This window comes from Altericroceibacterium xinjiangense, from assembly GCF_003958635.1.
In the GTDB taxonomy this organism is placed as follows: Bacteria; Pseudomonadota; Alphaproteobacteria; order Sphingomonadales; family Sphingomonadaceae; genus Altericroceibacterium_A; species Altericroceibacterium_A xinjiangense.
This window is the reverse complement of the sequence record NZ_RSEK01000001.1, coordinates 335,906-448,561: the sequence shown is the minus strand read 5'-3', so window position 1 is coordinate 448,561 and position 112,656 is coordinate 335,906. Positions and strand designations below refer to the sequence as shown.

At 64.4% G+C, this 112,656-nt stretch carries 103 protein-coding genes (1 of these 103 running past the window's edge); 47 read left to right on the top strand and 56 right to left on the bottom strand.

The genetic code is table 11. The features are described from left to right. Positions 1 to 626: OmpA family protein (locus ELY13_RS02140; protein WP_164549679.1), on the top strand; the 626-nt coding region annotated here is incomplete at its 5' end. A gap of 806 nt (positions 627 to 1,432) precedes the next feature. On the opposite strand, the gene ELY13_RS02135 is transcribed toward ELY13_RS02140, so the two are convergent. Both ELY13_RS02135 and ELY13_RS02130 read right to left on the bottom strand, forming a co-directional pair. Continuing rightward, complete coding sequence (locus ELY13_RS02135) at positions 1,433 to 1,867, bottom strand: protein tyrosine phosphatase family protein (RefSeq protein ID WP_126172207.1); 435 nt, start codon at positions 1,865 to 1,867, stop codon at positions 1,433 to 1,435. Further along, positions 1,864 to 2,658, bottom strand: a complete 795-nt coding sequence (locus tag ELY13_RS02130; RefSeq protein WP_126172206.1) for a TerC family protein — start codon at positions 2,656 to 2,658, stop codon at positions 1,864 to 1,866. Before ELY13_RS02130 ends, ELY13_RS02135 begins: the two co-directional genes overlap by 4 nt. 228 nt (positions 2,659 to 2,886) lie before the next feature. On the opposite strand from ELY13_RS02130, the gene ELY13_RS15515 reads away from it, so the two are divergent. The 5 genes from ELY13_RS15515 (at position 2,887) to queC (ending at position 7,584) form a co-directional block, all read left to right on the top strand. Beyond that, positions 2,887 to 3,648, top strand: a complete 762-nt coding sequence (locus ELY13_RS15515; protein WP_126172205.1) for a cold-shock protein — start codon at positions 2,887 to 2,889, stop codon at positions 3,646 to 3,648. A gap of 116 nt (positions 3,649 to 3,764) precedes the next feature. Continuing rightward, entirely contained in the window at positions 3,765 to 4,955 is a 1,191-nt protein-coding gene (locus ELY13_RS02120) for an aspartate aminotransferase family protein (RefSeq protein WP_126172204.1), read from the top strand. Continuing rightward, entirely contained in the window at positions 4,952 to 5,887 is a 936-nt protein-coding gene (gene argF, locus ELY13_RS02115) for an ornithine carbamoyltransferase (protein ID WP_126172203.1), read from the top strand. The genes ELY13_RS02120 and argF overlap by 4 nt, the downstream gene beginning before the upstream one ends. 39 nt (positions 5,888 to 5,926) lie before the next feature. Further along, positions 5,927 to 6,829: an Hsp33 family molecular chaperone HslO gene (hslO, locus tag ELY13_RS02110; protein WP_126172202.1), complete on the top strand. Its 903-nt coding sequence runs from the start codon at positions 5,927 to 5,929 to the stop codon at positions 6,827 to 6,829. 38 nt (positions 6,830 to 6,867) lie between these two features. After that, positions 6,868 to 7,584: a 7-cyano-7-deazaguanine synthase QueC gene (queC, locus tag ELY13_RS02105; protein WP_126172201.1), complete on the top strand. Its 717-nt coding sequence runs from the start codon at positions 6,868 to 6,870 to the stop codon at positions 7,582 to 7,584. Between the two features lie 30 nt (positions 7,585 to 7,614). Here queC and ELY13_RS02100 read toward each other — a convergent pair whose 3' ends face one another. From ELY13_RS02100 to ELY13_RS02090, 3 genes are read right to left on the bottom strand one after another with little or no spacing between them, the layout of a single operon-like run. Then, the gene (locus tag ELY13_RS02100) at positions 7,615 to 8,145 is read right to left on the bottom strand and encodes a superoxide dismutase family protein (RefSeq protein WP_126172200.1); all 531 of its coding nucleotides are present in this window, start codon (positions 8,143 to 8,145) and stop codon (positions 7,615 to 7,617) included. Positions 8,146 to 8,201: 56 nt separating this feature from the next. Continuing rightward, a complete protein-coding gene (locus ELY13_RS02095) occupies positions 8,202 to 8,660 on the bottom strand; it encodes a DUF2793 domain-containing protein (protein ID WP_126172199.1) in 459 nt (152 codons plus the stop codon). A 10-nt stretch (positions 8,661 to 8,670) separates the two neighbouring features. Next, positions 8,671 to 10,854, bottom strand: a complete 2,184-nt coding sequence (locus tag ELY13_RS02090; RefSeq protein ID WP_126172198.1) for a GTA baseplate fiber-binding domain-containing protein — start codon at positions 10,852 to 10,854, stop codon at positions 8,671 to 8,673. 84 nt (positions 10,855 to 10,938) lie between these two features. On the opposite strand from ELY13_RS02090, the gene ELY13_RS14925 reads away from it, so the two are divergent. Beyond that, positions 10,939 to 11,280, top strand: a complete 342-nt coding sequence (locus ELY13_RS14925; RefSeq protein WP_164549678.1) for a hypothetical protein — start codon at positions 10,939 to 10,941, stop codon at positions 11,278 to 11,280. Here ELY13_RS14925 and ELY13_RS02080 read toward each other — a convergent pair. The 14 genes from ELY13_RS02080 to ELY13_RS02015 form a co-directional block, all read right to left on the bottom strand. After that, positions 11,259 to 12,080 (bottom strand): DUF2163 domain-containing protein, encoded by an 822-nt coding sequence (locus ELY13_RS02080; protein ID WP_126172196.1) that lies wholly within the window; start codon positions 12,078 to 12,080, stop codon positions 11,259 to 11,261. The two genes, ELY13_RS14925 and ELY13_RS02080, sit on opposite strands and share 22 nt — an antisense overlap. Next, complete coding sequence (locus ELY13_RS02075) at positions 12,077 to 14,404, bottom strand: DUF2460 domain-containing protein (RefSeq protein ID WP_126172195.1); 2,328 nt, start codon at positions 14,402 to 14,404, stop codon at positions 12,077 to 12,079. Before ELY13_RS02075 ends, ELY13_RS02080 begins: the two co-directional genes overlap by 4 nt. Positions 14,405 to 15,001: 597 nt before the next feature. Beyond that, positions 15,002 to 15,199: a phage tail assembly chaperone gene (locus tag ELY13_RS02065; protein WP_126172194.1), complete on the bottom strand. Its 198-nt coding sequence runs from the start codon at positions 15,197 to 15,199 to the stop codon at positions 15,002 to 15,004. Then, positions 15,196 to 15,510 carry a gene transfer agent family protein gene (locus ELY13_RS02060; RefSeq protein ID WP_126172193.1) on the bottom strand — a complete coding sequence of 105 codons (315 nt, stop codon included), beginning with the start codon at positions 15,508 to 15,510 and terminating at the stop codon, positions 15,196 to 15,198. Before ELY13_RS02060 ends, ELY13_RS02065 begins: the two co-directional genes overlap by 4 nt. Beyond that, on the bottom strand, positions 15,507 to 15,914 hold the full coding sequence (locus tag ELY13_RS02055; protein WP_126172192.1) for a phage major tail protein, TP901-1 family: 408 nt from the start codon (positions 15,912 to 15,914) through the stop codon (positions 15,507 to 15,509). The genes ELY13_RS02060 and ELY13_RS02055 overlap by 4 nt, the downstream gene beginning before the upstream one ends. A 23-nt stretch (positions 15,915 to 15,937) precedes the next feature. Continuing rightward, positions 15,938 to 16,327: a DUF3168 domain-containing protein gene (locus ELY13_RS02050; RefSeq protein ID WP_126172191.1), complete on the bottom strand. Its 390-nt coding sequence runs from the start codon at positions 16,325 to 16,327 to the stop codon at positions 15,938 to 15,940. 3 nt (positions 16,328 to 16,330) lie between these two features. Next, entirely contained in the window at positions 16,331 to 16,498 is a 168-nt protein-coding gene (locus ELY13_RS14920; RefSeq protein WP_164549677.1) for a hypothetical protein, read from the bottom strand. Continuing rightward, positions 16,495 to 17,043, bottom strand: a complete 549-nt coding sequence (locus tag ELY13_RS02045; RefSeq protein ID WP_126172190.1) for a head-tail connector protein — start codon at positions 17,041 to 17,043, stop codon at positions 16,495 to 16,497. Before ELY13_RS02045 ends, ELY13_RS14920 begins: the two co-directional genes overlap by 4 nt. Positions 17,044 to 17,143: 100 nt before the next feature. Then, positions 17,144 to 18,271, bottom strand: a complete 1,128-nt coding sequence (locus tag ELY13_RS02040; RefSeq protein WP_241233495.1) for a phage major capsid protein — start codon at positions 18,269 to 18,271, stop codon at positions 17,144 to 17,146. Between the two features lie 140 nt (positions 18,272 to 18,411). Continuing rightward, positions 18,412 to 18,819, bottom strand: coding sequence for an HK97 family phage prohead protease (locus ELY13_RS02035; RefSeq protein ID WP_126172188.1), 408 nt, complete (start codon positions 18,817 to 18,819; stop codon positions 18,412 to 18,414). Further along, the gene (locus tag ELY13_RS02030; protein ID WP_126172187.1) at positions 18,816 to 19,124 is read right to left on the bottom strand and encodes a DUF6127 family protein; all 309 of its coding nucleotides are present in this window, start codon (positions 19,122 to 19,124) and stop codon (positions 18,816 to 18,818) included. Before ELY13_RS02030 ends, ELY13_RS02035 begins: the two co-directional genes overlap by 4 nt. Continuing rightward, entirely contained in the window at positions 19,121 to 20,290 is a 1,170-nt protein-coding gene (locus tag ELY13_RS02025; RefSeq protein WP_126172186.1) for a phage portal protein, read from the bottom strand. Before ELY13_RS02025 ends, ELY13_RS02030 begins: the two co-directional genes overlap by 4 nt. Before the next feature lie 13 nt (positions 20,291 to 20,303). After that, positions 20,304 to 21,638: a DNA-packaging protein gene (locus ELY13_RS02020; RefSeq protein ID WP_126172185.1), complete on the bottom strand. Its 1,335-nt coding sequence runs from the start codon at positions 21,636 to 21,638 to the stop codon at positions 20,304 to 20,306. Further along, positions 21,622 to 22,113 (bottom strand): hypothetical protein, encoded by a 492-nt coding sequence (locus ELY13_RS02015; RefSeq protein ID WP_126172184.1) that lies wholly within the window; start codon positions 22,111 to 22,113, stop codon positions 21,622 to 21,624. Before ELY13_RS02015 ends, ELY13_RS02020 begins: the two co-directional genes overlap by 17 nt. 192 nt (positions 22,114 to 22,305) lie before the next feature. On the opposite strand from ELY13_RS02015, the gene ELY13_RS02010 reads away from it, so the two are divergent. Then, positions 22,306 to 22,941, top strand: coding sequence for a YqaA family protein (locus ELY13_RS02010; RefSeq protein ID WP_126172183.1), 636 nt, complete (start codon positions 22,306 to 22,308; stop codon positions 22,939 to 22,941). A 64-nt stretch (positions 22,942 to 23,005) separates the two neighbouring features. Here the strand turns inward: ELY13_RS02010 and spt are convergent, their stop codons facing one another. Together spt and ELY13_RS02000 are read right to left on the bottom strand one after the other, a co-directional pair. Further along, positions 23,006 to 24,256, bottom strand: a complete 1,251-nt coding sequence (gene spt, locus ELY13_RS02005) for a serine palmitoyltransferase (RefSeq protein ID WP_126172182.1) — start codon at positions 24,254 to 24,256, stop codon at positions 23,006 to 23,008. A gap of 7 nt (positions 24,257 to 24,263) precedes the next feature. Then, complete coding sequence (locus ELY13_RS02000; protein ID WP_126172181.1) at positions 24,264 to 24,506, bottom strand: acyl carrier protein; 243 nt, start codon at positions 24,504 to 24,506, stop codon at positions 24,264 to 24,266. A 154-nt stretch (positions 24,507 to 24,660) separates the two neighbouring features. Here ELY13_RS02000 and ELY13_RS01995 point away from each other — a divergent pair, with 154 nt between their 5' ends. The 7 genes from ELY13_RS01995 to ELY13_RS01965 all read left to right on the top strand — a co-directional run bounded on the left by ELY13_RS01995 (position 24,661) and on the right by ELY13_RS01965 (position 29,776). Continuing rightward, the gene (locus tag ELY13_RS01995) at positions 24,661 to 24,945 is read left to right on the top strand and encodes a DUF3572 family protein (RefSeq protein WP_206435953.1); all 285 of its coding nucleotides are present in this window, start codon (positions 24,661 to 24,663) and stop codon (positions 24,943 to 24,945) included. Continuing rightward, positions 24,942 to 25,571, top strand: a complete 630-nt coding sequence (locus ELY13_RS01990; RefSeq protein ID WP_126172180.1) for an HAD family hydrolase — start codon at positions 24,942 to 24,944, stop codon at positions 25,569 to 25,571. Before ELY13_RS01995 ends, ELY13_RS01990 begins: the two co-directional genes overlap by 4 nt. Beyond that, the gene (locus ELY13_RS01985) at positions 25,568 to 26,026 is read left to right on the top strand and encodes a RidA family protein (protein ID WP_126172179.1); all 459 of its coding nucleotides are present in this window, start codon (positions 25,568 to 25,570) and stop codon (positions 26,024 to 26,026) included. Before ELY13_RS01990 ends, ELY13_RS01985 begins: the two co-directional genes overlap by 4 nt. 8 nt (positions 26,027 to 26,034) lie before the next feature. Beyond that, entirely contained in the window at positions 26,035 to 27,171 is a 1,137-nt protein-coding gene (locus tag ELY13_RS01980; protein ID WP_126172178.1) for a GNAT family N-acetyltransferase, read from the top strand. Positions 27,172 to 27,289: 118 nt separating this feature from the next. Next, on the top strand, positions 27,290 to 27,748 hold the full coding sequence (dksA, locus tag ELY13_RS01975; protein WP_126172177.1) for an RNA polymerase-binding protein DksA: 459 nt from the start codon (positions 27,290 to 27,292) through the stop codon (positions 27,746 to 27,748). 89 nt (positions 27,749 to 27,837) lie between these two features. Continuing rightward, on the top strand, positions 27,838 to 29,322 hold the full coding sequence (locus tag ELY13_RS01970) for an ABC transporter substrate-binding protein (protein ID WP_241233494.1): 1,485 nt from the start codon (positions 27,838 to 27,840) through the stop codon (positions 29,320 to 29,322). Positions 29,323 to 29,344: 22 nt separating this feature from the next. Beyond that, positions 29,345 to 29,776 (top strand): DUF4112 domain-containing protein, encoded by a 432-nt coding sequence (locus ELY13_RS01965; RefSeq protein WP_420897411.1) that lies wholly within the window; start codon positions 29,345 to 29,347, stop codon positions 29,774 to 29,776. A gap of 15 nt (positions 29,777 to 29,791) precedes the next feature. Here the strand turns inward: ELY13_RS01965 and ELY13_RS01960 are convergent, their stop codons facing one another. Then, entirely contained in the window at positions 29,792 to 30,400 is a 609-nt protein-coding gene (locus ELY13_RS01960) for an HNH endonuclease (RefSeq protein WP_126172176.1), read from the bottom strand. 123 nt (positions 30,401 to 30,523) lie between these two features. On the opposite strand from ELY13_RS01960, the gene gluQRS reads away from it, so the two are divergent. From gluQRS to ELY13_RS01940, 4 genes are read left to right on the top strand one after another with little or no spacing between them, the layout of a single operon-like run. Beyond that, on the top strand, positions 30,524 to 31,375 hold the full coding sequence (gluQRS, locus tag ELY13_RS01955) for a tRNA glutamyl-Q(34) synthetase GluQRS (RefSeq protein ID WP_126172175.1): 852 nt from the start codon (positions 30,524 to 30,526) through the stop codon (positions 31,373 to 31,375). After that, positions 31,372 to 31,599: an HIG1 domain-containing protein gene (locus ELY13_RS01950; RefSeq protein WP_126172174.1), complete on the top strand. Its 228-nt coding sequence runs from the start codon at positions 31,372 to 31,374 to the stop codon at positions 31,597 to 31,599. Before gluQRS ends, ELY13_RS01950 begins: the two co-directional genes overlap by 4 nt. Positions 31,600 to 31,604: 5 nt before the next feature. Beyond that, positions 31,605 to 32,189: a cob(I)yrinic acid a,c-diamide adenosyltransferase gene (locus ELY13_RS01945; RefSeq protein WP_126172173.1), complete on the top strand. Its 585-nt coding sequence runs from the start codon at positions 31,605 to 31,607 to the stop codon at positions 32,187 to 32,189. Positions 32,190 to 32,223: 34 nt separating this feature from the next. Continuing rightward, positions 32,224 to 32,592 carry a hypothetical protein gene (locus ELY13_RS01940; protein ID WP_126172172.1) on the top strand — a complete coding sequence of 123 codons (369 nt, stop codon included), beginning with the start codon at positions 32,224 to 32,226 and terminating at the stop codon, positions 32,590 to 32,592. 12 nt (positions 32,593 to 32,604) lie between these two features. Here the strand turns inward: ELY13_RS01940 and mutS are convergent, their stop codons facing one another. Next, complete coding sequence (mutS, locus tag ELY13_RS01935) at positions 32,605 to 35,223, bottom strand: DNA mismatch repair protein MutS (RefSeq protein ID WP_478212955.1); 2,619 nt, start codon at positions 35,221 to 35,223, stop codon at positions 32,605 to 32,607. Between the two features lie 112 nt (positions 35,224 to 35,335). Between mutS and ELY13_RS01930 the strand changes: the two genes are divergently transcribed. Further along, positions 35,336 to 37,603 carry an NADP-dependent malic enzyme gene (locus ELY13_RS01930; RefSeq protein ID WP_126172171.1) on the top strand — a complete coding sequence of 756 codons (2,268 nt, stop codon included), beginning with the start codon at positions 35,336 to 35,338 and terminating at the stop codon, positions 37,601 to 37,603. Between the two features lie 10 nt (positions 37,604 to 37,613). Here the strand turns inward: ELY13_RS01930 and rfbA are convergent, their stop codons facing one another. The 6 genes from rfbA to ELY13_RS01900 form a co-directional block, all read right to left on the bottom strand. Beyond that, positions 37,614 to 38,519, bottom strand: coding sequence for a glucose-1-phosphate thymidylyltransferase RfbA (gene rfbA / locus ELY13_RS01925; RefSeq protein WP_126172170.1), 906 nt, complete (start codon positions 38,517 to 38,519; stop codon positions 37,614 to 37,616). Continuing rightward, complete coding sequence (rfbD, locus tag ELY13_RS01920; RefSeq protein ID WP_126172169.1) at positions 38,516 to 39,412, bottom strand: dTDP-4-dehydrorhamnose reductase; 897 nt, start codon at positions 39,410 to 39,412, stop codon at positions 38,516 to 38,518. Before rfbD ends, rfbA begins: the two co-directional genes overlap by 4 nt. Before the next feature lie 3 nt (positions 39,413 to 39,415). Then, positions 39,416 to 40,465, bottom strand: coding sequence for a dTDP-glucose 4,6-dehydratase (rfbB, locus tag ELY13_RS01915; RefSeq protein ID WP_126172168.1), 1,050 nt, complete (start codon positions 40,463 to 40,465; stop codon positions 39,416 to 39,418). A 22-nt stretch (positions 40,466 to 40,487) separates the two neighbouring features. Next, positions 40,488 to 41,051 carry a dTDP-4-dehydrorhamnose 3,5-epimerase gene (gene rfbC, locus ELY13_RS01910; protein WP_126172167.1) on the bottom strand — a complete coding sequence of 188 codons (564 nt, stop codon included), beginning with the start codon at positions 41,049 to 41,051 and terminating at the stop codon, positions 40,488 to 40,490. A gap of 124 nt (positions 41,052 to 41,175) precedes the next feature. Then, on the bottom strand, positions 41,176 to 42,282 hold the full coding sequence (locus ELY13_RS01905; protein WP_126172166.1) for a cell wall hydrolase: 1,107 nt from the start codon (positions 42,280 to 42,282) through the stop codon (positions 41,176 to 41,178). Between the two features lie 137 nt (positions 42,283 to 42,419). Further along, the gene (locus ELY13_RS01900) at positions 42,420 to 42,647 is read right to left on the bottom strand and encodes a hypothetical protein (RefSeq protein WP_126172165.1); all 228 of its coding nucleotides are present in this window, start codon (positions 42,645 to 42,647) and stop codon (positions 42,420 to 42,422) included. Between the two features lie 275 nt (positions 42,648 to 42,922). On the opposite strand from ELY13_RS01900, the gene ELY13_RS01895 reads away from it, so the two are divergent. Next, positions 42,923 to 44,242, top strand: coding sequence for a glycosyltransferase (locus tag ELY13_RS01895; RefSeq protein ID WP_241233493.1), 1,320 nt, complete (start codon positions 42,923 to 42,925; stop codon positions 44,240 to 44,242). 8 nt (positions 44,243 to 44,250) lie between these two features. Here ELY13_RS01895 and ELY13_RS01890 read toward each other — a convergent pair whose 3' ends face one another. From ELY13_RS01890 to ELY13_RS01870, 5 genes are all read right to left on the bottom strand, one after another. Further along, positions 44,251 to 45,216: a phytanoyl-CoA dioxygenase family protein gene (locus ELY13_RS01890; RefSeq protein ID WP_126172164.1), complete on the bottom strand. Its 966-nt coding sequence runs from the start codon at positions 45,214 to 45,216 to the stop codon at positions 44,251 to 44,253. Between the two features lie 78 nt (positions 45,217 to 45,294). Then, complete coding sequence (locus ELY13_RS01885; protein ID WP_126172163.1) at positions 45,295 to 46,092, bottom strand: CpsD/CapB family tyrosine-protein kinase; 798 nt, start codon at positions 46,090 to 46,092, stop codon at positions 45,295 to 45,297. Further along, positions 46,089 to 47,561: a GumC family protein gene (locus ELY13_RS01880; RefSeq protein WP_126172162.1), complete on the bottom strand. Its 1,473-nt coding sequence runs from the start codon at positions 47,559 to 47,561 to the stop codon at positions 46,089 to 46,091. Before ELY13_RS01880 ends, ELY13_RS01885 begins: the two co-directional genes overlap by 4 nt. Further along, positions 47,558 to 48,703 (bottom strand): TonB-dependent receptor, encoded by a 1,146-nt coding sequence (locus tag ELY13_RS01875; protein ID WP_126172161.1) that lies wholly within the window; start codon positions 48,701 to 48,703, stop codon positions 47,558 to 47,560. The genes ELY13_RS01880 and ELY13_RS01875 overlap by 4 nt, the downstream gene beginning before the upstream one ends. Before the next feature lies 1 nt (position 48,704). Next, positions 48,705 to 49,388 carry a polysaccharide biosynthesis/export family protein gene (locus tag ELY13_RS01870; protein WP_241233492.1) on the bottom strand — a complete coding sequence of 228 codons (684 nt, stop codon included), beginning with the start codon at positions 49,386 to 49,388 and terminating at the stop codon, positions 48,705 to 48,707. Positions 49,389 to 49,638: 250 nt separating this feature from the next. Here ELY13_RS01870 and ELY13_RS01865 point away from each other — a divergent pair, with 250 nt between their 5' ends. The 3 genes from ELY13_RS01865 (at position 49,639) to ELY13_RS01855 (ending at position 53,712) form a co-directional block, all read left to right on the top strand. Next, positions 49,639 to 50,502 (top strand): WecB/TagA/CpsF family glycosyltransferase, encoded by an 864-nt coding sequence (locus ELY13_RS01865; RefSeq protein ID WP_126172160.1) that lies wholly within the window; start codon positions 49,639 to 49,641, stop codon positions 50,500 to 50,502. 100 nt (positions 50,503 to 50,602) lie between these two features. After that, positions 50,603 to 52,150 carry a hypothetical protein gene (locus tag ELY13_RS01860; protein ID WP_126172159.1) on the top strand — a complete coding sequence of 516 codons (1,548 nt, stop codon included), beginning with the start codon at positions 50,603 to 50,605 and terminating at the stop codon, positions 52,148 to 52,150. After that, positions 52,147 to 53,712, top strand: a complete 1,566-nt coding sequence (locus tag ELY13_RS01855) for an O-antigen ligase family protein (protein ID WP_126172158.1) — start codon at positions 52,147 to 52,149, stop codon at positions 53,710 to 53,712. The genes ELY13_RS01860 and ELY13_RS01855 overlap by 4 nt, the downstream gene beginning before the upstream one ends. A gap of 12 nt (positions 53,713 to 53,724) precedes the next feature. On the opposite strand, the gene ELY13_RS01850 is transcribed toward ELY13_RS01855, so the two are convergent. Beyond that, on the bottom strand, positions 53,725 to 55,110 hold the full coding sequence (locus ELY13_RS01850; protein WP_126172157.1) for an oligosaccharide flippase family protein: 1,386 nt from the start codon (positions 55,108 to 55,110) through the stop codon (positions 53,725 to 53,727). Beyond that, the gene (locus ELY13_RS01845; RefSeq protein ID WP_126172156.1) at positions 55,110 to 56,312 is read right to left on the bottom strand and encodes a glycosyltransferase family 4 protein; all 1,203 of its coding nucleotides are present in this window, start codon (positions 56,310 to 56,312) and stop codon (positions 55,110 to 55,112) included. Before ELY13_RS01845 ends, ELY13_RS01850 begins: the two co-directional genes overlap by 1 nt. Positions 56,313 to 56,498: 186 nt before the next feature. Here ELY13_RS01845 and ELY13_RS01840 point away from each other — a divergent pair, with 186 nt between their 5' ends. The 7 genes from ELY13_RS01840 (at position 56,499) to ELY13_RS01810 (ending at position 72,443) form a co-directional block, all read left to right on the top strand. Next, positions 56,499 to 57,320, top strand: a complete 822-nt coding sequence (locus ELY13_RS01840) for a 2OG-Fe(II) oxygenase (RefSeq protein WP_126172155.1) — start codon at positions 56,499 to 56,501, stop codon at positions 57,318 to 57,320. Between the two features lie 40 nt (positions 57,321 to 57,360). Further along, positions 57,361 to 58,536 carry a glycosyltransferase family 2 protein gene (locus ELY13_RS01835; protein ID WP_126172154.1) on the top strand — a complete coding sequence of 392 codons (1,176 nt, stop codon included), beginning with the start codon at positions 57,361 to 57,363 and terminating at the stop codon, positions 58,534 to 58,536. Further along, positions 58,533 to 59,474 carry a glycosyltransferase family 2 protein gene (locus ELY13_RS01830; protein WP_126172153.1) on the top strand — a complete coding sequence of 314 codons (942 nt, stop codon included), beginning with the start codon at positions 58,533 to 58,535 and terminating at the stop codon, positions 59,472 to 59,474. Before ELY13_RS01835 ends, ELY13_RS01830 begins: the two co-directional genes overlap by 4 nt. 111 nt (positions 59,475 to 59,585) lie before the next feature. Further along, the gene (locus ELY13_RS01825; RefSeq protein WP_241233491.1) at positions 59,586 to 64,268 is read left to right on the top strand and encodes a MupA/Atu3671 family FMN-dependent luciferase-like monooxygenase; all 4,683 of its coding nucleotides are present in this window, start codon (positions 59,586 to 59,588) and stop codon (positions 64,266 to 64,268) included. A 4-nt stretch (positions 64,269 to 64,272) separates the two neighbouring features. Beyond that, complete coding sequence (locus ELY13_RS01820; protein WP_126172152.1) at positions 64,273 to 70,719, top strand: type I polyketide synthase; 6,447 nt, start codon at positions 64,273 to 64,275, stop codon at positions 70,717 to 70,719. 20 nt (positions 70,720 to 70,739) lie between these two features. Next, entirely contained in the window at positions 70,740 to 71,690 is a 951-nt protein-coding gene (locus ELY13_RS01815; RefSeq protein WP_241233490.1) for a glycosyltransferase family 2 protein, read from the top strand. 66 nt (positions 71,691 to 71,756) lie between these two features. Next, positions 71,757 to 72,443 carry a 4'-phosphopantetheinyl transferase family protein gene (locus ELY13_RS01810; RefSeq protein ID WP_164549676.1) on the top strand — a complete coding sequence of 229 codons (687 nt, stop codon included), beginning with the start codon at positions 71,757 to 71,759 and terminating at the stop codon, positions 72,441 to 72,443. 8 nt (positions 72,444 to 72,451) lie between these two features. On the opposite strand, the gene ELY13_RS01805 is transcribed toward ELY13_RS01810, so the two are convergent. From ELY13_RS01805 to lptB, 5 genes are all read right to left on the bottom strand, one after another. Continuing rightward, a complete protein-coding gene (locus ELY13_RS01805; RefSeq protein WP_126172149.1) occupies positions 72,452 to 72,682 on the bottom strand; it encodes a response regulator transcription factor in 231 nt (76 codons plus the stop codon). A 258-nt stretch (positions 72,683 to 72,940) separates the two neighbouring features. Next, positions 72,941 to 73,645: a LuxR C-terminal-related transcriptional regulator gene (locus ELY13_RS01800; RefSeq protein WP_126172148.1), complete on the bottom strand. Its 705-nt coding sequence runs from the start codon at positions 73,643 to 73,645 to the stop codon at positions 72,941 to 72,943. Between the two features lie 558 nt (positions 73,646 to 74,203). Further along, positions 74,204 to 74,902 carry a tRNA (guanine(46)-N(7))-methyltransferase TrmB gene (trmB, locus tag ELY13_RS01795; protein ID WP_126172147.1) on the bottom strand — a complete coding sequence of 233 codons (699 nt, stop codon included), beginning with the start codon at positions 74,900 to 74,902 and terminating at the stop codon, positions 74,204 to 74,206. A gap of 39 nt (positions 74,903 to 74,941) precedes the next feature. Continuing rightward, on the bottom strand, positions 74,942 to 76,318 hold the full coding sequence (rpoN, locus tag ELY13_RS01790) for an RNA polymerase factor sigma-54 (protein WP_126172146.1): 1,377 nt from the start codon (positions 76,316 to 76,318) through the stop codon (positions 74,942 to 74,944). A gap of 25 nt (positions 76,319 to 76,343) precedes the next feature. Then, the gene (gene lptB / locus ELY13_RS01785; protein ID WP_126172251.1) at positions 76,344 to 77,105 is read right to left on the bottom strand and encodes an LPS export ABC transporter ATP-binding protein; all 762 of its coding nucleotides are present in this window, start codon (positions 77,103 to 77,105) and stop codon (positions 76,344 to 76,346) included. Positions 77,106 to 77,312: 207 nt separating this feature from the next. Between lptB and ELY13_RS01780 the strand changes: the two genes are divergently transcribed. From ELY13_RS01780 to ELY13_RS01770, 3 genes are all read left to right on the top strand, one after another. Beyond that, positions 77,313 to 77,702 carry a hypothetical protein gene (locus ELY13_RS01780; protein WP_241233489.1) on the top strand — a complete coding sequence of 130 codons (390 nt, stop codon included), beginning with the start codon at positions 77,313 to 77,315 and terminating at the stop codon, positions 77,700 to 77,702. Positions 77,703 to 77,768: 66 nt separating this feature from the next. Beyond that, positions 77,769 to 79,115, top strand: coding sequence for a TldD/PmbA family protein (locus ELY13_RS01775; RefSeq protein ID WP_126172145.1), 1,347 nt, complete (start codon positions 77,769 to 77,771; stop codon positions 79,113 to 79,115). A 1-nt stretch (position 79,116) separates the two neighbouring features. Further along, positions 79,117 to 80,496: a mechanosensitive ion channel family protein gene (locus ELY13_RS01770; RefSeq protein WP_126172144.1), complete on the top strand. Its 1,380-nt coding sequence runs from the start codon at positions 79,117 to 79,119 to the stop codon at positions 80,494 to 80,496. 4 nt (positions 80,497 to 80,500) lie between these two features. Here the strand turns inward: ELY13_RS01770 and ppa are convergent, their stop codons facing one another. Then, entirely contained in the window at positions 80,501 to 81,046 is a 546-nt protein-coding gene (gene ppa / locus ELY13_RS01765; protein ID WP_126172143.1) for an inorganic diphosphatase, read from the bottom strand. A gap of 190 nt (positions 81,047 to 81,236) precedes the next feature. Between ppa and ELY13_RS01760 the strand changes: the two genes are divergently transcribed. Continuing rightward, positions 81,237 to 82,346: an LLM class flavin-dependent oxidoreductase gene (locus tag ELY13_RS01760; RefSeq protein ID WP_126172142.1), complete on the top strand. Its 1,110-nt coding sequence runs from the start codon at positions 81,237 to 81,239 to the stop codon at positions 82,344 to 82,346. Positions 82,347 to 82,724: 378 nt separating this feature from the next. On the opposite strand, the gene ELY13_RS01755 is transcribed toward ELY13_RS01760, so the two are convergent. After that, positions 82,725 to 84,674 carry a M61 family metallopeptidase gene (locus tag ELY13_RS01755; RefSeq protein ID WP_241233488.1) on the bottom strand — a complete coding sequence of 650 codons (1,950 nt, stop codon included), beginning with the start codon at positions 84,672 to 84,674 and terminating at the stop codon, positions 82,725 to 82,727. Positions 84,675 to 84,768: 94 nt separating this feature from the next. On the opposite strand from ELY13_RS01755, the gene hisS reads away from it, so the two are divergent. The 6 genes from hisS (at position 84,769) to metK (ending at position 91,867) form a co-directional block, all read left to right on the top strand. Continuing rightward, positions 84,769 to 86,019: a histidine--tRNA ligase gene (hisS, locus tag ELY13_RS01750; RefSeq protein WP_126172141.1), complete on the top strand. Its 1,251-nt coding sequence runs from the start codon at positions 84,769 to 84,771 to the stop codon at positions 86,017 to 86,019. Beyond that, positions 86,016 to 87,086 (top strand): peptide chain release factor 1, encoded by a 1,071-nt coding sequence (gene prfA / locus ELY13_RS01745; RefSeq protein ID WP_126172140.1) that lies wholly within the window; start codon positions 86,016 to 86,018, stop codon positions 87,084 to 87,086. Before hisS ends, prfA begins: the two co-directional genes overlap by 4 nt. 19 nt (positions 87,087 to 87,105) lie before the next feature. Next, positions 87,106 to 87,930 carry a peptide chain release factor N(5)-glutamine methyltransferase gene (gene prmC, locus ELY13_RS01740; RefSeq protein ID WP_241233487.1) on the top strand — a complete coding sequence of 275 codons (825 nt, stop codon included), beginning with the start codon at positions 87,106 to 87,108 and terminating at the stop codon, positions 87,928 to 87,930. Between the two features lie 207 nt (positions 87,931 to 88,137). Beyond that, complete coding sequence (locus ELY13_RS01735) at positions 88,138 to 88,974, top strand: DUF4167 domain-containing protein (RefSeq protein ID WP_126172138.1); 837 nt, start codon at positions 88,138 to 88,140, stop codon at positions 88,972 to 88,974. 58 nt (positions 88,975 to 89,032) lie between these two features. Beyond that, positions 89,033 to 90,601: an apolipoprotein N-acyltransferase gene (gene lnt, locus ELY13_RS01730; RefSeq protein ID WP_126172248.1), complete on the top strand. Its 1,569-nt coding sequence runs from the start codon at positions 89,033 to 89,035 to the stop codon at positions 90,599 to 90,601. 48 nt (positions 90,602 to 90,649) lie between these two features. Next, positions 90,650 to 91,867 carry a methionine adenosyltransferase gene (metK, locus tag ELY13_RS01725; RefSeq protein ID WP_126172137.1) on the top strand — a complete coding sequence of 406 codons (1,218 nt, stop codon included), beginning with the start codon at positions 90,650 to 90,652 and terminating at the stop codon, positions 91,865 to 91,867. On the opposite strand, the gene ELY13_RS01720 is transcribed toward metK, so the two are convergent. The 3 genes from ELY13_RS01720 to ELY13_RS01710 are packed head-to-tail and all read right to left on the bottom strand — an operon-like array spanning position 91,864 to position 94,541. Beyond that, complete coding sequence (locus ELY13_RS01720; protein ID WP_126172136.1) at positions 91,864 to 93,138, bottom strand: spinster family MFS transporter; 1,275 nt, start codon at positions 93,136 to 93,138, stop codon at positions 91,864 to 91,866. The two genes, metK and ELY13_RS01720, sit on opposite strands and share 4 nt — an antisense overlap. 33 nt (positions 93,139 to 93,171) lie before the next feature. After that, positions 93,172 to 93,822, bottom strand: coding sequence for a CoA transferase subunit B (locus tag ELY13_RS01715; RefSeq protein WP_126172135.1), 651 nt, complete (start codon positions 93,820 to 93,822; stop codon positions 93,172 to 93,174). Beyond that, positions 93,822 to 94,541: a CoA transferase subunit A gene (locus ELY13_RS01710; RefSeq protein WP_126172134.1), complete on the bottom strand. Its 720-nt coding sequence runs from the start codon at positions 94,539 to 94,541 to the stop codon at positions 93,822 to 93,824. The genes ELY13_RS01715 and ELY13_RS01710 overlap by 1 nt, the downstream gene beginning before the upstream one ends. A 119-nt stretch (positions 94,542 to 94,660) precedes the next feature. On the opposite strand from ELY13_RS01710, the gene ELY13_RS01705 reads away from it, so the two are divergent. After that, entirely contained in the window at positions 94,661 to 95,122 is a 462-nt protein-coding gene (locus tag ELY13_RS01705; RefSeq protein WP_126172133.1) for a COG3650 family protein, read from the top strand. 349 nt (positions 95,123 to 95,471) lie between these two features. Beyond that, positions 95,472 to 97,784: a CDC48 family AAA ATPase gene (locus ELY13_RS01700; protein ID WP_126172132.1), complete on the top strand. Its 2,313-nt coding sequence runs from the start codon at positions 95,472 to 95,474 to the stop codon at positions 97,782 to 97,784. A gap of 20 nt (positions 97,785 to 97,804) precedes the next feature. On the opposite strand, the gene ELY13_RS01695 is transcribed toward ELY13_RS01700, so the two are convergent. Both ELY13_RS01695 and polA read right to left on the bottom strand, forming a co-directional pair. Further along, positions 97,805 to 98,890 (bottom strand): mechanosensitive ion channel family protein, encoded by a 1,086-nt coding sequence (locus ELY13_RS01695; RefSeq protein ID WP_126172131.1) that lies wholly within the window; start codon positions 98,888 to 98,890, stop codon positions 97,805 to 97,807. A gap of 50 nt (positions 98,891 to 98,940) precedes the next feature. Beyond that, complete coding sequence (gene polA / locus ELY13_RS01690) at positions 98,941 to 101,808, bottom strand: DNA polymerase I (RefSeq protein ID WP_126172130.1); 2,868 nt, start codon at positions 101,806 to 101,808, stop codon at positions 98,941 to 98,943. A gap of 248 nt (positions 101,809 to 102,056) precedes the next feature. On the opposite strand from polA, the gene ELY13_RS01685 reads away from it, so the two are divergent. Next, positions 102,057 to 102,338 carry a hypothetical protein gene (locus ELY13_RS01685; protein ID WP_126172129.1) on the top strand — a complete coding sequence of 94 codons (282 nt, stop codon included), beginning with the start codon at positions 102,057 to 102,059 and terminating at the stop codon, positions 102,336 to 102,338. 121 nt (positions 102,339 to 102,459) lie between these two features. On the opposite strand, the gene ELY13_RS01680 is transcribed toward ELY13_RS01685, so the two are convergent. From ELY13_RS01680 to ELY13_RS01665, 4 genes are all read right to left on the bottom strand, one after another. Continuing rightward, positions 102,460 to 103,470, bottom strand: a complete 1,011-nt coding sequence (locus tag ELY13_RS01680) for a serine hydrolase (protein WP_126172128.1) — start codon at positions 103,468 to 103,470, stop codon at positions 102,460 to 102,462. Between the two features lie 116 nt (positions 103,471 to 103,586). Further along, positions 103,587 to 104,348 (bottom strand): class I SAM-dependent methyltransferase, encoded by a 762-nt coding sequence (locus ELY13_RS01675; RefSeq protein WP_126172127.1) that lies wholly within the window; start codon positions 104,346 to 104,348, stop codon positions 103,587 to 103,589. Between the two features lie 78 nt (positions 104,349 to 104,426). Beyond that, positions 104,427 to 106,403 carry a protein-L-isoaspartate(D-aspartate) O-methyltransferase gene (locus ELY13_RS01670; protein WP_126172126.1) on the bottom strand — a complete coding sequence of 659 codons (1,977 nt, stop codon included), beginning with the start codon at positions 106,401 to 106,403 and terminating at the stop codon, positions 104,427 to 104,429. Between the two features lie 66 nt (positions 106,404 to 106,469). Further along, positions 106,470 to 106,883, bottom strand: coding sequence for a baeRF12 domain-containing protein (locus ELY13_RS01665; RefSeq protein WP_126172125.1), 414 nt, complete (start codon positions 106,881 to 106,883; stop codon positions 106,470 to 106,472). A gap of 181 nt (positions 106,884 to 107,064) precedes the next feature. Between ELY13_RS01665 and ELY13_RS01660 the strand changes: the two genes are divergently transcribed. Next, on the top strand, positions 107,065 to 107,520 hold the full coding sequence (locus ELY13_RS01660; RefSeq protein WP_126172124.1) for a DUF3429 domain-containing protein: 456 nt from the start codon (positions 107,065 to 107,067) through the stop codon (positions 107,518 to 107,520). Positions 107,521 to 107,595: 75 nt separating this feature from the next. Here ELY13_RS01660 and groL read toward each other — a convergent pair whose 3' ends face one another. The 3 genes from groL to ELY13_RS01645 all read right to left on the bottom strand — a co-directional run bounded on the left by groL (position 107,596) and on the right by ELY13_RS01645 (position 111,082). Continuing rightward, positions 107,596 to 109,245, bottom strand: coding sequence for a chaperonin GroEL (groL, locus tag ELY13_RS01655; protein ID WP_126172123.1), 1,650 nt, complete (start codon positions 109,243 to 109,245; stop codon positions 107,596 to 107,598). A gap of 47 nt (positions 109,246 to 109,292) precedes the next feature. Beyond that, a complete protein-coding gene (gene groES / locus ELY13_RS01650) occupies positions 109,293 to 109,580 on the bottom strand; it encodes a co-chaperone GroES (protein WP_126172122.1) in 288 nt (95 codons plus the stop codon). 122 nt (positions 109,581 to 109,702) lie between these two features. After that, on the bottom strand, positions 109,703 to 111,082 hold the full coding sequence (locus ELY13_RS01645; protein WP_126172121.1) for an MATE family efflux transporter: 1,380 nt from the start codon (positions 111,080 to 111,082) through the stop codon (positions 109,703 to 109,705). A 125-nt stretch (positions 111,083 to 111,207) separates the two neighbouring features. On the opposite strand from ELY13_RS01645, the gene ELY13_RS01640 reads away from it, so the two are divergent. Both ELY13_RS01640 and ELY13_RS15130 read left to right on the top strand, forming a co-directional pair. Further along, complete coding sequence (locus ELY13_RS01640) at positions 111,208 to 111,756, top strand: acyloxyacyl hydrolase (protein WP_126172120.1); 549 nt, start codon at positions 111,208 to 111,210, stop codon at positions 111,754 to 111,756. Between the two features lie 77 nt (positions 111,757 to 111,833). Then, positions 111,834 to 112,493, top strand: coding sequence for a c-type cytochrome (locus tag ELY13_RS15130; protein WP_241233485.1), 660 nt, complete (start codon positions 111,834 to 111,836; stop codon positions 112,491 to 112,493). A 156-nt stretch (positions 112,494 to 112,649) separates the two neighbouring features. Here ELY13_RS15130 and rplL read toward each other — a convergent pair whose 3' ends face one another. Then, positions 112,650 to 112,656: the final stretch of a 50S ribosomal protein L7/L12 gene (gene rplL / locus ELY13_RS01630; RefSeq protein WP_126172119.1), read on the bottom strand. It continues 368 nt past the right edge of the window; the window shows 7 of its 375 coding nt (coding positions 369-375); its start codon lies off the right edge, out of view; it ends in the stop codon at positions 112,650 to 112,652.

Here is a 112,656-nt window from a genome sequence, read left to right as displayed (position 1 = left end):
CTGGCTTCCATGTGCCAGTTACTCCCCAAGCCGAAGTCGGTCTGCGGTACACGTTCCTCAACACCCAGGATTTCGACTTGGTCGATATGCGCGGGTACGGAGTCGATGGCGACATCAAGTCGCATTCGTTCCAAGTGAGCTTCCTGTACAACTTCGGCGGAGCTCCGGCAGTCGTTCCGGTGGTAGTCGCACCGCCGCCGCCGCCGCCGCCGCCGCCGCCGCCGCCGCCGCCGCCGCCGCCGCCGCCGCCGCCGCCGCCGCCTCCCCAGGTGACGTGCAACCAGGGGCCGTACATCGTCTTCTTCGATTGGGATAAGGCGAACATCACTCCCGAGGCTGCAACGATCCTCAACAGTGCGGTCACGGCGTACCAGAACTGCAATAACGTTCCGATCATGTTGGCTGGTTACACCGACACCTCTGGTACGGCGCAGTACAACCTGGGCCTGGCCGCTCGCCGCAACAACGCTGTGCAGCAGTACCTCGCCAGCCGCGGCATCACGGCTTCGGCAATCCGTAGCGAAGCCTTCGGTGAAGCTAACCCGCGCGTACCGACCGCTGACGGTGTTCGCGAACCGCAGAACCGTCGGGTTGAAATCACCTATGGCCCGGGTTCGGGCATGTAAGTGATCGCCTAGCGCGAAACGGATTAGGGCCGGGGGGAACCCCGGCCCTTTTCTTTTGCAGAAAGCTTGTGAATCTTCCCTTGCGTGGAGCCTGCTGCGGAAGGCACGTATTGCCGCCAAGTTCCGCGGGCTCTTCACCGCTTGCGCGTGCTTTCATGCCATTCACTTCACGATACAGATAGCGAGAGCTGTGCGTCTGTGTAGCGACCCCAAGGGTTAAGCGCGCTCGCTAAAGGTGAAAGAGGTCGATCTTCTCACCCCGATCACTCATGTTGGTATCGAGGCTCCTGCCTGTCAGGAATTGGGCTGAGGAATGCTGCCCAGTGAGCGGGCGGCAGCCAAGATGCCTTTTGTGCATCAGCAACGTGGTCCTAGGCCACCGAGACAGATCCTTGGCATCGTGCCCGCGGGAATTCCTGTGATCTGGCCATCGGACTTATAGCCGCCGGGCGGAAGGCCCGGTGTCCACGTAGCTCGCCAGCGCCTCGAGCGGCTCGCTGCCGTCTATTAGCTGGTTTGGGTGGTTCAGTTAATCGAGACCCTGTGTCATACGCTGTGACTTCCACTCACAGAAACGGTGGATCGTGCTGTAGCGGTCCTGATCGAAGCCCCAAGTCGCTCCCGCTCTTTTGGTCTGTAGGCGGCGCGTGTTCATTCCATCTGCCTACGCGACCGCTTCTGGGCTCTACAGGGTGCTGAAGGCGACGAGTTCTTCACTATTTGGTGCTAACCGAGGATTTCTGCTGGATTCGGCTGGCTTAGAAGTCGCGCCCTCCGGGCGCAGGGAGTTCTCTGCTCAGCGCCTATCAATCGCCTCCGGCGATGTTGTCGAGAATGGGTCTGATTGACGTGATGTCGTAGCCCGCCTGTCGAGCTGCCGAGGTCAATTCCGTTGGATCAGCTCCCATTTTCGCCTGAGCGAGCGACCACAGAAAAGTTGAGCGAGTACCTGAGCGGCAGTACGCGAGAACAGGGCCTCTGGTTTCTCGCAAGGCTACCGCCATCGAGCTGACCTGTGATTCGGTGAAGCCGGTGTGGCTGATGGGAATCGCCAGATAATCAAGGCCGATTTTCTCGGCGGCTGTCTTGATGACATGTCCTGGCGTCTGGTCAGGCGCTTCACCTTCTGGCCTGTTGTTCACAATCAACCGAATGCCCAAGCGCTTCGCTTCGTCAACATCATCTACCGTGATCTGCGGGCTGGCAAACACAAGTTCCGACAGTTTTCTGAAGTCGTTCACAAACTGTGTCCTTGCTGGCGAGCATGCCGACGATTCTTGAAAATGTTGAGCGATTCAACACCCACTGAGAAGCCCATTGCCGCGTAGATGTAACCTTTGGGAACATGAAAACCGAACCCGTCGGCAATCAGGACTAGCCCGATCATGACAAGAAAAGACAGTGCCAGCATCACCAAGCTGGGATTGACTTCAATGAAACGGGCAAGCGGATCGGCTGCGAAAAGCATGATCGTGACAGTGATGACAACCGCAGTAACCATAATCGGAATTTCATCCGTCATCCCCACTGCCGTCAAAATCGAATCGATCGAAAAGACCAGATCCAGCAGGATGATCTGCGCAATCGCCGCTTTGAAGGTGATTTGAGCCACGCTCTTGTTCTTGTCTAGAACCTCGCCAGACGGCGGATGCGGGTCCATGCTATGGTGGATTTCCTTCGTCGCCTTCCAAAGCAGGAACAGCCCTCCTGCGAGCAGGATTAGATCACGTCCGGAGAAGGCGGTTTCAAAACTCGGCTCACCATGCGGCGTGGGGTTGCCTTCAAGCCCGAGGTTAAAAAGCGGCTGCTGGAGCGTGACCAGCCACCCAATCAGCATCAGAAGCGCAATTCGCATCACCAGCGCCAAGCCCAGCCCGATCTTGCGGGCCTTGGCTTGCTGTTCACGAGGAAGCTTGTTCGATAGGATGGCAATAAATACGAGATTGTCGATGCCGAGCACGACTTCCAGCGCGATCAGAGTTAACAATGCGGCCCAAGCAGCCGGATCCGATAGCAAGGCGATGATGTCCATGGGCGTGTTTCTGCCTAACGCGAGGCAGCAGGGCAAGGGGTTAGCTGCACCTGTCACGGTGCTAAGAAATCCCCATGGCCGCAATTTATATTCGCCAACCGGCCAGCCATGCTATACAAACCCGTGATGAATAGGCTGACAGGCTCGCTGTCGGCGCCGATTCGGTGCGTATTCGTCCGCGTCGCCGAAGTTTTGAGTCTGGGGGCGAAGTGAAGGTTCTTACGGTTCATGGGTTACGATAGGGGTCGTCGCGGTCGGGGACGCGACAAGCGGGACGGTTTCGGCGAAGACGCTTTCGATCCGTTCGGTGGTGGTGGTGACCGATTTGGCGGCGGCGATCGCTTCGGCGGGGGCGACCGCTTCGGAGGCGAGGATCGCTTCGCTCCGCGTGGCGGCGACCGGTTTGGTGGCGGCAACAGCGCCCCCCGCGGACCTCGCCCTGCTGGTGCTGGCGGAGGAGGTGGCATGCCCGCCCAGGTGATCGGCACAGGGCAAGGTAAGGTGAAGTTCTTCAACACGCAGAAGGGCTTTGGCTTCATACAGCGCGACGAAGGTGGTGAGGACGTCTTCGTTCACATCAGCCAGGTTGAACGCGCCGGTCTTGAAGGTCTAGCTGAAGGGCAGGAGCTTGCGTTCAATCTGGTGGATCGCGGGGGCAAGATTTCTGCTGCGGATCTTCAAGTTGTCGGCGATATCATTCCGGTCACAGAACGCAGTGCTGCAGCAGCGCCAGGAGGAGCGCCGGGCGGCGCTCCGCAGCGCCAGCTGACCGGCGAAAAGGCCACTGGAACAGTGAAGTTCTTCAACTCCATGAAGGGCTTTGGCTTCATCACGCGCGATGACGGGAAAGATGATGCCTTCGTTCATATCAGTGCCGTGGAGCGGTCGGGCCTGTCGGCGATCAATGAAGGTGACCGATTCCAGTTCGATATCGAAGTGGACCGCAGAGGTAAATTCTCCGCGGTGAACCTCGTCCCCGTGCAGGCGTAATTATCCGGAGCGGTTCGGGTGTTTGACCGGACCATTTCAACGACCTAACAAAACAATGGCGGCCCTGGAGGGCCGCCATTGTCGTTACTGCCTGAAGCTCAAACAAGGAACCGATCATGTCGATCAGCCCACTGATGCCCGTCTATCCCCGCTGCGGGGTGCGGCCCGTGCGCGGCGACAATGCTCATCTTATCTCCGAAGACGGAACCCGCTATCTCGATTTCGCTGCCGGAATCGCCGTTAATTTGCTCGGCCACTCCCATCCGGGTCTTATCGGAGCGATCCAGCGCCAAGCTGAGACGCTGATGCACGTTTCTAATCTCTACGGTAGCCCACAAGGCGAGGAACTCGCCCAGCGGCTAGTCGATATCACCTTCGCCGATACGGTGTTCTTCACGAATTCCGGGGCGGAGGCAGTGGAATGTGCGATCAAAACAGCGCGCGCTTACCACCAGGCCGAAGGAAGCTTCGATAAGGTTGAACTGATTACTTTTGAGAACGCTTTTCACGGCCGGACAATGGCGACGATCAGTGCGTCCAGCCAAACAAAGATGCATCAAGGCTTCAAGCCGCTGCTCCCCGGCTTCAAATATGTTCCCTTCGATGATCTTGAAGCGGTTCGCGCTGCCGTCGGTCCGAACACGGCTGGTTTTCTGGTTGAGCCTATACAAGGGGAAGGCGGTATCCGTGTCGCCTCTGCTTCCTTCATGGAGGGTCTCCGGAAACTGGCAGATGAGCATGATCTGATGCTGGTACTGGACGAAGTGCAAACCGGCGTCGCGCGCACCGGTACTCTGTTTGCCTATGAACAATACGGCATCGAGCCTGACGTCATGGCGATCGCGAAGGGGATTGGTGGAGGATTTCCGCTCGGGGCTTGTCTCGCAACCGAAAAAGCGGCGCGCGGGATGACGTTTGGCGCGCATGGCTCTACCTATGGTGGAAATCCGCTCGCCGTAGCTGCCGGGAACGCCGTTCTCGATGCTGTGGCCAACGAAGAGTTCCTCGCATCGGTGCGAGAGAAAGGTGAGCGTGTTCGGCAGAGGCTTGAGCAGTTCATAGGAAACTACCCAGAGCTCTTCGAAAAGGTGCGCGGCAAGGGGCTGATGCTCGGGCTAAAGATGAAGGTGGAGCCCAGACCGTTCATGCAGCATCTACGAGACAAGCATCAACTTCTGACCGTTGCGGCAGGAGACAACACCTTGCGGATACTGCCTCCTCTCACTATTGGTGACGCCGAAATTTCAGAGTTCTTCGATAAGATTTCGGCGGGCTCCGCTGACTACATGGTTCCTGAATCGGTATGACGGGGCCTCGGCACTTTCTTTCCCTTTCCGACGCGGGGGGGGATGCAATCGCGGCGATGATCAACGATGCGCAGGTTCGCAAGCGCGCGCGCGTCGCTTGGCCGAAGGGCAAGCCTGATGCCGATGCAGCGCTTGCCGGCCGTGTGCTGGCGATGATTTTTGAGAAAAGTTCCACGCGCACGCGAGTGAGCTTTGACATAGCCATTCGCCAGCTTGGTGGCAGCGCGCTCATTCTCGATTCCGGAACAACGCAGCTCGGGCGCGGCGAAAGCATTGCGGATACCGCACGAGTTCTCAGCCGCATGTGCGATGCGATAATGATCCGCACCGATAGCCATGACAAGCTGGAGGAAATGGCGCGTCACGCGACAGTCCCGGTGATCAATGGACTGACCGATCGCTCCCACCCCTGCCAAATCGTTGCCGACCTGCTTACCATCGTCGAAAAAGGCAAGACATTGCCGGGGCTGGAGCTTGCGTGGCTTGGTGATGGTAACAATGTACTGCATTCGATCTTGGAAGCTGCCGGGCTGATGAAGTTCAATGTGCGCGTAGGAACTCCTGCCGGCTACGAACCGGATCCTGAATTCGTCGCTAGGGCGCGGGCGGGCGGGGCGAAGGTCACCTTGACCCACGACCCTGTGGAAGCTGCCTCTGAGGCTGATGTTCTGGTTACCGATACCTGGGTGTCTATGGGCCAGCAGCATGCGCGGGAAAAGCTTGCTGCAATGGCGCCTTTCCAAGTCAACGACCAGCTGATGGGCAAGGCGAAACCCGGAGCGCGTTTTCTGCACTGCCTTCCCGCCCATGTAGGTGAGGAAGTCAGCGAAAGCGTATTCGAGAGCGAACAATCGGACGTCTTCGATGAAGCTGAGAATCGGATTCATGCTCAGAAATCTGTTCTGCTCTGGTGCTTTGGGCTGGTGGCCTGACGGGCTTATCTTGCGCACCAGAGCCCCCATATTGGTCTAATGAGCGATACTTCTCAAATTGATGAAACCGGTTTTGACCGGTTGCTAAACTTCACGATCCCAGCCCGGGACGCGCGGGGACGGCTGGTTCGTCTCGGGCCCGTGGTCGATACCATTCTCTCAGCGCACGACTATCCACCGGCGCTCAAGCATTTACTCGCTGAGGCTTTGGTCCTGACCGCTCTGATGGGCGGTTTGATGAAGGAGGAGGACAGTCAGGTAACCTTGCAGGCGCACACCGAAGGCGGAGTGGTCGAACTGCTGGTCTGTGATTTTCGCGCTGGTGAGCTACGTGGCTATATCAAGCACGATGCCGAACGGTTCGCAGGGCTTGGAGCCAATCCGCCGCTGGAAGCTCTGTTCGGCAAGGGCAGCATCGCCATGACGTTCGACGTGGCTACCACCCAGCAGCGCCACCAAGGCATTGTACCGCTGGAAGGCAGCTCTTTGGCGGAAGCCGTGGAGTACTACTTCGTCCAGAGTGAGCAAGTTCCGACGCTAATCAGGGCAGCGGTCAGAACCGGCCCGGAAGGCTGCGTCGCTGCCGGTCTGCTCGTGCAGCATTTGCCTGATGGCGAAGAAGGGCGTGAACGTCTCCATGTCCGTATGGATCATCCGGAATGGGAACACGTAATGATCCTCGCGGGCAGCGCACGCCATGAAGAGCTGGTCGACGCCGATCTGTCTCTGGAAGCGCTTCTCTGGCGCCTGTTCCATGAAGAGGCGGAGATTCGGACCGAAAAAGGAGCTTTCCTGTCGCGCGGATGCCGATGCTCGGTCGTTCGCTTTGAGGAGGTGCTTGCGCGGTTTCCAAAGTCGGACCGGGAAGACATGCGCAACAACGACGGGATAATCGTCGTCGACTGCGCCTTTTGCTCGCGCGAATTCGCAATCGAAGACTGACGCTTGCCCAGCTGCGTAGCGAAGTTTAGCGACTGACCATGGATCAAGCGAACGATACAAACAGCCCGCTGGCAGTGGTTCTGCTATCGGGTGGTCTCGATTCCATGGTGTCGGCTGCCTTGGCGCGCGAGCAGGGCTTCACGGTCGCTGCGCTGACCATCGACTACAACCAGCGGCACCGTAACGAAATTGAGGCCGCACGCGAAATTGCCGCGCATCTAGGCGCCGTGCGCCACGCCATCCTCCCGCTCGACCTCACCATCTTTGGTGGTTCCGCACTGACGGACAAATCGATTTCAGTCCCGAAGCAGGGGGTCGGGGCCGATATCCCGGTTACGTATGTCCCGGCGCGCAACTTGGTGTTCCTTTCCCTCACTCTTGCTTGGGCCGAAGCGTTGCGAGCACAGGACATCTTCATTGGCGTGAATGCGCTGGACTATTCAGGCTACCCGGATTGCCGCCCCGAGTTCATCGATAGCTTTGCCCGCACTGCGCGCCTTGCGACCAAGGCGGGAGCGGAAGGGGGCTCGTTCACTGTACACGCCCCTCTCCAGCATCTCGGCAAAGCGGAGATCGCACGTGAAGCTGTACGTCTTGGGCTCGATCCAGCGATGAGCTGGTCCTGCTATGATCCCGTATCCGAAGGGCTCGCCTGCGGCACTTGTGACAGTTGCCGCTTACGGCGCAGGGGTTTCGCTCAGGCGGAGCTGAACGATGGAACCCGCTACGCCGCAGAGCCTCCGCTCGAAGGCTGATACCGGAACACTCCGACAAAGAACAATGGTTCAGACGGGCCTTAGAACGCCGCAGGCAATCCGGCTACCTGCGTCTCCGGCAGGATCGGTCCGGTAGTCGTCCGCGCCCGCGTGTACAACTACCGCTGTCCCATCGGAATCGAACAGAGCAGGCAGGACCTCCGTTCGGGTCCCCCTCAAGGTAGCCGTAATAGTGCCGGACCCGGCGCTGCCGATCGAAACATTCGGAAGATCGCCCAAGTGGGGACCAGCTGGATTCTCTATCCCGTGCTGATTGCCTGCGGGATTGAGATGACCGCCGGCGGAGGTGAAATCGGGCGCTTCGCAGGATCCGGTCGTATGCAAGTGCACTCCGTGAGTGCCTGGACTAATGCCGGCAAGCGCTACCACGACGTTCACCTCTTCGCCGCTGGACAGAAGCTGGGCTGTTCCTGCCGGCATGCCGTTCGCGAGGTGAAGCGTCGCTGAGGCGAGGCGCTCGGTCGGCATGGTATCCATGGTTGCACACCCCGTGAGCGCGGCTGCGCCGGGCAGAAGGGCAGCGAAGATCGTTTTGCGCATAATGTTCCTCCGTGATCGCTTCGCTTAACGCTTTAGCGGCCCATTCGGTCCATCCTTCAACTCTCTGGCAGGATCCCGCTGGATGTCAGCAACGTTATCAGGCTGGCGATAGCGGTCCGAGCTTCCACATCTATCGTCGTGCCGCCAGTCGGGCTCTCTGGACGAGCCGGACGTTGCCATCCATTCCGGAACCGGATCTCCTGCCCGGTGGACCGATCCAGCACCCGCATACCGTCACGCGGAGCAATGAACAGCCAGGACCCCGCCTGCCTGCAGGCAATTGCGCCATCGTGGCCAGTCCAATCCCCTATGGCTTCGGGTTCGACAAGCCAGCAATCGCCGTCGGCCGGAGAGGCGGGCGGAGTGGCTGATTTCCCTTCGATGGCCGGATGCAGCAGGGCATCGGCCAGCGAATGCGCTTCATTGATGAAGAATTCCTTCTGTGCCTGAGCGGCAAACAGCAGCGGAAGCCCGAAGCGCGGACTGGCGGATGTAAAGCGGAATGGTTCGGACATGAAGCTTCCCTCAAGAAAGAGTGGTGAGCAGAAGGGGGGGAGAAAGGGCAGAGTTCCCTGACTGCCGCACCCAAAGGTTTGCGTCGGAATGATCAGCCAAAAGACTAGCAACCGTGCCAGCCCCAATTTCGAGACGCGGCTCATGAACTATCCAGCGCAGCCAAGGCTCTTCCACCGGGCCCACCCCGACGAGATATGTCTCGCTTTGCTCGTTAAGCGGGATTTCGACCTCACCTGGCCAGGTCCACACACCGCGGGCACGGCGGGTCCAGCCAAGGGTCAGGGATCCGTCGGCATGCCGCTTGCAGCGCGGGTGCACCGGGCAGAGCGGTCGAGCGCTGATGCCGGAATTGATCAGTCCACTCCGGACAGGTTGGCTATCCGCCAAGCCAAGTGCAGCAATGACGACGTTTTCCGCCGAACCGACCTTCGCTGCATCTATCGGGATCGGGCGGTCATCGATCAGCACAAAGCGCGTGTCCGCCGGGTGCCCCGACCCGGCAGCGGCCTCTGTTCCGCCTCGGCCCCGCAGTACGCCGGACAAGCGCCACGCACGTGGCCCGATCGGTGCTGCTCGGGAGAACTGGACGATTTCATCCCCGATCAGCGCCCGATTGCCGCCGCCGGCAAGAGCTTCCACCGACAAGGAGTCGAGCGAGAAGTCGTCGGACACCAACTCAACATCGACAGACCCGCGCTCCAGCAGCAGCGCCGGGGAGGACGGCAGAGGCGTAAGCAGGCGGCCAAGGATGCTCCGCCGCGATGCATTTCCAAGCGGCGCCAACTGCCCGCCGGTTTCGAGGTAGAGCGCCGCACCTCTCCAGCCGCCCGACTCGGAAGAAGGAGCTGCGAAAACCAGCCGATTGTCCGCACCGCCGCTGCCGTCCCACGGCAGTTCGTAAGCGACCAGGTCAGTCAGAGTGATGGCTTCGTCTCGGGCCGACAACGCTGTGCCCGCATCACCACCGGACTGCCGGGCAGGCCCGCGCGGCAAACGACGCAATTCAAGCTCAATTCCCCGGTCGCGCCATTCCCATGATTCGACGCGCCAGAGCCCGCCGTGTCCCGGCACGCGCACCACGGCGCCCGGGATGAGTTGCGGGTCCAGTTCAGCTATTCGCCAGCCCATCACCTCTCGCGACGACCTGGCTCGCTCGGCAGCCTGGTTGATGAGCGTGCGGGCCTGGGTCGCTTCGAGTGCGCCAGGAAATTCGAGGACCCGACTGCGACCCGGCCGCGCACGCCCATCGGCGCGCTGCAGTCCGGCCTGAAAGTCGCGACCCATATCGTAGTAGCGCATTTCGTCCGTAATATCGCTCGCGCACCCGAGCCGCTGGCGGGTTTCGCCAGTTGCGTTGCCGAAGCTTTCGCCATCATCGGCTGCCGCGGCAGGGGGGAGGAGCGGCGGATTGGAGGGAATGGTCTCCGCCGCGCAAAAGCTCAACCGATCGCCACCTGCGTCACAGGAGAGCGGGTACACCTGGTCGATCACCGACAGATTACCGAGCAGCGATCCGCCCTCGTTCGTGAAGCCTGCAAGATCGACGAGGTTCCGGTCTGCTTCGGGTGGATGTTCAAGGCCATCCAGCAGCTGCGCCAGCGTGATTCCGTCATCGTCGGCAACGACTTCGAAAGTGAGCGCGGGAATGCGATTGCCGAAGTCCGTCAGATCGAGCGCTTCGAACACACAGTAAGCCATGCCGCGGTGGGCAGGGGAAGCCGCACCTTTGTCCGATGCGATCAGCGGGTCTGCCGGTTGGTCACCATGGCCGGTGTAAATCCGCATACTGCCGCCCGTTTTCAGGTCGCCCGCAGCGCCGCGCAGCAAGTTGCCATCTGCCCAGATGCGCTCCACCCGCGCTATCGGCCGACTGGAAAGCGCCACCGCCAGGGAAACCGAATAGCTGTAGGTAGTGGCTGAAGGAGATCCTTTCCCGCCACCGGTTTGTTCCGCCTGTTCAGCCAGATCGGTTGCCCAGATGATTGTACCTGCCGTGCGCATCCGACCGTAGTGACGAGGGAGCGCGGAGCCGTAGCTGGAGGTTGTAACTGCCAGATCCTTGACGCGCGGACCCTCCCGGCGCGAACCGCCGATGACGGCCTGATCTACGTGACGCCCGACCAGCGCACCAATCGCGCCGCCGAGGGGACCGCCGGCCATCGTGCCGATGGCTGAGAATACAAGTGTAGCCATGGATTTTCACTCACCAAGGCGCCAATGACGTACAACCGGCCAAGGAAGTGGGCCAGGCGTGCGAGTGACGCGGAGTAGCGCAGCATGCGCATGGACGAAGTATCCGTCCTGCACCGCTACAAGGAGATGGAACTGGGCGGGGCCGGCACGCACCAGCATCACGTCGCCAACCGTTACCGGCCCATCGGCCGCTTCCAGCCCGCAGGCTGGAACACGGGAAAGCCAAGGCTCGATGTCCGTATTGCGCAGTCGGTAGTCACCGGGAATCTCGGCAGGCCTGCCGATCGCGGCCAACGAAGCCGTAACCACTCCCACGCAGTCGAGTCCTCGTTCGGGATCTCGGCCATGCAGCCGGAACGGGGTCCCGGCCAGCGCTTCTGCGGCAGCCGCGAGCGCGGCGCCGTTCATGAACGCATCGACGGATAGCGAGCGAGAAGATCGTTACCGGGGAGGAATGGCTCTCCCTGGAAATTCACCGCATTCGCAAATCGGGTATGGCACGTGGCGATCGTATGGTCGCATCCTTCGCGTACAAGAGCATGAAGTCCGGGCAGGAGCTCGGGATCGAGCTCGGCGTCCAGCGTCAGCCAGCCACCCTCCACTATCGTCACTTCCATCCGGATTCCGGCTTGTGGCCCGTCGATCCAGCGCACGCTTCCATCCGCGCAATCCGAAGCCGGAGGGCCGCCGCTGAACCGAACGCGATTTTCCGGGAAGTCGATCTCAAGGAGCACGGCTTCGTGCGTGAACCGCGCGGGGCTCAGCAGACAGCCAGGCCCACAGAACTGGGCTCGGCAGGTGGGACTGGTGCGCGGGACCGGATCGACTTCAAGATCGGCCTTGGCGGACCGAAGCTCGGCCGTGAAGCCACCCGCTTCCTGGCCGATGGTACCGATTTCACCGCGGTAGAGCGTTGCCCGATCAAGCGTTTCCCAATCTACCACCCCGATCGCAACGCGCGCTGCATCGAAGCGCCCCGCCGCCAGATCATGGGCAGAGATTGCATCATGGCTCAGCGCGACCCGGACTTCAGCGCTGTCCGCCTGAAGATCCGCAGTCCGGCGTATCGCGGAAGGAACCATTCCCGGGGCGGCGCGGTGCCGCACCCCGTCAAACCATAAGTCGCGGTCATGGCTGGTGAAACCGAGCGTTACTCCGTCCCGGCGCCGAATGCGCCAGAAGGTGGCCGTCCCTTCCAGCTCCTCCCGAAAAAAGACCCGGCTCATGCGACTTCCCGCACTTCGATCAGCGGCACGGACGGAGCTTCCCCGGCAGCGAACGTCGCGCCCGTAATATCCAGCCTGTCTTCGGCGAAACGCACCGGAACATCGAACAGGAATCCTGCCCGGATCACGCTGCCAGCAGGCGGAGCGCTGGTGAACGTCACGATGCCGCCGCTCCGCAGCGTCCACGCGCTGGCTTCGGCTCCATCGATGCTCAGCCTGACCGTGTCCGCACGGGGTCGGGTGATTGGCCGAACCTGCGGCTCATCCCCGTCGCCATAACGCTTCACGAGCTGAAAACTCGCGGTCAGTCCGTCGCCGACTCCGATGCGCTGGTCGAGCATGGTCGGGGTGCCGGTCATCCCGTTGGAACTGTGATCGAATGGATCGCCCAGTCGAAATCCGCGCGCGGCGCCGCGCCGGGCGCGGAAAAAAGCGATCAGGACCCCAAGTTCGGCTTCGGAACGCAGCCCAGGCCCGACATCGAACCGAAGCCGGGCATCGGTCCACTGGCTGGATCGCCGTTCGTGGCCGGAGGCGGTGACCGATATCGAGGTGGAGAATTCCGGACTCACGCCCGCATCCTTGCCCAGCGCAAGCGGATAGAGCACATCGTCAAAGGCTTGCATCGTTTCATCCTGAACTGCGGGAAGGCGGGTGTATCCGTCACGGCAGACCTGTGGGCTAGCCCAGACGAAGCATCGCGGCACACCGCGCGCCATCGCTTCCTCCAGCCCCACATCGATCCGGGGCCACAACGCCTCGGCATCCGAAGCCTTGAGGACGAAGCCGGAGATGTAGTCTTGGTGCTGCAGCGGATATCCCAGCCGTTCCTGCACCGTATCGTAGGCAGCCTTGCGCAAGGCTTCGGCTCCGGCGGTCAGCCAGTCATAATCTTCAACCTGCAGCCGGTCGTAGGCCGGCCAGGCCCAGCCAACGGGCATGTTAGCCCGGTGCGCTTCGGGCATGGACGGATCGAGCACTGTCGGGGTGAATACCAGCAGCATCACTTCGACCGCGCCGCCACTTGCTTCCCGGACGGCATCGCGCAAACGTGCCGTCGAGGCAGCGAGCAGCTCACCGGCCTTGTCGAGCAGGAGCTGCTCGTCAGCATTCAGGGGCGCACGGATGTCTTCGATGACCGGCATATCCGCGCCGAAGATCGCCAAGGCGTTGTCGTCGTAGAGGCAGATCCGTCCTTCGGGCATCACCCACCACCACGGTTCGCCGATCTGAAAGGATAGCGGAAGTCCCGCGTTCCTCAGCAGGTCCACGAAATGACCAGCGATCCGGCACAAGAAGTCTATGGCGGCGTCGTTAGCGGGAGACAGCAAGGTGGAAGGCGGATCCCACCCCGTGCGGGCGTACTCACCGTTCGCCGCGCGCTGCTGCCAGTCGGCAGGGCAATGTTGCGCCAGCAGCTCATAGGAAAGGGAAGGGATCGGGGCATAGCCTTGGGCCTTGCACAGCCCGAAGTAGGCGGCATGCCACGCCTCGGCAGGACCGGCGAGCACCGCATCGAAGGCGAGCAGCGTCCCGCCGACGTCTGGAAAGAGCCGGTAGTAGTGGCTCATCCCCACGTAATGGGTAATCGCTCCGCGATACCCCAAGCCGCGCAACGTGCGCAGTACCCGGGCGGGCGTCTGGTTGTAGCAGTCGTCGTACGCGGTTGCCATGCCGATGCCGTGGGGCGGCAGCAGGACATCGCCAATCTTCAGCATCGCCCGGTCGCCTTCGCAGGCGATCCCGGTCAGTTCGACCCAGCCATTCGCGCGATCGGGCAACAGGGCAGAGCTGACCGGATCGAAGCCGGGAGGCGCGATCGAGATGAACATGCGATCGATATCGGACGGGTGGACCGGGTCCGCACCTTCGGGGAGATCCCAGCCGCCAGAGAGCCGGGAAAACGGCAATTCGACCAGAGCGTCTTCTGGCGTGCCGCTGGCGTAGTTCCACAACCTGACAAACCAGCTGTGCGGCTCTCCGCCAGAGTCGCGCCCTTCGATCGTGAGCGTCGGACCGTTCACCGCATCCAGCGGAATCACGCCGCCCGAACGCCAGCGGAACCGCAACGTGGTCCGCGAGTAATCGCGGTCTGTATCGTAGGCGAGCAACGGGTGGTCGAGCCGATCCTCGCTGTCCCAGATCAGCCCGACAAGCGCGCTGGCGTGATGCACTTCCACATCGACCCGCAGCGAGTCCGGCCCGGTCGTAACGACAGAGGCCATGGTCGGACGGGGAAAGTCGACGGTCCAGAAGCGCGGATCAAACCGCTGGATGTGATCCGTTTCTTCACCGTCACGCTTCTGTGCGAGCCAGAATGCCATGATGCTTCCTCTCTAGAATTCGCGCAGCACGCGTCGGACCGAGCTTGCGACCTGCCGTGCAGATCGTTGCAGCGCGACCGGTGCGGCAGTTCCCTTTGGAGCGGCCAACTGGATTGCCACTCGCACATCGCGCGGACGGCTGCCGCCCGCAGTCCCGGCCTCGATCCGGCCAGAACTGGTCGGCACGAAAACCTCCGGCCCTCTCTCACCAACCAAATAGCCTTGGCCTGGGGCCACCGGACCGCCGGTGGCCCCAGGCCGGGGAGCCCCAGCAATGCTCCGATTGCGCCCGTTAGCAGTCCGCCGACGCCGCTGCTTGCTCCAGTCGGTGCAGCGGCTCCGCCCAGGGTGTTTCCAATCCCGCTTTGCACGGCATGGGCTGCAATCTGGTCGAGCGTTTGCACCGCCGTGCGTTTCAGGTCATCGAAACCGAGACTGCCGCGCCGCACGGCCGACAAGAGGCCCTGCTCCAGGATATTACCTGCCTCGGCAAAGCCTTTGACCAGGCTGCGGTCCAGGGTCCCGCGCATCGTTTCAATGTCGGAACGGAAGCCTTGTGTGCTGGCGCGCACTTCCACCAGCATGCTCTCGATAGGTTCATCCATCTTGCTCTCGCTCCAGCAGGGTGTTGAGTTCCGTGCGGCTCAGCGGGCATTCCTCTTCGCCGCTCGCGGGTGAAAGGATCGCAGCCAGTTCAGCAGGCGTCGCTTTCCAGAAGTCGTCCGGTCGCCAGCCGAATGAGCGGGGAACCAGACCGGCGAGCCGAAGAGCCACCGCGCCGAAGCACTCGCTCATGCGCGGCCCTGGAGGATCTGTCCCAGCAGTTGCCGCAAGGGCGCCGCGCAGGCAGCCAGTCCCAGCGAAGCCACCGCTTCGCTCAATTCCTCGCGGCCGATGCCGTCATTTTCGGAGAGACAATGCCAGAATAGAGCTGCCATTTCCGACAGGCGCAGCCGGCCCTCGCTCGCGCGGTCAACCAGCGCGAAAAGTGGCCCGAGCTCTTCCTCCGCAGCAACCAGAGCGGCAAAAGTCGGTCGCAACAAGCGCGGGCGCCCCGCTACGCTGAGCGAAGCCTCGCCTCTCAAGGGATTGGCCACCCCGCTCATGCCGGCAGCACCGGGCCGGAGCTTTCCAGCTGCAGGGTATAGTTGCGCTCGCCGTTGAAATCGCCGGCGTAATCGAGCCGCTGAACAAGGAAACGTCCCCGCAACTTCTCGCCATCCTCGAAGGACAGTTCATACTCCTCGATCGTGCCGCCCAGCGCGTGGACCCGAATGTCCGCTTCCGCGGCGCTACCCAGGAAAATTCCGGCAGCACTGACGGATACCGATCGGGATCCCGCACCGGAGAGCAGCTCGCGCCAGCCACCGGATTCCTTGTGGGTCACGACCACCGTGTCGCCATTGATGGACATCTGCGTGGTCCTGAGGCCGGCCACGGTTCGATAGGCGGCCGGCTGGGCGCCGTCGCCGATCTTGAGGAGGAAGGCGGAGCCTTTCTGAGCGATCATAGTATTCTCCGATTGGTGAGAAATCAGGAAGCAAGCGCGCGGAAGCGGTATTCCAGCAGGACGGCGCGGGTGTTCCCGGGCCGCTGCTCGGCGCGGCTGCGAAGGAAAACGCAGCTGATGATCCGGAATCCCGGCTGTTCACGCGGCAGGGTTTCGATCCGGCTGCCGATGGTCTCGATCAGCGATGCCGCGCGCGCCGGATCGTCACCGCGGCAGTGAAGCTCGAAGGCGAGGCGGATTTCACGCCCGCGCGTGTCCTTCGTGCTCCAGTCGGTGCTCGCACTCGCGACGATGCCGAGCCATGGCAGGCTGGCGCGGGCGGGAGCTTCCTCGGCCACCAGGTTGATCCCGCGGGCCAATGCAGGCTCTTCGGCAAGCCACTTCACCAGCGCTGCGCGCAGCGAAATTTCCATGGGTCAGTCCTTTGCGAACAGGGGCCAGAGGAGTCCCGCCTTGCGCCAGCGGGATGGATCGCTGCGCCGGGCGAGCAGGGTCTCTACGGCGCGAGCCTGGGCCATTTTGTCTGCCTTGGCGGCAAGGCGCGCGGCGAAGCTGGCAGGAAGCCTTACCTTTGCCTCGATCATATCAGGCGGACCTGCCGCCAAGGACGCCATAATGCGACGATAGCCGCAGGCGGAAGCGGCCCGGAATTGCCGTTCTCCCGCTCCCGGTACTGATGCGCGGCAAGACGGATGATCCCATGCCGCAAGCCGGCCGGCAGGTCGGTCCACTCGGAGCCAAGGCCGGCTGAGAAGCGCACAGCATAACGTCCGGCAGACCCTTGGCGCAGGATGCGGACCAGCGCTCCGCCCTCGGCGCTGAGCGCAACGGCGAAATCTTCCGGAGCGAGCGAAAAGCGCGATCCATCGGCGGTAACAGCCTCGACGGACAGGATCGCCTGGATCGGCCGCGTTCTCAGCCGCTGCCAACCCGGGCCAGACGGAATCAATTCCTCGCACGTGGCCTCAAGGGGCATTTGCCCAGTGAACCCTTCGCACAATTCCAGCGCGGCTCGCAGCAGTGCCGTCAGGCCTGCATCCTCTTCAAATGTTGTGATGGCGAGCCAATCCTTCAGCTCGCCGAGAGCCGCGGGAGAAAGCTCCGCCGGCGTAATGATGGCGCGTTTCATTCGCTGATCCTGCTATGGATGAAATCGATCCTCTCTCGGATGGGACCACCCGAAGGCTGGGAGGGGTGTCCCTGTTGAGATCACCCCTCCTGCTGCTCCGTTACGCCTCGATTTTCAGAAGCTTGATCGCCGCGCTGTCGAGCACCTGGCCGCCCACGCGCTTGGTCGCGTAGAAGTGGACGAACGGCTTGTTGGTGAAGGGATCGCGCAGGATCGTCGTCGCGCTGCGCTCGGTCACAAGGTAGCCTGCCTTGAAATTGCCGAACGCGATCGGGAACGTGCCCGCGGCGATGTCCGGCATGTCCTCGGCTTCGATCACCGGATAACCGAGCAGGCGGTTCGGCTGGCCGTCCACCAGACCCGGCTGCCAGAGAAACGCACCGTCTGCCGTCTTGAACTTGCGAACCTTCGCCAGCGTGGAGGAGTTCATGACCCAGCAGGCGCCTTGGCGGTAGCTGGCCTTGACCGAATGCACGAGGTCGATGAGCCGCTCTTCCGGGCTCGGGCCAATCTGGTCTGCGGCACCCGATCCGATGTACTGCATGGTGCCGAACGGGCGGACTGCATCCCCGGCGAGCGACAGGGGCGAAGACAGCAAACCAAGCGGCTGGTTGACGCCGTTCCCGGCGACGAAGGCGGCGCCTTCAGCGCGGGCGAATTCGACGGCGATCTCGTTCGCCAGCCAGCCTTCCAGGTCAAATGCCGCGTCGTCGAGCATTGCCTGGCTTGCGGCCGGATTGGCGTAAAGCTCACCGGAAGGGGGAGCGATCTCATTGAACTTCGGAGCGGTCGTTTCGGGACGGCCCGCCGTCTCGCTCACCCAGCCGGAAGCCGTTCCGCCGGAAGTCACCAGCTTGCGGTATCCGCCGCTGCCGACCTGAACCACGTGCGCCAGCTGGCGGATCGGACTGATCTCCTTCAGTTGGCGGGAGATCATCGCGTCGATCTCCTGCGGAACGGCGTATCCGCCATCCTGGGCAACAGCGCCGGTGATCGATTTCAACTCCGTCTCCGATCCCCGACGCAGGAAGCCATCGACGAAGCTTTTCACTTCGGTATCGCTGGAAGTGCCGCCAAGCGCCGGTCGAGCGGCGGCACGGCTGACGCGGTCGAGCCGCGCCTTCACTTCATCGACGTCCGAGCGCAGGACCTGAATCGCCGTCTCGGCCGCGTCCTGGCGGGAGACGAGATCGAAGGAAGCCTTCAGCGCTTCGGTTCCGTGTTCCATATCCATTGAGGCACTCACTTTCTTTCAGGTACAAAAAAGCCGCCCGTGGGCGGCCGGTTGGTGTTCTGTCGCCCTGCAGAGAAGGCGACAGGGGATGTTCCTGGGACGGGGGGTGAGGTCCCGGTCCGCAGGATCGTTGTTCAGTGAACCAGGTGCACGCGCGCTCCGTATTGCAGCGGGTGGGTGACCAGGCTTACCTCGAACAAATCGATGTCCTCCAGCAGGCGTCCTTCCGGCATTCGCCGAAAGCCGCGAGCGCGGTAGCCGAAGCTCAATCCGCTCACCGCCTTGTCCATCAGCAGGGCGGCGGCGCGGCTGTCCCGGGCATCGACCCGCGCGATCACGCGCAGGCCCCGCTCATCCTCGGCAGCGTGTTCGACGGTGCCGATGCGCTGTCCGTTCCTGTGCTGCCACAGCAGCGGCACGGGCTGGTCGCGGCTGGCCAGAGTTCGGGCAAACGCGCCCTTGAGGATGACATCGCCTGCGCCATCGGCGATGTCGAACAGAGCTGCATAGCCGGCTATGCGGAGGAGACCGGGCGCGCTCACCCGATCATCTCCGAAAAGCCGAGCCGCACCGCGATCCCGATCAGCAGCAACGCCAGCGCTCCGCGCACCCACCACTCGACTACTGCCTTCCAGGCGCTTGCCTTCGCATCGCGCCACGCTCGCAGCAGCTCCCGCAATTCGTCGATATCGTTCTGCGCGCTCCTGTCGCCGAGGCTGAGCCGTTCGAGCACGCGCCGCGCTCCCAGTTCGCTCGCTTCTTCGACTATTGCGCGCAAGGTGACGAGATCGCCGCCTTCGCCCGCCGCCTGGGTCATCAGCCGGGTTAGCAAGTCTTCGCGAGTCATCGGTTCGTCTCCATCGCATCGAGGCCGAGGAGCGCGCGTTTTTCTGCGGCTGACAGGAAATCGGCAGCCGAAACCTGCGCCCACAGCTTCTCGCGGTCTTCGGAAAGGGCAGGGACGCGGTCGAGATCGATCGACAGCGCCAGTTTCGGGAACCAGGGGGAAAGCCCCTCCTGCAGCGCCGACAGGATCTTGCCGGCCAGCGGCAGCAGGGTCAGGCGCCACAGCGCGCGGTTGGCCTCCCGGTAGTTGGAGTACGTGTTGTCACCGGGCAGACCGAGCAGCATCGGCGGTACGCCGAAACCCAGCGCGATGTCGCGGGCTGCGGCGGCTTTCAGTTCGGCGAAGTCCATGTCGGCGGGCGTCATCGACAGGCTTTGCCACTTCAGGCCGCCTTCCAGCAGCATCGGCCGCCCGGCGTTGCCTCCGCCAGAGAAAGCCTGGGTCAACTCGACCTTCAGCCGCTCGAACTGCTCCGCGGTCAAACCGCCGGTCTCGCCCGATTCGTAGACAAGGGCGCCCGAGGGACGGGCTGCATTCTCCAGCAGTGCGCGATTCCAGGTGGAGGCGGCGTTATGGATCGCTACCGCCTGCTCGGCTGCGGAAAGGCAGCCGGCGCCATAGTGGTCATCGGCCGGGTGGAAGCTTTTCAGGTGGATCAGGTTTGGCCAGCCGTCCTCGTCCTCGACTGGGATCGTCAGCGACTTGTCGCCAACCTTGTACTGGTAGGCGGCCGGCCAGCCATTGGCTCCTGCCACGATCGAGATCCGCTCGGGCCGCAAGGCGAAAAGCTCGATCGGCTTGTTGCTGGCGTCCTTCATGACCTGGACGAACCCGTTGCCGTGAAGCAGCAGGTGGGACGCCAGCGTCTCGAGCAGGGATTGGCCCGCGCTTGTCGCGGTAAGCAGGGCGCGCACCTTTTCATCGCAGCGCGCGATCGGGGCACTTGCCACGCCTTCGGCCACAAGGCGCACGGCACGCTGGGCCACCGGGTTGTCCAGATAGGCCCGCCGTACGGAGCGGGCGTATTCGAAGGGCGAATGTCCGCTGATCGTGTCCGTTGCGCCGTAGGCCTGGGCCCAAGGCGATATGAAGCTGCGCGCCAGCGGCACGCGCGAAGTCTCGCCCCCGCCCTTGAAGGCGGAAGCGAGCGTATCGATGAACGACATCGGATTCTCCTGTCTAAACCTGCAGTACCCGCGGGCTTGCCGCGGGCTTCAGCATCAGCTCGGTCATTGCCCAGACCAGCGCATCGGCCCGGTCGGGGGAGCCGCCCGGGCCTTCATAACCACCCGCCGCCATCAAGCCGCAAAGCTGATCTTCCAGTTCAGGGAACAGCCCTGCGTGGCGTACCCGTCCTGCCTCGTAGAGCGCAGCAACTGGCTCGGCCCGCGCACTCTTTCCCCGGCTGGCGTGGACCAGCTTCACCGGCAGCGCGATTTCCGCGGCGCGCAGCACGGATTCAACCATCGCGCCTCCCTGGTTCGCTTCGGCGATGATCCGATCGGCGTTCCACCACCGCGCGGCGTTGGCCACTGCGCGGGCCCACCGCTCGGGCGTCGGCTTCTGGGCCGAACAATCGGCCAGAACCCGCGCCACCCCGTCTCCGCAGGCGGCGCATACCACAATGCCGCAGGCGTCCCCTTGAGCGGAGGCTGGCGGATCGACCCCGATCACCACGCGCTGGATCGTCCAGCTCGTGCTTTCTTCCCGGCACTCCTCTATCAGGGAGCGGTTCCACAGCGCGCCTTCCACGTCCTGGATGAGCTCGCCTTCAAGCTCCTGCCGGCCAAGCACCGAGCGACCGAATTCCCGCCGCATGCTGCGGATGAACCGCAAGGGGACATTGCCGGCGTTCCGGGCCGTCGTCCCCCGGGTGACCACCGTCTCGCCGCTTTCCTCCCCTGCAAGGAGGCGCCGCACCAGCGGCACCGAGCGCGGAGTGGTGGTCGCAGCAATTCGCTGGTCCGGCCCCAGCCTCAAACCGAGCAGGAGATTGTCCCATGCGCGCAGCGCCTTCCCGCTACCATTGGTCCACTTGCCCACTTCGTCGCACCAGGCATGGCTGTGCTGCGGCCCCCGCAAGGATTCAGGCTCTGCTGCCGAATAGAGCAGCGCCTGCGCCCCGTTGGGAAAGGTGACGCGGCGCAAGCTCGGCTCGAAGATCGGGCGCCGTTGCGGCGGACAGCAGGCGAGCAGGCCGCTCTCTCCTTCCACCATCACGGCGCGCACTTCGGAAAGGGATGCACCGACCAGCGCGATCCGTGCATCCGGGTTCGCTTCGGCAGTCGCGCGAACCCATTCGGCTCCTGCACGTGTTTTGCCAAAACCCCGCCCCCCCATCACCAGCCAGACGCGCCAGTCACCGGGCGGGGGCAATTGCTCCGGATGCGCGAAGAAGGAGAAGTTGTACTTCCATTCGTTCTTCTGTTCCTGGTTCATGCTCCGGCCCAACTGATCGAGCTGGGCCGGGGTAGCGTTGAGCAGCCACTTCTGCGGATCAGAGAGTGTCGTCATGATCGTCTCTGGCTTCGCTTTCGGCCAGCACTTGCGCCCGCAGCGCGGCAACCTTGCGATCGATCGAGGCCCGGATCTCGGATGCGTCGACGTTCGTCTGGCTGGCTCGTTCGCGGGTCACCGCTTCGCGGTGGGAGAGTAGCAGTCGCAGGGCCACCGCGTTGTCATAGCTGCGCGCCGCGCGCTTCGCGCCGGGGGGAGGCTTCAGTTCGCCTTCCCGCAGGCGCCCGAGCAACTCCATCTCCAGGTTGTCGTACCCTTCGCACAAGGCTGCTTGCCAATGGCGGGCGAATTCACGCCGTTTGCGGCGTGCTTCATACACGGCCGAGGTGCTGACCCCCGCGATCTTCGCCGCGCGAGTTACGTTGGACGTTTCGGCCAGAGCGGCGAGGAACTGGGGCATCCAGACACGCGCCACAGGGCTCTGGCCGCCGAGGCGCGTTTCCGCGCCGGGCGTTTGCTTCGGCTTGCTCATGAGGTTGGTCCGCTTGGTGAGAGGGAGCGGGGGGCGGAAGGCCCCCCGTCGAATCGCACTATCGCGAGGTTCCTTTTGTCTAACCAAAGAGCGTCACGATGTCAAACAGATTGTGCCATATTGGTTATATCGTTTTGGTTGCGCTGCTGCTCGCGCTCGCCTAGTCGCGCTGAAACATGGGAGGGTCGCGCTATGCTGCGCCGGCTGTATGACTGGACGATGGAGAAGGCGGCGCATCCTCATGCGCAAGCCTGGCTGGCGTTTTTCTCGTTTATCGAAGCAAGCTTTTTCCCGATTCCGCCGCATCCGCTGCTGGGACTGATGTGCCTCGCAGAACCCCGCCGAGCGATCCGGTTCGCAGCGATTGCCACTGCCGCTTCAGTCGCGGGCGGACTGTTCGGCTATGCGATCGGGTACTTCCTGTTCGAATCGATCGGTGCATCCCTTTTGGCTGCACTTGGCCTTGGCGAAAGCTTCCCGCAGGCTGCCTGTTACCTGCGGGAATACGACGTCGAGGTCATCCTGCTCGCCGGCGCGACTCCGGTTCCGTTCAAGCTGCTGACGATCACCGCCGGGTTCATCAAGATGGCGCTGGTGCCGTTTATCCTGGCCAGCATCGCCGGCCGCGCGCTGATCTTCATGACCGTGGGAATCCTGTTCCGCTTGTTCGGAGCGCCGATCAAGAGAGTGATCGATCAGTATCTCGGTACCGTCACGGCAGCGTTCGGCGTGCTGGTCGTCGCCGGGATCTTCGCGGTCACGCTGATCGGCGGCGATGACCACGGCCCCACCGACGCGTGCGAGGCGGCCACGACCGTTCAGGCCTGACGGATCCAAAGTTCACAAGCGCCGCCGGACGAAGAGTCGGGCGGCGCTTGTTACCACAGTCTCGTCAGATGATCCCCACGCGCTTGCCGGCGCGTTCGAACATGCCGAGGATCGTCTCGACTTGTTCTTCCGAATGCTCGGCGCACAGGGAACAGCGCAGCAGCGTCATGTTGGCGGGGGTTGCCGGCGGGCGGGCAAGGTTGACGTAAAGCCCTTCCTTCAGCAGCGCTTCCCACATGGCCGCGCCGCGCTCGAGATCCGGCATGATCACCGCAACGATCGCGCTTTGCGGCTCTTTGGTCCCAAGCTGGAAGCCGTGCTTCCTCAGCCCAGCGTGAAGGCGCTTGGAATTCTCCCACAGATGCGCGCGCTTGTCCGCATTGCGCATCAGCTTGCGGATTGAGGTCGCGGCAGTCGCGACCACGCTGGGCGGTAGCGAGGCGGTGAACACGTAAGGCCGGCAGACCAGCCGCATGATCTCGAACTTCGGGTGGTTGGACACGCAGAAGCCGCCCACCGTGCCGACGCTCTTGGAGAAGGTGCCGATCACGAAATCGACTTCGTCGATCACGCCCTGCTCTTCGGCCACGCCGCGCCCGTTCGGGCCGATGAAGCCCATGGAGTGCGCCTCGTCCACCAGCACCATCGCGCCGTAGCGCTTGGCCACCGCGACCATTTCCTTCAGCGGGGCGACATCGCCCAGCATGGAATAGACGCCTTCCAGCACCACCAGCTTGCCGGCACCTTCGGGGATACGGCGCAGGCGCTTTTCCATCGCCTCGATGTCGTTGTGCTTGAACGGCACCACTTCCGCATTGCCAAGCGCACACCCGTCCCAGATGCTGGCGTGGCTATCGATGTCGAGGACGATGTAGTCGCCCTTTCCGGCGATGGTCGAAATGATCCCGAGATTGGCCTGGTACCCGGTGGAAAAGACCATCGCATGGTCCATCGCATAGAACTCGCGAAGGGCCTGCTCGACCTCCCGGTGGCCCTGATACGTCCCGTTCAGCACCCGGCTGCCCGTGGTGCCTGATCCGAAGTCGTCCAGCGCCTGCTTGCCGGCCGCGATGACGTCCGGGTCAAACGTCATGCCCATGTAGTTGTAGGTGCCGAGCAGGATTGTCTCCCGCCCGTTGCAGATCGCGCTGGTGGGGGAGAGTACCTTCTCCATCACCAGGCTGAACGGATCCTCGATCCCGCTGTCCAGCAGGTCTTTCCGCTGCTGGATCAGGGGATCGAACTTGGAGAACAGGTCCGGCGTGTCGCCTTCGCGGATCACCGGCTGGTCCGGCTGGCTAATTCCCTGGCTCATCGTGCGCTCAATCGTTCTGGAGCTTGCAGACCGCATCCACCAGCTGGCCGTAAGTCTCGATCTCTGCCTGCTGGTTCATGCTGATGATGATGTCGAACTCGTCTTCGATCGCGGCGACGAAATCCATCACCGTCAGGCTGTCGAACTCGAGATCGCCTGCGAAGGTAGTCTGGTCCGTGATCGCGATGCCCTTCTTGTTGAACGGCTCGATCAGGGATCGGATCTTGGTGTCGACGTCGGCGCGGTTCATCATTCGGCTCCTGGAGGTTGCGGGGCACAAGCGTCGGGCAGGGCCGAATGTCAAGCGCGGGAGGTCGAACCTTGCCGTTGCGCGCAACAGGACCTACCTCGTCACCAGCCTTTCAGGCGTGCGCGAAAGCCCGTTCCGATCCTGCGTTTAGCGAGTGGTTCCTATTCTCGACCGACCTCAACATGTACCTGCCGATCCCGGCGACCTTTCCCTGAAGGCGTTGGCCTGGATCCTGTCCGATTCGTCCCGGGCGCACCGCCTGCTGGACCTGACGGGTCTCACTCCCGAGGTTCTGCGGACTGGCCTTGCCAGGCCCGAAGTGCAGGGAGCGATCCTGGACTTTCTCTGCGCCCATGAGCCGGACCTGATCGCGGCTGCCGATGAGATGGGAATGGACCCGGCCGATCTAGCCGCCGCGCGCGGAAGGCTGGGCGCATGAACCGCCCGCTGGTCATCACCGATTGCGATGAAGTGCTGCTGCACATGGTTCGCCACTTTCGGGCATGGCTGCACGATCGGCACGGGATAGAGTTTCTGCTGGAAGGCAATCCCTTCGCCCAGTCGATGCGACGGATCGAAAGCGGGGACCAGGTCAGCGAAGAGGACGTGTTCGCGTTCCTCAATTCGTTCTTCGACAGCGAGATGCCGCGCCAGACCGCGATCGATGGCGCCGTTGACGCGATCGTGGAACTGCAGCGCGAAGCCGACGTGGTCGTACTGACCAACATCAAGGACCACTTCAACGAAAGCCGGCAGCGGCAGCTGGCCGAACATGGCATCGATGCCCGGGTCTTCACCAACCAGGGCCCGAAGGGCGAAGCGCTGAAGCGCATCTTCGACGAATACCGACCGTCTCGCGCCGTGTTCATCGACGATATCGCCAAGCACCACGCCTCGGCCGCCGAAATTGTGCCCGTAGTCGGCCGCCTTCACTTCTGCGGCGAACCGGCCATCGCGGGCCATGTCCCGTGCGCCTTCCAGGCCGGTCACGCTCATGCCCGGATCGATACATGGGACAAGGCCTTGCCCTGGCTGCTCCAACACCTGCATGGGGAACCATCATGACCATCGAACAAAACCTCGCCGAACGCGGCATCACTCTTCCCGAAGCCGCGGCCCCTGTGGCAAGCTACGTCCCTGTCGTGATCGCGCAGGGATTTGCCCACGTGTCCGGCCAGCTGCCCTTCATCGACGGGAAGCTGGTCACCGGCCGCCTGGGGGAAGATGTGTCTCTCGAGGACGGAACTGCCGCAGCCCGGGCCTGCGGACTGATGATCCTTGCCCAGCTCAAGGCGGCGGGCCTGCTTGAACGGGTAGAGCGGGTGGTCAAGCTCGGCGCTTTCGTCAACTCGGCCGCCAGCTTCACCGATCAGCCGAAGATCGCCAACGGCGCATCGGAACTGATGGTCGAGGTATTCGGCGAAGCCGGACGTCACGCCCGCAGCGCCGTCGGGGTGCCGGTTCTGCCGCTCGGCGCGGCGGTTGAGGTGGACGCGGTCATCGCCTTGTCGAGCAGCTAAGGGCGGCTGTGCCCCGTGACGACCTGACCTTGCGCGTCGCCGCTTCGGTAGGCTCGTTTCCCGCCGCGGAGTGGGATGCGGTGGCCGGAGCGGACAATCCCTTCGTCAGCCACGCGTTCCTGACCGCGCTGGAGGATTCCGGCAGCGTTGGCCAGGGCACTGGCTGGGCGCCCGCGCCGCTGGCTGTCGAGGAAGCGGGAGCGCGCCTGATCGGCGCCTTGCCAGCCTATGCCAAGGGGCACAGCCAGGGCGAATATGTCTTCGACTACGCCTGGGCCGACGCCTGGCAGCAGGCTGGCGGGGAGTACTATCCCAAGCTCCAGATTTGCGTGCCGTTCACGCCGGCCACCGGGCCGCGGCTGCTGATGTCCGATCCCGCGTGCGCGCCGCTGCTGCTGCGCGCGGCCGAGGCCTTGTGCGATCAGAACGACTTTTCGTCCGCCCACGCGACCTTCATCGAACCGGCCCAGCTGCCGCTGTTCGAACGGGCGGGGTGGCTGCTGCGCAGCGACATCCAGTTCCACTGGGAAAACCGCGACTATTCCAGCTTCGAGGGTTTCCTGGATCAGCTCGCGTCCCGCAAGCGCAAGGCAATCCGCAAGGAACGCGCCGCCGCACAGGAGGGCGTCACGATCCGCCGCCTAACCGGCGACGAAATCCGGCCGGAACACTGGGACGCCTTCTGGGAATTCTATCAGGACACCGGCGCGCGCAAGTGGGGCCAGCCTTATCTTACCCGCCGCGCCTTCGACCTGATCGGGGAACGGATGGGGGAGCGCATCCTGTTGGTGCTCGCATTCCTGGACGAGGAGCCGATTGCCGGGGCGCTGAACTTCATCGGCGGAGAGGCGATCTATGGCCGATACTGGGGCTGCACGCTCGACAAGCCCTTCCTGCATTTTGAACTGTGCTATTACCAGGCAATCGATGCAGCCATCGAGCTTGGCCTCAAGCGGGTGGAAGCCGGCGCCCAAGGGGGCCACAAGCTCGCCCGGGGGTATGAGCCGGTGCAGACCTGGTCGGCGCACTGGATCGCCGATCCCGGATTCCGCCGGGCTGTCGCCGATTACCTGAAGCAGGAACGGGAAGGCATCGCGATGGACCGGCTCCTGCTGGGAGACCGCACTCCGTTCCGCAAGGGGTAGGTGTTGATTGCTGCTTGTGCCGGATTCACCCTGCCCCTATAGGCCCGGAAACCGGCGCCGGGTGCCATGCGATTGGATCACGCAGCGGTATATCCTGCCGGATAGGGAGTGCGGAGTAGTGGCGTCGGCACCGGGTGACGATATCGACATTCTCGCCAAGGCGAAGAGGGCTTTGCCCGGCGATTATACGCCAAGCGAAGACGAAGAGTACATGAGTGAGAAGCAGCTGGACTATTTCCGGGTGCTGCTGCTCCAGTGGAAGAAGTCGATCCTTTCGGCCGCTGAGGACACTCTGCAGTCGCTGCAGGACGGCCCCATCCGCGAAGCTGACCTGAATGACCGCGCCTCCAGCGAAACCGACTGGGGCATCGAACTGCGCACCCGCGACCGCCAGCGCAAGCTGATCGCCAAGATCGACGCGGCGCTTCGCCGGATCGAGGATGCCGAATACGGCTGGTGTGAAGTCAGCGGGGAGCCGATCGGCATCAATCGCCTGATTGCGCGGCCGATCGCGACCATGACCGTCGAAGCCCAGCAAGCGCATGAGCGGCGGGAAAAAATCTCTCGCGACGATTGATCCGGGACGTGCGGCTCCAATCGCCGCCTGCAGTTCCTGAATTGATCCCGGCCATTGATGGCGGCGCAAGCGCAGCCTAGGTCCACGGCATGCCCATCCGTCCGCTGGCCCTTCTGATGTCCATGCTGTTGCTGCTTCCCGGCTGCGGGCGGGAGGAGAGCGGGACGATCGCGGTCGCCTTTGTCGACAGCGGACAAGCCCCCTTTGCGCAGGAATTCCCCTTGTCCGGCCCGGCCCGCCACCTGCGCGCTGCGACCGATGCCGGGCTGGTCGCCCTCAATGCGGAAGGGGAAGTGATCCCGGCGCTTGCGGACCAGTGGATCGTGACGGATGACGGCCTGAGCTACATCTTCCGCTTGCGCGACGTGAACTGGCCCGATGGCGATCCCCTCAGCGCCGATAGCGCGCGGGCAGCCTTGAGGAAGGCGATCACCGGGTTGCGCGGGACCTCGCTCGGGCTGGGGAGCGCCAAGATCTCGGAGGTGCGCGCGATGGCCGGGCGGGTGGTGGAAATCCGGCTGAAAAGTCCCATGCCCGAATTTCTCCAGCTGCTGGCCCAGCCGGAACTGGCACTGGTTCCTGACAACGGCGCGGCGGGCCCGATGGAACTGGAGCGCGAAGGCGGACCTATGGTGCTGGACGCGAAAACGCCGGAACAGCGCGGTTTGCCTGCAGAAGACAATTGGCGGCAGGGTATCCGTCCTCTCACCGTGGAGGCTCTGCCTGCGGAAGAAGCCATTCGCCGGTTCGACGCAGGTGCGGTCGACGTGGTGCTGGGCGGGCGCATCGATTCGATCCCGCTGGTCGATACGGGCCCGCTCTCGCGCGGGACGGTAAGGCTCGACCCGGCAATCGGCTTGTTCGGCTTGCAAGTGTACCGGGACGAGGGACTGCTGGCCACCGCCGAAGGACGCGAAGCCGTAGCGATGGCGATCGACCGCGCCGCCTTGCTGGAACCCTTCGGCATAGGAGGCTGGGCCGTGAGCGAACGGATCGTTCCTCCCGGCGCGGCGCAGGACCTCGGCCTTCCGGACGAACGCTGGGCGGAGCAGACCATCGAGCAGCGCCGGGCCGAGGCAGCCCGCCGGGTCGCCGTCTGGCGCACGCAGGCTTCGGAGGATGAGCTTGGTCCGCAGATTCCGGAACTTACCGTAAGGCTGGGGGAAGGTCCGGGGCTGGACAGGTTGTTCGCTGGCCTTGCGCAGCAACTGGCTACTATCGGAGTTACACTTCGCCGGGTCGAGGAGGAGGGCGAGGCTGACCTGATGCTGGTGGATCGCACGGCGCGTTACGCTGGAGCCCGATGGTTTCTCGATCAGCTCAGCTGTTCCTTGGGGGAAGGCCTTTGCGCGCCTGATGCCGATAATCTGGTGGAACAGTCCCTCACGGAACAGAACGGTGCTGCAAGGGCCGATCTTCTCGCGGAAGCGGAACGTCGGTTGACCGCCGCAGGGGTCTTCATTCCGATCGCCCAGCCGCTGCGCTGGTCCCTCGTGCGCAGTACGATCGCTGGTTTCAGCCCCAACGCCTGGGCCTTTCATCCCTTGTCCGACATAGCCGGAATTCCCAGATGAGATGGGAAAGGAGGGCCCGTCGATGGACCCTATGAGGCGCGTTCCGCCTGCTCGTCCAAGGCCAATGGGGCTGGACGTGCCGGTCGGCAACGATCCCGCGGCGATCCGCCAGCGAGTGGAAATGGTAGAACGGGTGCTGGAACGGGGGTTTCGCGTCCCTGGCGTGAACCTGCCGTTCGGCCTCGATGCGGTGCTGGGACTGGTGCCAGTGGTCGGCGATGTGATCTCTGCGGGGCTTGGCGCCTATATCGTGTGGGAAGCCCGCAATCTCGGCTTGCCGAAGTGGAAGCTGCTGCGGATGGCGGGCAACGTCGCCTTCGATACTACAATCGGGGCAATCCCGATCGTCGGCGATGCGTTCGATCTGGTGTTCCGCTCCAACACCCGGAATCTCAAGGTCCTGAAGCGTCATCTCGACAAGCATCACCCGGCCAGCAAGGTGATCGAAGGCTGACCGGACCCGAGGCCGTCAGGCTTCCAGTTCGATGTCCCAATACAGCCAGTCACGCCAGGTTTCGTGGAGATAGTTCGGCGGAAAGCTCTTGCCATGCTGGATCAGCTGCCAGCTCGTCGGGCGGATCGGCGGGACCAGCGGCTGCATGCTGGCTTGTGCCGGCGTGCGCCCACCCTTCTTCATGTTGCACGGTGCGCAGGCGGTTAGAATATTTTCCCAGGTCGTTTTGCCGCCCAACCGGCGCGGAACCACGTGGTCGAACGTCAGCTGATCCGGACTGCCGCAGTACTGGCAGCAGAAACGGTCGCGCAGAAAAACGTTGAATCGGGTAAAAGCGGGAAACTCGCTGGGTCTCACATACTGCCGCAGCGCGATGACCGACGGGATCTTCATGTCGAGCGACGGCGAGTGGACTTGCCGTTCATAGCTGGCGACGATGTCGACTCGTTCCAGGAACACCGCCTTGATCGCGGTCTGCCAGGGCCACAGGCTCAGGGGATAGTAGGACAGCGGCGTGAAATCGGCGTTGAGCACCAGCGCCGGGCAGCTGTCCAGCTTGCGGGTAGGGTCTTCCTCGGCGCTGCGAAACCGGGCTGCCCGTTCAATCAGTTCGGCCTTGAACACGTGGCTCCTCGCTCCCTGATATCGCTTAGGGAACATTTGCAAAGTAAAACGTCAACCCTGTGACAAGCTGCAAGTCACAGGATTATTGCCAGTTCACGGGGAAAACCGCAGGGGACGGCCATTGTGATTGTGACCCGCTTTGCCCCTAGTCCCAACGGACCCCTGCATCTCGGCCATGCCTTTTCAGCCATCGTCGCGCACGATCTGGCGAAAGCGCGGGGCGGACGCTTCCTGCTGCGGATCGAGGATATCGACGGGGAGCGGTCCCGGTCTGAATTGATTGCCGAGTTCCGGGCGGATCTCGCCTGGCTTGGTCTGGAATGGGAGGAAGTGCCGCAGCAATCCTCCCGCCTCGCGGTCTATGCGGCGGCTGCGGAACGGCTAAGAGCGCAAGGCCTGCTTTACCCCTGCACCTGCACCCGGGCGCAGATCGCAGCCTCCGCCCGCAAGATCGGACCCGATGGGCCGCTCTATGCCGGAACCTGCAAGGGACGCCCGCCTGATCCGGCGATGCCGGCGGCCTGGCGGCTCGATGTCGTGGAAGCGCTCCGGCAGACAGGCGCGCTTGGCTGGCTCGATGAACGAGCCGGGCCGCGAGCCGTGCGTCCAGAGCAACTCGCCGACGTGGTCCTGGTCCGCAAGGACAAGTCCACCCCGGCCAGCTATCATCTCGCGGTCACGCTGGACGATGCAGCGGACGGGGTGACACTGGTAACCCGCGGACTCGACCTGTTTTCCGCCACTCCCATCCACCGACTGCTGCAGGAACTGCTCGGCCTTCCAATCCCCGTCTGGCACCACCACCCGGTGCTGCTGGGCGCAGACGGGCGCAAGCTTGCCAAGCGGCGCGGCTCCCCTTCGCTCGCGGCTCTGCGGCAGGCCGGGGAGGACGGGCGCGCGCTGGCGGATTCGTTGCGAGCCGGTCGATTGCCCGCTGGTATTGCCATGGGCGAATCCCTACATATCGAACCATGAACACGTTCCTCGTCATCGTCATCGCCCTGCTGGCGATCATGGTCGTCGTCTCGCTGGTGCGGGGCATCGTCGCCTTTCTCCAGAGCACCAGGCTCGATCTCGAAAACGACGGGGACCGGGCGACCGAGATGCAGCTGAGGCAGAACCAGATGATGTTCGCCCGCATCAAGTACCAGGCGCTCGCCGTCGTGGTGGTCGCCGTCCTGCTGATGTTCAACCGCTAAGCGGCATGGTCCGGCTGAACCGGATCTACACCCGTACGGGGGATGACGGCACGACCGGCCTTGTCGACGGGACTCGGCGCTCCAAGCATTCGCTGCGGATCGAAGCGATCGGCCGGGTGGATGAAGCGAACAGCGCGATCGGCCTGGCGGCAGTGGCGGCCGAGGCGCAGCGGCCTGCGCTGACCCGCATACAGAACGACTTGTTCGATCTTGGCGCGGACATTGCGACGCCCGGCGATGACTTTACCCCGTCCGAGATGGTTTTGCGGATCGTGCCGGCGCAGGTCGAGTGGCTTGAACGGCAGATCGATTCGCTGACTGAACGGCTTGAGCCGCTGCGCAGCTTCATCCTGCCCGGCGGGAATGAAGCGGCGGCGCGCCTGCATGTCGCGCGTGCCTCTGCGCGTCAGGCAGAACGGGCGATGACCGCGCTGGCGGAGGCAGAGCCGGTCAATCCGGCGGCGCTAGCCTACATCAATCGCTTGTCCGATCATCTTTTCGTGCTGGCGCGGGCCGTCAACGCGGCCGGCGAAGGCGACGTACTGTGGCAGCCGGGGGCCAATCGCCCTAACTCCGGGAACGCCGGGTAAGCGCCAAGGGTTGGTTTCCTAAAGGAGACCATCGATGAATCGCCCCAAGGGAAGCCACGAAGAACGCCAGTCCCATCTCGCACCGGAGCTCGACAACTCCGAGCAGGATGACCACCTGAGCCAGGCGCAGGACGTCACCGACGATGCCCGCCAGATCACCCCGGCAACGGACCGCCCGCTTCAGAGCAAAAAGGGGCCCGGCAAGACGGATCTGATGAACGATTCGACCCAGGACATCGTCGACCACATGCGCGACATGAACGAGAGCGGCCGGATCGACATGAGCGCCTACCAAGGCGAGCCGAACATGGACGACAACACGGACAAATATGGTCCGGCGAACAAGCTCGACGATCTGCCGGGCGACGGCGCATCCGGGAAGCCTGCCCGTCCCGCACGCTGATTGCGGGCAAGCCTACTCGTTCGCCAGCGTCTTGAGCTGGTAGAGCCAGTCGAGCGCCTCGCGTGGGCTGAGCGAGTCGATATCCAGTTCCTGCAGCCGGTCCCGCAGGGAATCGCATTGTTCTTCCTGCGCGTGGACGGCTGCGGCGAACAGAGGCAGTTCGCCTAGCCCGGCGGCAAGGCCGCCGGTTTCCGCGCGGCCTTTTTCCAGCCGGTCGAGCACGGCCTTTGCCCGCCCGACCACGTCCTTCGGCACACCGGCAAGCCGGGCCACGGCAAGGCCATAGGAACGGTCGGCTGGTCCTTTCGCCACCTCGTGCAGCAGCACCAGTTCTCCCTTCCATTCCTGCGCGCGAACATGGTGGAGGGACAAGGCATCGCAGGTTTCGGCCAGCCGGTTGAGCTCGTGGTAATGAGTCGCGAACAAGCAGCGGCAGCGCTTCGTCTCGTGCACTGCCTCGACCACGGCCCAGGCGAGCGCGAGCCCGTCATACGTCGATGTCCCGCGCCCGACTTCATCCAGGATCACGAAGCTTCGCTCGGTCGCCTGAGAGAGGATCGCGGCTGTCTCGACCATCTCGACCATGAAGGTCGATTGCCCGCGCGCAAGGTTGTCGCTCGCGCCCACGCGGCTGAACAACCGGTCGACAAGGCCGATCGTGGCGCTGGCGGCGGGCACGAACGATCCAGCTTGCGCGAGCACGACCGCCAGCGCGTTCTGCCGCAGGAAAGTCGACTTGCCGCCCATGTTGGGGCCGCCGATCAGCCACAACCGGTCCTCGGGCGAAAGTCGGCAATCGTTGCCGACGAACCGCGCGCCGCCGGTTCCTCCCTTGACCCCACCTTTGGCCAATGCCGCCTCGACCACTGGATGGCGGCCATCGGCGATTTCCAGCCGGCGCTCCTCGACGATCTCGGGACGGCACCACCCGCCTTCCGCCGCCCGCTCCGCATGGCTCAACGACACGTCGATCCGCGCCAGCGCGGCGGCGGTGGCGGCGATCGCTTGCCGGGCGCGGGTGACGGCACCGACCAGATCCTCGAAATGCGCTTCTTCCGCCGCCTGAGCATGAGCACCGGCTTCCGTGATCCGACTGGCCTCCTCGTGCAGGTGCAAGGAGTTGAACCGGACCGCGTTCGCCATCGTCTGGCGATGCGTGAAACCGCTGTCCGCCGCCATCAGCCGGTCGGCGTGCTTGCTCGGCACTTCGATGAAATAGCCGAGCACGTTGTTGTGCCGGATCTTGAGCGGAGGCGTGCGGGTCTCCTTGCGATACTTCGCTTCGAGCGCAGCAATGGCACGGCGAGAACTGGCCGAGATCGACCGCAGCTCATCCAGCGCGGCATCGTACCCTTGCGCGATGAAGCCGCTGCATTCGGTCGGAGGCGAAGGGACCAGGGCGTGGCTCAGCAAGTCGACCAGCGCGCCGTGACCGGCAAGGGAAGGAAGCGTGGCGGTGAGCAGGGCAGGGCAATCCGGCTTGCCGCGCAAGTAGTCGTGCATCCGCCGCGCCAGCCCCAATCCGTCCCGCAGCTGACCAAGATCGCGCGGGCTTCCCCGGGCGGCAACGATGCGGCCCAAGGCCCGGCCGACGTCGGCAAGCTGGCGCAGCATCTCGCGCAGATCACCGCGCAGCAGCGGATCGTTGTGCAGCCACTCGACGAGGGCGAGCCGCTCCTCGATCCCCGCCTTGTCCGCTAAAGGCGCGGCCAGATCTTCGGCCAGTTGCCGGGCACCCGCGGCAGTCATGCAGCGGTCGATGGTCGCCAGCAGGCTACCCGTGCGGCCGCCTTGCTGCGATTGGGTGATCTCCAGGCTGCCTCTGGTCGCTTCGTCCATCAGCAGCTGACCCGAGCCGCTATGGATCACCGGAGGAAGCAGCAGCGGCAACTTGCCGCGCCCGACATGGTCGAGATATGCGATCAGGCCACCCGCCGCGGCCAGCATCGGGCGGGTGAAGGCGCCGAACGCATCCAGCGTGGCAACCCCGTGGATGCGCTGCAATTCGGTTGCCCCAGCGTCGCTGGAAAAGCCGCCGCGTGGGCGCGGAATTGCCTCCAGAGGCATACTTTCCAGATCTTCGGGGGCGACGACCTCGCTCGCACCGATGCGCGCCAGCACCGCGCCCAATTCCTCCGGCGCGCATTCCTCCAGTTCCATCCGGCCAGTCGAGATGTCGCAGGCCGCGATGCCGAAGGTGCCGCGCACTTCGCAGATCGCCGCAAGCATGTTGGCGCGGCGGGGCTCGAGCAGGGCTTCCTCGGTCAAGGTCCCGGCGGTGACGAAGCGAACGATCGCGCGGGCGACCAGCGCTTTCGACCCGCCGCGCTTCTTCGCTTCTTCCGGGGTTTCCACTTGTTCGGCGATGGCTACCCGGCAGCCTGCCCGGATAAGCCGAGCAAGGTAGCTTTCCGCCGAATGGACCGGCACCCCGCACATCGGGATCGGTTCGCCCGCGTGTTCGCCCCGGCTGGTCAGCGCGATATCCAGCACCCTGCTTGCGTGCCTGGCATCGTCGAAGAACAACTCGAAGAAATCGCCCATGCGGTAGAACAGCAGGCAGTCGCCCGCTTCCTGTTTCAGGGCGAGGTACTGTGCCAGCATCGGGCTGGGGGCGGTGCTTTTGGCCATCGCGCACGGGCTTAGCGATGCCGGGCCCGATTCGGAAAGCGGTCTGGGAAAGCTTTCCCCTGTCGTTTCGCCTCGCGCTCGGTTAGAGGACGTGACGAACAGGAGAAGATGCTTGGCCGACGACGAACCCGTCAGCTTCACCACTCGCGAAGCGCTGTTGTACCACCAGGGAATTAGGCCCGGGAAGATCGAGATCGTCGCCTCCAAGCCGGTGGCGACCCAACGCGATCTCAGCCTCGCCTATTCCCCAGGCGTGGCCGCCCCGGTGGAAGCCATCGCCGCCGATCCTTCGAAAGCCGCCAACTACACCGCCCGGTCCAATCTCGTTGCGGTGATTTCCAACGGCACGGCGATCCTGGGGCTCGGCAATCTCGGCGCGCTTGCCTCAAAGCCAGTGATGGAAGGCAAGGCGGTGCTGTTCAAGCGCTTTGCCGATGTCGATGCGATGGATATCGAGCTCGCGACCGAGGACCCGGAAGCCTTCGTCAACGCCGTCGCGCTGATGGAGCCGACCTTCGGGGGGATCAACCTTGAAGACATCAAGGCCCCTGAATGCTTCATCATCGAAGCCGCCCTGCGCGAACGGATGAAGATCCCGGTCATGCACGACGACCAGCACGGTACGGCGATCATCACCGCGGCCGGGCTGATCAACGCCTGCCACCTGACGGGCCGCTCCCTGGCCGACGTGCGGGTGGTGGTAAATGGTGCGGGAGCGGCGGCAATCGCCTGCACCGCGCTGATCAAGGCGATGGGCGTCGCGCACGACCACGTCACCATGTGCGACCGCGACGGCGTGATCTATCGCGGGCGCGAACAAGGCATGGATCAGTGGAAGAGCGCGCACGCGATCGACACCGACGCGCGCACCTTGGCGGAGGCGCTGGACGGGGCGGACATCTTCCTCGGGCTTTCGGCGGCGCATGCGCTCAAGCCCGAATGGGTGAAGAACATGGCGGAACGGCCGATCATCTTCGCGATGGCCAATCCGATACCGGAAATCCTTCCCGAAGATGCAAGGGCGGTGAAAGCCGACGCGATCATCGCCACCGGGCGATCCGATTACCCGAACCAGGTCAACAACGTCCTCGGCTTCCCGTTCATTTTCCGTGGGGCTCTCGACGTTCAGGCGACCACGATCAACGAGGAAATGAAGATCGCCGCGGCGCACGCGATCGCTGAACTGGCGCGCGACCGGGTGCCGGAAGAAGTCTCCGCCGCCTATGGCGGGGAAAGCAAGCAGTTCGGGCGCGACTACATCATTCCTGCGCCGTTCGATCCGCGCCTGATGGACGTCGTCTCCGCCGCTGTCGCCAAGGCCGCGATGGATTCGGGCGTCGCCCAGCGCCCGATCGAGGATTTTGCCGCCTACCGCTTGTCGCTGCGTTCCCGGCTCAATCCGACGACCGCGATCCTGACCCAGGCCTATGAGCAGACGCGGCAGTCGCCGAAGCGAGTCGTGTTCGCCGAAGCCGAGCAGGAAATCGTGTTGCGTGCGGCGATCCAGTTCCGCGACGGCGGCCACGGCAAACCGATTCTGGTCGGCCGGACCGAAGTCGTCCTGCGCAAGCTGGGAGAGCTCGGCGTCGACGACCCGGAAAGCTTCGAACTGCAGAACTCCGAAGTCTCGGACCTTCGGCAGGAGATGTTCGAATACCTTTACCAGCGGCTTCAGCGGCGGGGTTTCCTCGAACGGGATATCTGGCGGCTGGTCAACCGCGATCGGAACATCTTCGGCTCCGCGATGCTCGCGCTGGGGAAAGCCGATGCGATGATTACCGGGGTCACCCGGCCCTATTCCCAGACCATGCGCGAAGTGCGCCTGGTGCTCGATCCCAAGCCGGACCACGTGCCGTTCGGCATTCATCTGCTGATCGGAAAGAACCACACGAGCTTCATCGCCGATACCACGGTCAACGAACGGCCGACCGCCGAGGAACTGGCCCACATTGCGGAGCAGACTGCGATGGTGGCGCGGCGCCTGGGGCATGAACCGCGCGTTGCCTTCCTGTCCTATTCGACGTTCGGCAACCCGTCCGGCAAGTGGCTGGAGAACATCCGCGAGGCGGTGCAGATTCTCGATGAGCGGCAGCCTAACTTCGAATACGAAGGGGAAATGGCGCCCGATGCCGCGCTCAACCCGCGCGTGATGGAAAAGTATCCGTTCAGCCGGCTTTCCGGACCGGCGAACGTGCTGGTGATGCCGGGGCTGCAATCCGCAAATCTTTCGGCCAAGCTGCTGCGGGAACTCGGCGGCAACGCGGTAATCGGCCCGATGCTGCTGGGGATGGGCCAGCCGGTCCAAATCGCGGCGATGAGCTCCAGCGCGTCCGATTTGCTGACCCTTGCGGTGCTCGCTGCGGCAGGCGTGGTGAGCTAGGCCGCGTCCGTCAGGCAGCCGAGGCAATCGCGCGAATGTCGGCCATGCCGCCTTGCCCGGCGATCATCGCCAGGTACTGGCCGTAGGCGGACTTGCCGAACCGGGCGATGGCACGCGCCATTTCCCCTTCCCCGATGAAGCCTTGCCGGAAGGCGATTTCTTCGGGGCAGGCGATCTTGAACGCCTGCCGCTTTTCCAGTGTTCGCACGAACTCGGAAGCTTCCACCATGCTTTCGGGCGTTCCGGTGTCGAGCCAGGCATAGCCGCGCCCCATTTGCTCGACGTTCAGTTGCCCGGACGCCAGATAAGCCCGGTTTACATCCGTGATCTCCAGCTCGCCGCGCGCCGAGGGGCGCAGGTCGGCCGCGATGTCCACTATCTGCTGGTCATAGAAGTACAGGCCGGTCACCGCCCAGTTCGAACGCGGGTGAAGCGGCTTCTCCTCGATGGAGACGGCCCGTGAATCGGTGTCGAATTCAACGACTCCGTACCGTTCCGGATCGTTGACGTGATAGGCGAAAACGGTTGCCCCTTCCGATCGCTGGGCAGCCCGGCAAAGAAGGTCTGTGATCCCGTGGCCGTAGAACAGGTTGTCTCCCAGGATCAGGGCTGAGTTGGAACCGTGTACGAAGTCCGCGCCGATGATGTAGGCCTGGGCCAGTCCGTCCGGACGGGGCTGGACCGCGTATGCGATCGAGACGCCCCACTGGCTGCCGTCGCCCAGCAGCGCCTGAAAGCTCGGGATGTCGCGCGCGGTGGAGATCAGCAGAATCTCGCGAATTCCGGCCAGCATCAACGTCGAAATCGGATAGTAGATCATCGGCTTGTCGTAGATCGGCATCAGCTGCTTGGATGTGACCAGCGTCATTGGATGGAGGCGAGTCCCCGATCCGCCCGCGAGGATGATTCCCTTCATGCCGGTTGTTCCTGTGTCTGGAGTTCATCGACGATGTCGCGCACGGCATCGCGCCACGGGCGCGGGACAATCCCGAAGTCCTGTGTGATGCGGCTGGTCTCCAGCCGCGAATTGGCCGGGCGTGCTGCCCGGGTCGGATAATCCTGGGTCTCGATCGGGTTCACTTCGGGAACGCGCCGGCCCTGCAGGGCCGCATCATCGAAGATCGCGCAGGCCAGTTCATGCCAGGATGCCGATCCGGCGCCGGCAAAGTGATAAATGCCGCATGGCGCGGACGGATCATCGATCAGCCGCTGACAGATCTGGCGTATCGCCTTGGCGATGTCGCTGGCGGACGTGGGGCAGCCCACCTGGTCCGCGACCACGCTCAGCTGCTTTCGCGTGTCTGCGAGACGGAGCATCGTCTTGAGGAAGTTTGTCCGGTGAACGCTCAGCACCCAGGCCGTCCGCAACACCACGGCGCGCGGGTGCGCGGCACGAACCGCCAGCTCCCCGGCCAGCTTGCTCGCGCCGTAGGCATTACGCGGGCAGACCGGATCATCCTCCCGGTAAGGACGATCCAGCCGGCCATCGAAGACATAATCGGTCGAAAGCTGGACGAAGGGGATCCGGGCACGGGCAGCGGCTTCCGCTAGCAGGGCCGGGCCCTGGGCGTTGACCCGGAAGGCTTCGGCGACGGCGTCTTCGGCAGCATCAACGGCGGTCCAGGCGGCGCAGTTGACGATGCAGCCCCAGTCCGTTCCGGCGACGTATTCGGCGATGCTCTCGGGGTTGCACAAGTCGAGCCGGTCTCGCCCGGGAAATACGGCGACAAGACCAGATGGCCAGGACAGGCGTTGCAGTTCGCGCCCGATCTGTCCCTCACCGCCGGTAACGAGGACGGAGCGCGCCATCACTCAGGCCACCAGTCCCAAGCGCTGGGTGGCGTTGCGCGAGAGAAGGGGTGCCCACCACCTCTGGTTTTCCAGATACCAGCGGACCGTCAGGACGATCCCCTGATCGAAACCGACTTGCGGTGTCCAGCCGAGCTGGTTGCGCAGCTTGGTCGCGTCGATGGCATAGCGCTGATCGTGACCGGGCCTGTCGTGCACGAACGTGATCAGGTCGCGGTGGCTTCCTTTCGGCAGGGCCTTCAGGCTGTCGAGCGTGGAGCAGATCGTCTCCACCACATCGATGTTCCGGCGCTCGGCATTGCCGCCGATGATGTACGTTTCGCCGGGGGCGCCTTCTTCGAACACCCGGCGCAGCGCACGGGCGTGGTCTTCGACATAGAGCCAGTCCCGAACATTGCTGCCGTTGCCGTAGACCGGCAAGGTATCCCCCGCGAGAGCGCGCAGGATCGTCAGAGGAATGAGCTTTTCGGGGAAATGGTAGGGACCGTAGTTGTTGGAGCAATTGGTCACCAGCACCGGTAGCCCATAGGTGTGCCACCAGGCCTGGACCAGGTGATCGGAAGATGCCTTTGAGGCGGAATAGGGCGAACGCGGATCGTACGGCGTGGCCTCGGTGAACCGCCCTTCATCCTCCAGTGAACCGAAGACCTCGTCCGTTGAGACGTGGTGAAAACGAAATGCCGCCCTGCTTGCCGCGTCGAGCCCGCGCCAATAGCCGAGCGCGGCCTGAAGCAGCGTGAAAGTGCCGATCACGTTTGTCCATATGAAGTCCGCGGGCCCGTCTATGGATCGGTCCACGTGGCTTTCGGCGGCCAGGTGCACGATCACGTCGGGGCGGAAATCGGCCAGCACTGCATCGACCAGCCCACGGTCGCACACGTCACCGCGGACGAAGCGATAGCGGTCGCTGTTCGACACCGGTTCCAGCGACTGGAGCGTACCGGCGTAGGTCAGCTTGTCGAAGTTCAGGACACGGTGCTTGGTTTCAGAGATGAGATGGCGGATCAGGGCCGATCCGATGAAGCCCGCGCCGCCCGTTACGAAAACTCTCATGCTGTCATCCTTGAATGGGCGATCAGGCGGGAATCATGTCCTGAGGCGCGTCTTCGCAGTAAAAGGGGCTGTGAAAGTCGCGCAGATCAGGAAGCAGCGCATCCTTGGCCGAAAGCACCGGAGCGCGTCCGCCAAGTGGCCATTCGATCCCGATATCCGGGCAGTTCCACGCCAGTCCGCTCTCGCAGTCGGGCGCGTAGTAATCGGACACCTTGTAGGCGACTTCCGTGTCTGGCTCGATCGTGATGAAGGCGTGACCATAGCCTTGTGGGATGAAGAGCTGGTCCCCGTTGGCAGCGCTGAGTTCCCAGGCCTCGTACTTCCCGTAAGTCGGGGAGCCGATCCGCAAGTCGACGGCATAATCGATGATGCGGCCCCGAACACAGCGAACCAGCTTGGCCTGTGCATGGGGCGGCTTTTGAAAGTGGATGCCGCGTATGGTACCGGCGTCGGCGGAATAACTGTGGTTGTCCTGCACGAATGCGCATTCGACCCCGTATTCGCGCCAGCGTCGCTCGACCCAGGTTTCGCGGAACCATCCGCGATCGTCGTCATGTCGGCGGGTGCTGATCAAGGCTGTCGGCATGGACGGTCTCCTGGAGCCGGATGAAGGGAGGGGGCAGAACTCGCGCCTTGCACGGGGCGCGGCGCTACGCGCCGGGGAGAGGTGCTTGGTGGCATCGCCAGCGCCCGCGTGGCCGCAGGGCTGATCAGGCACCGCGGCGCAGGCATTGGCCCGGATCCTCCCTTGGAAATTCGGTACAGTTCCACTGAGCCCGGCTGACTTGGGAATTGTCCCGCCTCATGAAGGTAAAGGAGATCGCATCGACCGAACTGCCTGGTATTGGCAGTGCATGAGCCTGGCGTGCCGGATCGGTCCAGCCAATCAAACGGCACTGGTCCAGCCCGGCGCACTTCTGCTGCGCGAGACGCAGAAAGCTGTCGGGACCGGCACTTGCCGACAAGGTGACCAGGAAGACGCCGGGCCCGGGCGCGCTTGGCTCGTCGGGCAAGGTTTCCTGCAATGGACGGGACGGTGGCGGCGAAGGCGAAGGTGGCACCGCGAACAGCTGTGTCCCGGGGCTTGTCAGGACCGCCGGAGAATGGAGGTTTGCGATTTCCGCAAGCTCGGGTGCGGCGGCATGGACCGGGGACAGCCGCGCAAGCGCCCTGACGTTCGCTTCCCGCCCCGCATGGGTCGCGCTGAAGATGCGCGGCTCCCCCTGCGATCCGCGCCAGCGAAAGAACAAGTGCGTCCGGACCGCGGCGACCTTGTCCATTTCACGGCTCCAGGCCGGCATTACCCAGTCGGTGTGATAATGGGTCGCTTGCCCCACGGATGGTTCAACCCGGCCGAACAGCATTTCTCCGGCAACCAGCCGGGCTTCCTGCCAGGCTTCGGCCGAAGGCGTGCGGCGGTTCAGCGACCCGTCGCACGTGAAAGTGAACTGGCATCCGGTGACCCGTTCGGACCCCTGAAACACGACCCCGCAGACGGTGTCCGGAAAGGCAGGATGCCGCACGCGATTGAGCACGACTTGCGCCACGGCGCGCTGGTCCTGCGCTCCGCGTCCCGCCTCGTAATAGCTCGCCGCGGCCAGGCAATCGATCGCCCGCTCCATGTCTTCAAACCCGCCGCCAAGGCGGAAGGGCTCGGCAAGCGGCAACTCCCCGGAGGCGAAGGGAACTGCGGCGTTGATGGTGCGCACCGCCTGCGCTTCCGCTTCGATCGGCTGGTACGCGAATTGTCCGGTATCCGGCGCAGCGCCCGCAGGTATCGGCCCCGCAAGGACGCGGGATTGGATCCTTGCGGGCATTTTTTCGCCGGCAGCATGGCTGGCAAGCGTGATCGCAGGCAGGCCGATCGCAAGAATGGCCAGCCCGGTCAGGCGCCTGAATTCAGGCTTCCGCAGCCAAGGCCATCGCCGTGCAGGACAAGAAAGCCGCGGCACGATCACGGAGCGTCCGGGGCGGGGCGCAGGTGACTTTCCCGGTGGGGGCCGTCGGCGGAAAGGGCACGGAACGCGGAAACGTGTTCCGGCTGCGGCATCGGGAGGGCCATGCGCTGTCCGTAACCTTCGCGATGCGCGATGGTGCCAAAGGGCGAGGACTCGTCCTTCTTCGCGTCGATCGGCATTCCGAGCCACAGACGCATCGGAGAATGGCAGGCGGGACAGTTCATGCGAGCGTTTCCTTGCGCGCCGATCCTGCGAGCCCAGCGGCCCGGTTGCTATTCGCAAAAAACGGACCCGGATCCGGGAGAAGGGACTTGGCTGGACTGTTATTGCCGGTCCCGGGCGCAGCCCTTCCATCCAGCCAGATCCGTGCGCTCCACAGCTGACGTCGCACATCGTCTGTCCAAGCCGTCCAGGGACCGCGACCGAATAGTCCACCAGCTAGATTTCCTTGGGAAAAGTCGGACTGCCGCCGGTGCGCGCGCTCCTCCATACTGCGCGCATGAACCGGATCTTGGCTCTCATGCCGCCACCCTCGGCCCATAGGCGGCAAACGCCTGCCGCTTTCCCGGCAGCCCCCGACAACTCAGGGCCGGATCCCTGGGCAAGGCAAGGCAATGCCGAAAAGCGCGTCGCCTATTTCACCAACGCCTACCCAAAGATCAGCCACAGCTTCATCCGGACGGAAATTGCCGCGCTGGAGCGGCAGGGTTTTACCGTCAGCCGCTTTACCGTCCGCCGTTCGACAGAAAGCTTCAGCGATCCGGGAGACGTGGCGGAAGCGCGCCGCACGGCGGCGCTGCTGGATGGCGGCATCCTCCGGCTCGTCTCGGCCGCGGCCGCGTCTTTCGCGGCGCGGCCGGTCATGTCGGGAAAGGCACTGTGGCTCTCGCTCCGCACCGGCGGGCCTGGCAACCGGCTGCGCGCCTGTGCCTATTTCGCCGAAGCCGCCATCCTGTCGCACCATTTGCGCAAGGCAGGAATACGGCACATCCATGCCCACTTCGGCACCAACCCGGCTGCCGTCGCCCGGCTGGTTTCGCGGCTGGCGCCCGTGACCTACAGCTTCACGGTTCACGGGCCGGATGAATTCGACGCTCCGCTCGTTCTCGATCTTCCCGGAAAGATCGCCGAAGCCGCATTCGTGGCGGGGGTTTCCAGCTTTGGCCGCAGTCAATTGATGCGCTGGTCGGACCCGCAACACTGGAGCAACATTCATGTGGTCCGTTGCGCTGCCGCGCCGGTTTTCCAGCAAGAGGCCTCCGAAAACAGGGAAGGGCTGGAATCCGTCCGGCTGCTGTGCGTGGCGCGGCTCAGCCCCCAAAAGGGGCTGCCCTTGCTGATTGAAGCCGTCGCACAAGTCGCCGCCAGGCGCCCGATCGAACTGGAGATCTTCGGCGACGGCGAAGGCCGCGCCGCAATCGAGGCGCAGATCGCCCGGCTCGGGATTGCTGGAAACGTGCGGCTGCTCGGCTGGGGGACGCCGGCGGATATCCGTCGCAAGCTTGGGGAGGTGCGGGCGCTGGTGCTGCCCAGCTTTGCGGAGGGACTCCCGGTGGTGTTGATGGAGGCGCTGGCGCTCCGCAGGCCCGTGATCACGTGCGCGGTGGCGGGGATTCCAGAACTCGTGGATGCGCAAGTCGGCTGGCTGGTGCCGTCTGGCTCCGTCGAAGCGCTGGTCGAAGCTCTCGACAACGCACTGGATGCGCCGCTGGGCAAATTGCAGGCCATGGGTGAACAGGGCCGGGACCGGGTGCGCACAATGCACGATCCGGACACCAACGCGGCAGGACTTTGCGCCCTGCTGGCCCCACTGGTCTGATCCGGCAGTCAGAGAACTGCCGGAGGAACCAGGCGAAGGATGCCGGGAATGTTCTGCCGCCACAGCGCCGCCTTGCGCTGGCGGGTGGGCAAGCGCTGCGCCATCTGCGCGATATCGCCTCGCGTAAGGCCGGTCCGCTCACACAGAAAGGGGTGGCGCGGCGGGCTTGAGAAGTAGCTGTAGAACAAGGCTGCGCGGTCGCGGCGGGTCGCGGGCTTTCCGCGGTGGTAGAACCGGGCGGTGTCGCTGAAGATCACGGTTCCGCGCGGACCTTCGCAGCTCACGATCCCCTCTTCGTAGGATGCGCCCAGGCGGCGTTCCAGTTCGGCGCCGTCCGCCAGTTCATAACGGAAGCCGTCGCGGTCGTTCTGCAAGGTGTCATGCCGGCTGATGTGCTCGAAAGGGCCCCCGTCTCCGTCGACGTCGTGGAGATAGACCGCGACCTTCAGCATGCGCCGGTCTTCCCAGTCGCGGTGCCACTTGCGGGTGGAAACTTCCCGTCCGTCCGCGACGGTGTAGTTGATCGCCACCCCGTCATACGCCGCGGGAAGGCCAAGGTAGGCTTCCGCGATGTCGAGCAGGCGATCGTGCAGCCCCCAGCGATAGATCGCCGGGTTGCGAACGATCTGTTCGGGGGGAACAATGACGAAGTCGCGTCCGGCTTTCACCAGCGAGCGCGCTGTCGGTGCAAACGCTTCCGCCAGTCTCCCGGCCGTCCCGAGCAACGCTTCGGAGCCGGGCAACTGCAGCGACGCCAGCGATGTCATGAATACGCCCGCGGTATCCAGCGCCGATACAATCTCGCGGTCCAGCCCGGCAAGCCGGGGAATATCTGGTTCGTGGCGATGAAGCGCGTTCTCGTGCAGCCTGCCCAGCCACATGCGAAGGTGCCGCTGGTTGAACAGCTTCAGGGTCGTGCGAGCCGGAAGGTTCCGCAGCCAAAGGGAACGCTCGTCAGCAGTGGGACGGTACATGCGGCTGATTCCTAAGGTCTCGGGGTGGCACGGCAGCCCCGGTCGAGCACATCGGTGCGGGCAGGCACCCTTGTCCGATCAGGCGGCTGGTTCTGCGGCCGGGGTGAAGTTCTTGCTGCTGTAGTAGCAGCCGTAGTCCACCCTCGGGGCCGGGCTTGAGATCGACATGTTGAGGACCGAGCCGATTACGGGGGTCGGGCTGAGTGCACTGACCACATCAAGCAAGCCGCGTTTGCGAGTCCGCGCCTCCTGCGCGACGAGCAGAAACCCGTCGACGGCCCGGGCGATCAGCACGAGATCGTCGGTCATGATCGCCGGGGGTGTGTCGACGATGCAGATCGGGCGACCCTCTGCCGCACAGGACAGCCGCAGCGCGTTGGCAAGACGAGTCGAGTTCAGCAGGGTTTCAGCATCGTGGCGACGCTTCCGCACGCGGTGGATGCCGAGGTCGAAGCCTTCGATCTGCACACGCGTTTCGCACCAGCCTGTCTCGCCTGCCAGATAATCGTCCACCCCTGGCGGGGACGAAGGAAGCCCAAGGCGCTGGCCCACCGAGGGCTGCCGCATGTCCAGTTCGACAAGGACTGTCGGATGAATCCGGCTCAAGGCTGCGGCGAGATTGACGGCGACGTGGGTTTTGCCGTTGCGCGGTTCGCCCGAGGTTACAGCGAAGATTCGCTGCCCGGTAGCCTGCGCGTGGTTGAGCAGCGCGGAGCGAATTTGGAAGAACGACTGGGCGTTTTCATCCATCGGCTCGAAGCCGACGATCCGGTTGGCGGCCAGAGTTCCCCGATCGAGGGCAAGGGATGTTCTGGCTGAACCTCCGGGCCCCCGGCCAAGGAGGTGGACCTTCGTCATTTCGATTTCAGGGCTCATCGGATTGCTCCCCCGGCAGCTAAGGTAGTGTGGCTTCGCGTTCCTGAGCCGGTCCGGCGGAAGAGGGACAGCAGGCCCGGCTTGCGCGCGAACGGGACTACGCCAAAAGTCGGAACCTTGAGGGCTCCCGCGAGCGTCTGCTCTCCGTGGATCGTGCCGCCGAGCAGTTCGAAAGCCAGGATCAGGAACACGCCCATTGCTGCGCCGCCAAGAAGGCCGGCGATCAGCAGCACGACCGGCTTCGGCCCCAACGGCTCCAGCGGAAGGCTGGGCTGGTCGACAATGCTGAACCGCTCCCCCTTGTCTTCGGACTGGAGATTGGCGGCCACCTGCGCGTCGAGCTGCTTTTCGCGCAGGGAATCGTATTGCCGCTTCAGGTTGTCGTACTCGCGCTCAATCATGTTGAGTTCGTAAGCCGCCTGGGGCGCCTGCGCCGCGCGCTGATCAAGATCGGTCATCATGCGGACCAGTTCGGCGCGTCGACTGGCGAGAACCTGGATCCGCTCGCGCCCGGCGGCAATCTCGCCCTCCAGCAGGTTCGAGGCCCGCGGCTGAGGCATCTGGCGCAGGAGCTCGCGCTGCCGTTCCACTTCGGCTCGCGCAGCCTGCAACTCGGGAAAATCTTCCGCGTAGACGGAGGAGAGGCGGGCGAGACGGTCCTGGGCTGCCCGCAAACTGTCGATCCCTGCGGGCGGAGCTTGCGCCAGTTCATGCTCCTGCGCCGCAAGGAGGCTGTTCTGCTGGAGCAATCCCTGCGTTTCGGCGTCCGTTCGGGAAATCTCGGCCCGCAGGGCAGAGCTGGATTGCGCGCTCAGCGCCACATTGCCGGGCAAGGCACCGGCGTAGCGTGCCTCCACATCGCGGCGCTTGTCCTCCAGAACCGCAAGTTGCCGCCGCAATTCGTCGGAACGCCGTTCAAGGAAGGCCGCGGTTCCCAGCGCCTGTTCCGTGCGAAAGCGCTTATCCTCGACCAGAAAAAGGTGCGTCAGCTGCTCGGTTACGTCCTGCGCCTTGAGCGGATCGTCGTAATCGAAGGAAAGCGTGAAGGCGATGGTGCTTCCTCCGCCCTGGCCTTGATCGGCGCCGACTAGGTCCACGCCGATCGCGTCCCGCATCAGGTCAAGCACATGCGGGAAATCGAGGTTTGTCCGCTCGACCGGGTAAAGGCCGTTGCGTCCGATCAGATCGGCCAGACTATCCCGGCTGACGATCTGCTGGCGGATCTTGGCAATCCGCTCGTCAGCGATGTCGGTCAGCGGGGAAGCCACGAGGCTGGTCGGGATCTGCGGCGAATCGATCAACAAGGTGGCCGCCGACCGGTAGACAGGCTTCTGCCACCAGACCGCACCACCTGCCGCAAGAACGCCCAGCACCATCGGCACGATCACCCAGTGCCAGTGGCGGCGAAGCATCGCGATGATCTCACGCGGATAGATGCCGAGGCTGTCCGGGTCCGTTAGCGCATTCATCGGCGGGGCTCCCTCAAGGTAAGGCCGACATGGACGACCACCGAGCCGGCCCTGTCTCCGGCCAGCAGGTTCCGGCGCAGGTAATCCACCCCGCTTCGCAGGGAGAACCGGCGGCTGACCCGGTGTTCGTAATCGGTGGAAAGCTGGAGCACTTCGGCGCGGCCGGGCACGCCCGGCAAAGGAGCCCTCCGGTAATCCGCGCTAGCCGCGAGCGTCCCGTTTTCCGAGATGCGCCGCCTCAGCGTCGCGCCGACCGATGTCTCGCGCTGAAGATTGCCGAAACCGCTGATGACGGAGCGGATGGCAGCGGTCAGGCACACGGCCATGTGTTCAGGTTCGTAGCAGATGCCCCCGCTGCCGCTCAGGCGAGCAGGGGTTTCCCGGCGCACACTGTCGAGGCCGGTCCGGTTTTCCTGGTCTATCCCTACGCTCGCCTGCGCCCGCCAGGTACCGGCCAGGCGGCGCGTAGCCGTGAGGCGGAAAGCCTTGATCGTGGGATCGTCTCCCAGTTCGGAACGCGTCGTGATGACTTGTCCCCGGACACCGACTGCCAGAAGGGGGCTGACCCGCTTCTCCGCACCGATCGAAAAGTCGAAAGCGCTGGTGCCGATCAGAATGGGGGAATCGATTGCATCGGTCCGGAGCCACGCGACCGAACCGACCACAGATGTCGTCTCGTTCGGATTCCAGGTAAGTGTCTGCCTTGCTTGGATGTTTTCCCGCAAGCTTACCGGATCGATCGCCACGTCGATGCTGTCGGCCAAGGCATCGGTCGGGAGGATCCGCTCGTAAGAAGCATCGGTGCGCAGCCAAAGGTATTCGCTGCGACGGTGCTGCAGCGTGCCGGTGGCTTGTCCCGTCACGAAATTGCCGTAGCGGCGGCTGTACTGCCGGAACCCGAGACTCCCTTCAGCCGTGGCCGTGGTGCCGGGGCCGATTGGCCAGGTAAGGTCCGGCCGCACCACGATTTCGCCGCCGGGCGTGATCCCCGGGTCCTCAGACAGCAGGAAGGGGTTGCTTGCGCTGAAGGCGTTCACGTCAACCTCCAGCCCCAGCTGCGGCTGGGCCCGCACGGCGGCCGGAGCCAGTGCGGCAGAAAAGGCCGCCAGTATCTGAAGGCCGAACGTTCCAACGGCAGCCAACTCACGGAACGACAAGGACGTCACCGCTCGACAGCATGGGAAGCGCTTCGTTCAACGCTCCTGCATCGAGGGCGCGCCCGCCTTTCAGCAGCTTTTTCAGATTCACCGGCTCGACCACTTGGCCGCGCGGTGTCTGCCGCAGGATCACGGCGTGCTTCACATCGGCAAATTCGGCAGTCCCGCCCGCCATGCTGAGCGCCTGGAGAATGTTCGGGGAGGTGCCGCTGGTGTAGCTGCCGGGCGTCCTGACCTTGCCCACGACGTAGAAGCGCATCCCAGTGGCGTCTCGCACGGAAACCGTGACGTCGGGCGGAGTGGACCGATAGTTGACCGCGATGCGTTCCCGGATTTCCGCCGCGATATCGGTGACGTTGCGGCCGCTGGCCTTGATCGAGCCGGCCAGCGGGAACGCGAAGGTGCCGTCCGGCTGGACCCGCACCAGACGCTGCATCCGTTCCTCTCCCCAGACGAACACGTCCAGATCGTCTCCGGCGTTGACAGTGTAGCGGGCGGGGGCGGCGAGCATCCCGGGTGCCGTTTCCGTTGCTTGCTGGGCCTGCGCCGCCAAGGGCACCGCGGGGAACAGCGCTGCCAGCAAGATCGCAAGAGCCTGGGCGATTGCGGCATGCGCGCCGCCGCCATCGAGACAGCGGCGCCCCCTTAAGGATCGGAAACAAAAGGGCACGGGACCTCCTCGACATCTGGCCGGCAGACGTTTCCGGCTCTTGCGAGGAGCTTATCCGCAGTCGGATATTGCGGGCATTGTTCAATTGGTGCCCCGTCTAGGGAGGTATGAGAATTCGGAGTGCGGATGAATGACTTGTGCCGTATTAAAAAACAGGTTGGGTCTATTTATAACTGTGAACGGTGGAAGTAGTTAAGCAAACTGACGGGCAAAGATCTCCGTGACACATTCGGGTCAGGAGAGATGCGCTATGACAGGCTACACTTATCGGTCCGATGAAGATCGTTCTGCCGCTCATGCTGCCCCGAAGCCACTGGAGGCCGAGCCCGCGTCGGAAGGGGCGGACAACGTCGACTTTCTTGAACTGCCTTTCGCCCCGCTGGACATGAGTACCGTGGTGCAATCGATCGTCTTGCGGCCGATCGATGCCGCGTTCACCTATGTCGTCACGCCCAATGTCGATCACGTCGTACGGCTGCAGCGAAGCCGCTCGGACTTGTGGCCGGCCTATCGCGGGGCATGGATGGTCTTGTGCGACAGCCGGATACTTCACATGCTGGCGCGGGTTGCCGGCTCCGACTTGCCGGTCGTGCCCGGCAGCGACTTGACCGTTCGGTTGTTCGAGGAGGGGATCGGGAACGATGACCCCGTGGCCATCCTGGGTGGCCGGGCGGACATGGTGGCTGCCGTCGCGGACCGCTATGGCCTGCGCAACGTCCGGCATTACGATCCCCCGATGGGCTTCATCAAGGATGCCCGGGAAGTCGCGCGCGCCGTACGCTTCCTGGTGGAGGCGAAGGCGCGGTACTCGTTTCTCGCAGTCGGATCGCCCCAGCAGGAAATCATCGCCCATCGCGTAGCGCTGACGGGCTCCGCTTGCGGCATCGGGTTCTGTGTCGGAGCAAGTCTGGACTTCCTCAGCGGTGAACAGGACCGCGCGCCGCTGATGATGCAGCATCTGGCGCTGGAATGGCTCTACCGGCTCGCTTCCGATCCCCGGCGGATGTGGCGGCGCTATCTGATCGATGGCCCGCAGATCTTCCTGATCCACCAGGCCTGGCGCCGAAGCATGGACCATCCCGGCAAGCCAACGGACCGTTCTGCGGCGTCGTGACGGGCTGCGGGCATCGACGCTCCGAAAACTGCCAATGCCCTGGCGCGCCGGGTCTCGGTAGAACGGGAGCTCGAGGGGCCTGGGGATGAAGGAGCGGGGCGTGAAAAAGCAGTTTCCGCCAGCTTCGATTGCGGCGATCGGCATGGCTGCGGCGCTGGCGGGCCTGCTCGCCTTCGCGCCTCCCGGGCGGGAGGTGTCGTTGCGGTACGCGGGTCCAACGGCTCGGCTCCCTCAGCCCGGGGAAACGATCGTCGGGATCAATCTTTTCGGGCTGGCGCCGTTCAACCGGCAGCAGGTGTTCAGCAACCTCGTGACGCAAAGCGAGTGGTTCTCGTCGAAGGGGCAGGGCTGGACGGCAATGCCCGCCTCCCAGCTCGATCGGTTGGGCTGGGTGCGGTACCTGGAGCCCGGTCAGACCGCGCCGCGTCCCCTGATCCTCCCGCCGGCACCTTTCAAGCCAATCGTCGTGCGGTGCGACTTTCAAGGCAGCGGAGAACTTACCGCCGGAGGCGTGGCGCATGTGCGGGATAGCGGGGAGCAGTCGCTCACGCTCGATCTCGTACCCGCAGGTACCGGGGGAGAGGGCGCCTGGATCGAACTCGTGCGCACCGATCCTGCCGACCCGGTTCGCGCCATCGACTGCCGGGAGGCGGATCGGCCGACCAGCGAGCGCTTCCACCCGGAATTCCTCTCGTTCCTTGAAGGCTTCCGGGTAATCCGTTTCCTCGACTGGCAGCGGATCAACGACAACGCGGCAGTCCGCTGGTCGACCCGGACCTTGCCGGAAAGCGGTTCCCAGGCCGGACCGGCAGGCGCTTCGATCGAGGACATGGTGGATCTCGCCAACGCCTTGGACGCGGATCCATGGTTTCAGATACCCTACCGTGCGGACGACACGTACATTCGGAAATTTGCTCACCTGGTGCACGAGCGGATCGACCCGGCGCGGACCGTCTACGTGGAGCTTGGCAACGAAGTCTGGAACGACATGTTCGCTGCCGCCCAGCAAGCGGAACGCGAAGGACTGTCCCTGGGCCTGGGCGACGGCGACCCGACCCGCGCGCAGATGATCCGGTATGCCGACAAGCATGCCCACGCCATGCGGATCTGGACCGAAGCGTTCGCTGACCGGCCGCAAAGGCTTGTCCGGGTTGCCGCAAGCCAGAACGCCTGGCCCGATCTGGCGGAGATCGTCCTCGGGCATGAGGACACAGCCGCCTGGACCGACGCACTGGCGACCGCGCCCTATCTTTGGCTCGATCTGAATGGATACGAGGTGCGGGACGTAGACCGCGTCTTTGCGGCCATGCCAGGCGCGCTTGATGAAACATTCGCGTTCGCCGCCCGCAATCGCGCCATCGCGGCTCGCTACGGGAAGCGGTACATCGCCTACGAAGGTGGGCAGCATCTGGTGACTCCGGACTTGGCACTGGCACGCGCACTGCAGCGCGATCCCCGTATGGAAGAAGTCTATGCGCGCTATCTCGGCCGCTGGGAGGATCAGGTCGGCGACACCCTGACGCTCTATGCATCGACCGCCCCAATCGCGGACTACGGATCCTGGGGATTGCGGGAGTACGCGGGGCAGCCGGAAAACGAAACGCCCAAGCTGCGGGCGGTCACTCGCTTCCGGAAGGCAGCCCGATGAACCGGGCCGCGGTTCCCGTCCTGTGCGCTGTCTTCGGCTTCTTCGCGATGCTGGTCCAGTTTTACGCGGATTTGCGCGCTGGGCCGTACGTCGCTGTTGTGAGCTCTACCGCCGTCTGTCTTTTCCTGTTTTGCCTGAAGCAGCAGTACAGGCAAGCGATGGCAGTGCAGAGCCTGACAATTGCGTTTGCGATGCCGCTTGTCGCCTGGTCCCTCTCGAACGTCTGGGCTCTCTATCTTGTGATGGGGCTCTGGGTGCCGCTGATGGCAGGCCGGTTCGATCGCATCGCTCCGGTCTACCTGCTCAGTTTCCTGCTGCTCCCCTCACTCGACACCGAGGCTGTGATCGGGGGGGTGAAGCTGTTCAACTTCGGGGTTCTGGACGCACTTGCGATCGGCGCGGCGCTTGCGATCTACTGCAATCCGGCCAAGGGACGTGCCTTGCTGCAGAGCGATGTCTGGGTCTGCGTCCTGCTCCTGACGTTCGGTGCCGCGCTCTCGCGCGAGACGAGCCTGACGCACTTCCTGCGTACTTCGGTCAATATCGTATTCGACTTCGGCCTGCCTTACTACGTTCTCAGCCGGGGGCTGCGGAGCATCGAGGAACTGCGCGCCGCAATGCGGTGGCTGGCTTGCGGAGGAGTAATCCTCTCAGCCATCCTGGTCTTCGAGGTCTCGCGCGCCTGGGCGATCTACAGAGAACTGTATGCCCTCTATGAGTTGCCGACCCTGATACTCATCAAGTCACGCGGCGGCCTGCTTCGAGCCGGAGGTCCTTTCGTAGAGCCGACTTCCATCGCGATGATCATGGCAATATGCCTGGTTGCGCTGTGGCTGCTGCGCGACCAGTTCCGCTCAAGGCTGCATTTCTACGGTCTGGCGGCAGTCATCTTTATCGGCTTGTCCGCCCCGCAATCGCGCGGCGCGTGGATCGGCTGCTTCTTTGCCCTTGCAGTCTCCGACATCTTCCTGGGCCGCTATGCCGCGCTTGCCCGGAAGGTTCTGGTTGTCGCGGCGGGCGTGACCGTTGTCTTCACTGCGGCGCAGTTTTCTCCTTATCTCTCGGAATCGGTCGGCTTGTCCGGGCATTCAAGCGAGACGTCGGATTATCGCCGCGAACTGCTGCGGCGTGGTCTGGAAGAATTCTGGGGTAGTCCGCTCATCGGGTATTCGACAGCGGAACTCGAGGTGCGGCTTGAAGACATGCGGCAAGGCGAAGGGATCATCGATTATGTGAACACCTATGTCTGGATTGGCCTGATCGCGGGGCCGGTCGGTCTGGCGGCCTTCTTCGGGACTTTCCTCCACTTCCTCAGGCGCATCAGGCGGATGAGCGCAGCGGCTGAGGATCGGCAAACCGCCCAGACCGCAGCTTTCGCGTTCTCCTATCTGGCGATGCTGCTGGAAATGCTGTTCTTCACCTCGTTCGGCGAAAGACCGGCCTTCCTCACGTTCGGACTGTTGGGATTTGCCGCTGCACTTCTGTCGATCCGGCGGCCTGTTCCGGTTGTTGCACCTGTCCCCGAAGTGCCCCGGGGAGCTGTCCTGGTTGCCGGAACCTGATGCGGCCGGCGTCTACCGGAGCCACAAACCGATCAGCCAATCGCCGCCCAAACCGCACAGGATGCCGAGAAAGCCTGCCATCACGAACAGCACTTCCTGGCGCATGTCGAGCAGGCTGGCGTGGTGCATCCGGATCCACTTCAGGCCCAGGGCGGGAACTTCCATCAGCCCGACCGCGAGCACCAGGCCGAACTGGCCGTAAAGCAGGTATCCGGCCGTCCCGGCGGCGGCCAGCCACGCCAGCTTGGCGATGCTTGCCTGGAAGGTCGCGCTGATCCGCCCGGTGGCTGTCAGCGTTTCGTTCGCGGCGTTGGAAGCCAGCGCGAAAAGCGGCGCGATCCCCAGTATCTGGAGGTAGAGCGCTGCTTCGGCGTAGCGATCGTCGTACAGGATGCCGATCACCAGATGGGCGCTCCCGATGATCCCGCCCGCGGCGAACGAGTAGAGCAGCGATGGAATCCTGCGTCGGGCGTAGAATTCAGTCCGCAGATCCTGGTGATCCTCCCGCCAGAGCTGGGAGTATATCGGAAAGAGGACCCGGCTGGCATACGCCGTGGCGAACGCCAGCGGCGCCGAGGCGAGGTTGCCTGCAAGGATGTAGAACCCGAAGTGTTCGAGCGGCATGACTTTGGCGAGCACCAGCTTGTCGCATTGCGAGACCAGCAGGAAGATTATGCTCGATCCGGTGACATAGCGGGCAAACGACCACAGATCGCGCAGGTAGACCCGGTCGAGGGCGAACGTGCGGACCGAATCTGCGAACATCGCGTAGCTGAGCACGGTCTTGAGCGCGCTGCTGACCAGCATCGCCACGAGAATGGCCCAGTAGTTGCCCCAGAGGAACGCGAGCAGGACGCTGGCGGCGATCTGGACGATCAGCACGATCAGCTCGAGCACCGAAAGCCGCAGGATCATCCTTTTGCGCAGGGCCGTCAGCAGCGTCAGCGAAGCCAAACCTTCGATAACGAAGGTCAGCCCCGAAATGGCGATCAGCGGCGCCAGGTCGGGTTTGCCGAGCAAGTCTGCCAGCGGGCTTGCCAGGACGGCCAGCACCAGCGCCAGCAGGGATGAACGAACCAGCGAAATCGTCCAGACCGTATCGAGGAAGCGCGGCTTGTCCCCGTCTTCGTGACGGACGACGAAGGCTTGAAAGCCAAGGTCAGAAGCCAGCGCGACGGTGAACTGGACCGATGCGATCACGCCGGCGATACCGAAGACCTCGGGGACAAGCAGGCGGGTGAGAATTACGCTGCTGACCGCACGCAGCAGATTGTTCAGGATCACCGCGATAACGATTACATTGGTATCGCGAAGCGCCAGATGCCGCAGGCGCCGAAACAGCGGTTCGCGCTGATTGAGCGGCAGGACCCCCGGGGCTGCCGCGTCGCCCGGGATCATCAGGCGACTGCCCGGATCGTGGCTTCGTAGCAGTCGAGCAACCGATTTCCGACGAGATCGACAGAAAAGGTGTCGGAACAGCGCCTCTTTCCGGCCGCGCCCATTTGGGCGGCGGCCTCGGGATTGGCCAGCAGCCATTCCAGATTTCGGGCCATGGCATCCGGATCGGCAACCGGAGTCAGCAGCCCTGTTTTCCGATGGACGATGAGCTCCTCGCTTCCCGGCCAATCCGTGGAAATCAGCGGGGATCCGGCCGCCATAGCTTCCACCAGTACGTACCCGAAGGTTTCCGTCCGGGAACTGGCCACCGTGACGTTGGCCTTCAGGCGCAGCGGCCTTATCTCCTCGGGCCGCAGCAATCCCGTAAAGGTAATGCGCTCGCGCGCTTGCGGGGAAAGGTTGGCGCGAACATAGGCATCGAAGTTCAGGCGCTTTCCGGGCGTGGTCTCGATCCCGAAATCCGGCCCCACGATCGTCAGCCGGGCTGAAGGCCGAACGTCGAGCAGGAGCCCGAAAGCCGCCAGCAGCGTGTCGGCCCCTTTCACGAAATCGAACCGTCCGACCATCAGGATGTGATCGCGTTCGCAATCGGCGAGACTCCATTGGGGAGCGTGCGAGTCGACCTTGATCGGGTTGGGAATGACCGCAGACGGCTGGTCCCGAGACCGGCCGCACCGGTCGCAGGTGCTTTCCATCACCGCCCGCGTCGGGGCAGTCAGGAAGGGGGCCGAGCGGACCGCGTGGGCTTCCGCTTCGCAGCGCGAGCGGTCTTCCCGCTCCTGAAGGGCTGTCCGATGGGAAGCCGGCTTCAGGAAGTGCGGACCGTGCAGGCGAGTCACGACCGGGACAGCGATCCTGCGGCCGACGACAGCCGACCAGCCAAAGCTTTCCTCCATTTCGACGATGTCGAGCGGCCTGAGCCGGTGCAGTTCCGCAATCTCACGCCCGACTGCGCGTGCAATGTGGGGCAGTGTCCCGGGTGAGCGATTCAGGCGCCGGTCGATGCGGTAGGCGGAGCTTGCCAGCAGTCCGGTACCGAGCTCCAGGGTCGTCCCGTCGCTGGAGTGCGAGCGGTTTCGGGAAATGACCGATACAAGGTGCCCTTGCGCGACGAAATGTTCACGAACCGCCGCCACGTAGCTGACGATTCCGTTGGCTCCTTCGCCCGGCGGCCAATGGGGTGAACAAAGCCCTATGTGCACGCGCGACTTCTCCGATCCGGGAACTTCGCAAAGTCTATGGGCGGGGTGTGGAAGTGTCGATCATGAGAACTTCCAAGGGGTTTTCACGCCTGACGCAAACACGGCTGCCCGGTTTATTTTGACCTTCACCGGCAATCCTTCCGAACTGTCCTGCGGGACTGGGCAAGGCCGGAAGAAGGGGTGAACATGTCGTTCCTGAGCATGACCGATCTGGGTGGCTACCGGTGCTTCGACTTTGAGGATTGCCAGGCGGCCGGCGGTGCAATGGCAACGCGGTATCGCGACAACGATCCCTTCCCTCACATCGTGCTGGACGATTTCCTTGATCCGGACTTGCTCCGCAGGGTGGTGGTGGAGTTTCCCGATAGCCGGGGCCGCCAGTTCTTCGATCGCGCCCAGGAACGGCTGAAATTCCAGTTCCGTCCGGACCAGTGTCCGGGACCGAGCACGCGGATGCTGTTTGCCGAACTCAATTCCCGCGCATTCCTGGCATTTCTATCGGAAATGACCGGGATCAAGGGCCTGATCGCGGACCCGTACCATGCGGGCGCGGGGCTGCATGAAACGCGCAAGGGCGGCCATCTCGGCATTCATGCCGATTTCCCGCATCACGGCGGAATGAAGGTGGAGCGCCGCCTCAACCTGCTGATCTACCTGAACGAGGACTGGGCCCCGGAATATGGCGGCGCGCTGGAATTGTGGGATCGCAGCATGCAGCGGGCCTGCCATTCGATCCTGCCCGAATTCGGCCGGGCGGTAATCTTCAATACGGATCGGGATACGTTTCACGGCCATCCCGATCCGCTGTCCTGCCCGGATACCCGGGCGCGGCGGTCGATCGCAACGTATTACTACACGGCATCCGCCACGGTCATGCCCGCGCTGGAGCGCACCACCGACTTTCGCACCCGCCCCGGATCGGACGACCGATCCGACTGGTCGGTCAAGCTCCACAACCTGAAGGCCGACTGGATCCCACCGGTCCTGCAACGTCGGTGGGGGAATTGAAGGTTCCGAGCAAGAGAGCCGGGCACGAGGGGACGCTGGCATGATGGTTCTGCTGATCTGGGTCGTCTGTCTGGCAGTCGCAGTGCCCGTGGCCATACTCGCCGCCGAATGCACCGTGGGCGCATTCGGTCGCGGCTTGCGGCAGGAAACCGGGCAGCCGCCGCCGTTCATCGTGTTGATGCCAGCCCATGACGAAGCGGCCGGCATCGCCTCGACCGTTGTGGCGGTCCGCCAGCAATTACGTCCCTGCGACGAATTGCTGGTCGTAGCCGATAACTGCACGGATGATACAGCCGCGACGGCCCGCAGGCTGGGCGCGACGGTCGTGGAGCGGAGCGATGTTCTCAGGCGGGGTAAGGGACACGCACTGGAGTTCGGCCGGGAATTCATCGAAGCGAACCGTTCCGAGGCCGCCGCCTCCATCATCGTGGTTCTCGATGCGGACTGCCGGCCGGAAAGGAACGCCCTGCAGTCGCTTGCCGGGACGGCGTCGCTCCGCAACGCCGTAGTTCAGGGCGCCGACTTGCTGGACTGTCCGCCCGATGCCTCCGCCGTCGTGCGGGTGTCCTGCCTCGCTTTCCTGATCAAGAACCTCGTCCGCCAACGGGCGCTGCAAAGGCTGGCTGGAACGGTGCTGCTGCAGGGAACGGGCATGGCTTTTCCAAGACCCGTGTTTGCGCGTGCCCGCTGGGCGACAGGGTCACTGGTGGAAGATCTGGAGATGGGTCTGGAATTGCTGCTCGACGGCAACCGAGTCCTGTTCAACCCATCGGCCTTGTTCCTCAGCAGCGCCAGTTCGGCAGCCGGCACGGCAAGCCAGCGCCGCCGGTGGGAACATGGAATGCTGCAGATCATGTGTGCCCATGCACCCCGGCTGATCGCGGCCGGGTTGAGTGGGCGCAAAAACGCCCGGCTGCTGGTGATCGGGCTCGATCTGCTGGTCCCGCCCACGGTCCTGCTGGGCCTGCTTGCCTTTGCCGCAACCGGCGCTGCGCTGGCGCTAGGCGGACTGTCGCTTCCGGTGCTGATCCTTGTCGCGGCCGACGTTGCGCTTGGCTTTGGCATTCTTGCTGCCTGGTGGGTGCATGGGCGGGCGATCCTGCCTGTGCGCAGCCTGGGTGAGGTTCCGGGGTACGTCGTCTGGAAGATGCCGATCCTGGCCCAGTTCATTACCCGGCGGGAACGCCAGTGGATACGAACGGAGCGCAGACCATGACTGCCTTGAACGTCATCGCGCCGGTGCTTCAGGAGCATGCCGGCAAGGTGGATCGTGCCGCCGGATTCGTGATCATCGGGCGCAACGAGGGCGCACGCCTGGCCCAGTCCCTCACGAGTGTTATCGGGGAAACGAACTGCGCGGTCTATGTCGATTCCGGATCGACGGATCACAGCGTGGCTCTCGCCTCCAGCTTGGGAATTCCCGTGGTAGAGCTGGATCCCGCCATCCCCTTCACGGCGGCGCGGGCACGCAACGCGGGGCTCTTCTGGCTGCAGCAAAATCATCCCGGACTGGATTACGTCCACTTCATCGACGGGGATTGCGAGCTTGTGTCCGGGTGGCTTTCCGCCGCGCTCGCAGCCCTGGAGGCCGAGCCTGACATTGCGGCGGTCTGCGGGCGCCGGAGGGAGCGCCAGCCAGAAGCCAGTCCGTACAACGCGCTGTGCGACGCCGAATGGAATACTCCGGTCGGTCTGGCGGAGACCTGCGGCGGTGACGCCTTGTTCCGCGTGGCGCCGCTTATGGCGGTCGGCGGCTTTTCCGAAAGCCTGATTGCGGGTGAGGAGCCGGACTTGTGCCACCGGATCCGCTGCAAGGGCTGGCGCATCCGGCGGATCGACGCGGACATGACCGTGCACGATGCGGCGATGAAGCGGTTTTCGCAGTGGTGGCAACGCAACCGCCGCAGCGGTTTTGCGACCGCGGAAGCTCTTTATCTTCGGGGAACCGGAAATCCGCGGCTCCGGCGGGAAGTCGTCAGCAACGTGGTCTGGGCTTTGCCGCTGCTCTGGCCGTTGTGGCCGCTGCTCTGGACCAGAATCTGCCTGCGATGCGGGCCGTTGCAGGCCAGCTTCCTTACCCTTGGCAAGCTCCCCCACCTGCAGGGGCAGGTCGATTACTGGCGCAAACGCAAGCGCCTGATCGAATACAAATGAGCTTGGCCGTTTCTTTCCTGATCATACTCACACCATGAATTTTCGGACTGTGTTGGGGAAGTAGCCGGCCCTTTTCTCGATCTTTACGCTGAGACGGTAAGGAGAAAGTGGATGGACGGGATGCCTGATCTGACCAGAGCGGAGGAAACGTCCCTTGCAGGGGAGCTGGCGGAGCGCCGAGCCGAAGCCGGGCTGCGCAGCATCCTGGTTGGGGATGAAACGCTGCTGGCTGAGTGTGGCAATCTGCTCCAGCGCCAGGGCCATGAAATCGCGGCCGTGGTGGCGCAACCCGGCCCTGCCGCCGACTGGGCGCGCCGTTCTGGCCTGCCGCTGCTCTCCCGGCCGCGCGATCTGCTGACCGCCAGCATCGGCCCGGTCGACTACCTTTTCAGCATCTCGAACCTTTCGGTCCTGCCAGCAGAGGTGCTTGCCCTTGCTTCCCGGGCAGCCATCAACTTCCATGACGGCCCCTTGCCCGATCTCGCCGGGTTGAACACCCCGGTCTGGGCTTTGCTGAACGGGGCAAGCCGGCACGGCGTCACGTGGCACCTGATGACAGATACCGTTGACGGAGGGGCGGTCCTCGCCGCCGAGTCCATCGAGATCGCCGATGGCGAAAGCGCTCTTTCGCTCAACACCCGGTGCTTCGAAGCCGGGTTGCGGCGCTTCGCGGTGCTGGCGCAGGATCTTGAGGCGGCCGTCGCGGCCGCTTCGCCCCAGCCGCACTTGCCGTCACGGATATACGGGCGGGGGGATCGTCCCACGGCCGCCGCGACGATCGACTGGCACGACACGGCTGAAAACATCGCGCGGCTGGTGACAGCGCTGGATTTCGGGCCTTACGCCAACCCGCTGGGCGCACCCAAGGCGCTGCTCGGGGACAGGCTGCTGCTGGTTCAGCAAGCCACCGTGCTTGAATCCGGCTCCGGCTTCGAGCCGGGCACCGTGGTCGAATGGGGAATTGCGCCGATCGTTGCGACCGGCAGCAAGGATGTGCGGCTCGACCGCATAGCCGCGATCGACGGGCTGCCGCTGTACGGGCTCGATGAAGAAGGGCCCCGGCACTTCGCCTCGCTCGATCCCCAGCGACAGGCGAGACTGACCCTGCTCGACAGCGCAGCGGGGAAGTATGAGGCCTGGTGGAGGCGCCGCCTCCAGATGCGCGATACCCTCCACCTGCCGCAATTTCGCGCCCGGGCGGACGGGATGCAAGCGGACTGGACAGAGGCGAACCGCACCCTGCCGGCGGGCCGCGCCGGAGCCGAGGTGCTGGCTCTGGTGGTAGCGTGGCTGGCCCGCGCAGCGGACCGCGACACGGTCGAGATCGGATATGCCGACCAGGTCTGCCGCGCCCGGCTGGAGGATGTGTCCGGCTGGTTCGCGCCCGAACTCCCGATGAGAGTAAAGGTGGACTTCGACCGCTCGCTGACCGATCTGCGCACGGTCGTGCAGCAGGAGATTGCCGGACTGCACAAGCGGGTGGCAATCGCCCGCGATCTCCTCGCCCGCAGCCCCGAACTGCGCGGCAAGACGGCTTTTCATCATCCGGTGTCGGTCCAGGTGGTCGAGTCTCTCGACGATGCCTGCCTGGATGAGCATGCCGTGCTCAACCTCACGATTTGCGTCAAAGGCGGAACCTGCCGCTGGACCTATGACGCAACCCGGCTAGATCCTGCGGCCGCGGAGGACTTGTGGCTGGGTTTCGAGGCCATGATTGCTTCGGCCGATGCTTCGCCGGAAGCGCGGGTACGAGAGCTGTCGCTGCTTTCCCCTGCCGAACGCGACCGCGTCCTGCTGGAATGGAACGCCACCGACGCGCCGGAGCGGCTTTTTACTGCCCACCATCACCTGTTCGCGCTACAGGCCGCACGCACGCCGGATCGTGCCGCGGTGACCTCCCGCGGGGTTTCGCTCACCTACGCCGAACTTGATGCCCGCTCCAACCAGATGGCGCGCCACCTTCACGTGCTCGGGGTCCGGCCCAACGTGCTCGTCGGGCTGCACGTTCCGCGGTCCGTGGACATGCTGGTTTGCCTGCTTGCGATCCACAAGGCGGGAGGCGCCTACGTCCCGCTCGATCCGTCTTATCCGCAGGACCGCATCGCCCACATGGTCGCGGATTCCGGAATGCGGCTGATCCTCGCCGACACGACGCTCGCGAAAAGCCTGCCGTCGGGACAAGCGGAAGTCATCTGTATGGACGAAGTGCAGGAGATGGCGGCATCGCTGCCGGCCGAACCGTTCGACGGTGGCGCCGGATCGGACAGTCTTGCCTATGTCATCTATACATCCGGCTCTACCGGCCTGCCTAAGGGGGTGATGGTCGAACACTGCAACGTGCTGAACTTCTTTGCCGGGATGGACGATCATCTTGAGTTGGAAGGGACTTGGCTGGCGGTCACCAGCCTCAGCTTCGACATATCGGTGCTGGAATTGCTCTGGCCCCTGACGCGCGGCTATCACGTCGTCATCGCCACGGAGCGGGAAGTGCGGGGCGATGTGGCACCCGGCGCCTCTTCCCGCACCGCAGGGTTCAGCCTGTTCTACTTCGCCAGTTCCGACAGCGGCAGCCCGGCCGAACAGTACCGTCTCCTGCTCGAAGGAGCTCGTTTCGCCGATACGCACGGGTTCGAAGCAGTGTGGACGCCGGAGCGGCACTTTCACGCCTTTGGCGGCCCGTATCCCAACCCTTCCGTGGCGGCGGCCGCGATTGCGGCGATCACCTCGCGCATCCAGATCCGCGCCGGAAGCGTCGTCGGAACCCTGCATCACCCGATCCGCATCGCCGAGGAGTGGGCGCTGGTCGACAATCTGTCCAACGGCCGCGTCGGCATTGCCTTCGCATCCGGCTGGCAGCCGAACGACTTCGTGCTCAACCCCGCGGCATTCAAGGACCGCAACGGCGTGCTCAAGAGCACGATGGAGGACGTACGCGCCTTGTGGCGCGGGGAGCGGCGGAGGTTTCCCGGGGCGCTGGGCAGGGATGTTGAACTGCTGACCTATCCCCGCCCGGTTCAGGCCGAACTGCCTTGCTGGATCACCTCGGCCGGGAACGTCGATACCTTCGTCGAGGCCGGACGAGTGGGCGCCAATGTCCTCACGCACCTGCTTGGCCAGAGCGTCGAGGAAGTGGCGGAAAAGCTGGCCGCCTATCGCAAGGCCTGGCGGGAGGCGGGGCATCCGGGCGAAGGGCGGGTGACCCTGATGCTGCATACTTTTCTGGGAGAGGATGCCGGGGAAGTGCGTTCCATCGTGCGCCAGCCAATGATCGACTACCTCCGCACGGCCACAAGCCTGCTGCAGCAATACGCCTGGTCTTTCCCCGCCTTCAAGCGGCCACCGGGCAGCAGCGAGACCGATCAGGTCCAGCTGTCCGATCTCAGCCCGGAAGAAACCGACGCGCTGATGGAACACGCGTTCGAGCGTTACTTCGATGCAAACGGTCTGTTCGGCACGCCGGAGGAGAACGTAGGGTTCATCCAGCAACTCCAGTCCATCGGGGTGGACGAGATCGGTTGCCTGATCGACTTCGGCATCCCCGCCGACACCGTGATCGAGCACTTGCCCATTCTCGACCGGCTGCGTGCCCTGACGCACGCGGCTGCGGGTGAGCAGGAAGCCCCGCTGCATGAATTGATGGCCAGGCACTCGGTCACCCATCTGCAATGCACGCCGTCGCTGCTCCAGGTCCTCGCAAGTGACGAGGCGGCGCGCCCGGCGCTCGCCGCGCTGAAGCGGCTGATGGTCGGAGGCGAAGCCTTTCCGCCGCCGCTGGCCCGCGACATGCGGGACCTCGTCAAGGGCACGGTGATGAACATGTACGGCCCGACCGAGACCACCGTGTGGTCGGCGGTCCATAGGCTGGAGGAACGCGACGAAACCCCGCCGCTCGGCCGTCCACTGGCCAACCAGCAGATCTATATCCTGGACCGGCATAGGGAACCCGTCCGGCCGGGAACTCCGGGTGAGCTGGTGATCGGGGGCGCGGGAGTGGTTCGCGGCTATCTCGACCGTCCTGAGCTGACCTCCGAACGTTTCATCCCGCATCCGTTCGTGCCGGGAGCGCGGGCTTACCGGACTGGGGATCTTGCCCGTCAACGCGCCGACGGAACGCTGGAGTTCCTCGGCCGGCTGGACCACCAGGTGAAGATCCGCGGCTATCGCATCGAGCTGGGGGAAATCGAGGCTGTCCTTGCCGGGCATGACCAGATTGCCGAAGCGGTCACGGTGGCGCGGCGCGAAGGCGCGGCCACCCGGCTGATGGCCTACCTGACGCCGCGAGGGCCTGTCGCACCGCCGATCGATGCCCTGCGCGCGCACCTGCGGGCGCAGTTGCCCGAATTCATGGTCCCCGGCAGCTTCGTCTTCCTCGACGCTCTCCCGCGAACTCCCAACGGCAAGATCGACCGCAAGGCCTTGCCCGATCCGGATACTATCCCTGCGCAAAAGCCCGAAACCCGGTCTGCCACGCCGTCCACAGAGGCGGAAGCGGCGATCCAGGCGATCTGGTGCGATCTGCTGAAGCTGCCGAGTGTCGGACTGAACGATAACTTCTTCGACATCGGCGGGCATTCCCTGCTCGCGATCCAGGTCCATCGACGGCTGGCGGCGGTGATGCCGCAGCCGGTCGCCCTGACCGACATCTTCCGGTTCCCCACCGTGTCCGCGCTCGGTGCCCATCTCGCCAGCGGACTGGATGAACCCGCCGCCGCGCGTGAGGGACAGGATCGTGCACTTGCCCGCCGCGCCGCCATCCAGCGCCGGGGCGCCGTTCGCGCAGCAATGAGGGTCTGACGCCATGCACCAGCCTTTCGGGTCTTTCGACGGTCCCACTCCGATAGCCGATTCCTCCATCGCAATCGTCGGCATGTCCTGCCGGTTCGCGAACGTACGGAACTTGGCCGAATACTGGGCGCTGCTGCGCGACGGGAAGGAGGCGATAGAAACCTATTCGGATGAACAGCTGATCGAAGCGGGAGTCAGCCCGGCGCTGCTGCGCAATCCAAACTACGTCCGGCGCGGGGCGCCGCTGGCGGACATGGAATGCTTCGATGCCGCGCTGTTCGGGCTCAGCCCGCGCGACGCCTCGATCATGGACCCGCAGCACCGCCACTTTCTGGAATGTTCGTGGGAAGCGCTGGAGAATGCCGGGCACACGCCGCAAGGGTTCGACGGGGTGATTGGGGTTTTCGCCGGGTCCGGGCACAACGCCTACATGCCCTATAACCTGCTGACGAACGGCAAGCTGGTTAACGACATCGGGCTGTTCCTGCTGCGGCACACCAGCAACGACAAGGATTTCCTGACTACTCGCGCTTCCTACCTGCTCGATCTCAAGGGGCCGAGCATCAACGTCCAGACCGCATGCTCGACGTCGCTGGTGTCGATTCACATGGCCGCACAGAGCCTGCTGAGCGGGGAATGCGACATGGCCTTGGCGGGCGGGGCGTCGATCGAACTGCCGCACCGGCATGGCTATCTGTACGAGGAAGGGGAGATCCTCTCTCCCGATGGCCACTGCCGGCCCTTCGATGGCGCATCGCAAGGTACCGTCTTCGGCAGCGGAGTCGCCGTGCTGGCCCTTCGGCGGCTGGAAGACGCAATCGCCAGCGGGGATCACATCCACGCCGTGCTGCGCGGGTCGGCCATCAACAACGATGGGGCTGGTAAGGTCGGCTATCTCGCTCCCAGCGTCGATGGGCAGGCCAAGGTGATTGCCGAGGCGCTGGCCGTGGCCGACATCGATCCCGCGACGATCGACTATATCGAGGCGCACGGCACCGGTACGCCAATCGGCGATCCAATCGAAGTCGCCGCGCTGACGCAGGTGTTCCAGCAGTCCTCCGGTTCGGAGGGTCAGTGCGCAATCGGATCGGTCAAGGCCAACATAGGCCACACGGATACTGCCGCAGGCGCTGCGGGAGTCATCAAGGTTGCCTTGGCGATGACCCATGGCGAATTACCCGGCATCCCCAATTTCGAGACACCGAATCCCGCCTGCTTCTTTGCCGGAAGTCCGTTCCGCGTGCAGGCGGAGCGCGCGCCCTGGACGCGGAGCGAAGGCCGTCCTCGCCGCGCCGGGGTCAGTTCGCTCGGGGTGGGCGGGACGAACGCCCACGTAGTGCTGGAAGAAGCGCCGCCGCGCGCGGCCAGCGGATCGAGCCGCCGGCGCCAGGTCCTGCTTTGCTCCGGCAAGACGGAAACGGCAGCAAACGCGAATGCCGAGGCCTTGGCCCGGCATCTGGAAGAGCACCCGGGCACGTCCTTGGCGGACGCTGCCTTCACGCTGACGCTGGGACGGCAGCATCTGTCCGCCCGGCGCTTTGCCGTCGCGAAGACCGATGGAGACGCCGCGGCAGCGCTGCGGACTGCCAGCGATCGGCCTGTTGCGCAGCAGACTTGCATTCCGGGGCGGCCGGTTGCCTTCCTGTTCTGCGGCGCCGGGCCCCAGCACATCGATATGGCGCGCGGCCTGTACGAAACCGAACCGGGTTTCCGCGCAGATGTAGACCGGGCGCTTGCGCTGGCCGACGGGATCGGCGTAGCGAATCTGCGCCGCTGGCTGTTTCCCGCCGACGCGGATCGGGAACAGGCCATGCGCGAGCTTGCACGCCCTTCCGTTGCGCTTCCCGCCCTGTTCATCGTCCAGACGGCGCTGGCGAAGCTGTGGATCTCCCTCGGGATCGAGCCGGGCGCCATGATCGGCCACAGTTCCGGGGAATATGCCGCAGCGCACATCTCCGGCGTGATCGGACTCGAGGCCGGTCTGCGCATCGTCCATTCCCGCGGGCGCTTGTTCGAGACGACCCGCGAAGGGGGCATGATCAGCGTGCCCTTGTCCGAAGAGGAACTGGCTCCGCTGCTTCCCGCCGATCTCTCGATCGCGGCGATCAACGCGCCGCGGCTCTGCGTCGTTTCCGGTGCTGCAGAGGCGATCGCGCGGTTTCACAGAGTCCTGCAGGAACAGGATATCGAGGCACAGCTGGTTCCGATCTCGGTGGCTGCGCATTCGCCGATGCTCGACCCGATCCTGGCGGAATTCCGCGTCCTGATGCGCACGATCGACTACAGCGCACCCAAAATCCCATTTGCATCGAACCTCACGGGTGAGTGGGTCAAGGCCGAAGAAGCGACCGATCCCGAATACTGGGTGCGCCACTTGCGCGAACCGGTCCGCTTTACAGACGGACTGCAGCGGCTGCTCGACGATCCGGAACGAGTCCTGCTGGAAGTCGGGCCGGGCCGCAGCATGACGAGCCTTGCCCGCCAGCATCCGGCCCGCAAGCCCTCCCAACCGGTCGTCAATTCCATGCGGCATCCCGACCAGGCGATGGAGGACGATGCCCGCTTCCTCGAAGCATTGGGAGAGCTCTGGTCGCTTGGCGTCACGGTGGACTGGAAGGCGTTCTGGGGTGATGAGCAGCGCCTGAGAATTCCGTTGCCGACGTACCGGTTCGATCGCCAGCGGCACTGGATAGAACCGGGCGCGGCCCTGGCCATGGCAGGACCCGGAGAAGACGCGGACGTCCGGCAGGACATCGCCGACTGGGGGTATGAGCCAGTCTGGCTGCGCGCTGATCTCCCGGGAACGGAGCGGACCGAAGGTCCGGCGCTGGTGCTGGCGGACGATGGTGTTTTCGGTCAGAACCTGGAGAAGCGGCTGCGACAGAACGGGACCGATGTCATCACGGTGCGGGCCGGCCGCCGGTTCAGACGAGTGGGAGCGGACGTGTTCACTGTCCGGCCGGACGAGCGGACGGACTGGGCCCAGCTGTTCGATTGTCTCGGCGCGGAATCCCGCTTGCCGAAGCATGTCTATCACTGCTGGCTCGTTACCGGATCCGGCCCGAAGCCGGATAATCAGCGGCTGATCAACCTGGGATTGCACTGCCTGGCCACAATGACTCCCGAACTGGCGGGGATTTGCGAAGGAAGGATCGGCTTCGCGCTCGTGACCGACAAGGCGCAGCGCGTTGGCGGAGATCGGGACGTCATGCCGATCAAGGCGACGGCGCTGGGGGCGGCCCGTGCCGTTTCCGCCGAGTTTCCGGATCTGTGCGTGCGGAGCATCGACATCGATCTCCTTGCCTCTGACGGTCCACAGGCCTGCGGAGCGCTGGTCGATGCAGTAGTTGATGAAATTGCCGCAAGCGGAGACCAGCGGGACGTTGCCCTGCGCGCAGGCGAACGCTGGGTGCTGGAGCACAAGCCGGTGCGCAGCTTGTCGGGCGACCAGACCGCCAGTCCGGCCCGGCTGCGCCCTCGGGGGACGTATCTCATCACTGGGGGGCTGGGCGGGCTGGGGCTGACGATTGCCCAATATCTCGCGGAAACGTGCGACGCCCGGCTTGCGCTCGTCAGCCGGACGGAGCTGCCGCCCAAGGAAAGGTGGGCCGATTTGCTCGCCCGCGGAGTGCTGCCGGCAGAAGTTGAGGAACGGATACGCAAGCTCGTCGCGCTTGAGGCGGCCGGCGCCGAAGTGGAAATCATCGTCGCCGATGTGGCTGACTGGCGCGCCCTGCGGCGAGGCATTCGCCGGATCGCAGACAGGTTCAACCCGGTGACCGGCGTGTTCCATGCCGCAGGCGCGATCGATGACGGGCTGATCGAGACGAAGACCCGCGAATCCATCGAGGCGGTGCTTCGCCCAAAGGTGGCCGGAACGCTCGCCCTCGAAAAGGCGCTGCAGGGCTTCGCGCCCGATTTCATGATGCTGTTCTCTTCGATCAGCGCGTTTGCCGGAATCCCCGGACAAGTCGATTATGCGGCGGCCAATGCCTTCCTCGACAGCTATGCCCAGGCGGGGCGGGCGGACCCGGCAACACGGGTCCTGTCGGTGGGGTGGAGCCAGTGGGCCGAAGTGGGGATGGCTGCGGAACTGAACCGGCGCAACGGATCGTCCACGCTGCCGCATGACGATCTTGGCGAAGGCAAGCCGGTCGATCATCCGTTTCTGGAACGAGTCCACACGCTTTCGGAAGACGAAATCGTAGTCACCGGCACCCTGACCCCCCAACGAGACTGGGTTCTGCGTGAACACCGTATCGTCGGTGCCGGTGCGCTGCTGCCCGGGACGGGCTACCTCGAACTGGCCCGGGCAGCAGATGCGCTATTCCGCAATGGATCGGCGGAGTTTTCAGACTTCACGTTCCTGAAACCCTTCGCCGTCCCGGACGGATCGGCTCGCGAACTGCGGGTGCATTTCCGCCGGCGTTCCGGCAGCAGCTGGCGCGTCGCCATCCTTGGCCGCCCGCTGGATCCGGAACCGGGAGAGTGGGTCGAACACGCCTGCGGACGTGTGCGCGGCAACGATGCCCCCCCGTTCCCGCCTATTCTGGACCTTGGGGCCATAGCGGCCCGGTGCAAGCCGGGAACGGGCGGCGGCGCGGACCAGCCGATGCTGCAGTTCGGCCCGAGGTGGAACAACCTGACGCAAGCGCTGATCGGACAGGAGGAGGCCCTGCTTCGCCTCGACTTGCCCGAAGAGTTTCATGACGACCTCGACCGGGTGCGGCTCCATCCTGCATTGCTTGATTTCGCGACTGCAGGCGCACAGGCCCTGATCCCGGATCGCGTAGCCTCCCGCGATTTCTTCGCACCGTTCAGCTACCGCCGGTTCGTTCAGCACGCCCCGTTCCCGGCTCGGATCGTCAGCCATGTTCGTTACCGGCCGGGCGCCGAAGCATCCGGGCTCACGGCTGCGTTCGATGTGACGATCACCGATTCCGAAGGGCAGGTTCTGGCGGAAATATCCGAATTCACGATGATGCGGGTGCAGGACGCGGGACTGCTCTCTCTCGGCCAGTCCGATAAAAGCGCACCCGATGCGGCACCGGCCGCTGTCCGGACAATCCGCCATGCCGAAGGCATCCTGCCGGAGGAAGGAGTCGAAGTCGTCGCGCGGATTTTGCGGCAGTCGCCGAAATCGCACCTGATCGTTTCGCCCTACGCGCTTGGGCCGGTATTGTCCCGGTTGCGAGCGCCGCCGGCTTCTCCGCGCATGGCCGCGAACGGTGATTCCGCCGACTTGCCGATCACCGAAACGGAGCAGCTGATTGCCGACTTGTGGCGTGATCTGCTGGGCATCGAGGCGGTGGGGCGGCATGATAACTTCTTCGATCTTGGCGGCCATTCCCTGCTCGCCGTCCAGTTCACCAACCGCCTGCGCAAGAAGATCGGCCGCGCCTTGCCGCTGGCGGCAATGCTCGATCAGCCGACCGTGGCTAACCTCGCGGGCATTCTCGATCCCGACAATCGCAACGTTTCGGCCGAAGCAGCAATGGAGCAGGGAAGCCCCTCCGCTCCGGCAAAGGGAATCGTCACCATCCGGGGCGGAGGCGCGCTGACACCGATCTTCTTTGTGCATGATGGCCTGGGAGAGACGCTGCTCTATCGCGGGCTGGCGCTCCGCCTCGATCCGGAGCGGCCGGTTCTGGGACTTGAGCCCCTGCGCACCGCCGACGGCAACTACGCCCACACCCGGATTGACCAGATGGCTGCCAACTACATCGAGCGGATGCGGACCGTTCAGCCATTCGGCCCATACCTGCTCGCCGGGCTTTGTGCGGGGGGAGTGATCGCCTTCGAGATGGCAAGGCAACTCCAGGACGCGGGCGAACGCGTCGCCTTTGTCGGGATCATCGACGCGGCCGATACCCAGGCGACGAAGGTGCCGTTTCTTGCGACGTGGCGCCGGATTGCCGGGGTGCAGACCTCGCTGTCGGAAGTGAGCCCGGCCGGGATCGTGCCCGATCTCGGCCGCAGGGCGTGGAAAATGGCTCGTTGGGAAGTCGGGTCGCGGATCCGTCGGGCCCACGACCGGCGGACTGTACGCCAGCTTCGTTTAAACAGGCGGGTGGAAGCCGCCACGGCCTCTTTTGCGCCTTCGATTCCGTTCCTCAAGCTCTACGAGGTGGCCCATCGGGAACATCGCCCTTCCGGACTGTTCGAAGGGGGAGCGGTGGCCTTGTTCAAGGCGAGCGATGAAACCGGACAAGTCGACGATACGCCCTACGGCCTGATCTACAGCGACTACGCACTGGGATGGGGCAAGCGGATACAGGAAGACATGATGATCGTCCCGGTCCCGGGCGGCCACAGCAGCGTGCTGCAGGAACCACATGTGGCAACTCTGGCCCCCTTGTTCCAGAAAGCTCTCGAAGATGCCTTGGCCGGGGTTCACCCGTGGGATGAAAGAGAACTGGAGAGCGAAAGCTTTGATCCGGTAGCGGTGGCAGCCGAATGAGCGGCGGTGAGGCGTCCTCGATGGACATCGTAATCGTCAACTATCGAACAGGGCCGCTCGTACTCGCGTGTCTCGAAAGCCTTGCGGCGGAGCGCGAGGACGTGCCGGGCTTGCATGTGGTTCTGGTAGACAACGCATCCCGCGACGGTTCGGCCGACTTCCTCGATGCCGCCGTGCAGGCTCGGGGATGGGACTGGGTCACCCTGATCCGATCGGAGGTGAACGGCGGATTCGGTGCGGGCGCCAACATCGGCTTCGATTTCGTCCTGCAGCGGAATTCCCCCGCCCGAACCGTCTGGCTTCTCAACCCCGATACCCGCGTAATGCCCGGTGCCAGCCGCACGCTTCTACGGTTCCTCGCGGAGATGCCGTCGGCCGGGATCGCCGGCACGGCCTTGCTCGAAGCGGACGGAAACCCGTGGCCGTTCGCCTTTCGCTTTCCGACCATTCTGGGGGAAATGGAGCGGGGATTCCGCTGGGGCGTCATTTCAAAGCTGCTCGCCAGCCGAGCGACCTTGCGCCCCATGGGGGAGCGAAACGAAAGGGTCGACTGGGTTTCGGGCGCCAGCTTTGCCATCCGGCGGGATTTGCTGGAGCAGGGAATGCGGTTCGACGAAGGATATTTCCTGTACTACGAGGAGACGGACTTCTGCCGCGCTGCCTGGAAGAACGGTTGGGAATCCTGGTACGTCCCGCAAGCTGTGGTCCTGCACATTGCGGGCCAGAGCACGGGGGTCACGGCAAAGAACGCCAGGCTGAACCGCATGCCGGGCTACTGGTTCGCTTCGCGCCAGCGTTACTTCCGCAAAAACCACGGTCGCGGCTATGCAATCATCGCCGATCTTGTCTGGGTGGCCGCGCACCTCGCGTTCGTGATGAAGCAGATGGTGCGGAAATCGCAAGCCTCGGACCCGCCCGGGCTGCTGCTGGATTTCATGCGCCACTCTGCATTCGTTCCGCGCTGGCGATAGCCAGTGGACACCCGGGCGGTTCTGCGGCCAGGCGCAGACGAAGCGGCACGGCTTGCCCGCTTTGGGGTGGCTGCCAGACCGCTTCCCGCGCCTTTCCCCGTCTGGCTGATCAGTGTGCCGGATCAGCCACGCCAAGAGCTGTCCCGTCTCCTGTCCGCTTCGGAACGCGCGCGGGCGGATCGTTTCCGCACATCCGACCTGCGCCACCGCTACTGGGCTGCGCATGGCGCGCTCCGGCTTCTGGGGGAGTGCTACTTCGGCATCCCCGCGATCCGTCAGAGCTATGTGCCGAACCGCTACGGCAAGCTTCAGCTCATTGATGTGGAAGCAGCGCAGTGCAGCATCAGCTATACCGGGCAACAGGTCCTGGTCGCTTGGTCGCAAGGTGCGGCTATCGGTATCGACGCGGAACTGGTGCGGCCGATAGGGGAAACGCGGGATCTGATGCAACTCCACTGCACACAGCGAGAGCAGGCCTTCCTCGAACGCTCTGCGAAAGACTCGGCCAAGCTTGATCGAATGTTCCTCACCCTGTGGGTGAGGAAGGAAGCATGCGTGAAGGCGCTTGGCCGCGGCCTCACCATCTCTCCCTCATCGTTCGACTGCGGGATCGAACGAGCGACGACAGTCGAGATAGAAGGCTGCTCCGTTGATAACGAAGTCATGGAAGTGGGAGAGGATATTCTGGTTGCCTGGGCGCGGTGCCGCCATGATCTGACGGCGCCGCCGCGCCCATTCGGCCGCTATCCTTGAAGTAGTCCTTAGCCAGCCGGCTGGAGGAGACCTTCACGGATGACATGAGCAATCATGTGGGCGCGATTGCGTGTTCTGGTCTTGAGTCGGACGTTTTCTACGTGACGTTCGACAGTACAGGGGGCAATTTTCAACTCGATTGCCGTTTCCTTCGCAGATCTTCCCATAGCTACGTACTGCAGCACATCGCGTTCGCGTGCGGTCAGTTGAACGACGTTGCTCTCTTCGAATCGGAACATCGTAAACCCCCGAGTGTTGTTTGGGGTCCAGAATGGACCCATTCGCCACACTCATATTAATAGGGCGTTAAGTCACGATCTATTTTGAGATTGCTCCTGCCCAGACGGTTCAAAGCTGTTCCTCATCTAATCTTTTGGGCAGCGGGTGTGCTCAAACAGGCGAAATTGCGGGAGAGGGTGTCAAGCACGGCCGATGTTCAGTTCTCCACGCCGAGAAACACGGTCTGTGCTTGCTGAATCAGGTGTTATTCGGGCGCTCTACTCGCTTCTGTTGTTTTCACGTGCCCTGGCATCACCAGCTGTTTCTTGCGGAAAATGTGAGACGAAATCGTTCCCGCGAGCCAGAATGGCCGCTTGGGTGCGATTTTGAACCGACAGCTTCTTGAGGATGGACTTCACAGTCGCCTTCACTGCGGATTCGCTCACGCCAAGTTCGCGCGATATCGCCTTGTTTGGCAGCCCGCGTTCAAGGCTGGTGAGAACGACGCCTTCTCTTTCGCTAAGGCCGAATCTTTCGATTGCTGTCTTCTGATCCAGAGGTTCCCGGCTGGCGGGCATCGTTTCCAGCAATTCAATCAGTTCGGGTGGAGCGACTTTCTGCCCCATCGAAACCATCTGCATCATCGCGACAAGCGACTGGTAGGGCACCTGGTTCAAAAAGTAGGCGTAGGCGCCGGCGGTGTACACCGCTGCCATTTCCGAAAACTGAAATGTCTCGACCAGGACGACAATTCGAGCGTGCGGCATCTGGTGCAGGATGTCGCAAATGGCCGACGACGTGTCCTCACCCAGAAGATCGTTATCGATGAGAAGGATGTGCGGGCCGGAGGGGCGAAGGCGGTGATCAAGGTTGTCCAGATCATCGGCGGATTCCGCCACCTCGAACCCGGCATCCGCGAGAATCCTGCGCAATCCCTCCCGAACGAGGGAGTTTCGTATGGCAACAGAAACAACCGTAGTCATAATCTTCCAGACGCCTCCCTTTATTCAGCGCTCGCAGGAGGGGGGGCTCTCAACCGAAAATATTTTTATAGGCGATAAAGTACACCTTCTGACTTGCCCTGCAACATTTTATAAACCTTCCTGTCAACGGGCGGGGTAAATCATTCCATCCGGATTATGTTGCGGGTGTTAGAACGCCCAAAATATCCTCCACAATGTCCTAAAGATCACTTGATGGGGGAATTGCCGCTCGGTTGGTCACGCACCAAGCCGGCTTCTTTTGTCAGTTTCGGCAGCTTGGAACCTTGTGGCGCGTATTGGGGCCGGCAAAGCCTGCGCTTGCCTGAATAGGCTTGGCTTCACCGTCCCTACGCGCCGGCCGAGGTATTCGACGATGGGCAGCGTGGAAGGTCATCCAGGAGTTCACCCTCTGCTCTACCCCGCTCGAGACCAACCGGTGACCGCTCGCCGAAGAGGGGATGGAGCGATCGTCTTCGCCCGCATTGGCAGTGCAGGAGGGGGGATTGCCTCGCTTGAAGAAACCGTGACGCTCAGGAAGGCTGAAGACTTCCGGATGCCTTATTGTTTCCGAAAGCGGAAATACCACACTTCATGTCCGTCGCGGCGCGCCTTGGCCTCGTAACGTGTTTCCGGCCAGCCGCCGGGGCGGTTCTGCCAACTGGGCGGTCCTTCGACGAGCCATTCGAAGGCGTCGGTGTGGCGGCGCATGATCATCAGTGCGTGGCGCAGGTACACCGGGTGGTCGGTGCCGAAACGAAACTCACCGCCCGGCTTCAGCTTGCGCGCGAACAGTTCCACCGGGCGGTCGTTCATCATCCGGCGCTTGGCGTGGCGCGCCTTTGGCCATGGATCGGGGTGGAGCAGGTACAGGAACGACAGCGTGCCATCGGGCACTCTCTCCAGCACCTGCAGCGCATCCCCCATGTGCAGCCGGACATTGGCCAGATGTCCCTCGCGCACGTGTGTCAGGGCGCCGACGACACCGTTGAGGAACGGTTCGCACCCGATGAAGCCGTGGTCGGGCAGCATGTCGGCCCGGCTGGCGAGGTGCTCGCCCGCGCCAAAGCCGATTTCGAAGTGTAGCGGGGCGGGGTGGCCGAACAAACGCTCCGCGGTGATCGGCCCGTCTTCCGGAACCGCGAGCTGGGGCAGCAGGGTATCGACCAGTTCCTGCTGCGCCTTGCGCAGGCGCCTTCCCTGGGATCGGCCGTAGAGCCGGTTGAGCGTTGTCGGGTCGCCTTGCTTGTATGCCGTCATGGGCGGGCGGCTATCAAAAATGCAACCTTTGCGCGAGGGTTACCGAGCCCCCTCCAGCTTCTTTTGCCGCCGGCGCTGGACCGAGGACCCGATTCCGATCGCCTCGCGGTACTTGGCCACCGTCCGGCGCGCGAGATCGAAGCCGCGCGCGCGCAGAAGGTCAACCAGGGTATCGTCGGACAGGGTCTGCTTCGGATCCTCAGCCTCGATCAACGCGCGGATCTGCGCCTTGACCGCCTCGGCCGAAGCGGCGCTTTCCCCATCGGCCGAAGCGACGCCGCTGGTGAAGAAGTATTTCAGTTCGAACATACCTCGCTCGCACTGAAGATACTTGTTCGAAGTTGCCCGGCTGACGGTCGATTCGTGCATTCCGATCGCCTCGGCCACGGTGCGCAGGGTCAGTGGCTTCAGGTGGGCGACGCCGAAGCGGAAGAAGCCATCCTGCCGTTTGACGACTTCGCCCGCTACCTTGAGGATCGTCTTCTGTCGCTGGTCGAGCGCTTTCACCAGCCAGTTGGCGTCGGAAAGCCGTTCGTTCAGCCAGGCTTTGGCACTCCTGTCCGCGCAGTCGCTCCGCAACTCGAGATAGTAGGAGCGATTCACCACCAGCCGGGGGAGCGTTGCCTCGTTCAGTGCGATCCGCCAGCCGCTCCCGCCAGTGGGACTGACGACGATGTCGGGCGCCACAGTCTCCCGCGCGGCGCTGCCATAGCGCAACCCGGGCTTGGGATCGTAGCTGCGCAGCTCGGCCAGCATGTCGGCGAAGTCTTCGTCATCCACGTCGCACAATCGCTTGAGCTGCGCGAAGCTCGCTTTGGCAAGGAGATCGAGGTTGGCGATCAGCTTCGCCATGCACGGATCGTGGCGGTCTGCATCCTTCGCCTGAAGGCTAAGACATTCGGCCAGGCTGCGCGCGGCCACGCCGGTTGGATCGAGCGACTGTACGGCCCGCAACGCTTCTTCCGCAGCCTTGGCGGAAACGCCCAGATCGGCCGCGATTTCGTCTATGGGGAAGGAGAGGTATCCCGCCTCGTCCAGCAGCCCAATGATGTAACGGGCCACGAAGCCGGTGGCAGCATCCAGAGGCAGGGTGCCGACTTGCGCCTCCAGATGTTCGGCCAGCGTCGGCCCGTCGCTGCGGTCCTCAATTTCGAGCCAGTCCCCCGTCGCATCGGCAGGAGCGGCGCTGGCGGGTTGCGCGCTCCAGTCGCCGGTTTCGCGCCGCAGGGGAGGCTCCGGCGGCGCTATCGCCGCGCTTTCGCCGGCATCGAGCAGCGGATTGGCCTCGAGCGCTTCACCGATGAAGCCTTCGATTTCCAGATTGGACAGCGCCAGCAGCTTGATGGCCTGCTGCAGCTGCGGCGTCATGGCCAGCGATTGCGTCTGCCGCAGGTCGAGGCGAGGGGCGAGGGCCATGGCTAGGCTCGCGAGTGCTCCGGAATCATAGCGTGAAGCTTTCGCCCAGATACAGCCGGCGCACGTTTTCGTCGGCTACCAGTTCTTCGGGGCTGCCGGCGAACAGGACCTGGCCGCCGTAAATGATGCAGGCGCGATCCACGATATCGAGTGTCTCGCGCACGTTATGATCGGTGATCAGCACCCCGATTCCGCGCTGCTTCAGGTCGATCACGAGATGACGAATATCGCCGATCGACAGCGGGTCGATCCCGGCGAACGGTTCGTCGAGCAGCATGATCGATGGCTTGGCGGCCAGGGCCCGCGCGATTTCGCACCGCCGCCGTTCACCGCCCGAGAGCGCCATCGCGGGGCTTTCCCGCAAGCGGGTGAGGCCGAATTCGTCGAGCAGCCGGTCCAGCTCGGCAGCGCGGACCTGCTTGTCGGGCTCCACCATCTCGAGCACGGAACTGATGTTCTGCTCCACCGTCATCCCGCGGAAGATCGAGGTTTCCTGCGGAAGGTAGCCCAAGCCGAGGACCGCGCGGCGGTACATCGGCAGCTTGGTCACATCGACGCCGTCCATCAGGATGCGGCCGCTGTCGGGCCGCACCAGCCCCATGATCGAATAGAAACACGTCGTCTTGCCCGCCCCGTTCGGTCCCAGCAGGCCGAGCACTTCGCCCTTGCCGACGGTCAGCGAGATATCGGTCAGGACCGCGCGCTTGTCGTAGCTTTTGGCGATCGAGATCACCTCCAGGCCGCCTTGCGGAATGGGCGGAGCGGCATTGGCCGGAGCTTCGGCCATCGAATGAGACAGGGCGTCCTGGTCGAGACCGGATTGATCGAGCGAATTCATGTTCAAGGCCGTAGCATGAGGACAGGTACTTTTGCACCCGTTTGGCACGGGGGGCATTTCTCAACTTCAAACCGGCGCAGACCGGTGCTGCCGCTTGCGCGGGAGCGGCAGCAGTGGAATACTTCGGCGCAAGGGAACCAGGAGAGGAGAAGGCGCATGCCAAAGGCGCTTCCAAGAACCGTGCTTTCAGACACGGACGCGCACGCCAGGCCGGGCCGCAGCCTGGATTGGCGCAAGAAGATGAGCGATCATGTCGCGTATGCCCTGCTGGTCTACACCGGACTGCAGATCTTCGTGACCATGTCCCTGCTGAAGACGGGGAACGGATCGAGCTTGCCTTATCTCGGATTGGTCTTCCTGATCGTCGCGATCATTCCGGCCTGCCGGATGCTGGAAGGCCGTTGGGACCGGCTTACCGATGGCCAGGCCGCCAATCCCGAATTGTTCGACGCGTTCCGGAAGGATTGCGCTGCACTGTGGCTTTGCGCCATCGGCTTGCCGTTCGTGCTCACGGCGGGATACAAGGGGCTGGAGGCGCTGTTCTGACCGGAAGACTGGCGCTGCGCCGGTTCGGCCGCTAACCGGCTGGCATGCAACGCAAGAACCTGATCCATGCTTGATCCTGCCGCCGCGCAGGAACGCTGTGCCACGCTGGTCGAGATGGCCCGCCAGGCAGGAGCCGACGCCGCGGACGCGGTCGCGATCGGCAGCAGCAGCCTCGGCATTCACGTGCGACTCGGGAAACTGGAGGACGTCGACCGTTCGGAAGGCGGGGAAGCCGGCTTGCGCGTGTTCGTCGGCCGCCGCTCCGCCTCGATCAGCGCGACGGACCTTTCCGACGCAGGCTTGCGCGAACTCGCCGAAAGAGCCGTAGCGATGGCGCGTGCCGCGCCCGAAGATCCTTTCGCCGGCCTTGCTCCTCCGGAGTTGCTCACCGCCGGGCCGTTTCCAGCACTCGACTTGAGCGACGATGCCGAGCCTGCTCCCGAGCTTCTGAGGGAACGAGCCGCCGCCGTGGAGGATGCGGCGCGATCCGTCGCTGGCGTCAGCAACAGCGAAGGCGGATCGGCTAACTTCTCGCGCAGCGCGTTCGCTCTGGCGACCAGCGAGGGATTTGCGGGTGGTTACGGCGCAACGAGCCATTCCCTCAGCGCCAGCGTCATCGCGGGCGAGGGGGCGCGGATGCAGCGGGACTACGCCTATCGCGTGACCCGGCACGTGTCCGATCTGCCGAGTTGTGCCGAAATCGGCCGTAAGGCAGGGACACGCGCCGTGGCGCGGCTCGACCCGGCACGCATGAAAAGCGGGCCGATGCCGGTGGTGTTCGATCCCCGCGTGGGCAATTCGCTGCTCGGCCATCTACTCGGAGCCATGGCCGCGCCTGCGATCGCCCGGCGCGCATCTTTCCTGCTGGGGCATGAGGAGGACCGGATATTTCCCGCCAACATCCGGGTCATCGAGGACCCGCATCGCCCGCGCGGCTTGCGTTCACGCCCTTTCGACGGAGAAGGGTTGCCCACTGCTGCGCGCGCGCTGGTCGATGATGGGCGCGTCACGGGTTGGCTGGCGAACATCGCTTCGGCTCGCCAGCTTGGGATCGAACCCACCGGCCACGCCTCCCGCGGGGCGGGCGGCGCGCCGGGCGTATCGGCGAGCAACGTCCACCTGGAGCCGGGGGATCTGACCCCGGAAACCCTGATCGCGGACATAGCGGAAGGCGTGCTGGTCACCGAGTTGATCGGCCAGGGCGTCAACGCCGTCACCGGTGACTACAGCCGCGGCGCATCCGGCTTCCGGATCGTGGACGGCGCGATCGCCGGGCCGGTCGCCGAGTTCACGATCGCCGGCAACTTGCTGGACATGTTCGCGGGACTGGTACCGGCCAACGACATCGAGTGGCACCGCGCAGTCAACGTGCCGACGATCCGCATCGACTCGATGACAGTCGCGGGGGAATAGAATGCAGGGGATCGTCCTGGCGCTGGCCGCGCTGTTGCTCGGCTGGTCGCCGGTTCAGGCGGCGACCCTGCTGCCGGAGACGAGCCCGAGCCCGACGGCAGCGCCCAGCGCCGCTCCGGAAATTGAGGCCCGGCAGGAAGCCGGTTCGGATCAGGCCGTCTCCCAGCGCATTTCCTCGATCTTCTCCGAGATTCCTGCGCTCGCCGGTGTGCGGGCGAATGTGCGGGAGGGCGTGGTCACGCTCACCGGGACGGTGACGGATGCCGAGGACAAGGCACGGGCCGAGGTGATCGCATCGCGGATCAGCGGCGTGGTCACCGTCGAAAACCAGATCGAGCGGGATGTCTCCGTAGGCAGTCGGCTTGGTGTTCTGGGCACCTTTTCGGAGCAGCTCACGACGCTTGTCGCCGCTCTGCCGCTGATCGCGGTAGCCGTCCTGGCGGCGTTGCTGATCGCCGGCCTCGGCTATGCGATTGCCTCTCTCGAAAGTCTCTGGCGCCGTGTCACGCCCAATTCCTTCCTTGCGGAACTGATCGCGAGCGCGATCCGGTTTGCCTTCATCGTCGCGGGCGCGCTGGTCGCGCTCAACATACTGGGTGCAGGAACGTTGCTCGGAGCCGTGCTGGGCGGCGCGGGCGTTGTCGGGATTGCGCTCGGCTTTTCGCTACGCGACATCATCGAGAACTACGTCGCCTCCGTGATGCTGAGCCTGCGTCAGCCGTTCCGCCCGAACGAGCTGGTGAAGATCGAGGATTACGAGGGGCGGATCATTCGGCTGACCAGCCGTGCTACTCTGCTGATGACGCTGGACGGCAATCACGTGCGGATCCCCAATTCCACCGTCTTCAAGGGCGTGATCGTCAACTATACGCGCAACCCGCAGCGCAGCTTCGCCTTCGAGATAGGCATCGGCGTGAACGAGGATGCAAGCGTGGCGGGCGCCACAGGCGTAGCCGCCTTGCGCGGCTTGGATTTTGTGTTGCCCGAGCCTGCCCCGCTGTTCCTGGTGCAGGAGGCCGCTGCTTCCAGCGTTGTCCTGAAGTTCATTGCCTGGATCGATCAGGGCGAGACGAACTGGTTCAAGGCGCGCAGCCAGGCGCTTGTGACGGTGAAGAACGCCCTGGACGCGGACGAGGTCGAGATGCCGGAGCCGATCTACCGCCTGCGTTTCGATCCCGAATCCCCCCTGCCGATCAAGGACATGGAAGGGGCCGAGGAAGCGGCGCCCCCGCCTGATCGGCGCAGGGGTTCCAAAGGGCGAGCCCGCCCCGTTGATCAGGACGTGCGTCCGGAGAACGAAGTCGCCAAGATGGTGGAGGAGGAGCGGCAGGCCACGCCCGGCAAGGGTGACCTGCTCAATCCCAATCGCCCGGTGGAATAGGCGCCTATTCGGCTGCCTGTTTTGCCTGCTTGGCGCGCTCGATCGCTTCGACCACGATCCGGCGGGCTTCCGCCGCATCGCCCCAGTCACCGACCCGGACCCACTTTTCGGTCTCCAGATCCTTGTAGTGCTTAAAGAAGTGCTCGATCTGATCGAAGATGATCGAGGGAAGGTCCTGCCGTTCCCCGACATCGGAGTAGTACGGGAAGGTTGTGTCCACCGGCACACAGACCAGCTTTTCGTCCCCGCCGTGTTCATCTTCCAGCTTCAGAACGCTGATCGGGCGTGCGCGGACGACGCAGCCGGGAATGAACGGGGAGCGCGCGATTACCAGCGCATCGAGCGGGTCGCCATCGGGTGAAAGCGTGTGTGGCACGAAGCCATAGTTTGCCGGATAGCGCATCGGGGTGTGCAGGATGCGATCCACGAACAGCGCGCCCGAGTCCTTGTCGAATTCGTACTTCACCGGCTCCCCGCCAGTGGGAACTTCGATCACGACATTGAGGCTGTGGGGCGGGTTGTCGCCGACTGGGATCTGTTCGATTCGCATGGATGCTTGTTTCCCGTGGTTGCCTGAAGGAGCTGGTTGACGGCACCTTCTTCCCTGTTTTGCGGGCGCGGGTAGCCCAAGCGGCGGCCCTTGGCGAGAAAATTTGCACGCGGCGTGCCGCAAGGGCATCCTCCCGACTCGTCAGCGACAGGGAACGAAGAATTCCTGCGCCGGAGAGGAGAGAGCAGTCATGCATGTAGGTCTGGCAACCGGTTTCGCCCACCAGCGGGGCAAATCCTATCCCGATGCCCGGTTCGTGCGGGAGGAGATCGAGAATCTCGTCCTGGCGGAAGAACTCGGGTTCGATTCGGTGTGGATCACCGAACATCACTTTACCGACTATTCCATGTCGAACGATCCGCTCCAGCTGTTGACCTACATCGCTGGCCGGACGAAGCGCGTGAAGCTTGGCACCCAGTGCATCATCGTGCCGTGGCACAATCCGGTGCGGCTGGCCGAAAAGATCATCAATCTGGATCTTCTGTCGAACGGCCGCGCGATTCTGGGCTTCGGCGGCGGGCTTGCCCCGCACGAATTCGCCGGGCTGGGCATCGACCAGAACAAGGCGCGCGCGCTCTACAACGATATCCTGGACGTGCTGATTCCGGCGCTGGAGACCGGGATCATCGAAGGGGAGGGAGCGTTCGGCACGATTCCGCGGCGCGAACTGCGCCCGCAGCCGGTCAAGAGCTTCGAGGGGCGCAAGTTCTGCGGCTCTCTTTCCGGCAACTCGATGGTGTCGGCCGCGAAGCACGGGTTCGGCAACATGGTGCTGATGCTGCCCCAGCGCGGCAAGGAAACCCCGCCGGACAAGTACCGCGAGGTATGGCAGGAGGTGCACGGGCCAGGCACGGAACCGCCGGCGCCGATGGTCAGCGGCAATTTCTATATCGATGAGAGTGCCGAATACGCGGAAGCGCAGGGGCAGCGCTACCTTGCCCGCACGATGGAAGCGGCGGTGGAAAACTACAGCCTGAATGAGCCCGGGATCTTCAAGGACATCAAGGGCTACGAACACTACGAAAACATGACCATGGAGCCGGAGGCGGTCGAGCAGTACGCGCGCAGCTTCGGCCGGGGCGCGGTTACCGGCACGCCGCAGATGATCCTGGACCGCATGTGGGAGCTGAAGGAAATCTATCGCCCGCAAGGCTTCTTCCCGCACGTCTATTTCGGCGGAATGCCGCAGGACGAGGCGCTGAAGAACCTGCACATGTTCGCCGAGAAGGTGATGCCGGAAGTCAAGAGCTGGCAGACTGACATCTCGATCGACGACCGCTTCCTGCAAGCCGCGGAATAGCGGCGTCGCCGGTGGGCGAGGTTGACACAGTTGACATGTCCTGCACTGGCTGTCCACGGCCGCAAACCCACGTTTCCTGCGGGTTTGCGGCCTTGAGGATGACAGATTGCCGCTTTTGAGAAAATAAAATGTTCGTGCGCCGTTGTGAAGCAATGTTGCGCAAGGGAACGAGGCGAGAGGGGCAGCAACCAGCATGCCCGCGAGGGTCGGCGATGGCGGCGCTGTAGGAAAGAGCGTGCAGCAAAGCCGGAGCCATCGCCCCGCTTGCCGATGCTCCCTTTCTCAGGGCGGTGGTCGCCGGGTAATGGGTAATCGAGCAGCAGCGGAGAGCGGGGCGGCGGCTGACACCGCCGCCCCGGTTCGCTCTCCGCCGAGGCGTCAGCGCGCTGTGTCGGTGCGCGGGGCCAGCAACCGGTCGAGCCCGGCTTCGCCCGGAACGGCCTTTTCCAGCCACGGATAGCGCAGGCCGCCGTGGTAATCGACCGGGATGGTGAGGAAGCTTTCACCGCGCTTCACCAGCAGGTTGATCGGCTCCGTCCCGCCGCGGGCGGCCTGGATCGCGGTCCTGATCCGCTCCTCATCGTAGTCCTGCCCGTTCACCGCGACGATCTGCATTCCGGGCACGATCCCGGCCCGGAAGGCCGGCCCGTCCCACAAGGCGGAGCCGACGTTGCCATCGCGGTCGAGATTCAGCCCGAGCGAGTAGAACAGGCTGAGGTACTCTCCACCGGACATCCGCCCTTTCTCATAAGGGTTGGGCTCATCCTTCCAGACGAGCTTGTACCCGGCCATTTCGATACCGCGCAGCGGACCCGGCTGGCCGGGCTGGTAAAGCCGGGTGGTCAGGAAATCGGCCCAATCGTACGGGTACACCTGGTTCAGCGTGCCGACGATATCCTCAAAGGTGTAGGTCAGCTGGCCCCAGTCGCCATCCCGCATGCCGAAGAAGGCGCGGGCGAAATCGTCCAGCCCCTTGCGGCCCCCGGTGCCCTGGCGGATGATCTGGTCGGCTTCCAGCCAGACCAGCGCGCCTTCGCTGTAGTAGTCCTCGCTCCGCGTCAGGGAGGAGTAGGGCAGCGGCCGGCGCGAATTGATGATCGGATCGTTGGTCGTGTCCGCGACAGAGCGCCACGCCCGGCCCGGCTGCCCTTCGGTATAGTTCGCGGCATAGGTGGCAAAGGCGCCGAGCACCGTCTCGTCCTGCTGGACGCCGGACCGGGCGGCCAGCACATTGCCCCAGAACTGCGTCTGCCCTTCGTACATCCACAGCAGGCTGTTCTGCATCGGTGTGCGGTAGTCGGGCGTCCACAAGTCCGCCGGGCGGCGGTACTTGCCGTTCCAGCTGTGGACCAGTTCATGCGCGATGACGTTGCGGTCCCAATCCATCGCTTCCCAGTCGACCAGCGTGGTCGGATCGTACTGGTTTTCGCTCGACCGGTGATGCTCCAGCCCGATGCCTCCCATCCGGTCCGTCAGCGCCAGCAGGAATTCGTAACGGTCGAAATGCTTTGCTCCGAACAGGGCCAGCGCTTCATCCACCAGCGTGTTGTAGGTCCGCAGGTTTTCGGGCGCCACGGCCAGAAGTCCCGGTTCGTCCGCCACGACGTTGAGCCGGACATCGTGCCCCAGCGGCCAGCTTTGCGCGTGCTGGCCGGCGAAGATCGGGGAATCGACCAGCGTTTCGTAATCGGTCGTCGCCCACGTGACCCTGGACCCGTTCGCCTGCTGACCATCGAGCGCGGTGAACACCTGCCAGCCGGCCGGGAACGTGACGGTCGGCTGCACCGGGATCTGCCGGGTGTAGTAGCCGGCGGGATAGAGGCTCATTTTCTCCCACTGGAGGTTGAGCATCTCCTGCGTCATCGTGATCCGGCCCTGATCCGGCTGGATCGGGGAAGTGTGCACGAACCGCGCGGTAACTTGCCGAGCGCCTTCCGGCAGCGGAATGCGGAACGCGTGGACTTCCAGCGGATCGCGGGTCCACTGGACCGGCTGGCCGTCCACTTCGAAGCCGATGTTGGCCAGAAGATTGATCGGCCCGCGCGGCGCGTGGTTGCCGGGCAGCCATTCGGGCAATTGCAGCACCAGCTCGCGCGCACCGCTGGGGACGGGGACGACTTGCGTGACCTTGTAGAGCCCGCGCAAGGTATCGGTCGCGTCGATGTCCAGCCGGATCGTCCCGGGATAGCGAACGTCGCGCGCGTCGGGCACGGTGGTCACGATCGGCACGGCCTGCGGGGCGGAGTTCGTCGCCGGCTGCATCTGGGCGGCGGCGGGCGCGGCCAGCAGGGCGCTGGCGGACAGGGCGAGCAGGAGCTGTGTCTTCATGCGTGAAGTGATGGCCGCAAGCGCAGGCGTCCGCAAGGGCCCGGCGCTTGAGCACCTTTGCGGACGGGCCATAATCGGGCTAAGCGCGCCGGCCATGAGCAGGATCGAAACCCCCCAGGCCATTCGCGGCACGCAGGATATCTTCGGCGCCGAGGCGGAAGCCTTCGCTTTCGTGGTCGAAACCTTTGAGCGCGTGCGCAAGCTTTACCGCTTCCGGCGGGTGGAAATGCCGGTGTTCGAGAAGACCGAGGTGTTCTCCCGCTCCCTGGGCGAAACGACCGATGTCGTCTCCAAGGAAATGTACAGTTTCGAGGATCGCGGCGGGGATTCCCTGACCCTGCGCCCGGAATTCACCGCCGGGATTGCCCGCGCCTACCTGACGGACGGCTGGCAGCAGTACGCGCCGGTGAAAGTGGCGACGCACGGGCCGCTGTTCCGCTACGAACGCCCGCAGAAGGGGCGCTATCGCCAGTTCCACCAGCTGGACGCCGAGATCATCGGCGCGGCCGAGCCGCAAGTCGATGTCGAGCTGCTGGTGATGGCCGACCAGTTGCTGAACGAGCTTGGGATCGCCGAAGGCGTGACCTTGCAGCTCAACACGCTGGGCGATGCGGACAGCCGGGAGGCCTGGCGCACGGCGCTGATCGACTACTTCCGCGCCCACCGCGCCGACTTGTCCGAAGACAGCCAGGACCGGCTGGAGCGCAATCCGTTGCGGATTCTCGACAGCAAGGACCCACGCGACAAGCCGCTTGCCGCCGATGCGCCGAAGATCGACGATTTCCTGAGCAGCGAGGCGCAGGATTTCTTCGCGCAGGTAACGCAGGGGCTGGACGCGGCCGGGGTGGTCTGGACACGCAACCCGGCGCTGGTGCGCGGGCTGGATTACTATCGCCACACCGCATTCGAGTTCGTCACTGACCGGCTGGGGGCGCAAGGCACCGTATTGGGCGGCGGGCGCTATGACGGGTTGATCGAGGCGCTGGGCGGGCCGCACACCCCGGCGGTCGGCTGGGCCGCCGGGGTTGAGCGGCTGGCGATGCTGGTGGGGGAACGGGGTGAAGACAAGGTCGACGTGATCGTTGTCGTCGAGGATGACGCGGTCCTGCAGGACGGGGTCGGCGCTGTCGCCGCCCTCCGCCGAGGCGGGTATGCGGCCGAGCTGCTTGCGTCCGGCTCCCCCCGCAAGCGGTTCGACAAGGCGGTCAAGCAGGAGCCGAAGGCCATTTTCGCGCTGAAAGCGGAAGACGGCGCGACCGCGCGGCGCTTGCGGAACACCGCCGCCGATGAAGCGGGCATCGAGGGCGTGCTGTCCGGCTATGCATGGCGAGGCCCGGCTGGATGACCATTCCCGAAGAGCGGCTCGCCCAGATCGCCGGGCGCTTCAGCGAACTGGAAGCCCGGCTGGCGAGCGGCACGCTGGAAGGCGAGGCTTTCGTCGCCGCCAGCCGCGATTATGCCGAGCTGGAACCGGTGGCCAGGATCGCCGGGCAGATCCGCGCCATGCGCGCCGAGCTGGCGGAGCTAAAAACCCTCGGCGACAGCGATCCCGAGATGAAGGCGCTGGCGGAGGAGGAAATGGGCCGCCTGCGAACTGAACTGCCGGAGGCCGAGCGCCAGCTCGCTCTGTCGATGCTGCCGCGCGATGCGGCCGACGCGCGCCCTGCGATGCTGGAAATCCGCGCCGGGACCGGGGGCGATGAGGCAGCCTTGTTCGCCGCCGACTTGTTCCGGATGTACGAACGCTACGCCGCCGAGCGGGGCTGGCGAGTCGAGACGATCAGCGTGAATGCCTCGGACATCGGGGGCTTCAAGGAAGTCGTCGCCAATGTTTCGGGCACGGGCGTGTTCGCCAAGCTGAAGTTCGAAAGCGGCGTGCACCGGGTCCAGCGCGTTCCGGTGACCGAAAGCGGCGGGCGGATTCACACTTCGGCCGCGACCGTGGCCGTGCTGCCGGAACCGACCGAGGTCGATGTCCAGATCGACGACAAGGACCTGAAGATCGATATCTACCGCGCGTCCGGCGCGGGCGGGCAGCACGTCAACACTACCGACAGCGCCGTGCGGATTACGCACTTGCCGTCCGGTCTCGTCGTGATCCAGCAGGATGAGCGCAGCCAGCACAAGAACCGGGCCAAGGCGATGCAGGTGCTGCGCGCGCGGCTTTACGAAAAAATGCGCGAGGAAGCGCATGGCGCGGAGGCCGAGGCGCGCAAGGCAATGGTCGGATCGGGCGACCGGTCGGAGCGCATCCGCACCTACAACTTCCCGCAAGGACGGGTGACCGATCACCGGATCAACCTGACCTTGCACAAGCTGCCCGAAGTGCTCGCCGGGCCGGGGCTGGGGGAATTGATTGACGCGCTGATCACCGAGGACGAGGCGAAGCGCCTCGCGGCTTTGGGGAACTGAGATCAAATCCGCCGAGGCCTTGCGGGAGGCGGCGCGGGCACTCGCCGCCGTCTCCGACACCGCGCGGCTCGATGCCGAGCTGCTGCTGGCCCATGCGCTGGGGGTCACCCGGTCGGAGCTGCTGCTGCGGCACGGTGACGCCGAGGTTCCGGCCAGCTTCACCCCGATGCTGGAGCGGCGCCTGAAGCATGAGCCGATCGCCTATATTCTTGGAGTGCAGGAATTCTATGGACGCCCGTTTTTGGTGGGCCCTGCCGTCCTCATTCCCCGGGCCGACAGCGAAACCACGGTCCAGGCGGCGCTCGATGCCTGCGTACAGCCGGCCCGGGTGCTCGATTGCGGGGTCGGATCCGGCGCCTTGCTGCTGACCGTTCTGGCGGAGCGGCCCGGAGCGGAAGGGGTCGGGATCGACCGATCCGCCGATGCGCTGGAAGTCGCCGCGCGCAACGCAGCCGGGCTGGGGCTGGCGGAGCGCACCCGGCTGCTGCGGCGGGACTGGCATGAAGCGGGCTGGCGGGCGGAGCTCGGGCGGTTTGACTTGATCCTGGCCAATCCGCCCTATGTGGAAACGGGTGCCGCGCTTGCCGTTTCCGTGCGCGGGCATGAGCCGGCGGGCGCGTTGTTTGCCGGGCCGGAAGGGCTCGACGATTACCGCGTCCTGCTGCCCATGCTGCCCGACCTGCTTGCCCCGGGGGGAGCAGCGGCGGTCGAGATCGGCGCGGCTCAGGCCGAGCCCGTGACGCAAATTGCTGAAGCAGCGGGATTTGTTGCGGAATTGCACCACGATCTTGCCGGGCGCCCACGCGTGCTGGTTTTGCGATTAGGGCTTGGCAAAGGGGGCTAGAGTGTTTACCTCAGCCACAGGCCAGTGGCAGGAGCGGCAAATCCGCATGCCGGGCCTAAATCCATCATTTGCGTGTGATGGCGACAGAAGTCGCCGCGGATTGTGCAGATGGGGAACCACGGAGCGCCCACCGGGCCACGTGGCGAGGGGTCATGCGACTGCGCCGGAGGAAGCTCCCGCCGGTCTCTATTGAGGAAGCGAATTCCCTTGAACAACAATAGAAATAACAATCGCCGGCGCGGCCGCGGCAATAATCGCGGCTCGGGCGGCGGTAACCAAGGCAACCGGATCGACAGCCGCGCTCGCGGCAACGCTCCGCAGTTGCTGGAAAAGTACAAGAAACTGGCCCACGATGCTTCGCTGAACGGCGACCGTGTGCAGACCGAATACTACCTGCAGTTTGCGGATCACTATTTCCGCGTTCTGGCCGACGGCAAGACCCCGCGGGAAGAGTCCCGCTCACGCCGCGACGATCGCGAGCAGTCCTTCGACGACGATCAGGACGAGGATGAGAACGACAACGAGTTCGAATCCCAGACGGAAGATCGCGGCAACCGCAGCGATCGCGGTGACCGGAATGATCGCAACGACCGTGGTGATCGCAACGAGCGCGGCGGGCGGAACGATCGCACCCGCGGACGCAACGCCAAGGGCCGCAATTCCGACGAGAACGACGCGGATCGCGAGGGTGAAACCCGGATCGAAGGTGAAGGCGCGAGCAAGGATGAGGAGGAAAATCCTTTCGTCCGCGAGGCCAAGCCGCGCCGTGCCCGCCGCAAGCCCGAGCCGGGCAGCGAGGCAACCGAAAGCGGCGCTGCCGACGAAGACAGTGCCGCCGAAGCCCGTCCCGCCCGGAAGGCTCGTACTACCCGGAGCGACTCCGCCCGCAACGAGTCGGCCGGCAACGACAGTGTCGATCCGGCCGTTCTTCCGCCCGCTATCGGAAGCGCAGAGGCAAGTGAAGAAGCGCCCAAGCCGCGCCGCCGCACGCGCCGCACGCCTTCGACCGACGGCGGCGAAGAAACGCTTGAAGCGGTAAGCTGACAAGCGCGGCTGCCGCTTGCGTGCAAGCGGTCGCCGCGCCACATGCGCGCTTATGCGAATGACCGAGCGCGTTTCTTCCCTGATCCAGAGCCGGCCCGGCTTGTTTGCCCTGATCCTGGGCGTTCTGGCCGCGACCGGTTTCCGGCCGCTTGGCTTATGGCCGCTTGCGCTTGCCGCGATGGCCGGCTTCATCTGGCAGATCTCGCAAACGCCAAACTGGCGCCGCGCGGCTTGGCTCGGCTGGCTGTTCGGCCTTGGCCATTTCACGTTCGGCAACAACTGGATCGCGGCGGCCTTTACCTATCAGGGCAACATGCCGGCGGTGCTTGGCTGGATCGCGGTCCCGCTTCTGGCGGTCTATCTTGCCGTCTATCCCCTGCTGGCGGCTGCGTTCGCGCGGCTGATCGCCCCGCGCGGCGGGTGGCCGCTGGTGCTGGCGTTTTCCGGGTGCTGGATCATCGCGGAATGGCTCCGCAGCTGGGTGTTCACCGGCTATGCCTGGAATCCGTTCGGCATTGTCCTGCTGGGCCCGTTCGCGCGCCCCGGCCTTGCTGCCCTCGCCCCGTGGATGGGTACATATGGATTGTCCGGGCTGGCGGTGTTTCTGGCCGGCGCCTTCCTGCTCCTGCTGAAGGAGCGGCGGCTTGTTCCGGCTGGGATCGTCGGCGTGCTGGTCTGCGCCGGAATGTACTGGCCGGCAGTCGGCCTACGCAGCGAAGGAACCTTGCGCGTCACGCTGGTCCAGCCCGATATCCGTCAGGACCGTCTGAACGATCCGCGTTTCTTTGAAATCAACTTCTTCAAGACCGCCGGTCTCAGCCTTCCCAGGAAGGACTGGCCTGAGCGGCTGGTGCTGTGGCCGGAATCCGGGCTGCCGGATTACCTGCGCGACGGATACCCGCAGCACTATTACAATTCGACCACCGCGCGGGGCAGCCCGGCTTACGCGCGTGCGCGGGTTGCCCGGGTGATCGGCCCGGGAAGTCTGCTGATGACGGGGGCGGTCGATCTCGACATAGAAAATGGCCGCGCGGTCGGAGCGCGCAACGCGGTAACGGCCATCGATTCCGCCGGGAAAATCCGGGCGAGCTATGCCAAGGCGCATCTTGTCCCTTATGGCGAATATCTGGCGCTGCGCTGGTTGTTCGAACCGCTGGGCCTGACCCGGCTGGTTCCCGGCGCGCTCGATTTCCTGCCGGGGCCGGGACCGCAGACGCTGGACCTTGGGCGTTGGGGCCAGGCGGGCATCCAGATCTGCTATGAAATCACGTTTTCGGGTCAGGTGGCGGACCGCGCCAATCGGCCGGACTACTTGTTCAATCCGTCGAATGACGGCTGGTTCGGCCGCTTCGGGCCGCCGCAGCACCTTGCCCAGGCGCGGTTGCGCGCGATCGAGGAAGGCTTGCCGGTCCTGCGCGCCACGACAACCGGCATCAGCGCGGTGATCGACGCGCGCGGGGTCGTGCGGCAGTACATCCTGCGGCATCGGTCCGGCCGGATCGACGGGTTCGTTCCCCCGCCGGGTGAGCCGACGCTGTTTTCCCGGCTCGGCAACATTCTTGGACTTGGCTGGGCCGCCGTCTTCCTGGTTCTTGCTATAATTGCCTTGCGCCGAAAGCGCGGCTAGAGGCCCTCTTTCTTTTCAAGAGCCTGCATTTCCCGGAGATATTTCCGCATGCGTCAGAATTACCTGTTCACTTCCGAAAGCGTCTCCGAAGGGCATCCGGACAAGGTTGCCGATCAGATCTCCGATGCCGTGGTCGATCTGTTCCTGTCGAAGGATCCCGAAGCGCGCATCGCTTGCGAAACGCTGACGACCACACAGCGCGTGGTGCTGGCGGGCGAGATCCGCTGCAAGGGCGTGTTCGAGAACGGCGAATGGGCCCCCGGCGCGGAGGAAGAAATCGAGCGCGTCGTTCGTCAGACCGTGAAGGAAATCGGCTACGAGCAATCGGGCTTCCACTGGGAGACGCTCGAATTCCAGAACTATCTCCACGGGCAGTCGCCGGAAATCGCGCAAGGCGTCGATGCCAGCGGCAACAAGGACGAAGGCGCGGGCGACCAGGGCATCATGTTCGGCTTCGCGTGCGATGAAACGCCCGACCTGATGCCGGCCACGCTCGACTACAGCCACAAGATCCTTGAGCGTCTCGCCGCCGACCGGAAGTCCGGCGCAGCGCCGTTCCTTGAACCGGACGCGAAAAGCCAGGTGACGCTGCGGTTCCGGGACGGCAAGCCGGTGACCGCCACCGCGATCGTCGTCTCGACCCAGCACGCCAAGGGCTATGACAAGGGCGAGAAGGAAGCGGAGCTGAAGGACTACGTGAAGCGCGCCGTCGCCGACGTACTCCCGGCGGAGCTTCTTTCCGATGCGACGGTCTACCACATCAACCCGACCGGCGCGTTCGAGATCGGCGGGCCGGACGGCGACGCAGGGCTGACGGGCCGCAAGATCATCGTCGATACCTATGGCGGCGCTGCGCCCCATGGCGGCGGCGCGTTCTCGGGCAAGGATCCGACAAAGGTGGACCGCTCGGCTGCTTACGTCACCCGCTACCTGGCCAAGAACATCGTCGCGGCCGGCCTTGCCAGCCGCTGCACGATCCAGCTCGCTTATGCGATCGGGGTGGCAGAGCCGCTGTCGCTTTATGTTGATACGCACGGCACCGGCAGCGGGGACGACGCGCAGCTGGAAGAAGCGGTGCGGCAAGTCGCTGCCGAAAAGCTGGGCGGGCTGACCCCGCGCGGCATCCGCATTGGCCTTCACCTGAACAAGCCGATCTACCGCAAGACCGCCGCTTACGGCCACTTCGGCCGCAAGCCGGACGGCGATCTGTTCCCGTGGGAGCGGACCGATCTGGTGGACGCGCTGAAGGCCGCGACCGGGGGCTAATCCTCCCGGACGCGGGCCAGGTCCGGTCCGACATGCCGCGCTGCCAGCAGATAGTGCAGCGCGGCCCAGAGGTAGATGGCAGCGGTCAGCGCCATCGCATAGGCAAGCCCGCGTCCGGGGGAATACCCGGACGCGAGGAAGCGGTCGCTGAGAAAACCGACCAGCAACGGCCCAAGTCCCTGACCGATCAGGCCGTACATCGCGTTCAGCAGCGCCGATCCTGTCGCGCGCATCCGGGAATGCAGCAGGTTCTGGAACACGCCGTACGTCACGCCGAGGTAGGTGTACTGGAACAGCGCGGCGATTGTCGTCAGGGCCAGCAGCAGCACCACGTGGTCGCGCGTGATGGCGAACATGTAGAGCGGTGAGGCGATCAGCAGCGCGATCCCGGGGATCAGCGCGTAGGCGGCCGGATTGCGCTTGCCGAAGCGGTCCGCTGCCCAGCCGCCCACCAGCACCGCCACCGCCCCGGGAAAGCTTGCCAGGAGCCCGGCGAACAGTCCCGCCTCGGCCAGCGAGAAATCGAACCGGCGAACCAGGAGGAAGGCGACGAAGGAGTTGAGGCCGAATCCGACCATCGACGCAATCGTTGAGCCGAACAGCAGCTGGCGCGCGCTCTTGAGTCGGAACAGGCGGGAAAACACTGCCCCGATCGGCGGCACGTCCGCGCTCTTTTCCCGGTCATAGCGCCCGCGCGGCGGCTCCGCGATCAGGGCCCAGGCCGCCACGGCCAGCAGCAGGCCGGGAATGGTCGCGATGAAGAACGCCATGCGCCAGCCAAAGTTCTGGGCAATCCAGCCGCCCCCTGCCGAACCGAGCAGGGCCCCGATCGGCGGTGCGAGCAGCAGGACGGACAGGGCTGTGGCGCGCCGTTCGGCCGGAAAGTAGTCCGCCACCACCGACTGGGTCGCCGGAAGGCCGACAGCTTCGCCCACGCCAACCCCGATCCGGGCGAACAGCAGTTGCATGAAGCTGCCGACCAGCCCGCAGGCCGCCGTGGCGAGGGACCACAGCATGGTGCCGATCGCGATCAACGAGACGCGCGGCCCCCGCTCCGCATAACGCGCCACGGCAATCCCGAGCGTGACGTTGAGCACCGCAAAGGCGAGGCCGGTGAGCAGGCCGACCTGGGTGTCGGTTATCCCGAATTCCGCCTGGATCGGCACTGCCAGGACGTTCAGCACGATCCGGTCGATGAACCCGACCGTGCTGATGGCCGTCAGTATGATCAGCGCCAGCCATGGCGCATCCCGCCGCGTTTTCAGTGCCATCCGCTTCCCTCCCGTTCCCCTTTGCGGGGATTTTCAGGAAACGTAGCTTGCCGTGGTCTTCTCCGCCACTTCTTCCGCGCTGACACCGGGCGCAAGTTCCACCAGCCGGAACGGGCTGGCGTGATCGGGGCGGCTGAACACTGCAAGATCGGTGATCACCATGTCCACCACGTTCCGGCCGGTGAGCGGCAGGGTGCATTCGGGGATGAACTTCGGGCTGCCGTTCTTGGAGACATGCTCCATCACGACGATGATCTTCTTCACGCCGGCAACAAGGTCCATCGCGCCGCCCATGCCCTTGACCATCTTGCCCGGGATCATCCAGTTGGCAATGTCCCCGTTTTCAGACACTTCCATCGCGCCCAGCACGGTCAGGTCGATGTGCCCGCCGCGGATCATCGCAAAGCTTTGCGCGCTGTCGAAGTAAGCGGATTTCGGCAGTTCGCTGATCGTCTGCTTGCCGGCGTTGATCAGGTCGGGATCGACTTCATCCGGATACGGGAAGGGCCCGATGCCGAGCATGCCATTTTCCGACTGCAGCGTGATGTCGATCCCGGCGGGGATGTGGTTGGCGACGAGGGTCGGGATGCCGATGCCGAGATTGACGTAAAAGCCATCCTCGAGCTCCCGCGCGGCGCGGGCGGCCATCTGATCGCGCGACCATCCTTTCAGCTCTTCGGACATCAGGCGGTCTCCCTTTCGCGCGTGGTCACGAATTCGATCCTCTTGTCATACGGCGCGCCGACGATCATCCGCTGGACATAGACGCCGGGCAAATGGATGCAGTCGGGATCGAGACCGCCCACGGGGACGACTTCCTCCACTTCCACCACGCAGACCTTGCCGCAGGTGGCTGCGGGCAGGTTGAAGTTGCGGGCGGTCTTGCGGAACGTCAGGTTCCCGCTTTCATCCGCCTTCCAGGCCTTCACGATCGCAAGGTCGGCGAAGATGCCGCGTTCGAGGATGTATTCCTCGGGTCCATTGGGGCCATCGAAGACCTTCACTTCCTTGCCTTTCGCAATCGCGGTGCCGACCCCGGTTTTGGTGTAGAATCCGGGAATGCCGGCGCCGCCAGCGCGCATCCGTTCCGCCAGGGTGCCTTGCGGGCAGAATTCCACTTCCAGTTCCCCGGACAGGAATTGCCGTTCGAACTCCTTGTTCTCCCCGACGTAGGAGGAGATCATCTTGCTGACTTGCCGCGTGCGCAGCAGCTTGCCGATGCCTTCGTTGTCGATCCCGGCGTTGTTGCTGGCAAAGGTCAGGTTCTTGACCCCGCTGGCCTGGATTGCATCGAGCAGCCGCTCCGGAATGCCGCACAAGCCGAAGCCGCCGGCCGCGATCAGCATTCCGTCGCGCAGGACGCCGTCGAGGGCCGCGGCGGCATTGGGATAGAGCTTTTTCATCGTCGCTCCTGTTGGTTGTGCTGTCGCGGTCTAGGCAATCGGGCTGCTGCTGTCACCGGCCCCGCTCGCGGTGCGCGAACGCTGGTGCGTTTTTGCGCCGAAACGTGTAGTCCTGGGGCATGCAGCTCCATTCTCGCCTCGCCGCCGCCTGCTGCGCCGCTCTGGTCGCCGGATGTGGCAGCGGGCTCGCTTCCCAGACGCAGGAGCAGACGGCTCCCGCGCCGGCTTCCACGGACAGCTCGGTCGAGGATGCAACCGCAGCAGCGGCGGGGCCAGTAGAATACCGGCTAACCGGAACCGAACCCTTCTGGGCGGGCGAATTGCGCGCCGACAGCTTCCGGTATTCCACCCCGCTTGATATCGATGGCACGATCATCCCCGGCCGCCGCGCCGACCTTCCCGATGGACGCGTCCGCTTTACCGGCACGGACGAGGGCCGCGACTTTGCGCTGACGTTGACGCCTGCATCCTGCAACAACGGAATGTCGGATCAGATCTATTCGTTCGAGGCGGTTCTGACGATCGACGGGGAGCAGCGACGGGGCTGTGCAGGACCGGCAGACAGTCCGGCGTTCGACTGACTTTGCTGCGGTGCAGCATGAGGTGTCCCCGGACGAGTACCTACGTATTTACCAGTAGATGGCGGAAAACAGCCGTTTTTGGGCTTTGGTTGCATAATACGCAACAGATGGTGAACTTTTCGCACTTGCGAGATGAGGGGGTCTGGAGCATACCAAAATCGCCTTTCAGGCATCCTCTCCCAAAACTTCCAAGGCCCGGCCGGCAACGGTCGGGCCTTTTTTTGTGCTCCGCCCGGCCCGCTCCGCAGGGCCTGTGCGGCACCATTCTTCCGTTCGCCGGTTTGAAATCGGGAGAGGGCAATCCTAGCTCTCCTGCACGATCAACAAGCGATGAGGAGCAAGAGAGCCGATGGCGGATGCGGACGCGGCCCAGCAGGTGGAAGAAGGGACAGTCAAGCTTCAGGTGGCCGCTGCCCGGCAGGAAGAAAGCGGCCGCGGAATAGCGCGAATGCCGCGATCGGCCTTTCAGGCACTCGGCATTACTGAAGGCGATCCGGTGGAAATCGAGGGCAAGCGCTCCAGCGCTGCCATCGCCATTCCTGCTTACCATGAGGACGAGACGCTCCAGGTCATCCGGCTCGACGGTCTGCTGCGCGCCAACGCGGAAACCGCGTCGGGTGAGCATGTGAAGATCCGGCGCGCCGAATCGCGCCCCGCGACTCGCGTCGTCTTCGCGCCGGCGCAGCGCGAGATGCGGCTGCAGGGACCGACCCAGGCGCTGAAGCGGGTGTTCTTCGGCCGTCCTCTGGTTGCAGGCGATCTTGTTGCGACCCATGGGCAGCAGCCGGTGCAGGACGTGCCGCCAGAGGTCCGCCGGATGTTCAACGCGCCCGCCTATGCGCTAACCCAGATCCGGCTGCAGGTGGTCTCGACCGCGCCCAAGGGCATCGTCCACATCGACGAGAACACCGAAGTCGAACTGCGCGCCGAGTTCGAGGAGCCGCGCGATGGCCGCGGTGCCGTCAACTACGATGACGTCGGCGGGATGGAAGACACCATCAAGGCGCTGCGCGAGATGGTGGAGCTACCGCTGCGCTATCCCGAACTCTTCACCCGGCTTGGCGTCGATCCGCCCAAGGGCGTGCTGCTCCACGGTCCGCCCGGAACCGGCAAGACCCGGCTGGCGCAAGCGGTGGCGAATGAAAGCGACGCCGAGTTCTTCTCCATCAACGGCCCGGAAATCATGGGCTCCGCTTACGGCGAGAGCGAGAAGCGCCTGCGCGAAGTGTTCGAGGAAGCGACTCGCGTCGCTCCCGCGATCGTCTTCATCGACGAGATCGACTCGATCGCGCCGAAGCGGCAGAACGTCACCGGAGAAGCGGAAAAGCGGCTGGTTGCGCAGTTGCTGACGCTGATGGACGGGGTCGAGGCCCGGTCGAACCTCGTGGTAATCGCCGCGACCAACCGGCCCGACGCCATCGACGAGGCGCTTCGCCGCCCCGGCCGGTTTGACCGCGAGATCATCATCGGGGTGCCGGACGAAAGCGGCCGGCGCGAGATTCTGGGCATCCACACCCGCGGCATGCCGCTGGGCGAGGGAGTCGACCTGAACGAACTGGCGCGCGGAACCCACGGGTTTGTCGGGGCCGATCTGGCTGCGCTGGCGCGGGAAGCGGCGATCGAGGCGGTTCGGCGGATCATGCCGAAGATCAACTTCGACGACCGCACGATCCCGACCGAAGTGCTGGAAACGCTGCAAGTGGAGCGCGACGACTTCAAGGCGGCGCTGAAGCGCGTCCAGCCGAGCGCGATGCGCGAAGTCATGGTTCAGGCACCGACGGTCGGCTGGGCCGATGTCGGGGGGCTGGGGCAGGCGCAGGAACGCCTGCGCGAAGGCGTGGAACTGCCGCTGCGCAACCCGGGCGCGTTCGAGAAGATCGGTATTCGTCCGGCCAAGGGCTTCCTGCTCTACGGCCCGCCCGGAACCGGCAAGACCCTGCTGGCGAAGGCCGTGGCGAAGGAAGCGGAAGCGAATTTCATCTCGATGAAAAGCTCCGACCTTCTGTCCAAGTGGTATGGGGAGAGCGAGCAGCAGATCAGCCGCTTGTTCGCCCGCGCCCGACAGGTCGCCCCGTGCGTGATCTTCATCGACGAGATCGACAGTCTGGTGCCGGCCCGCGGGACCAGCGGAAACGAGCCGCAAGTCACCGCGCGCGTGGTCAACACCATCCTCGCCGAAATGGACGGGATGGAGGAACTGAACTCCGTCGTGGTGATCGGCGCGACCAACCGCCCCGCCTTGGTCGATCCTGCCTTGCTGCGGCCCGGCCGGTTCGATGAACTCGTCTATGTCGGCACGCCGAGCGAGGAAGGGCGGGAGCGGATTCTCAACATCCACACCCGCAAGATGCCGCTGGCGCAGGAGGTGGACTTGTCGAAGATTGCCGCCGAAACCGACCGCTACACCGGTGCCGATCTGGAAGACGTGGTCCGCCGCGCCGGCCTGATCGCGATCCGCAAGCGCGGGGAGCAGGCGACCGAAGTGACGGCGCAGGACTTCACCGAAGCGCTTGAGGACAGCCGGCCGACCGTGACCCAGGAAATGGAGCGGGAATACGAGCGGATGAAGGGCGAGTTGAAGAAGCGCGCCATGCAGATCAATCCGATCGGCTTCATCACCGAGGGAATGGTCGAACCGACCCGCGAGAAGAAGCACGGATAGGCAGAGGCAGACGGGCCTGCCTATCCCGGCAAAAGCTGATCCCCGGAGACGGTTTCCAGCCGTTTCCGGGCGATCGCTTCGGGCTGGTTGTCCCGAATCCAGGCGAGCATGCCTTCGCGGATGGCGCAGCGCAGATCGAAGGCGCTGGATGCGTCCCGCGCGCTCATCAGCAGGCGAACCTCGATCGCGTCCAGGCGGGTTTCCGTAACGCGCAGGTTCTGCACCCGTCCGTCCCACAAGTCCTGCGTGGCGATCTGCCGCTCGAATTCCTCACGGATCGGGTCGATCCGGGCGAGGGGATCGAGATGGAGGAATACGGTGCCCAGGATCTGCGCCGATTGCCGGGTCCAGTTCTCGACCGTTTCATCAAGGAAGCGGGAGGTCGGCACCACCAGCCGGCGTTCGTCCCACAGCCGGACCACCACATAGGTCATGCGGATATCCTCGACCCGGCCGAACTCGCCGTCGATGATCACCACGTCATCGATGCTGATCGGTTCGGTCAGGGCCATCTGCAAGCCGGCGATCAGCGACTTCAGGGCCGGCTGCGCCGCGGCGCCGACCGCGAGGGCGGCAAGGCCGGCGGAGGCAACCAGCGTCACCCCGACTTCCCGCACGCCGGGTATCGACAGCAGCATCAGGCCGATCGTCACGAAGACGACCACGAAGCTGATGATGCGGGAGAAGATCGACAAGCGGGTTCGCCGCCGCCGGGTCGCGAGGTTGTCGGCGTTCGAGATGTCCGCGCGCTGCTCCATCACCCGGACGAGCGCGTTGAGCAGCGCCAGTATCATCCAGCCAAGCAGCGCAGGGATGACGAAGCCGGCCAGCCGATCCCAAAGCAACGCCAGAGCCGGGGTCCTGCGGGCCACCAGGACGAGGGCGAGGGCGATCATCACGTAGCGCGCCGGCTTCGCGATACGCTCAACGATGATGTCGTCGCTGTCGCTGTCGCTGGCCCGGGCTACTCGTCGCAGCAGATCGAACAGCAGGCGGTGCACCACCAGCGCCAGCGCAATGGCCAGCGCGCCAGAGACAAGCGCGACGATGACTGGTGCCAGCCAGCCGGGCGCATCGGGAAAAAGACCAGCGATCCGGGACGTCATGCGGGGCGACCTATGGACCGCGCCGCGCTGCCGCAACCCTGCATTTCACGTCAGTGCGCTTCGTCCCAGCTGGGCCCGCTGCCGATCTCGATCCCCAGGGGAACGTCGAGCTGGACGGAGGGAAGGGCAGCTTCCGCCATGACCCGCTCAATGATCGGAGAGGCCGCTGCGACGTCGCCTTCGGGCAATTCGAACAGCAGTTCGTCGTGCACCTGCAGCAGCATGCGGATATGGGCGAGCCCGGCATCGGCAAGCGCGGGCCCCATCCGCGCCATCGCCCGCTTGATGATGTCGGCGCTGGTTCCCTGGATCGGCGCGTTGACTGCCGCTCGCTCTGCACCTGAACGCTCATTGGGGTTCTTGGCGTTTATGCGCGGGAACCAGGTTTTCCGGCCGAACAGGGTTTCCGAATACCCGCGCTCCCGCACGCCTTCGAGCGTGCCGACGATGTAGCGCTGGATGCCGGGGAATCGCTCGAAATAGCGGTCGATCATCGCCTGCGCTTCTTCGGATTCGACCGCGAGGCGCTGCGCCAGTCCCCAGCGCGAGATGCCGTAGAGGATCGCGAAGTTGATCGTTTTCGCGTTGGCGCGGGTGTGGCGGTCCACGTGGCCGAACAGCTCATTGGCGGTACGGGAGTGAATGTCCTCTCCCCGCGCGAACGCGTCCTTCAGCGGCGGGACGTCGGCCATGTGCGCGGCGATCCGCAACTCGATCTGGCTGTAGTCGGCGGCGAGCAGCACATTCCCGGACTCCGCGACGAAGGCGCGGCGGATCTGCCGGCCGATGTCCGTGCGGATAGGGATGTTCTGCAGGTTCGGCTCGGTGGAGGAAAGTCGCCCCGTCTGCGCGCCGACGAGGTTGTAGTTCGTGTGGACTCGTCCGGTTGCCGGGTTGATCGCGGCTTGCAGGGCATCGGTGTAGGTGGACTTCAGCTTAGTCAGCTGACGCCAGTCGAGCACCTTCTGGGCGACCTCCGCCCCTTCGCCGGCGATCCGTTCCAGCACGGCCTGATCGGTGGAGTACTGCCCGCTCTTGCCTTTGCGTCCGCCCTTGTAGCCGAGCCGGTCGAACAGGACCTCGCCCAGTTGCTTGGGACTGCCGATGGTGAATTCCCCGCCCGCTTGCTGGAAGATCTCGGTTTCCAGCCCGGCAATGGTTTCGGCGAATTGTCCGGACAAGCGGGCCAGTTCTTCCCGGTCCACCTTGATGCCGTGGCGCTCCATCCGGGCGACGGTGCGGATCAGCGGGCGGTCCACCCGTTCGTAGACGCGCGTCCCCCGTTCCGCCAGAAGCCGGGGTTTCAGCGTCTTGTGGAGCCGCCAGGCAAGCTCCGCGGATTCGGCGGCGTAGGGCATTGCCTGTTCGACGGACAATTCGGCAAAGGGCACGGCTTTCTTGCCCGTCCCGAGGATGTCCTTGAGATTAAGCCGGGTATGGCCAAGGTGCCGGTTGGCGAGGTCTTCCATCCCATGGCCCCCGCCCGTTTCGGGCCAGCGGCCGGCATCGAGCGCAAAGCTCAGCATGATGACGTCGTCGGCCGGTTTCAGGTCGATCCCGTGGCGGGCGAGGATGTTGACGTCATACTTGGCGTTCTGCGCAACTTTCAGCACCGCCTCGCTTTCGAGCAGCGGCTTGAGCATCGCCAGCGCGGTTTCCCGTTCGATCTGCTGCGGCTTTTCCGCGAACATGTCGCCCTTGCCGTGGTTGAACGGCACGTAGCAGGCATCGTTGGGTCCCAGCGCAAGCGCGATGCCGTTGATGTCCCCGCTGACGGGGTCGGTCGCGCCGGTCTCGGTCTCGATGGCGACGGTCCGAGCTTCGAACGCTCGCTCAATCCAGGTTTGCAGCCGCTCTTCGCTCTGGACGCACTCGTAGGCGGAGTGCGCGACGTCCGGCATTTCAGGCAGGGGCTGGCGATTGCCTTCCGCCGAGGCCGGGGCGCTGCGGGTCTGCTGCTTGGGCGGGTTGAGGTTGGTCTTGCGTTCCGGGCTGCCGCTTCCGGCTTCGAGCCGCTGCAGCAGCTTGGCAAATCCGTGGGATTCGAGGAACCGGGCGAGCGGTTCCTTCGGTACGCCGTCCAGCTTGAAGTCCTCCAGCGGGATCGGGAGTGTGCAATCTTCCTTCAGCTGGACGAGTTGCCGGCTGAGCAGTGCCATATCCCGCCCTTCGATCAGCCGTTCGCGCAGCTTGGACGGCTTCATGCCGTGTGCCGCGTCCAGTGCCGCTTCCAGGCTGCCGTTGTCCTGGATCAGCTTGGACGCCGTCTTGGGGCCGATCCCGAAAATGCCCGGGACGTTGTCGACCGAATCGCCCATCAAGGCGAGGACATCGCCGACCTTTTCCGGTGGGACGCCGAACTTCTCGGTCACTTCGGGAATGTCGATCCGCTGGTTCTTCATCGTGTCCAGCATGTCGATGCAGCCGCCCTCGACCCCGTCATGCGGCTGGGCGCAGCGGCCGACCAGCTGCATCAGGTCCTTGTCGGAGGAAACGATCGTTACATCCCAGCCGCGCCGGGTTGCCTCACGGGCATAGGAGGCGATCAGGTCGTCCGCCTCCAGCCCTTCTTCCTCGATACAGGCGAGCGAGAAGGCGCGAGTCGCGTCGCGAATCAGTGGGAACTGCGGGACCAGATCCTCTGGGGGAGGGGGGCGGTGAGCCTTGTAGTCCGCATAAAGATCGTTGCGGAAGGACGTGCTGCCCTTGTCGAGAATCACTGCAAGGTGAGTCGGCCCATCCGCCTGATCCAGATCGCTGGCGAGCTTCCAGAGCATCGTCGTGTACCCGTAAACCGCGCCCACAGGCGTGCCTTCCGGGTTCGAAAGCGGCGGAAGCCGGTGATAGGCGCGGAAGATATAGGCCGATCCATCGACCAGGTAGAGATGCGGCTTGGGCGTGTTGCCGGGAGTGTCCATGCCGCTTGCTAGCAGGCCGCGCGGCGCAGGTCAGCCGGTAAGGCTGCCCTATTGCGGGCACAATTGGCTGCTAGGGATTCGCCCAGAATAGCGCGAGTTTCGCCACGGTTCGGAGGTAGGGATTACCCCGTGCCGCGATTTGTGTTGCGCGGCCATATTTTTGCCATTATTGATCCGCTCGAAGCCGGGAAAACGGCTTTCGCACGGCAAGGCCCGTGCGGTATCACTCGATCTCAAGGATCACACGAATGCGCAAGATCGTTCTCGTCGCCGCCGCTTTCGGCGCCCTCTCCCTCGCCGCCTGCTCCGAGCAGGCTGAGGACGCGACTGCCGTAAACGCCGACGCGGCTCTGGCCGATGCCGAAACCGCTGAAGTTGTTGCACCGGTTGACGCCGCCGTCGACCAGAGCGCTGCTGCTGTCGATGCCGCTGGCACCGAAGCCGTTGAAGCCGTCGAAGGCGCTGCCGTCGAAGCCGACGCCGCTGTGACCACCGAAGCGGAAGCTGAAGTGGCTGAGCCGGCTGCCTGATTTTTCAGGATTGCAAGAAAGGGGCGTGGCCTGAAAAGGCCGCGCCCTTTTTTTATGCGTTGGTGAATTGCGCCCGGCCGGGAATAGTCCGCAGCCGGGCGCAGCTTTCAGGCTATGCCCGTTACTTCGCCGTATACGTGGCGTTGACCAGCTGCACGGCAGGCTCGGTGTACCCTTCGTAAAGCGCACGCGCGATATGCGCGATCTTGCTTTCGCGGCCGGGGCGGCTGCCTTGTCCGGTGACATAGATCGACACGGCAATCGCATGCCCATCCGCGCCGGTCACGATACCCACGTCGCTTGACGTGTTGTTGAGCGACCCGGTCTTGTGCGCCACGGTGACGCCATCGGGCAGCAGCGCCGGAATGCGGCGGACGCCCGTGCGGCACTTTTCCATGATGCCGATCAGCAGGTTGCGGCTGGACCGGCTGAGCCATTTGCCCTGGTAAAGGCCAACCAGCATCTTGGTCATCGCGCGCGGCGTCGTGCTGTCGCGGACGTCGACCTGGACTGCGGGATCGATCTCTCCATCATCGCGCACCAGCGTTGCGATGTCGCGGGTCAGCTGGAAGTTCGGAATTCCGGCCCGGGTCGCCCAGTCATTGACCGCGCTCGGCCCGCCGACGACGGCGAGCAGTCCGTCCGTCGCCGTGTTGGAGCTGCGCGTCAGCATCAGTTCCAGAAGCTGGCTGGCGGACAGCACCGTTCCCGGACGAACCGGGGCCTTCTCGCTCGAAAACGCGCGGGACGCGACCGGCACCATCAGCGGAAAGCGGTCGCTCAGCTTCCAGCGGCCTTGGTCGACTCCTTCGAGGAAGGTGGCGGCAATCGCGATCTTGCTCGTGCTCGCCATCGGGAATCGCTGGTCGCCCAGGATGGAGACTTCTTCGCCGGTCACGAGATCGATGGCGGCAACTCCGATGCGGCCTCGGGCCCCGTCCGCCAGTTCCGCGATTCGCTGTTCGAGCGGGCTGCGGAAATCCGGCTCGTAATCCCGCGGTACCCGGATTTCGGTGCCGAGGGTGCTGTCGAAGACTGCCTCGATCCCGGTCTCGCGCGCCTGCGCGGAAGTGATGGTTGCTCCGGCCAGCGCGACGCCAGCTGCGATTCGTCCTAGGAAGCCCGCTTTCATAATAAGAGCACTATCCAACCTAGTGCGCTGAAAAGTCTAGCCGTAGCACTACTTGCTAGCCTTGCGGCGCGATGAATGGTGCTGTTGCCGGGCTGCGGTGAGGAACGCCCGGTCGGTTAACCGGGCTTGCGGAAGCGCAGGGCAAACTGGTCCGTCCGTCCCCGGATCGAAGGATCGAATACGGCCACGGTCCGCGGATCGCCGGGATTGGCGTACAAGTCGTCTTCTTCCGCCAGCACGAATCCGGCAGCCTGGACGGCTTCGATTGCCGTTTGCCGGTCCATCCGGTGGAGCGTGCCCGATGCCGAGGTGCCGGTGCCGGGTGCCGCGCTGTGATCGATCACCACCAGTGTCCCGCCGGGCCGCAACGCGTCGTGCAACGCAGCAAGCGTGCGCTGCGCGTGGCCGGCCGGGGCGCGGTCGGTGTAGAGATCGTGCAGGTTCTGCGCGGTGATGATCGTGTCGAGCGGTTCCGGAAACTGCGGTGCGACGATCGGGCCGCGAACCGGAACCACGTTTGTGTACTGAGCGGCAAGCGTTTGCTGCGCGGTTCCGTTTTCGGCTCGCATCGCGACGAATTCGTCCGGCATGAAGGCGTAGACCTTGCCTTGCGGCCCGACCGCGGTCGCCAGCAGGCGCGTGATGTAGCCGCCGCCCATGATGTAATCGCCAACCTTTTCGCCCGGGGCAACTTGGGCGAACGTCAGCAGCTCAGCCGGCTTGCGGTTCACGTCCCCCTCCCGGTCCGCTGCGGGCCTGCGCGCGTCTGCGACCGCAGCGGAATAGTTCGCCGCGCTCATGGCCGGAGAAGGAAGCGACCCGGCAGGGGCGCACGCGGAGAGCAGGAGACTGGCGGCTAACGGCAGGGACAAGCGCATGGTCGGCATCCTTCTTCCGGTTGTGCCGCTTGTCTAACACCGTCCATTTGCCGGCGCCAACTGCCGTAAACCCGGTGCCTACATTCCGAAGGGATAAGTGTCCGGCAAGCCCGTCTCGGGTTCCGGGCCGCCCAGCGGTTCAAGGGCGCGGGTTTCATCGAACCATGCGTAGGCATCGAACTGCTCGGGCAGGACCGCGTCGGAATAATGGCTCCAGCGCTCCGTCTCCGGCCGGTAGATTACCCCGATGAATCGTTCGAGCCGGGGCTCGGCAAGACGGCGGCAGACGGTGCTGTCGCGGTCCGTCAGGTCAAGCAGGAAGCGGGGCACTCCGCTGTCGTGGCAGACCCGTTCGTAGCTGTCGCTGCGGGACGGCAGCACGCGCTTGACCTTGCGGGGGGAATCCCAGTCATCCGCCGCGCTGACGGTTCCGGTGTGCGTGCCGAAGCCGATCAGCGCGGATTCGTCACCCCAGCGTTCCCGGACCAGCTGGCCGATGTTGTGCTCCCCGCGCACCTCGCCCATTTCGGTAGCCCGGGCATCGCCGATATGGCTGTTGTGCGCCCACACGATCGCCTTTGCATCCGGCCCGCCGTGATCGAGCAGGTGATCGAGCGTTTCGGCCATGTGGCTGTCGCGCAGGTTCCAGCTTTCCGCTCCGCCATAGTACATGATGCGGTAGTACCGCTCCGCCGAGGCGACCAGCCGCGCGTTCATCGCGGCGCCGAACAGGCCGCTGTCTTCATCGCCCAACGCCCGCAGCAGCAAGTCCCGGCACTGTTCGATCACCAGATGCTCGCACTCGGCGTAGCCCTTTGTCATCGCGGCGCGGCCGTAGGTGGCCGGATCGGCCTGCCAAGGGGTAAGGCAGCCGTACCGCTCCCGCGCGACCTTGGCCGCTTCGGGATCGTTTTCGTCCAGGTAGGCCAGCACGGCCTCGATTGAGCCCGACATGTTGTAGATGTCGAGCCCATAGAACCCGGCCATCTTGTCCGGATCGCGCCCTGCGTTGATCGCGCGCAGATCGTGGCCGAGCTGGGCGATGACGGTGTTGCGCCACATCCAGGTGGGGAAGCGTTCGAACGGGGCGGGCGCGCCTTCGCGCGGCGGCTGATGGCGGATGTACCGATCGAGCGATGCGGCATCCGGCCAGTCCGCTTCGGCCGCGACAATGGTGAAGCCGTACTTTTCAACGAAGCGCCGGGTGATTGCTGCCCGTGCGGCGTAGAATTCGTGCGTCCCGTGGCTCGCTTCGCCAAGCAGGACCACGCGCTTGTCGGCAAAGCGATCGAACGCGGCGGCAAAGTCGGGATCGTCGATGTCGGGCAGGGGCACGGCAGCCTCTGCCACGCATTCCGGCAGGCTCAGCCTCCGGGCCGGCTGGTGATTGGTCGCAGAGCGGCTGCCGTCCTCATACCGGCCATGCTTGCCGATCAGGGGCACGAAGCGGACGCGGCCGAGATCGTGCTCGGTCCATTCGTTCTCCCCGGTGCGGGTGATGCAGCACAGCGACTGCATGTCTTCCCCGCCGACCGGCACGATCAACTTGCCGCCGATCGCAAGTTGAGCCTTCAGCGGTTCGGGCACTTCGTCCCCGCCGGCCGCGACGAGAATCGCATCGAACGGCGCTTGTTCGGGCATTCCGCCGCTGCCGTCGCCTGCCATGACCACGGCGTTCGTGTAGCCGAGTTCCAGCAGCCGCCGCTGCGCCTCCCGGGCTAGGCTTTCATGCCGCTCTATCGCGAAGACTTCATCCGCGATCAGCGAGAGGATCGCCGCGGCGTACCCCGATCCCGCACCAACTTCGAGCACGCGGTCGCCGGGGCTGACGTCGGCCGCCTCGATCATCAACGCGACGATGTAGGGCTGGGAGATCGTCTGCTCCTCCCCGATCGGCAGCGGTCCGTCCTCGTAGGCGAATTCGGCCATTGCTTCGGGGACGAACCGCTCCCGCGGGACCTCGCGCATCGCGGCAAGGACATCGGGATTACGGATGCCGCGCGCCTCCAGGTGACGGGACACCATCCGTTCGCGGAGCTGTTTGGGATCGGTCATGGCGAGCCTCCTGCTCAGGTTTTGGAGAAGTTGCCGCACAGTTACCGGGCAGTCACCGTAACGGGATCACGCGGCGGCGATGGCCTGCTCGATCACTTGGGTGGATTCTCCGGTCAGATCCTTGGCGAGTTCGGCTACGATCCGCGACTGGAGCTGCTTGTGGTAATGCCGGCGCATCTCGCCCAGGGTTCGCGGGTCGGCGATCACCACCAGTTGCTCGATCTCACCGGAAAGAGCCTTGGCGTTCAGCCATTCGGCCGCGGCCGCACCGTGGGCGAATTCGTTCAGGTCCGTGCTGCTTCCGCCTGTCCGCTGGGTTCCCTGGTCATGCAGCCGGATGCCGGCGCTGAAATTGGTTTCCTCCAGTTCCGGTTCGGCGATCTTCTCCAGCTTCGGCTCGAAGATCTGGCCGACATTGCGCATCACGATGAAGCGCTTGCCATCCACGATCGCGACATGGGCCTGGTGCGGACATTTCATTGGGGGTTTTCTCCTGCTTTTGGTCGAGTTGCCCCTTTTCAATGAGCAAAAGCCCGCGCGGTGCCTGAAATGCCGCCGCGCTGAGGCGCAGAGGCGGCAGGGCGTGCCCGAAACGGGGGCAAGGCTGGCTCCAGATGCGGCCCGAAGGGGAAACGGCCGGGTCTTCCTGCGTTTGCCCGTCATGCCCGGCCCACGAACCGATACTCCGGCCACCACGCCGCCGCTCAGCCTGTTGTTCGGCTACGGTCCGATGCTGCCGATCCTGGCAGCCGGGATCGCCGCGCTTGCGGGGTGGGAGTGGGCGATCGAGGCAGGCCGCCTGTGGAGTGCATCGATCCTGATCTTCCTGGGCGGCGTGACCCGGGGGCTCAGCTTCTTCACGGCGGGCGGCCCGCGCCTGCCGCAAATCGGGATCATGCTGCTGCGGTTCGTGCTGGGGCTGTCGGCGCTGGTCTTGCCCAGCGTGCTGGCGTTCGCGGCCTTGCTGGCCGGGTATGCCTCTGTCCCGCTGTACGATGTTCAGGCCGCGCACCACGGCACCGCGCCGCGTTATTTCGCGCGGCTGCGCTGGCCCCAGATGGGCCTTGCGCTGATCGGCCTTGCCTTGCTGCTGGCCGCTTCCCTGCAAGCGAACTGATGCAAAAGGAATGGATACGAAAAGGGCCGGGGGATCGCTCCCCCGGCCCGATTCATTCGCGTCAGGCGCTTGAGCTTAGAAGCCCATGCCGCCCATGCCGCCCATCCCACCCATGTCGGGCATCGCCGCACCGGAAGACTTGTCTTCCGGGAACTCGGTGATGGCCGCTTCGGTGGTGATCAGCAGGCCGGCGACCGACGCTGCATCCTGCAGCGCGGTGCGGACGACCTTGGTCGGATCGATCACGCCGGCACGGACGAGGTTTTCGTACGTGTCGGTCGCGGCGTTGAAGCCGAGCGTGTCGTCCTTGCCGTCGATCAGCTTGCCTGCAACGACCGCGCCGTCATGGCCGGCGTTCTCGGCGATCTGGCGAACCGGAGCCTGGAGCGCGCGGCGGACGATGTCGATGCCGCGGGTCTGGTCTTCGTTCTCGCCGCTCAGGCCTTCGAGAGACTTGGTGGCGTAGAGCAGTGCCGTGCCGCCGCCCGGAACGATGCCTTCTTCGACCGCGGCGCGGGTTGCGTGCAGCGCGTCATCGACGCGATCCTTGCGCTCCTTCACCTCGACTTCAGACGCACCGCCGACCTTGATCACCGCAACGCCGCCAGCGAGCTTTGCCAGGCGTTCCTGCAGCTTTTCACGGTCGTAGTCGGACGTGGTCGTCTCGATCTGGGCGCGGATCTGTTCAACCCGGGCCTTGATGTCGGGCTGGTTGCCGGCACCATCGACGATCGTCGTGTTGTCCTTGTCGATCGTGATGCGCTTGGCTTCGCCCAGCATGCCGACAGTGACGGTTTCCAGCTTGATGCCGAGATCTTCGCTGACCATTTCGCCGCCGGTGAGGATCGCGATGTCCTGCAGCATCGCCTTGCGGCGATCGCCGAAGCCCGGAGCCTTGACCGCCGCGACCTTCAGGCCGCCGCGCAGCTTGTTGACCACGAGGGTGGCCAGCGCTTCGCCTTCGATGTCTTCGGCGATGATCAGCAGCGGACGTCCGCTCTGCACCACGGCTTCGAGGATCGGCAGCATCGACTGGAGGTTCGAGAGCTTCTTCTCGTGGATCAGGATATACGGGTTATCCAGATCGACGGTCATCTTCTCGGGGTTGGTGACGAAATACGGGCTGAGGTAGCCGCGGTCGAACTGCATGCCTTCGACGACGTCCAGCTCGAATTCGAGACCCTTGGCCTCTTCGACCGTGATCACGCCTTCCTTGCCGACCTTTTCCATCGCTTCAGCGATCTTTTCGCCGACTTCGCGATCGCCATTGGCGGAGATGACGCCGACCTGGGCGATCTCGGACGACCCGGACACGTCCTTCGAACGGCCCTTGAGATCCTGGACCACCTTGGTGACGGCAAGATCGATGCCGCGCTTCAGGTCCATCGGGTTCATGCCGGCAGCGACCGACTTCATGCCTTCACGCACGATCGCCTGGGCCAGAACGGTGGCGGTGGTGGTGCCGTCACCCGCAAGATCGTTGGTCCTGCTGGCAACTTCGCGCACCATCTGCGCGCCCATGTTCTCGAACTTGTCCTTGAGCTCGATTTCCTTGGCGACGGTGACGCCGTCCTTGGTGATGCGCGGCGCGCCGAAGCTCTTGTCGATCACGACGTTGCGGCCCTTGGGGCCCAGCGTGACCTTTACCGCGTTGGCGAGCGTATCGACGCCCTTGAGGATGCGCTCACGCGCATCGCGCGAGAATTTCACGTCCTTGGCAGCCATTGTTCAATTCCTCTTTTCGAATTCGGTGGATGGAAGCGCGAAGGTGGTCAGCCGACGATCCCGAGGATGTCGCTTTCCTTCATGATCAGCAGGTCTTCACCGTCGATCTTCACTTCGGTGCCCGACCACTTGCCGAACAGTACGCGGTCGCCCGCCTTGACGTCGAGCGGGGTAACCTTGCCGTCTTCCGAGCGTGCGCCGGTGCCGACGGAGACGATTTCGCCCTCGCTCGGCTTTTCCTTGGCGCTGTCGGGGATGATGATGCCGCCAGCCGTCTTTTCTTCGGCTTCGAGACGGCGGACCAGAACGCGGTCGTGCAGCGGACGGAATGCCATTATGATGACCTCTTCCAGTTGAGTGTTGGACTGTTTGGCACTCTCTGCGTGAGAGTGCCAGCGACCGGGATATGGTTCGGCTGAACGGACTCGTCAACCACCGTTCATCGCGATTTTTTGTGTCAGGACGAAGTCAGGCCCAGCGCGTCCCGCCGCATCCAGCGCTGCAGCATCAGGGCTGCGACCACCACGAGGCCCGCTGCCAGCCCCAGCCAGATGCCGATCCCGGCAAGCGGCGTAAAGAAGCCGAGCACGATCGCCGTCCCGAGCCCCGGCCCCCAGTAGCCGAACAAGGCGTAGATCATCGGGACACGCGTATCCTGCAACCCGCGCAGCGCGCCGGCTCCGACTGCCTGGATGCCGTCGAACAACTGGAACGCAGCCGCGACGACCATGAAGCGGACCGCAAAGGCGACAAGTGCGGCGTTTTCCGGCGCGCGAGTGTCGACATAGATGCCCAGCACCAGTTCGGGCGCGAACAGCATTACCGCGGCGGGCACTCCCATGAACCCGATAGCCAGCAGGATCGCGATCCAGCCTGCGCGGCCCAACCCGGCGCGATTGCCCGCGCCGTAGTGATAGCCGACCTGGATGGTCGCGGCCTGCCCGATGCCGAAGGGCACCTGGAACGCGAGCGCGGCGACTTGCAGCGCGATCGTGTGCCCCGCCAGTTCGGACGAGCCGATCCGTCCCATCAGGAAGGCCGCGCCGCTGAACAGCCCGGCTTCGGCCAGGATCGTCAGCGCCACCGGGGTGCCGGTGCGGACCAGTTCCCGGAAACGCTGCCATTCGGGCCGCCACCAGTTGCCGAAAATCCGGTATCGGGCCAGGCGCCTGTCGCCCATGATCGCGACGGCATACGTGCCGAGCATCACGAACGCGGTGACCACGCTTGCCAGCGCGGACCCTTCAAGGCCGAGCGCGGGCGCGCCAAGGCGGCCGAAGACGAACGCGTAGTTCGCCAGCGCGCTGACTCCGACCGCGAGCCCGGTGATCGCGGTGGCGAAGATCGGCCGCCCCAGCGCCGAGACGAAGCTGCGCAGTACATTGGAGGCGATCATCGGGATCGCGGCCCACATGACCACTTGCAGGAAGTCCCCGGCGCGCCGGGCAATCTCCGGCTCCTGCCCCGTTAGCAGCATGATCTCCTGCCCGAACAGGCAGATGACCATGGTCACGATCCCGCAGAGCACCGACAGCCACAAGCCCATCCGCGTGCTGCGGCGGACTTCGCGCACCGCATGGCGCCGACGGCCGAGTTCGGCCGAGATCAGCGCGGCGACCATTCCGGTCAACCCGGAAAACGACCACATCAGCAGCCCGAACAGCGCAACCGCGAGGCTGGAAGCCGCGAGCGCCTGCTCTCCCAACCGGGCGACGAAGATCACGTCCATCGCGTAGACCAGCATCTGCAGCAGGTTCGCAGCCGCAAGCGGGGCAGCCAGCCGAAGCGTTACGGCCAGTTCGGTCTGCCAGGCGGGCGAGGAGGGTGCGTCGGACATCAAGTCCGCTCGAATAGGGTGATCGGGGCCGCGCGGGAAGGGGAATGAGGCCGGGCCATTCGGTGCTTCAGCCTGCGGCAAGCTTGATGCCGCCACGCGAGGGGTTTCTCTGATGAGGAACAGGCATGAAAACGATCTTCCGTCTTGCCGGCGCCTGCTGCGCGGCCTCCGTGGCCATCGTGTCGAACCCCGCCGCCGCGCAGGAGGTGTTCACCGGGATATACGTTCACGGGGTGGACACGCCATTTTCGCTGGAGACGGAAGAAGGCGGGGCCGACATTGCGCTGGGTTACCGTTTCGGCCGGCAGGACGCGCTCTCGATCATCGGCCGCCCGGCTCCCTACCTGATCGCGTCCGTCAACACGCAAGGCGATACGAGCTTCGCCGGAGGCGGGCTGAGCTGGAAGATCGGCAAGGGACCCGTGTGGGTTCGCCCGGGGTTGGGGCTGGTCCTGCACGATGGGCCATCCGAACGTTTTTCAGTAGGCGCAAGGCGCACGGATCTTGGCAGCCGCGTGCTGTTCGAGCCGGAAATCGCGATCGGCACGCAAGTGACGCCGCGCCTGGGAGTGGAAGCGAGCTGGGTCCACGTCAGCCATGCGCGGCTGTTCAATTCGCAGCAAAACCCCGGGATCGACATGATGGGCGTGCGGCTGACTCTCGATCTTCGATAAAGCCCTTCCGTGAAAGCGTCTTGCGTGCGCACCTTCGGGACACTAGGCCCGGGGCGATTTTGCGGAGACTGTTCCTGATGATGTCCCGAATTGCCCCGATTACTCTTCTTCTCCTGCTGGCGGCCTGCGGCGACAACGACGCCGAGGAAGTCAACCCGGCCGTGGTCGAGCAGAACATCGCCGCCACCAGCGGCGGCGCGGCGGCGGCCCCTGCGCCCGCGGCAGCGGATGGGGCAGTTGCCGACCCCGGCGAAGCTGCACCTGCGGCAGCCGAGCCGGAACTTCCGGCCCCCGCAGCGACAGCGACGACCGCACCGGCTGCGTCAACGGCCCCGGCCGCCCAGCCGAGTGCGGCGCCTGCCGCACGGCCCAGCGCGGCACCGGCCGCGCGGCCCAGCGCTGCTCCCACCCCGAAGCCGAGCGCTACGCCGGCCGCGGTAGCGGCGGCTGGCCCGCCTGCGGCCTTCAACCAGTGCAAGGCGTGTCACTCGGTCAAGCCGGGCGACACCGGGATCGGTCCGTCGCTCGCCAACGTGTTCGGCGCCAAGGCCGGGCATATGGCGGCTTATGATTACAGCGAGGCGATGGAAGGGGCGAACATCACCTGGAACGAGCAGACCCTCAACAACTTCCTCGCCGACCCGAGGGGCGTCGTTCCCGGCACGAAGATGATCTTCCCCGGCATCAAGGACGCGGAAAAGCGCCAGGCGATCGTGGATTACCTCAAGACGCTTTGAGCCCAAGGCGGCCCAGCGGCTGGACGAACAAGGCGGCGCCCTTCGGGGTGCCGCCTTTTCTTTGCCGGCTCGACGCGGGTTCCGCAGCGGGGCGGACAACAAAAAAGGGCGGCGCCGCGAGGCACCGCCCTTTCCCGTTCTCAAAGAGAGCGAGGCTTACTTC

Coding starts and splice junctions, on each gene's coding strand:
- ELY13_RS02130 (WP_126172206.1), bottom strand. CDS start 2,658: ATGGACATCATCGCCTTGCTATCGGATCCGGCTGCTTGGGCCGCATTG.
- ELY13_RS15515 (WP_126172205.1), top strand. CDS start 2,887: ATGGGTTACGATAGGGGTCGTCGCGGTCGGGGACGCGACAAGCGGGAC.
- ELY13_RS02120 (WP_126172204.1), top strand. CDS start 3,765: ATGTCGATCAGCCCACTGATGCCCGTCTATCCCCGCTGCGGGGTGCGG.
- argF (WP_126172203.1), top strand. CDS start 4,952: ATGACGGGGCCTCGGCACTTTCTTTCCCTTTCCGACGCGGGGGGGGAT.
- hslO (WP_126172202.1), top strand. CDS start 5,927: ATGAGCGATACTTCTCAAATTGATGAAACCGGTTTTGACCGGTTGCTA.
- queC (WP_126172201.1), top strand. CDS start 6,868: ATGGATCAAGCGAACGATACAAACAGCCCGCTGGCAGTGGTTCTGCTA.
- ELY13_RS02100 (WP_126172200.1), bottom strand. CDS start 8,145: ATGCGCAAAACGATCTTCGCTGCCCTTCTGCCCGGCGCAGCCGCGCTC.
- ELY13_RS02095 (WP_126172199.1), bottom strand. CDS start 8,660: ATGTCCGAACCATTCCGCTTTACATCCGCCAGTCCGCGCTTCGGGCTT.
- ELY13_RS02090 (WP_126172198.1), bottom strand. CDS start 10,854: ATGGCTACACTTGTATTCTCAGCCATCGGCACGATGGCCGGCGGTCCC.
- ELY13_RS14925 (WP_164549678.1), top strand. CDS start 10,939: ATGCGCATGGACGAAGTATCCGTCCTGCACCGCTACAAGGAGATGGAA.
- ELY13_RS02080 (WP_126172196.1), bottom strand. CDS start 12,080: ATGAGCCGGGTCTTTTTTCGGGAGGAGCTGGAAGGGACGGCCACCTTC.
- ELY13_RS02075 (WP_126172195.1), bottom strand. CDS start 14,404: ATGGCATTCTGGCTCGCACAGAAGCGTGACGGTGAAGAAACGGATCAC.
- ELY13_RS02065 (WP_126172194.1), bottom strand. CDS start 15,199: ATGAGCGAGTGCTTCGGCGCGGTGGCTCTTCGGCTCGCCGGTCTGGTT.
- ELY13_RS02060 (WP_126172193.1), bottom strand. CDS start 15,510: ATGAGCGGGGTGGCCAATCCCTTGAGAGGCGAGGCTTCGCTCAGCGTA.
- ELY13_RS02055 (WP_126172192.1), bottom strand. CDS start 15,914: ATGATCGCTCAGAAAGGCTCCGCCTTCCTCCTCAAGATCGGCGACGGC.
- ELY13_RS02050 (WP_126172191.1), bottom strand. CDS start 16,327: ATGGAAATTTCGCTGCGCGCAGCGCTGGTGAAGTGGCTTGCCGAAGAG.
- ELY13_RS14920 (WP_164549677.1), bottom strand. CDS start 16,498: ATGATCGAGGCAAAGGTAAGGCTTCCTGCCAGCTTCGCCGCGCGCCTT.
- ELY13_RS02045 (WP_126172190.1), bottom strand. CDS start 17,043: ATGAAACGCGCCATCATTACGCCGGCGGAGCTTTCTCCCGCGGCTCTC.
- ELY13_RS02040 (WP_241233495.1), bottom strand. CDS start 18,271: ATGGAACACGGAACCGAAGCGCTGAAGGCTTCCTTCGATCTCGTCTCC.
- ELY13_RS02030 (WP_126172187.1), bottom strand. CDS start 19,124: ATGACTCGCGAAGACTTGCTAACCCGGCTGATGACCCAGGCGGCGGGC.
- ELY13_RS02025 (WP_126172186.1), bottom strand. CDS start 20,290: ATGTCGTTCATCGATACGCTCGCTTCCGCCTTCAAGGGCGGGGGCGAG.
- ELY13_RS02020 (WP_126172185.1), bottom strand. CDS start 21,638: ATGACGACACTCTCTGATCCGCAGAAGTGGCTGCTCAACGCTACCCCG.
- ELY13_RS02015 (WP_126172184.1), bottom strand. CDS start 22,113: ATGAGCAAGCCGAAGCAAACGCCCGGCGCGGAAACGCGCCTCGGCGGC.
- ELY13_RS02010 (WP_126172183.1), top strand. CDS start 22,306: ATGCTGCGCCGGCTGTATGACTGGACGATGGAGAAGGCGGCGCATCCT.
- spt (WP_126172182.1), bottom strand. CDS start 24,256: ATGAGCCAGGGAATTAGCCAGCCGGACCAGCCGGTGATCCGCGAAGGC.
- ELY13_RS02000 (WP_126172181.1), bottom strand. CDS start 24,506: ATGAACCGCGCCGACGTCGACACCAAGATCCGATCCCTGATCGAGCCG.
- ELY13_RS01990 (WP_126172180.1), top strand. CDS start 24,942: ATGAACCGCCCGCTGGTCATCACCGATTGCGATGAAGTGCTGCTGCAC.
- ELY13_RS01985 (WP_126172179.1), top strand. CDS start 25,568: ATGACCATCGAACAAAACCTCGCCGAACGCGGCATCACTCTTCCCGAA.
- ELY13_RS01970 (WP_241233494.1), top strand. CDS start 27,838: ATGCCCATCCGTCCGCTGGCCCTTCTGATGTCCATGCTGTTGCTGCTT.
- ELY13_RS01965 (WP_420897411.1), top strand. CDS start 29,345: ATGGACCCTATGAGGCGCGTTCCGCCTGCTCGTCCAAGGCCAATGGGG.
- ELY13_RS01950 (WP_126172174.1), top strand. CDS start 31,372: ATGAACACGTTCCTCGTCATCGTCATCGCCCTGCTGGCGATCATGGTC.
- ELY13_RS01945 (WP_126172173.1), top strand. CDS start 31,605: ATGGTCCGGCTGAACCGGATCTACACCCGTACGGGGGATGACGGCACG.
- ELY13_RS01940 (WP_126172172.1), top strand. CDS start 32,224: ATGAATCGCCCCAAGGGAAGCCACGAAGAACGCCAGTCCCATCTCGCA.
- mutS (WP_478212955.1), bottom strand. CDS start 35,223: ATGGCCAAAAGCACCGCCCCCAGCCCGATGCTGGCACAGTACCTCGCC.
- rfbA (WP_126172170.1), bottom strand. CDS start 38,519: ATGAAGGGAATCATCCTCGCGGGCGGATCGGGGACTCGCCTCCATCCA.
- rfbD (WP_126172169.1), bottom strand. CDS start 39,412: ATGGCGCGCTCCGTCCTCGTTACCGGCGGTGAGGGACAGATCGGGCGC.
- rfbB (WP_126172168.1), bottom strand. CDS start 40,465: ATGAGAGTTTTCGTAACGGGCGGCGCGGGCTTCATCGGATCGGCCCTG.
- rfbC (WP_126172167.1), bottom strand. CDS start 41,051: ATGCCGACAGCCTTGATCAGCACCCGCCGACATGACGACGATCGCGGA.
- ELY13_RS01905 (WP_126172166.1), bottom strand. CDS start 42,282: ATGCCCGCAAGGATCCAATCCCGCGTCCTTGCGGGGCCGATACCTGCG.
- ELY13_RS01900 (WP_126172165.1), bottom strand. CDS start 42,647: ATGAACTGTCCCGCCTGCCATTCTCCGATGCGTCTGTGGCTCGGAATG.
- ELY13_RS01895 (WP_241233493.1), top strand. CDS start 42,923: ATGAACCGGATCTTGGCTCTCATGCCGCCACCCTCGGCCCATAGGCGG.
- ELY13_RS01890 (WP_126172164.1), bottom strand. CDS start 45,216: ATGTACCGTCCCACTGCTGACGAGCGTTCCCTTTGGCTGCGGAACCTT.
- ELY13_RS01885 (WP_126172163.1), bottom strand. CDS start 46,092: ATGAGCCCTGAAATCGAAATGACGAAGGTCCACCTCCTTGGCCGGGGG.
- ELY13_RS01880 (WP_126172162.1), bottom strand. CDS start 47,561: ATGAATGCGCTAACGGACCCGGACAGCCTCGGCATCTATCCGCGTGAG.
- ELY13_RS01865 (WP_126172160.1), top strand. CDS start 49,639: ATGACAGGCTACACTTATCGGTCCGATGAAGATCGTTCTGCCGCTCAT.
- ELY13_RS01855 (WP_126172158.1), top strand. CDS start 52,147: ATGAACCGGGCCGCGGTTCCCGTCCTGTGCGCTGTCTTCGGCTTCTTC.
- ELY13_RS01850 (WP_126172157.1), bottom strand. CDS start 55,110: ATGATCCCGGGCGACGCGGCAGCCCCGGGGGTCCTGCCGCTCAATCAG.
- ELY13_RS01840 (WP_126172155.1), top strand. CDS start 56,499: ATGTCGTTCCTGAGCATGACCGATCTGGGTGGCTACCGGTGCTTCGAC.
- ELY13_RS01835 (WP_126172154.1), top strand. CDS start 57,361: ATGATGGTTCTGCTGATCTGGGTCGTCTGTCTGGCAGTCGCAGTGCCC.
- ELY13_RS01830 (WP_126172153.1), top strand. CDS start 58,533: ATGACTGCCTTGAACGTCATCGCGCCGGTGCTTCAGGAGCATGCCGGC.
- ELY13_RS01825 (WP_241233491.1), top strand. CDS start 59,586: ATGGACGGGATGCCTGATCTGACCAGAGCGGAGGAAACGTCCCTTGCA.
- ELY13_RS01820 (WP_126172152.1), top strand. CDS start 64,273: ATGCACCAGCCTTTCGGGTCTTTCGACGGTCCCACTCCGATAGCCGAT.
- ELY13_RS01815 (WP_241233490.1), top strand. CDS start 70,740: ATGGACATCGTAATCGTCAACTATCGAACAGGGCCGCTCGTACTCGCG.
- ELY13_RS01805 (WP_126172149.1), bottom strand. CDS start 72,682: ATGTTCCGATTCGAAGAGAGCAACGTCGTTCAACTGACCGCACGCGAA.
- ELY13_RS01800 (WP_126172148.1), bottom strand. CDS start 73,645: ATGACTACGGTTGTTTCTGTTGCCATACGAAACTCCCTCGTTCGGGAG.
- trmB (WP_126172147.1), bottom strand. CDS start 74,902: ATGACGGCATACAAGCAAGGCGACCCGACAACGCTCAACCGGCTCTAC.
- rpoN (WP_126172146.1), bottom strand. CDS start 76,318: ATGGCCCTCGCCCCTCGCCTCGACCTGCGGCAGACGCAATCGCTGGCC.
- lptB (WP_126172251.1), bottom strand. CDS start 77,105: ATGGCCGAAGCTCCGGCCAATGCCGCTCCGCCCATTCCGCAAGGCGGC.
- ELY13_RS01780 (WP_241233489.1), top strand. CDS start 77,313: ATGCCAAAGGCGCTTCCAAGAACCGTGCTTTCAGACACGGACGCGCAC.
- ELY13_RS01775 (WP_126172145.1), top strand. CDS start 77,769: ATGCTTGATCCTGCCGCCGCGCAGGAACGCTGTGCCACGCTGGTCGAG.
- ELY13_RS01770 (WP_126172144.1), top strand. CDS start 79,117: ATGCAGGGGATCGTCCTGGCGCTGGCCGCGCTGTTGCTCGGCTGGTCG.
- ppa (WP_126172143.1), bottom strand. CDS start 81,046: ATGCGAATCGAACAGATCCCAGTCGGCGACAACCCGCCCCACAGCCTC.
- ELY13_RS01760 (WP_126172142.1), top strand. CDS start 81,237: ATGCATGTAGGTCTGGCAACCGGTTTCGCCCACCAGCGGGGCAAATCC.
- ELY13_RS01755 (WP_241233488.1), bottom strand. CDS start 84,674: ATGAAGACACAGCTCCTGCTCGCCCTGTCCGCCAGCGCCCTGCTGGCC.
- hisS (WP_126172141.1), top strand. CDS start 84,769: ATGAGCAGGATCGAAACCCCCCAGGCCATTCGCGGCACGCAGGATATC.
- prfA (WP_126172140.1), top strand. CDS start 86,016: ATGACCATTCCCGAAGAGCGGCTCGCCCAGATCGCCGGGCGCTTCAGC.
- lnt (WP_126172248.1), top strand. CDS start 89,033: ATGACCGAGCGCGTTTCTTCCCTGATCCAGAGCCGGCCCGGCTTGTTT.
- metK (WP_126172137.1), top strand. CDS start 90,650: ATGCGTCAGAATTACCTGTTCACTTCCGAAAGCGTCTCCGAAGGGCAT.
- ELY13_RS01720 (WP_126172136.1), bottom strand. CDS start 93,138: ATGGCACTGAAAACGCGGCGGGATGCGCCATGGCTGGCGCTGATCATA.
- ELY13_RS01715 (WP_126172135.1), bottom strand. CDS start 93,822: ATGTCCGAAGAGCTGAAAGGATGGTCGCGCGATCAGATGGCCGCCCGC.
- ELY13_RS01710 (WP_126172134.1), bottom strand. CDS start 94,541: ATGAAAAAGCTCTATCCCAATGCCGCCGCGGCCCTCGACGGCGTCCTG.
- ELY13_RS01705 (WP_126172133.1), top strand. CDS start 94,661: ATGCAGCTCCATTCTCGCCTCGCCGCCGCCTGCTGCGCCGCTCTGGTC.
- ELY13_RS01700 (WP_126172132.1), top strand. CDS start 95,472: ATGGCGGATGCGGACGCGGCCCAGCAGGTGGAAGAAGGGACAGTCAAG.
- ELY13_RS01695 (WP_126172131.1), bottom strand. CDS start 98,890: ATGACGTCCCGGATCGCTGGTCTTTTTCCCGATGCGCCCGGCTGGCTG.
- polA (WP_126172130.1), bottom strand. CDS start 101,808: ATGGACACTCCCGGCAACACGCCCAAGCCGCATCTCTACCTGGTCGAT.
- ELY13_RS01685 (WP_126172129.1), top strand. CDS start 102,057: ATGCGCAAGATCGTTCTCGTCGCCGCCGCTTTCGGCGCCCTCTCCCTC.
- ELY13_RS01680 (WP_126172128.1), bottom strand. CDS start 103,470: ATGAAAGCGGGCTTCCTAGGACGAATCGCAGCTGGCGTCGCGCTGGCC.
- ELY13_RS01675 (WP_126172127.1), bottom strand. CDS start 104,348: ATGCGCTTGTCCCTGCCGTTAGCCGCCAGTCTCCTGCTCTCCGCGTGC.
- ELY13_RS01670 (WP_126172126.1), bottom strand. CDS start 106,403: ATGACCGATCCCAAACAGCTCCGCGAACGGATGGTGTCCCGTCACCTG.
- ELY13_RS01665 (WP_126172125.1), bottom strand. CDS start 106,883: ATGAAATGTCCGCACCAGGCCCATGTCGCGATCGTGGATGGCAAGCGC.
- ELY13_RS01660 (WP_126172124.1), top strand. CDS start 107,065: ATGCCCGGCCCACGAACCGATACTCCGGCCACCACGCCGCCGCTCAGC.
- groL (WP_126172123.1), bottom strand. CDS start 109,245: ATGGCTGCCAAGGACGTGAAATTCTCGCGCGATGCGCGTGAGCGCATC.
- groES (WP_126172122.1), bottom strand. CDS start 109,580: ATGGCATTCCGTCCGCTGCACGACCGCGTTCTGGTCCGCCGTCTCGAA.
- ELY13_RS01645 (WP_126172121.1), bottom strand. CDS start 111,082: ATGTCCGACGCACCCTCCTCGCCCGCCTGGCAGACCGAACTGGCCGTA.
- ELY13_RS01640 (WP_126172120.1), top strand. CDS start 111,208: ATGAAAACGATCTTCCGTCTTGCCGGCGCCTGCTGCGCGGCCTCCGTG.
- ELY13_RS15130 (WP_241233485.1), top strand. CDS start 111,834: ATGATGTCCCGAATTGCCCCGATTACTCTTCTTCTCCTGCTGGCGGCC.